The organism is Lentzea waywayandensis (assembly GCF_900115955.1).
Classification (GTDB): Bacteria; Actinomycetota; Actinomycetes; order Mycobacteriales; family Pseudonocardiaceae; genus Lentzea; species Lentzea waywayandensis.
In genome coordinates, this window is sequence record NZ_FOYL01000011.1 from 55,206 (window position 1) to 164,579 (window position 109,374).

A 109,374-nucleotide genomic window follows, 5' to 3' on the forward strand; every position below is an offset into this window, starting at 1 on the left:
ACACCACGTGCACGATCACCGCGTCCACCCCCACCGTCAGCGCCTCGTCCCACGACACCGGCGACGACGGATCAGGCGAGGTCCGCCGTAACTCCCGCACGAACGCCGCCACCGAGGGCTCGAACGCGCCCAGCGGCGAGGACCGCAACTCCGCATACCGGGCCGCCGCCTCCGGGAAGGACGCCGGACCAGGAGCCCGCCACACCACCACATCGACTGGCACGTCCATCACGCCACCTTCCCGAACAACGCACCCAACCGCGGAATCCGCGCGGAGATCTCCGCCGGATCAGCGAAATCCCACTGCTCACCTGCCGGATCCGGCGACACCAGCAGCTCCCGCGAGGCCACCACCGCCTCCAGATCACCGTCGAACGCCTCGGCCGCCAGGTAGTCGAGACCCTCCCAGTCCGGCCAGTCCTCATCAGCCCACGCGTGCACGCCACCACGCGCCGCCAGCAACCGCACGTGCGGCAGATCAGCCAACGCGTCCGGCGCCAAGGCCACCGCCTCGAACACCGCCCGCCCCTGACCCACCAGCCACGCTTGGAAGTAGAAGAACCCGTCGTCCGAACACAACCCGCCACAGATCACGTCCGCCGCGTGCCAATGCGCCCACGTGTCCACCCGGCGACGCACCTCGTCGAGCCGCACCGCGAACTCCACCACCTCGTTTTGAGGCAGCGCGGCCAGCGCAGCCGTGAGCCGCTCCAGCCGATCGTCCTGGCTGGACGCCTCCACAGCGGAGGACTCCACCAGGCCCCAGAACGCGTTCAGGTCCATGCCCGAAACGCTAGCGACAGGGTCTGACAATTTTTGAAGCCCCCGACATCCGCCCAGGTCAGGCGGCCTTCAGCGGCGATGTGGACAGGGGAGTGGGCAATCGGACGGCATCAGGGCAGGACGCCACGAACGTCCGGTGCGGTGAGAGCGGCCAGGAACGCGACTGGTCGCATCGCGAGCAGGTTGGACTCTTCGGTGAGGGCAGAAGGCGTGGTCGGGCGGGAGGGTGACCAGCGGCTGACAGCGGCGGGAACGGTCCTGGCACGCGGCCGCGGTTCGCGCGGGACTGCGTCCGGAGGCCTTCCGGTCACGAGAGCGCGCACACGAGATGCGTGTGGTGACAGCCGCGGTGGGCGAACAAGCGGGAGGAGGAGGCCCCGCCCACTCGGACCAGCGCCGGCGCGGGCTGGCTGGGGCGGGGATCGCGGCCGACAACCAGGGCACGGGACCGGGTCGGGCGGCCTCTCCGGTCACGAGATCGCGCGTGGTGACAGCCCCGGTGGGCGGACCGAGAGAGAGAAGGGGATGCCTCGACCACTCGGACCGGCGTCGGCGCGGGCTGGGTCGGGGACCGTGGCCGATGAACAGCCGACGACCTAGGCGTGGGGCAGTTGCCACGCCCCTGCGGCCAGCGGTCCCGCGCCGACACTGCCCGGACAACCCAGCGTTCCCACGGTCCAATCCCGGCACAGGCCGGCTGTCCGGCGGTCCCCACGCCGGCACAGACCGCCGAACCAGCCGTAGCGTCAGGCCGCCTCCTCCATCCCACCGGACAGCTCCCACAGCCGAGGCAGGCGCACCGCGGCCTCCAACGGTGAGTCCAGGTCCCACACCTCACCTGTGAACGGCCCCGCGTCCGTCACCGGCACGTGCCCCAGGATCGCCAGCGCGTTGTCCAGCGACCGGCCCGTCGCGATGTAGAACGCCTCGCGCGACACCCCGGCGAGCCCTTCCCACGTCGGCCACGCCGCGTCCGGCCACGACTGCGCCCCGACCGCCAGCAACGTGCGCACCGCCGGCACGTCGGCCAGCGCGTCCGGGGACGCCGCGACCGACGCCAGCACCTCACGGCCCAGGCCGATCAGCCACGACTGGAACGAGAAGAAAAGGTCCGCGGAACACAATCCATCGCACAGAACATAAGCCGCGTGCCAGTGTGAGAACGTGTTTACGCGACCGCGTGAGGCGCTCAGCAACGTCTCGAAACCACAAATGTCGCCAGGCGGGAGTAATGCCAGCCGCGACGTCAGCCACACGCGGCGTTCATGCTGGTCAGAGGCGGCGGAAGCCGACTGGTCGAGCAGTGCCCAGAAGACGTCGAGGTCCATGACGACGACGTTATCGGAAGGGTCTGACAATTCCTGGTGCCCGCCGGACGGGCTATCGCGGCACTTTCCCGAACAATGCCCACAGTCGCGGAATCCGGCGCGCGATGTCCGTCGGATCCTCCATCTCCACGTCCTCGCCGCCCGGTGACACGTCGAACGCCCGCGCCTGCCCCCGCGAGGCCAGCAGGTCGTCCAGGTCTCCGGCGTGCACCGCCTCGAACGCCGCGTCCGGCACCCGGTACAGCGCCTCCCAGTGCGGCCAGTCGTCGTCGGACCAGGCGTCCACCGGACCCAGCGCCGCCAGCCGCCGCACCGCGGGCATGTCGGCCAGCGCGTCCGGTGACGTGGCAACTGACTCGAACACCGACCGGCCCTGGCCGATCAGCCACGCCTGGAAGTAGAAGAACGAGTCCATCCCGCACAGCCCGGAACAGATCAGCGTGGCCGCCTGCCAGTGCGCCCAGGTGTCCACCCGGCGGCGCTGCTCGTCGAGGCGCACCGCGAAGTCGGCGATCTCACCCGCCGGCAGCAACGCCAACCGCCCGGACAGCCACACACGCCGTTGTTCCAGGTCAGCGGTGGCGGAGACGGCGTGATCGACCAGCTTCCAGAAGCCCCCTGCGTCCATGTGGCGACGCTAGCGGCGGGGTCTGACAGTTATTGACGCGAGCGAACCCGAGGGTCCTGACTATCCTTGACGCCAAATGGACACCCCGCACGCTGAACTGCACAAACGCCTGCCCGAGCTCATGCCGCGTGATCAACGCCGGCTCGCCAGGCGCCTCGACGGCGCACGCAAGGTCAAGGACCCCCTGGCGCGCCGCAAGATCACCGAGGAGATCGCCGCCCTGATCGACGAGGCCGCGTTGAAGGTCGCGCTGCGCCGGGAGTCCGTTCCCAAGATCACCTACCCCGCCGAACTGCCGGTCAGCCAGCACAAGGACGAGATCAAAGAGCTGATCGCGCACCACCAGGTCGTGATCGTCGCCGGCGAGACCGGGTCCGGTAAGACCACGCAGCTGCCGAAGATCTGCCTCGAACTGGGCCGTGGCGTCACCGGCCAGATCGGCCACACCCAGCCCCGTCGCATCGCCGCCCGCACCGTCGCCGAACGCGTCGCCGAGGAGCTCGGCACCAAGCTCGGCGACACCATCGGCTACAAGGTCCGCTTCACCGACCAGTCCGGCGACGAGACCCTGGTCAAGCTCATGACCGACGGCATCCTGCTCGCCGAGATCCAGACCGACCGGACCCTGTCGCGCTACGACACGATCATCATCGACGAGGCCCACGAACGCAGCCTCAACGTCGACTTCCTGCTCGGCTACCTCAAGCAGCTCCTGCCGCAGCGCCCCGACCTCAAGGTCGTCATCACCTCGGCGACGATCGACCCGCAGCGCTTCAGCGCGCACTTCGAGAACGCCCCGGTCATCGAGGTCTCCGGCCGCACCTACCCCGTCGAGACCCGCTACCGGCCGCTGGAGGAGGACGACGACCAGACCCAGGGCATCATCAACGCCGTCCGCGAACTGCAGGCCGAAGGCCCCGGTGACGTCCTGGTGTTCCTGTCCGGCGAACGCGAGATCCGCGACACCGCCGACGCCCTCAAACAGGAAGACCTCCGCAACACCGAGATCCTCCCGCTCTACGCACGCCTGTCCGTGGGCGAACAGCACCGCGTGTTCCAACGCCACACCGGCCGGCGCATCGTGCTCGCCACCAACGTCGCCGAGACCAGCCTCACCGTGCCCGGCATCAAGTACGTCGTCGACCCCGGCAACGCCCGCATCTCCCGCTACAGCCACCGCCTCAAGGTCCAGCGCCTGCCGATCGAACCCATCAGCCAGGCGTCAGCGAACCAGCGCAAGGGCCGCTGCGGCCGCGTCAGCGAAGGCATCTGCATCCGGCTGTACGCCGAAGAGGACTTCGAGGCCCGCCCCGAGTTCACCGACGCGGAGATCCTGCGCACCAACCTCGCCAGCGTCATCCTGCAGATGACCAACATCGGCCTCGGCGACGTCGCGCGGTTCCCGTTCATCGACCCGCCCGACTCGCGCAACATCAACGACGGCATCGGCCTGCTCCAGGAGCTCGGCGCGATCAACGCCGCCGAGAAGAAGCTCACCCCGACCGGCCGCAAGCTCGCCGCGCTGCCCGTCGACCCGCGCCTGGGCCGCATGGTGCTCGAGGCCGACACCACCGGCTGCCTGCGCGAGGTCATGATCATCGCCGCGGCACTGTCCATCCAGGACCCGCGCGAACGGCCCGCCGACCAGCAGGAAGCCGCCACCCAGCAGCACGCGCGGTTCGTCGACAAGGAATCCGACTTCACCACGTTCCTCAACCTGTGGGAGTACCTCAAGGAGCAGCAGAAGGAACTGAGCGGCAACCAGTTCCGCAAGCGCTGCAAGGCCGAGTTCCTCAACTACCTGCGCGTGCGCGAGTGGCAGGACATCTACCTTCAGCTGCGCCAGGTCGCCAAGCAGATCGGCATGCACGTCAACGACCAGCCCGGCGACCCGCGCAACATCCACATCGCGCTGCTGTCCGGACTGCTCAGCCACATCGGCGTCAAGGACGTCCTCAAAAAGCAGGCGCCCGGCGAGAAACGGCGTCCGCTCACCGAGTTCCTGGGTGCCCGCAACGCCAAGTTCGCGATCTTCCCCGGCTCCGCGCTGGCCAAGAAACCGCCGCAGTGGGTGATGGCCGCCGAACTCGTCGAGACCAGCCGCCTGTGGGGCCGCATCGTCGCCAAGATCGAACCCGAATGGGCCGAACGCCTCGGCGAACACGTGGTCAAACGCCAGTACTCCGAACCGCACTGGGAGTCCAAACGCGGCAGCGTCGTCGCGCTGGAGAAGGTCACGCTCTACGGGGTGCCGATCGTCGCCGGCCGCAAGGTCAGCTACGGCCGCATCGACCCCGAACTCTCACGTGAGCTGTTCATCCGCCACGCGCTCGTGCAGGGAGAGTGGACCACGCACCACCGGTTCTTCCACACCAACCGCGCGATGCTCGAGGAAGTCGGCGAACTGGAGAACCGCGCGCGCCGCCGCGACATCGTCGTGGACGAGGAGACGCTCTACGAGTTCTACGACAAGCGCGTCGCCCCCGAGGTCGTGTCCGCGCGGCACTTCGACTCGTGGTGGAAGAAGCAGAAGGACAAGAACCAGCTGACCTTCACCAAGGACATGCTGGTCAACGACCGCGCCGACGTCACCCCCGACGCCTACCCCGACCAGTGGCGCCAGGGCGAGCTCACGCTGCCGCTGAGCTACCACTTCGAGCCGGGCACCAAGAACGACGGCGTCACCGTCCAGCTCCCGCTGCCCGCGCTCACCACCCTGGACGACGACGCGTTCTCCTGGCAGATCCCCGGCCTGCGCCACGACCTCGTCGTCGCGCTCATCCGGTCGCTGCCCAAGCCGATCCGCCGCAACTTCGTGCCCGTTCCCGACGTCGCCACCGCCGTCCTCGCGCGCATCAAGCCCGAGGAAACAAGCCTGCTCTACGGCGTGGAACGCGAGCTCAAAGCACTCACCGGCGTGACCGTGCACCGCGAGGACTGGCAGTTCGACGCCGTTCCCGACCACCTCAAGCTCACCTTCCAGGTCGTCGACGAGCACAACCGCACCCTCGCCGAGGGCAAGGACATCGCGGCACTGAAGGAGAAGCTGCGCGACGAGGTCCGCGAGTCGCTCAGCCAGGCCGCCGGCCACCTCGAACGCACCGGCCTCACGACGTGGGACTTCGACGCCCTGCCCCAGACCATCGAGCAACGGCAGTCCGGCATCACCGTCACCGCCTACCCGTCGCTGCTCGACCAGGGCGAGACCGTCGCGATCAAGGTCCTCGACACGCCGGGCCGCCAGGCCTACGCCCACCGCCGCGGCGTGCGCAGACTCCTGCTGCTCGGCGTCAACTCACCCGTCAAACACCTGCAGCGTCACCTCGACAACGCCGCCAAGCTCGCGCTGACCCGCAACCCCCACGGCAGCGTCGCCGCGCTGTTGTCGGACTGCATCATGGCCGCCGTCGACCGGCTCATGGGCGAGCCCGCCTGGAACGCCAAGTCCTATGCGGCGCAACTGAAGAAGGTCCAGGCCGCGCTCAACGACACCACGTGGGTCGCCGTGCAGGAAGTCCGCAAGGTCCTCGAAGCCGCCCACGACGCCGAACTCAAGCTCAGCGGCCTCAAAGGCGCCCCGGACTCCGCCGCCGACATCCGCGCACACCTCAACTCGCTGGTGTACAAGGGATTCGTCACCCACACCGGCTACGACCGGCTGCCCGACCTCGTCCGCTACCTCAAGGGCATCTCGCGGCGCATCGAGAAACTGCCCGAGAACCCGCGCCGCGACCTCGACTGGACCGACAAGATCCACCAGGTCCACGCCGAGTACCGGGAACTGCGCGCGCAGACCCCGGCCGACGAACCCGCGCCCGAGCTCGACGAGATCCGCTGGATGATCGAGGAACTGCGCCTGTCCTACTTCGCCCAGACCATCCCGACCCGCTACAGCGTCAGCGACAAACGCATCTACAAAGCACTCGACGCCGTACCGCTGTGAGCCGCTACCGTGGAACATGCACTTTCCCGGGGATTCCACGTGGCAGGTGTCCAGCGGCTCCGGCGACACCTTCGTCCTCTACGTCCGTGACGCACTGGGCATCAGCACCCCGACCGCCGACGCGATCCCACGCCTGACCCCGCCGGTACCGCGCGACCACGACGCGTACGTGCCGGAGACCTTCGGGTCGGCGTGGGACCGGTGGTGGACCCAGTCGCTCACCACCGGCGGCGGAGGACACCCGCCCGTCGGAGTGCCCGAGCAGATGCGCGCCGACCACACCCGGTGGCTGCCCGACCCGACCTCGCCCGAGCAGCGCGCGCTGCGCCACCACGCCAGGACCGACTCCTACACGCTGCTCAAGGAGATCGTCGACCAGCTCACCGTCGAGCTCGGCCACGAGCCCGTCTTCAACCTCCGCATGATCGTGATCCCCGTCGAGGGCCAGTTCTGGAAGCGCGTCGGCAAGCACACGGTGCTCGTGTCCGAAGCGCTCAAGATCTCCCGCAACGTCATCGCGCCGCTGGAGTCAGTGCTGCGCGAGCTCGCCCGCTAGCGCCTCACCCGTGCGGTACAGCTGCACCAGCAACGGCCGGCCAGCGCCACCAGCGAGTCCAGCCGCTCGGTCAGCACCTTCGCGCTGAGCCGGGGCAACCCGGCGCGCAACCGCGAGAACGACCGCGCCCGTGCATCAGATCCCGCAACACCAAGGTCGCCCACCGGCCGCTGATCGCTGCCAGCGCGACCTCCACGGGGCAGTCCGCGCTCGGCCGCGTCGTGCGCCCGGACTACCAGCGGTTCCTCGGCCTCGGCCTGCCCATCGACGTCCGGCCGCGGCACGTCTACGACCACGACGGCATCGCGCTGCTCATCGTCGACTGGACCATCGGCGACGTGCACGGCACCGCCACCGACGTCGCTCGCCGGGGCGAGGACGGCCGGTGGCGGTACGTGATCGACAACCCCTTCGGAGTCAGCCAGGCGGTTCCATCGCGCCGGTCATGATCGCCACCGCGTCCGACATCGAGATGGACTTCGGATCCACCACCGCCTTGCGCCGGCCCAGGCGCTGGATGTGGATGCGGTCGGCCACCTCGAACACGTGCGGCATGTTGTGGCTGATCAGGATCACCGGCAGGCCGCGGTCGCGGACCTGCAGGATCAGGTCCAGCACCGCCCTCGACTCCCGCACGCCCAGCGCCGCCGTCGGCTCGTCCATGATCACGACCCGGCTGCCGAACGCCGCCGCCCGCGCCACCGCCACGGCCTGACGCTGCCCGCCCGAGAGGGTCTCCACCGCCTGGCCGGGGTTCTGGATCGTCATGATCCCCAGCGCGTCGAGCTGACGGCGGGCCTCGTCGCGCATGCCGTTGCGGTCGAGCATCCGGAACACCGAGCCGAGCACGCCCTTGCGGCGCAGTTCGCGGCCCAGGAACAGGTTCGCGGCGATGTCGAGCGACGGTGACACCGCCAGCGACTGGTGCACCGTCTCGATGCCGGCCTTGCGCGCGTCCAGTGGCGTCGAGAACGACACGGGGGAGCCGTCGAGCAACACCTCGCCCTCATCCGGGATGACCGCGCCGGACAGGGCCTTGATCAGCGACGACTTGCCCGCGCCGTTGTCGCCGATCACCGCGAGGATCTCGCCCGGCAGCAGCTCCAGGTCCGAGCCCGCCAGCGCCGTCACCCTGCCGTAGCGCTTGACCAGGCCCGTCGCCTGCAGGATCGGGGTGGTCATGCCTTCACCTTCCTGATCCACTGGTCCAGCGACACCGCGACGATGATGAGCACACCGACCGCCATCGTCTGCCACAGCACGTCCACGCCCGCGAGCGCGAGGCCGTTGCGGAACACGCCGACGATCAACGCGCCGATCAGCGACCCCACCACCGCGCCGCGGCCGCCGAACAGCGACGTCCCGCCGATCACCACCGCGGTGATCGAGTCCAGGTTGTCGGTCTGGCCCGCCTGCGGGCTCGCCGAGGCGATCCGGCCGATCAACGTCCACGCCGCCACCGCGTAGATCAGCCCCGCCGTCGCGTACACGGAGAGCAGCACCCGCGCCGTGCGGATACCCGACAGGCGCGAGGCCTCCAGGTCGTCACCGGTCGAGTAGACGTGCCGGCCCCACGCGGTGTTCTTCAGCACGAACGCCATCGCCGCCACCAGCAGCACCAGCATGATCGAGCCGTAGGTGATGCGCGTGCCGCCGACGGTGAACGTCTGCCCGGTGAACAGCAGCAACGACGGCATGTCCGTGCCGCGGATCGTGGCACTGCCCGAGTACCAGAGGTTCAACGCGAAGAACACGTTCAACGTGCCCAGCGTGACGATGAACGGCGGCAGCTTCAGCCGCGTCACCAGCATCCCGTTGAGCAACCCGCACACCGTGCCCACCAGGAAACCCAGCAGCAGCGCCGGCAACCCGGGCAGGCCGGTCTCCGAGGCGACCTTCGCCATCACGATCGAGGTCAGCACCATGATCGCCCCGCACGACAGGTCGATCCCGGCGGTCAGGATCACGATCGTCTGCCCCACCGCGAGCGTGCCCACCACCGCGACCTGCTGCAGGATCAGCGAGATGTTGCCCGGCGTCAGGAACCGCTCCGAAAGCAACGCGAACACGATCACCGACGTCAGCAGCACCACGGCCGGTCCGATCGTGGCCTGCGCGTGCAGCAGGTGCTGCACGCGCGTCAGCACGGAACGATCCCGTTCCTCCACCACCACGGTCATGGTCTAGCCCCAGCAGTTCTGCAGGCCGAACGCCGAGTCCTTCGACTCCACGCCGTCCGCGGGCTGGTCGGTGATCAACGTGACCCCGGTGTCGGTGTTCTGCGGCTTCGAGCCGTCCTTCGCGAACTTCGACACCGCCTCCACCCCGAGCTGCGCCATCTTGAGCGGGTACTGCTGCGAGGTCGCCCCGATCACCCCGGCCTTGACGTTGGTCACGCCAGGACAGCCGCCGTCGACCGACACGATCACGACGTCCTTCTCCTTGCCCGCCGCCTTCAACGCCTCATAGGCACCCGCCGCCGCGGGCTCGTTGATCGTGTAGACCAGGTTGACGCCGGGATCCTTCTGCAGCAGGTTCTCCATCGCCGTGCGGCCACCGGACGGATCGCCGTTGGTCACGTCGTGGCCCACGATCCGCGGATCGGACTCGTCACCGATGCGGGCCTTGTCCTTCACGTCGACGCCGAAGCCCTCCAGGAACCCCTGGTCGCGCTGCACGTCCACCGACACCTGGTTCGGGTTGAGGTCCAGCAACGCGATCTTGGCCTGCTTGCCGTCCTTCGCGAACTTCGCCTTCGCCCACTGCCCGATCAGCAACCCGGCCTTGTAGTTGTCCGTCGCGAACGTCGCGTCCGCGGCACTGGCCGGCTCCAGCGGCGTGTCCAGCGCGATCACCAGCAGACCCGCCGCCCGCGCCTTGTCCACCGACGGCACGATCGCCTTCGAGTCGCTCGGCGTGATCAGAATGCCCTTCGCACCTGAGGCGATCAGGTTCTCGATCGCGTCGACCTGCGTCTGGTTGTCGCCGTCCTGCTTGCCCGCGAACGACTGCACCGTCGCGCCCGCCGACGAGGCCGCCTGCTGCGCGCCCTCCTTCATCTTCACGAAGAACGGGTTCGTGTCCGTCTTCGTGACCAGGCCGACCAGCGTCGTACCGCCGCTGGAGGACCCACCACCCCCGCACGCCGTGAGCAAGGTGAGCAACGCCGCCGCGGTGACCCCGACACTTCTACGCATGGCAACTCCTACGTCAACGTTGACGTAACCGCCCGTCCGAAATCTCTCGGATCATGAACGGGAAAGCGGCTACGCGAGCTGTGCAAACGGGTATACCGTTGCGTCATCGTTGACGCAAGAGTCGTAGGACGTGGACATGGACCGAACAGCCGACAGACGCGAACCCACGATGCGCGACGTCGCCGCGTTGGCGAAGGTCAGCACCAAGACCGTCTCCCGCGTCATCAACGGCCTGCCCGGCGCCGGAGCCGAGGTCACCGACCGCGTCCGCGCCGCCGCCCGCACCCTGGGCTACCGGCCGAACCTCACCGCCAGCAGCCTGCGCCGCTCCGACCGGCGCAGCGCCACCATCGGCGTGCTGTTCGAAGACCTCTCCAACCCCTTCGACGCCGCCCTGCTGCGCGCCGTCGAGGACCGCGCCCGCCACGCCGGCGTCCTCGTGCTCGCCGGCAGCAGCGAGGACGACCACACGCTGCAACGCGAACTGCTCGTGTCGCTGTCCACGCGCCGCGTCGACGGCGTCGTGGTCATGGCCGTCGGCGGGCACCAGGACGCCCTGCAGCAGGAACGCGACCGCGGCACCCCGATGGTGCTCGTCGACCGGCCGCCCACCTTCGGCGGCACCGACTGCGTCACCACCACCAACCGCGACAGCTCCCGCGACGCCGTGCTGCACCTGGCCGCCCTGGGCCACCGCGACATCGCGTTCCTCGGCGACCGCCGCACCCTGTGGACCAGCCAGGAGCGCTACACCGGCTACCTCGAAGGCCTCGCCCAGGCCGGCCTGACCCTGCGCGACGCGCTCGTGCGCACCGACCTGCACGGCGCCGACCTCGCCGAGACCGCCACCGGCGAACTGTTCGACCTCGACCGGCCGCCCACCGCGTTGTTCACAGCCCAGAACCTCGTCACCGTCGGCGCCATGCGGCTGCTGCGCGCCCGCGACCTGCACCGCCACGTCGCGCTCATCGGGTTCGACGACTTCCCGCTAGCCGACATGCTCGACCCCGGCATCACCGTCGTGCGCCAGGACGTCCCCGGCATCGGCCGCAAGGCCGCCGAGCTCATCTTCGCCCGCATCGACGGCGACACCTCACCACCCGTGCACGCCGTCGTTCCCGCCGCCCTCGTGCGTCGCGGGTCCGGCGAGATCGCGCCGGTCAGCTGACCGACAGCACCGCGTCGATCACCTGCGGGCCTGACACCAGCACCTCGTCGTTGTGGTCCGCGCCGGCGATCTCGACGAGCTTCGCACGTGCCGCCGTCGCCACCTCACGGCTCTGCGCGGGCGGCACCACCGAGTCCTTCGTGCCCAGCAGCACCACGGTCGGAACCTCCACAGCGGACACCCGCTCCACCACGGGGAACTTGTCCTGCAACAACATCTTCACCGGCAGCCACGGGTAGTGGTGCGACCCGACCGCCGCCAGTGACGTGAACGGCGAGCGCAGCACCATGCCCTTGGGCGCGCGGAACGTCGCGAGCTCCGCGGCCACCGCCGCGCCCAGCGACTCGCCGAAGTAGACGACCGGCCCGTCGATCAGGTCCAGCGCCGCCCGCGCGTCGAACGTCAGGCCCTCCTCCGACGGCTTGCCGGGGTTGTCGCCGTAGCCGCGGTAGTCGAACAACAGCACCGACAGCCCACGCGAGGTCAGCTCGCGCGCGAGCGACACCCGCCCGGCCCGGTTGCCGCCGTTGCCCGGGAACACCACCACCGTCGCGGTCGCGTCCGGCAGTTCGAAGTGCCAGCCGTCGAGCAGCAGACCGTCCGCCGTCACCAGACGGACGTCGCGCCCACCGGGCAGCACCTCCTCGGCGGAGGGCACCGGGCCGGGAGAGGGGAAGTACACGAGCTTGCGCTGGAAGGTGAAGACCACGGCGACGATGGTGACAACCACCGCCACCGCGATCAACACCGGCCTCCGCATCAGCTCATTTCAGCAGCGTTCGCCCGTCGTGGCACTGCTTGACCGACGCCCATGGCGCGCCGGACTCTCCCGGCGGTGCCGACCCCCGGTCAGCCAGCGGTACATCACTCGAAGGTGTGGAGTTTCTACGGCTCGGCCGGAGCGAACGGCACCAGCACCACGGTGATGTTGTCGTGCCCGCCCGCGTCCAGGGCGACCTTCACGAACTCCTCCGGCCCGCACGGCAGCAACGGCTGCAGGTCCTCGGGCTGCGGGCGGTAGTTGTGCAGGCCGTCCGAGCACAGCAGGAACACGCCCGGCGAGGTCGGCTTCAGCGTCACGACCTGCGGTTCCACCCGGCCCGCGTCCGCGCCGATCCACCGCGACAGCACGTGCGCGCGACGGTCCGTGCGCGCCTGCTCCTCGGTCAGCACGCCTTCGGCGACCAGCTGCGCCGCCCACGTGTCGTCCGTGGTGAGCTGCTTGGAGCCCTCGTCGGACAGCCAGTAGGCGCGGGAGTCGCCGACCCAGCCGATCGTCACCGACGTGTCCGTGACCAGTGCGGAGACGAACGTGCACGACGGCGCGACACCCCGGCCGCCCGCCTCCATCGGTTCGTTCTCCACCAGCTGCTCCACCGCGAAGCACGAGGCGGCGACGGCGTCGATCATGGCCTGCTCGGCGTCCGCGGTGTCGATCAGGGCGTTGAGCAGCACGTCCACCGCGGCATCGGCGGCGGCCTGTGAGGCCTGCTCGGCGCGTTCGGAGGAGGCCACACCGTCGCAGACGACGGCGGCGACACCCTTGCCCGCGACGTGCCCGAACGCCATCGAGTCCTCGTTGCGCGCCCGCCGCTTGCCCCGGTCCGACACACCGGACACCGCGCCCAGCGCGTACTCGACCCGGTCACGCGCCGAGGGCTGGTGACGGCCGCACTGGGTGCAGTAGTCCTCGTCGTCGATGTCGGGCGACCCGCACAGGATGCACGAGGCCTGCGCGGGACCGGTCGGTCCGCCCAGCGGCGTGCGGCGGACCAGCAGGTTGCGTCCGCACGCCTCGCAGAACCGGTCCTCCGCCGCGACGGGCGCGAAGCACTCCGGGCACTTCAGGGTGTCCATCAAACCAACGTCCTAGGCCTTACCGCGTTCGCGCGGTCCACCAATGCGATCCGTTCCTCCGGCGTGGCCGCGAACCGGGCCAGCGTGCGGTAGCGCCGCTCGAGACCCAGCCGAAGCTCGTGTTCGGAGAGTGCACAGTCCAGCACCTTGCCCTCGGCGGCCTGATTGCGGGTCACGTAGTCGTACGCCGCCTCCAGCACCTCGGCCGAGAGCTGCGTGTGCGAATGGACGTCGATGTCCAAGGCGTGCAACCGTTCCCCGGCCGCGACCAGGTCCTCCGCACCGCAGTCGCCGAGCTGCGCGCGCACCGCCGCGATCTGCGCCGCCAGATGTTGCGACGACGTGTCCGGCACCGACAACAGCACCGCGACCGCTCGTGCCCGGTCACCGCACGCCAGCAGCACCCGCGCCAGCCCGAACGCCGCCGACACGTACGAGTGATCCGTGCGCCACACCAGCTCATACCAGCCCGCCGCCGCCTTGAGGTCCTCGGTGGCCTCCGCGCACACGCCCAGCGCCAGCTTCGGGGCCGCCTCACCCGGCACCGCCGAGCACACCGCGTCGAAGAACCCCAGCGCGTCCCCGGCCCGCCCGTCGGTGAGCGCCGCGAGGCCCCGGTACCAGTCCGGGCGCCAGTCCTCGGCCGGGTCGAGCTCCGGCTCGTCGAACATCGACGGCGCCGTGAGCGACTCCAGCTCCCGCATCGCCGCCTCGGTGTCGCCGGACTCGATCAGCACCCGCACGATCCGCAGCCGCACCTCCACCGTGAGCTCCGGTGCCTTGCGCAGCCCCTCCGGATCCGACGTCGTCGCCGTCGCCAGCCAGGAGGCGGCCGCGTCGGAGGTGCTCACGCTCGGCGCCGGCAACGCCAGCGCCACCTCGGCGAGATCGAGCGAGCCCTCCACGCCGAAGCGGCGGCGTTCCGGCGTGAACTGCCGCGACAGGCCCGGCCGCGCCACGCCGTCCTCGATCGCCAGCACCTCGCGCAGCACGCCCGTGAGCTGCTCGGCCATGTCCTCGGCGGAGGAGAACCGCAGCTCGGGGTTCGGGTTCGTGGCGCGCAGCAGCAACCGGTGGAACGACTCGAACCGGCCCAGCAACGCCTCCTCGTCCACCGTGGGCAGCCGGTCCTTGCAGCGGCCGCGGAAGTCGAACGGGAAGCTCATCACCGCCAGCGCCCGGCCCACGGTGTAGATGTCGGAGAACACCGACGGACCGATCGTGCCGATCTCCGGCGCCTGATAGCCGATCGTGCCGTAGATGGGGGAGTGGTGGTCGTCGATGCGCCGCACCGCGCCCAGGTCGATCAGCTTGAGCTGCTCCTCGGTGTGGATCATGTTGTCCGGCTTGAAGTCGCAGTACAGCAGCCCCACACCGTGCAGGTAGCCGACCGCGGGCAGGATCTCCAGCACGTAGGCGATGGCCTGCGCCAGCGGCAGCGCCTCGTCCCCGCGGCCCTCCCGGCGCCGGTGCGTGATCATGTCCTTGATCGACTCGCCGCCGACGTACTCCATCACGATGTACTCGACGCGCTTGTCGCTGTCGCGGCTCTCGTGCCGGATGAAGTTGTGGATCTTCACGATGTTCGGGTGCTCGACCTCGGCCAGGAACCGGCGTTCGGCCAGTGCCGCCGCCATCGCGTCCGCGTCGCCCGAGTCGAGCAGGCCCTTGAGCACCACCCACCGGTCGCTCACCGCGTGGTCGAGCGCCAGATAAAGCCAGCCCAGGCCGCCGTGCGCCAGACACCCCAGCACCTCGTACTGGTCGTGCAGCACCTCACCGGGCGCCAGCTTCGGCGTGAACGAGTAGGCGTGCCCGCACTGCGGGCAGAACCCCTCCACCCGGCCCTGCTTGCCGTCCTTGCGCCGCCCGACCTTCTTGCCGCACTTCGAGCAGAACCGCTTCGCCTCCGGCACCTCCGGCTGCTCCAGCACGGCGGTCTTCGGATCCCGGTACGGCACCCGCGGCACCTCGACCAGCCCGGCGCCCAGCCGGCCACGGCTCATCGACCGCGCGCTGCCCCGCCGCGTGCGGCCCGAGTTCGACCGCGACACCTCCTGCGACGACGACCAGGGCGCGGTCCCCGGCGCCGTCGACGGCCCTGTCTCGGGCAGCTCCAGCTCGTCACTCATCTCGGCCCCCTAGTCCCGATAACGCGCGACGGGCGGCGTTGGTGCCGGACCCAGCGGGGTGAGCCACCGCCGGTAGATCCCGCCCCACGTGCCGTCGGTGCGCATCCGTTCCAGCACGCCGTTGACGAACCGGACCAGGTCCTCCTGCCCCTTCGGCACGCCCACGCCGTACGACTCGTCGGTGAACCTCGACCCCACGACCTCGGTGTACGGGTCCTGCGCCGCCAGCCCCGCCAGGATCGTGTCGTCGGTCGAGATCGCGTCGGTCTGCCCCTGTTGCAGCATCACCAGGCAGTCCGTCCAGTTCGGCACGCTCACCGTCGTCTTCACCCGGTTCACCACGTTGCCCAGCGACGTCGACCCCGACGCCACGCACACCCGCTTGTCCGCCAGGCTCTCCACCCCGGTGATGCCGGAGTTGCGGCGCACCAGCACCCGCTGCCCCGCCTGGTAGTAGACCTGGGAGAAGTCCACGTCCTTGAGCCGGTCGCAGGTGATCGTCATCGTGCGGACCACGACGTCGACCGCGCCGCTCTGCAGCATCGGAATCCGCTCGGCCGCCGTGACGACCTTGAACTGCACCTTCTTCTCGTCACCGAACACGGCCTTCGCGATCTGCCGCGCCACGTCGACGTCGAAACCCTCGATCTCGCCGCTGAAGGAGTTGCGGAACCCCATCAGGTACGAGTTCTGGTCCACCCCGGCGATCAACCGGCCCCGCTGCGCGATCTTCGCCATCGTCGACCCCGGCGGCATCTGCCCGGCCGCGGGCAACGGGCCCGGTCGCAGGCTCGCCGTCGCGTCACACGACGGCGGCGGGTTCGCCGCACTGCTCGGCGCCGCGGAGACCGTGCTCGCGTTCGCCGGTTGCGGTGCCACGGCACTGCGCGGCACGACCTCGCTGGGCGCCGGACCCGCCGAACACGCTCCGAGCAGCATCACCGCCGCCAACGCCAGTCGCCTCACCTGTACTCCTTGAGCCGCTGCCACAACCCCATCGCCGACCCCGCCGCGCCGATCACCGCGAGCACCAGCACCCCGACCACCGTGCCCGCCAGCGACGCCCGCGCCACCGCCACCTCGTCGCTGAAGTCCTGCCGCGCCTCCCCGATCGCACGCACCAGGGACTCGTCGAGCGAGTCGAAGTACGGGTTGTCGATCAGCGCCACCGCGTCGTTGTACTGACCGGCGTCGTCGGCCTCGCGGATGCGCTGGTGGACCTGCTGCCACTGCCGGAACTGCCGCATCGCCTGGTCGACGGCCTCGGTGTCGCCCAGGCGCGTGGCCTGGTCGAGCAGGCCCTCCAGCCGTTCGGAGACCTCGACGAAGTTCTTCTCGTAGGTCTGGCCCGCACCGCGCGCGACCAGCGTCAGCGTCTCCTCGCCGCGTGCGGTGAGGGTCGCGATCCGCGCCTGCGCCAGCACGTCGACCTTCTGCGAGGCCGCCCGCGAGTCCGACACGTCGTTCATGACCAGCACCGACACCGTCGTCACCCACAGCAACGACACCGCCGCCGCGCCCGTGGCCACCAGCAGGCCGACGTTGAGCAGCCGGTTCGTCCTGCGGGTCAGATACCGCTGCGTGAGCACCAGCGCGATCACGAACGCCAGCGCCACCCCGACCGAACCCCAGGGGAAGTCCGCCTCGTCCTGCGCGCGCGACACCCGGTCGGTCTCCGCCCGGTACAGCTCCTGCGCCGCCGGCAGCAGCTGCGTGCGCATCAACCCCGACGCCTCACGCAGATAGGCCGCGCCGACCGGGAAACCCTGCCGGTTGTTCGTGCGCGCCGTCTCGATGAGTCCCGTGTAGACCGGCAGCTGCGCCGCCAGCGTCGCCGTCAGGTCGGGGGAGGAGGCCGTCGCCACCGACAGCGCCGCCTGCGCCTGCGCGATGTCCTTCTCGTAGCGTTCCCGCAGCTGGGAGGGTTCCAGTCCGCCGGACAGGAACGCGCTCGCCGCCGTCGCGTCCGCGTCCTGCAACGCCCGGTAGACCTCCTGCGCCGCGTGCGCGAGAGGCTCCGATCTGGTCGCCAGGTCCTCCAGCGCCCGCTCCTGGCGGTCCACGCTCCACGTCGTCAGCCACCCGCTCGCGAGGCTCGCCACGACCAGCACGACGACGATCAGGCTCAGCCGTCCCGGGGTCGACCGCGCCAGACCGGTGACGCGGCGCACCAGCGCCTGCCGGGGCTGCGAGTCGATCACCACGAGCGGGCCTCCCAGCGGTGAAGTTGATCGGCGTGGCGTAACTGTAGGCACCTCGATGACACCGTGTGGGAATTAACGACGCATCCCGCAAGGTGTCACTCAGCAGTTACAGCCGACGCGACTCGATCAGCCGATTGACGCCGTCCAGGATCATCTCCAGCCCGAACTCGAACGAGTGCTCCGGGCTGAACGCGCTCTGGTGCGCCTCGCCGACCGCGCCGCCCACGCGTGCCGCCACCGGGAAGCGGGCCGGGTCGAACACGGTCATCAGGACCGGCGCTGCCGCGTCCCACCACTGCTGGTCGGTCAATCCTGTTTCCTTCTCGGTCACCGCGGCCGCCGTCAGGCCCCGCGCCGAGTTCTGCACGTGCCCCAGCACGAGGTTGAGCACCGAGTCCATCTCCACGTCCGACAGGCCGACGCCCTCCAGGCCGCGCAGCTCGAAGTCGTACTTGGCCGCCACCTGCGGGCCCAGGACCGTGCGGGACGGCGCGACCTGCAACAACCACGGATGCCGCCGGTAGAGCGTCAGATTCTCCCGCGCCACGTACGCGAGATGCTCCCGCCAGCCCTCGGCCGCCTCACGCCCGGTCGCGGCCTGCACGGTGTCGACCATGACGTCGATCAACTCGCCCTTGCCCGGCACGTAGGTGTAGAGCGACATCGTCCCCACGCCCAGCGACTCGGCCACGCGCCGCATCGACAGCGCCTTGAGCCCGTCCGCGTCGGCCAGGCCGATGCCCGCCCGCACGATCCGGTCCACGCTCAGGTCCGGCTTGCCCTTGCGTGACACGCGTTCCTGGGTGCGCCACAGCAACGCCAGCGTCCGCGCCGGGTCACCGCTGCCCGTGTGTTCGATCACGAGCGCCACCCTATCGTACCGTATGGTGTACGGTACAGAGTATGTTCGTGCCTGCCGACCCGCCCAGATTCGGCCAGCTCCACGGAAAACCCCTGCTCGAAGCCTTACCGGACGTGCTCAACGACGACGGTTACTGGACAGTGGCCGCCGCGACGGCCCTCGCTCTCGTCGCGCGCGGCCGGATCGTGCCCGGCGTGACGGCCGGCGGCCACGACACCTGGCGCGTCGGACCGCTCGACCACGCCGACGAGCTCCACCTGCGCCAACTCGCCGCGCACGGCGACTACGACGAGCTCCGCGGGTTCCTCGACGCCGTCGCCGACACGCTGCCCCGCACCGGCGAGGGACCGTTCGCGGGCACCGAACCGCACGACGTCTCCGAGCTCAAGGCGTGGGCCGACGAGCAGATCAAGCTCTCGCTGCGCATCGAGACCACCGACGACCTGCGGTTCCGCGCGATCGTGCAGGTCCGCGCCATCACCGACCCCTACCCGCAGGACGTGCGCGGCTCCGGCCGCGAGCTCGACGCCATCAGGGCGATGGCCCGCGTCAACTGGCCGCCGCTGCAACGCCTGCTCGACCAGGCCGAGCTCACCGACGGCGAGGTCGCCGAACTTCTCGGCACCGACATCGAGGTCCACTGGCCCCGCGACATCGCCACCACGCTGTCCGCGAAAGCCGTCATCGGCGAGGCCGGCGGCCGGTTCCAGGCAGGCGACCTGCTCACGTTCGACTGGCGGCTCGCGCTCGGCGGCGAGGAGCTGACCGAGGCCGAGATGGACGTGATCGCCGAGGCGTCCCGGCCGATCGTGAAGCTGCGCGACCAGTGGGTGCTGATCGACCCGAAGCTCAAGAAGAAGGTCCGCCAGCAGCTCAAGCCGCTCACCGCGGTCCAGGCCGTCACCGCGGCCCTCACCGGCGTGGCGATCATCGACGGCGAGCACGTCGAGGTCGCCCCGCACAGCCTCACCACGGCCATCACGACCATTCCGCAGTTCCTCCAGCCCGCTGCCTTGCGGGCACGACTGCGGGACTACCAGTTGCACGGCCTGCGCTGGCTCGCCCACATGACCGGCCTCGGGCTCGGTGCCTGCCTCGCCGACGACATGGGCCTGGGCAAGACCATCACCCTCATCGCCCTGCACCTGCACCGCGCCGACGAACGCCCGACGCTGGTCGTGTGCCCGGCGTCGCTGCTCGGCAACTGGGAACGCGAGATCCACCGCTTCGCTCCAGGAGTGTCCGTCAGCCGCTACCACGGTCCACAACGGACGCTCGCGACTCGCGGGGTCGTCCTCACCACCTACGGCACCATGCGCCTGGACGCAGAGGCGCTGCGCGGCCACGAGTGGGGCATGGTCGTCGCCGACGAGGCCCAGCACGTCAAGAACCCGCACTCCGGCACCGCCAAGGCCCTGCGCTCGATCCCGGCCGCGGCCCGCGTCGCGTTGTCCGGCACGCCCGTGGAGAACTCGCTGTCCGAACTCTGGGCCGTCCTGGACTGGACGACACCGGGCCTGCTCGGCACGCACCGCGCGTTCCGCACCCGCTGGCCCGAACCCGACGACACCCTCGCCAAGGTCGTGCGGCCGTTCCTGCTGCGCCGCCGCAAGTCCGACCCCGGCGTCGCCCCCGAACTGCCCGCCAAGACCGAGACCGACCGGTACGTCTCGCTCGGCGTCGAGCAGGCGGCGCTGTACGAGGCGCTGACCAGGGAGACCCTCGACCAGATCGCCGGCTCCGACGGCATGGCCCGGCGCGGTCTCGTGCTCAAGCTCCTGACCGGGCTCAAGCAGATCTGCAACCACCCGTCGCACTACCTCGGCCATCCCACGCTGCAGGGCACCTCCGGCAAGCTCGACCTGCTCGACGAACTGCTCGACACCATCGTCGCCGAGGACGGCTCCGCGCTGATCTTCACCCAGTACGTCGCCATGGCCCGGCTGCTGGAGCAGCACATCAAGCAGCCCACCCGGTTCCTGCACGGCGGCACCCCCGTGCCCCAGCGCGAACAGATGGTCGACGACTTCCAGAACGGCCGCGCCCCCGTCTTCCTGTTGTCCTTGAAGGCCGCGGGCACCGGCCTCAACCTCACCCGCGCCGACCACGTCATCCACTTCGACCGCTGGTGGAACCCCGCCGTCGAGGACCAGGCCACCGACCGCGCCTACCGCATCGGCCAGACCAGACCCGTCCAGGTGCACAAGCTCGTCACCGAAGGCACCGTCGAGGAACGCATCGCCGCACTCCTGCAGGACAAACGCGACCTCGCCGACGCCGTCCTGCACGGGGGAGAGGCCGGGTTCACCGAACTCACCGACGCCGAACTCGCCGAACTCGTCCAACTCAGGAGTGCCCAGTGACCGCCCGCGGATTCGCCGCGTTCCCCAAGGTGAAACGCCGCGTCGCCACCACGTGGTGGGGCAAGGCCTGGGTGAAGGCCCTCGAGGACACCGCGCTCGACACCACCCTCATCCGCCTCGGCCGCCGCTACGCCCACGCCGGCGTCGTCGGCCCGATCACCGTCAGCCCCGGCCGCCTGCACGCCCAGGTCCACGACGACGACACCGTCTACACCACGACGGTCAGCGTCCCCGCGTTGTCCGAAGTCCAATGGGGACGGTTCCTCGACCGCGTCGCCGAACACTCGGGCCACATCGCCGCCCTGCTGGACAACGACATGCCCCGCGACCTCGTCCTCGCCGCCGAAGAGTCCGGTGTGGACCTGCTGCCCGGCATCGGCGACCTCGAACCCGACTGCGACTGCGACAGCTTCGAACTCACCTGCCGCCACGCCGCCGCGCTCGCGTTCCAGGTCGGCTGGCTGCTCGACGCCGACCCGTTCGTGCTCCTGCTGCTCAAGGGAAAACCGGAACAGGAACTCCTCGACGCACTCCGCGACCGCGTCGCCGGCCCCGTCGGAACCAGAACACCTGTGGTGGTTTCCGCCGAAGTGGCAGGTCAGCTGCCCGCTCGTCCTGTGGCTCCCGCCACCACACCTGTGGTGCTCGCGGTCGAACCGCCACCCGGCTTCGAGGTCGCGGATCTCGTGGCACTGATGGAGATCGCCGCGTCCAGGGCACGCGCGCTGCTGCGTTCGGGCACTCTCGACGAGTGATCACCGAGAAGCAGAAGATGATGACCGGCCGGCTCTACAAGGACTCCGACCCCGAACTGGTCGCGGAACGGCTGGCCGCACAGCAGTTGGTGGAAGAGTTCAACGCCACCCGCTCTGGTTCGGTCATCTCTCGGCTCTTCGGCTCCATCGGCGAAGGTTCGTGGGTCATGCCGCGGTTCCAGTGCGACTACGGCTACCAGATCCACATGGGCTCCAACAGCTTCCTCAACTACGACGCCATCCTCATGGACTGCGCCACCATCACCATCGGCGACGACGTCTCCATCGGCCCCCGCGCCCAGTTGTTGACTGCCCTGCACCCCGTCGAGGACCACGAGGCCCGCCGCCAGCGCTTCGAGACCGCCGCGCCCATCGTCATCGGCGACAACGTGTGGCTCGGCGGCGGCGTCATCGTCTGCGCGGGCGTCACGATCGGCGCTGACGCCGTCATCGGAGCCGGTAGCGTCGTCACGCGCGACGTCCCGCCGCGCGTCCTCGCCGTCGGCAACCCCTGCAAGGTGATCCGTGAGCTATGACAAGCGCACCACCGAGCCGTTGGTCCTGCTCGGCCTGACCGTCGCCGCCCTGATCGCCTCGGGCATCGGCCCGTACGACCGCGCGACCTGGTACCTCGAAGTGGCGCCCGTCGTGATCGGCGGAGCCATCCTGGTGGCGACGTACCGGCGCTTTCCGTTGACGCCGCTGCTGTACCGGCTGATCTTCCTGCACGCGCTGGTCCTGATCCTGGGCGGCCACTACACCTACGCGCGGGTGCCGGTCGGGTTCTGGGCGCAGGAACTGCTCGACCTGGCGCGCAACCACTACGACCGGTTCGCGCACTTCGTGCAGGGGTTCGTGCCGGCCCTGCTCGCCCGCGAGATCCTGCTGCGCCGGACGCCGCTTCGGGTTGGTGGGTGGTTGTTCTTCCTCGTCGTCTGCGTGTGCCTGGCTTTCAGCGCCACCTATGAGCTGGGCGAGTGGCTGGCGGCTGTTGTCGGCGGGTCGGCCGCGGACGAGTTCCTCGGGACGCAGGGCGACGTGTGGGACACCCAGTGGGACATGTTCATGGCCCTGCTGGGGGCTTTAACCGCGCAGCTGGCGTTGGCGCGGGTGCACGACCGGGAGCTGGCGCGTGTCCTTTGAGCAGGCGATCGCGCACGTCGCCGCACGCTCGGCCGGTGGACCGATGCCGCGCGACCTGCGCGTGACGCTCAACTTCCACCCCGGTGGCGGCGTCCTGGCGAAGCTGGCGCGGGAGGGCCTCTACCGCTCGCAGTTCGAGACCGGCACCAGCAACGGCGGCCTCACCGCCCACCCCGGCGGAGCCCGCTGGGACTGGGAGAGCCGCCTGTTCGGCGGCGCCTACGACCACGCGCACCCCGCCGACCGGCCCAAGTACGGCGCGCTCAACCACCGCGGGCTGGAGCACGGCGGCGCGCCGAGGTTCGGCTCCGCCCACCTGCGCCTCAAGGAGGACGTGCTCGACCGCACGACGTTCTGCTACCCGGACAGCGTCTTCGACCCGGTCGACTTCGGCACCGCGCACCACTTCGCGCTCATCGAACGAGCCGACACCGACGACCGGGACGCGCTCGACAACTACATCGAGGCCCACGTCCACGGCCCCGTGACGCTCGACGACGTCGAAGCCCTCGTGCTGGACCCGACCTTCCCCGACGTGGACCTGCCCTGCCCGGTCGAGCACCACCAGGGCTTCCGGCTGTCCACACAGGACCTCCTGCGGCACGCGGACTACCGCACACCCGAGTCCGTCGCACTAGGACTCGCGATCGCGCGGGACGGGGTCATCACCCCGGACCTCCTGGAAGCCGCCGAGGCGCCACCGCAGGTCGTGAAGCACCTGTGGCACCACCTCGCGAGGTTCGGTCACCCCAGGTAGATCGACGCCAACGCGCGCACCGCCGCCGTAACCTGCTCGCGCAGCTCCGCTGGTTCCAGCACCTCGACCTCGCCGCCCATCCGCAGCAACATCCCGGTCGCGTGAGCCAGAGACTCGATCGGGATCGTCACCCGCACGCCCTCGCCGTCGTCCACAGCGGACTCCTCGGCCGCCCGCGCCACCACCGGCAGCACGTGCGACGAGAACGACTCCCAGCCCCGCGCCGACAGCCTGATGACCGCTGAACCCGTGTACTGGCGCGCCTGGAAGTCCTCCAGCGACGCCGTCCAGTGCGCCGCCAGGTCGAACGCGTCCGGCCGTTCGAAGGTCTCGTCCAGCACGGCGGCCGCCTGGATCTGCGACACCCGGTACGTGGAGATCCGCGTGCTGCCCTGCGCGACCAGGTACCAGCGGCCGGCCTTCAGCACGAGACCCAACGGCCGCAGCACGCGCGTGACGTCCTCGGGCGCGCGCCATCGCCGGTAGCTGACCTCCAGCAGCCGCTCGCGCCACACCGCGTCCGCGACCAGGCCCAGGAACGGCGAGCGTTCCGGGTCGTAGTACCAGGCGGGCGCGTCGAGGTGGAAGCGCGTCGCCATGTGGGAGGCCCGGTCGCGCATCGACGACGGCAACGCCGCCATCAGCTTGAGCTGCGCCGCCGACACCGCGTCGCCGAGTCCCAGGTCCGCCGCCGGGCCCGGCAGCCCGGCCAGGAACAGCGACTCCGCCTCCTGCTCGGTCAGCCCGGTCAGCCGAGTGCGGTAGCCGTCGAGCAGCTGGTAGCCGCCGGACGGGCCCGCGTCGCCGTAGAGCGGCACTCCGGCCGCGTGCAGCGACTCCACGTCGCGGTAGATCGTGCGGACCGACACCTCCAGCTCATCGGCCAGCGCCTGCGCCGTCATCCGGCCCTTGGCCTGGAGAAGGAGCAGCACGGACACCAACCGGCTCGCACGCACGCGGATACACTGACACACCCTGTCAGGGTTAGCTCATACGTTCGACCCATGGCTTTCTACGAGAAGGAGCTGGCGGTCAGGGAACCGCTGGTCGTCGCGGGCAGACACGTCAAGCGGTACGAGGTGGTCACTCCTGGGCTGGAGATCACCGACGACATCCGCGCGGCCGCCTACGCGTTCCTGCCGAAGATCTACCCGGACTTCGACGACCCGACCCCGCCCGCCACGGTCACCGTCCTGCACCGCAGCGCCGCGGGCATGTACCTCAACGCCTACAACTGGGTCTGGGACAACGTCCTGCACTGCCGCACCGCCGTGTCCGGTGACCAGCCGTTCCTCGGCTCGACCGACCCGGACCTCACACACTTCACGGTCATCCCGAAGGACCTCATCGGCTGCGTCTGGGAGCTTCCGCCGCTGGCCCACGAACGCTCCGCGTGGGTGCGGCACGTGCTCGAACCGGACACACCCGACTTCGAGGGCTACCTCGCCGACGTCATGGCCGAGGGCCTGGTGGGCCGATGAGGCAGGACTGGCAGGGCGCGCCTTCCCGCTGAAAACGGGTGGACGGCGGCGTTAGGTTCGCAGGCATGACCACTCCGGAATCCGTCGTGCGCGCGTTGGCCGAACCCACGAGGCTCAGGGCGTTCGCCGCCGTCGTCCTCGGCGCGGGAACGCTGGCCGACATCGCCGCCGCCTCCGGACTCAAGGTCAAGGACGCCGGTACCGCGCTGAGCAAGCTCCGCGAGGCCGGGCTGGTCGAAGGGGAACCGGCCCGGCCTGCCGATCTCAAGCCGCTCGCGGCCACGCTCACCGAGTCGATGCCCGCGGGCGGGCTCGCGCCGTTCGTACGCGGCGACAAGCTCATTTCGCTGCCCGTCGCGCACGAACGCCGCCGCAAGATCCTCGAACACGTCGCCTCGCACGCCTTCACCCCGCAGACCTACTACGAGGAGAAGGAGATCAACGAGCGGCTGAAAGCCTGGTGCGACGGGGGAGAGCTCGACCACGTCACCCTCCGCCGCTACCTGGTCGACCTCGGTCTGCTGGAACGCGGCGGCGGCCTCTACCAGGCTCAGCCCCTCCCGATGTAGGGCATCGACGTCGCCATCACGGTCATGAACTGCACGTTGGCGTTGAGCGGCAACTGAGCCTGGTACAGCACGGCATCGGCCACGTGTTGCACGTCGAACGTCGGCTCCGGCCTGACCTCGAAGTTCGCCTGCAGCACGCCGGCGCCCATCCGTTCGGTCATCTCCGTCGCCGCGTTGCCGATGTCGATCTGCCCGCACGCGATGTCGTGCGCGCGGCCCTCCAGCGACAACGACTTGGTCAGCCCGGTCATCGCGTGCTTGGTCGCGTTGTACGCCACCGCGTGCGGACGCGGCACCGACGCCGAGATCGACCCGTTGTTGATGATCCGGCCACCGCCGTGGGCCTTCATCACCTTGAACGCCTCGCGGGCGCACAGGAACGCGCCCGTCAGGTTCACCCCGACGACCTTCTCCCACGCGCTCAGGCTGAACTCCTCGATCGGCGTCGCGCGTACGTTCATCCCGGCGTTGTTGAACAACACGTCCACACGACCGAAGCGCGCCACCACCGCCCCGAACAACGCGACGACCGAGTCCTCACGCGACACATCGGTCGGCACGACGAGAGCGGAGTCGGGAAAGCCCTCTCCCGTCTCGGTCAACGCGTCCTCGCGCCTGCCTGCCAAAGCGACCTGGAACCCCGCCACCAGCAGGGTTCGCGCCGCCGCGCGCCCCACCCCGGAACCCGCTCCCGTCACGACCGCGACTGCCATCGGTGATCTCCCCTCGATCCAGCGATTGCCCGAAGTGTCCCCTGTGGAGTACTCACAGGTGTGGAGTGTGAAGAGGACACCTGCCTGCTCTGCGCGGGGTCCGGAACGATGTCATGGCAACAACCCGTCCCCGGTCCGGAAGGCCTTGTGCTGCACGAGATGTCGCACCCGTGCCCACGCGGGTGCTCCGGCTGGTGGAAGCTTCCGCATGGGGAAAACAGAGGCATCGTCACAGGCAATGTCGCACGTGCCAACGAGATTCCAGCCGGACCGTCCACCCAGGCTTGATCACCGAGCGTGAACGCTGGGGGTCACCCATTATTGCCGGGAGGGTGCCTGCTTGGCGGCTGCCCCCACTCGGAGTAGAAGCGGACACTGTTCTTCTGTGAAGGAGTGCAGCCGTTGCCTTGGTTCTGGGCTCAACGAGGACCGGACCGCCTGCCGGGTCTGCGGAGGCTTGGGTCAGGTCCCCGACCGCTAGGTTCGCTGGGCCTATTTCTTCGTCATCAAGGTCGGGCCGAGGATCCGGCGGGCCAACCGCCGGGTCAGCGACTTGGACCGACGTTCCTGCGCCGCGGTAGTAGCCGCTGGAGCGGGGGTCGGTGGAGTGGCCGCCACGGGGGCGGGCGTCACCGGAGGTACGCCGGGAATGGTCGCCGGGTCCTGCTCGGGGATCATGATCTTCGCGAACACCTGGGTCTCCGCCTCGACATTGCCGGGCTGCTGCTGCTCGATCGGCACGGCGAAGATCTTGCCATCGGTGTCATTCGCGCCTCGAATGAGGGGCGGCTCCCCAGCGCCGGGTGACGCGCGTCACGCAGCACACTGGGCCGTGACGGCCCCAGGCGGAGTGTGATGACTGAGACGACCGAGCGTGCGAACGTCGGGCCGCCCGACACGCGCCTCTGGGAGCAGATCGCGAAAGGCGACCACGCCGCGTTCACCGAGCTCTTCGAACGCCACGCCGAAGCGGTCTGGAACTACGCCTACCGGCTGACGGCCTCCTGGTCGCAGGCCGAGGACCTGCTCTCCGCGACGTTCCTGACCGCGTGGCGCAAACGCGGCGACGCCCAGCTGGTGCGCGACTCGGCGCTGCCGTGGCTCTACACGGTGACCGCGAACCGCGCCCGCACCGAGTGGCGGGCCTCGCGCAGAGCCCTGCGGCTGGTCACCAAGCTGACCCCGCAGGACGAACGCGACCACGCCGACGAGGTCGCCGCCCGCACCGACGCGCAACGTCGCCTCGCCGCCGTGGTGGCCGCGATCGCGAAGCTGCCGGCCTCCGAACGCGAGATCGCCCAGCTCTGCCTGCTGGGCGACATGTCCACCGCCGACGCCGCCGCGCTCCTCGGCATCACCGAGTCGAGCGTCCGCGCCCGCGTCTCCCGCACCCGCGCCCGGCTGCGCGACCTGACCCCCGAGGACACCCCGTGATCGACCAGCTGCCCGAACACCGCGCGCTGCCCGACGACGTCCGCATGCGCGCCCGTCAGCGTCTCTCCGAAGGCATGAGCCCCACCGCCCGCAACGGCAGGCCGATCCTGATCGCCGCCGGCGTGAGCATGCTCGCCGCGGGCGCCGTGTTCGCCAGCCAGGCGCTGCTCGGCAGCTCCGCCGACGTCGCAGGCCCGCCCATGCAGCACAACGGCGAGTTCGTCGGCAAGGACCGCGGGATCGTCAACCACGTCGAACGCGACAAGGTCGACCCCGACGTGCTGGCCCGCTGCGCCGCCGCGGCCACGGCCCACACGCCCGCCTCCGAATGGACGCCGATGGCGACCAGCCACAAGAACGGCACGGTGCTCACCGCGTTCCGCACGGCGGCCGGCGTCTTCTTCTGCGCGAACACCGCGACCACGACGACGATCTCCGCACCGAACCCCGCCGTGCCCGAGGGGTCGCGCCAGGTGGAGATCCTCTTCACCACCCCGACCGGCGCCATGGCGGGCATCGTCTCCTCCGACGTGAAGTTCCTGAGCCTGTCCCGGATCGCTGGCTCCGGCCAGAACAACACGCTCCCCGCCCTCGTGGACGGCCTGTTCCTCGCGCCCAGCGGCTTCCAGAAGGCGGAAACCGGCACGAAGGCACTGGTCAACGGCGAGGAGTTCGCCGTGCGGGGCGTTCCGAAGCCCTCCGCGTCCGTCGTGGACCGCCCGCTGCCGCCCGCCGCCCGCGACACGGCGGAGACCACACGGTTCGGCGCCTGCCTGAAGGGCAGGGCGGTCCCGGACCCCGACCAGTTCGCGCACGGCCTCACGGCCAAGGTCAGCGCCACCGACACGATGATCACCGGCCGGTTCGGCGACCTGCTGTTCTACTGCCGTGACGCCGACCGCGACCCGACGCCCGGCACGGTGTTCGACCTGGACGACCTGGACGAGTACCGCGGCCAGACCATCGCGGGGAAGACGGCGTTCTACGACTTCAAGCCCTACAAGGTGAACGAGCAGGGGGAGTACTACGACGGCGGCAGCACCAGCGCCGCGGCCATCGGCCTGGTCCTCGACCCTCGCGTCGCCTCGATCACCTACACCAGTCCCGGCACGGCCGACGTGCCCGCGACGCTGGGCAACGGCACGTTCGTGCTGGCCGCGAAGCTGCTCGACCGCCACCCCGACGCCCGCGTGGTCGTGCGCGACGCCGCCGGGAACGTCCTGGAGACGATCACGCCGCAGAACCCTTCCTAATGGTGCGACTCGGAATGTTGGCGAGGTAGTCCGCGCTCAGCACTGCCCGACGTCTTCAAGGGCATCGCGATCAACCGCTCGACCCGGCCAACACCTGCTGTGGATGATCATGGGCTTCCTGGTCGTCACGGCGGTGCTGGTGGTGAGCTTCGGGCGGCTGGGCGCTCGCCTTCGTCTCGCTCAAGTGCGGCACGATCTCCTCGTGGAAACGGAACGACTGACGCTGCGCCCGCTCGCGGAGTCCGATGTGGACTCGTTGCGCGCGCTGCACGCCGACCCCGAGGTCATGCGGTTCCTCGACCCGGCCCCGGTCGAGAGCTATCTCGGCGACTGCTTCTACGCGGCCTGCGAGAAGGACAGCGGCCGGTTCGTCGGCTGGTTCGAGTTCAAGGGGACCGACGAGGTCGAGCTCGGCTACCGGCTGCGTCGCGAGTTCTGGGGCCTGGGCTACGCCACGGAGGGCGGGAGGGCCCTGATCGCACGCGGGTTCACGACGGGCGGAGTGCGGCGCGTGGTCGCCACCACGATGTTCGTCAACGCCGGCTCTCGGCGCGTGATGGAGAAGTGCGGGCTGCGGCACGTCCGCACGTTCCACGTCGACTTCCCCGACCCGTTGCCCGGCGCGGAATACGGAGAGGTCGAGTACGCGCTGACAAAAGAAGAGTGGCAACGAGTTCAGGGGGACGGCCATGTGGCAGACGGAATTGGTTGATTTGGACGCGTACTTCGCGCGCACGGGGACGTCGGCTTCGAGTTCGCTGACGGAGTTGCACGAAGCGCACGTGCGCGCCATTCCTTTCGAGAACATCGACGTGCTGCTCGGCCAGGTGCCGTCCCTCGACCTCGGTGACATCCAGGACAAGATGCTCCGACGACGCCGGGGCGGCTACTGCTTCGAGCACCAGCTGCTGTTCACGGCCGTGCTGGAACGCCTCGGGCACACCGTCAACAGGCAGATGAGCCGGGTGAAGACCGGGCCGCGCACGCACTTCATGTCCATCGTCGACGACCAGCTCATGGACGTCGGGTTCGGTGCCGGAATGCTGCACCCGATGCCGCTGGTCGACGGCGCGATCGTGGACCAGGCCGGATGGCCGCACCGGCTGCGGCGCGAGGACAGCCGCTGGGTGCTGGAGAAGCAGACGGCGGACGGCTGGGAGCGGCAGCACGCGTTCGAGACCGACGTCGAACAGCGGCCCGTCGACTACATGGCCTCCAACTACTACGTCGCCACGCACGAGCGGTCGCCGTTCAGCCGCCAGCTCGTCGTCATGCGTCTGGAACCGGGGCTGAGCCGCCGTCTGGTCGGAATGACGCTCACCGTCGAGCACGCCGGTGAGAAACCTGAGAATTCTCAGGTCGACGACCTCGGAAAAACGCTGGAATCGCTGGACATCACGCTAACCGACAGGGAGCTGAGTCACATCAGCTCAACTTTGGGAACAACCGAGGGCCCGCGTTCGTAATAACGGGTGTAGGGATCGCAATTCGGAGGTGTTGGAAATGACCACCGCGACTCCGTTCGCCACGGGAGCAAATTCCACGGGCGTCAACGCACTGCCCACTCCGCCCACCGGCTGGCCCATCGGTTCCTACGGGACCTACGAAGAGGCCCAGCGGGCTGTGGACCACCTGGCGGACAACGACTTCCCGGTCGCGGACGTCACCATCGTCGGCGTCGAGCCGATGATCGTCGAACGCGTCACCGGCCGCCTGACCTGGGGCCGCGTCCTCGGCGCGGGTGCCGCGTCGGGTGCCTGGTTCGGTCTGTTCGTGGGTCTGCTGCTCGGTTTCTTCTCGACCGGCGGCGCCCTCGCACCGATCATCGCGGGTCTCGTCTTCGGTACGGTCTTCGGCCTCGCGAGCGCCGCCGTCCGCTACAAGGCGACCGGCGGGCGTCGTGACTTCGCCTCGGTCACCCAGCTCGTGGGCGGCCGTTACGACGTGCTCAGCGCGCCGCGCAGTGCCGAACGCGGCAAGGAGATGCTGACGACGCTGGCCTGGCGTTCATGACCACCCCGCTGACGGTCGACGAGTTGCGCGCCGCGGTCGACGAGATCCGGCAGACCAGCGCACGGTTGGGTGCGCAGGCCACGAACCTGGCCTCCCGTGCTGACCGCGACCTGGGTCACGACGTCGCCGAGGTCGTGAAGGACCTGCGCGCGGCCGCCCGTCAGCTGCGGGTCACGCAACTGCTGCTGGAACCGGCCCGCGCCGATCTGGCAGCCTGAAACCCGCTCCCACCACGAGGAAACGCCGTCCCGATCTTCGGGGCGGCGTTTCCGCTTTACTGGCGGCATGTCCAACCTGGAGGAGTCCGTCCGGCAGCGGCTCGGTTGGCGGGCGGCGCTGGTCGTCGCGGCCGTGATCGTGGGGACGTTCCCGTGGAACGCCGCGCCGTCGAGCCTGTTCGGCGTGGTGCCGATCTTCATCTGGTGCTTCCTGGCCGGGTCGCGCAAGGCCGGGGTGACCGTCGGGTCGATCCTGCTGGCTCTGCTGGTGTGGTTCGTGGTGCCGCGCGGACTCGGGTGGTCCGGGCCGCTGGTGCCCTCGGAGGTCGAGGTGTACTGGCTCTACCCGATGATCGCGGCGGTCGTGTGCCTGCCGGCCCTGCGGCGGGTGTGGACCGGTGTCCTCGGGCTGGTGACGATGATCATGGCGGGGTTCCTGGCCGCCGCGGTCGTCCTGATCGGTCAGCTGGAGGCCAAGCCCGGCGACGAGGGCGTGCTGCCGGGACCAGCCGGGCTGCGGATGGCGGAGGGCAGTGGCCACTGCGGTTCCGGCAACTGCTCGCGCGAGGTGATCGCGACCGGAGACCGCGCTCCTGACGTGATGCGCGAGCACCTGGAGTCCCGCGGGTTCACCGTTCGGACGCCAGCGCGGTTGTGCCGGGCGACCGGACTCGTGTTCACGCACGAGGTGTGTGTGGAGCCGAAGAAGATCTCCTCCGACGCGGTCGAGGTCACCTGGTACGTCAACTAGGCGCTGCCGGCAGGCGCCAGGACGGCGACGACCGCCGCACGTCCCGACGTCCTCCCGACCCGGACGACCCCATTTCCGTAGGGCGTACGGTATTGTTTCCGTATGGCCTACGGAAATGGGGTGGACGGATGGCCGCCGAACGCAGCGGCGGGGGAGACCCGGCCAGGACGCTCGCGCTGCTCTGGCGCACACCGGCGGAACCGAAACCGGTCGGCAGGAAGCCCAAGGTGAGCGTCGACCAGATCGTCACCGCAGCGATCGCGGTGGCCGACCGCGAGGGACTCGGCGCGATGTCGATGGCCCGCGTCGCGCAGGAACTGGGCGTCGGCACGATGTCGCTCTACACGCACGTGCCCGGCAAGGGCGAGCTGATCGACCTCATGGCCGACACCGTGTTGCAGGAGCGCGACCTCGCGGCCGAGGGCACGTGGCGTGAGCGCGTCAAGCACTACGCCGACCGCACCCGCGCGGTCTACCAGGCACATCCGTGGATGCGGGACGTGTCGATGGTGCGGCCTCCGCTCGGGCCGGGGCTGATGGACGGACAGGAGTTCGTGCTGGCCGCGCTCGCCGACTCCGGGCTGGAACCGAGGCAGGTCACCGTCGCGCACGTCGCGGTCGAGGGGTTCGTGCACGGCGCGGCGGCGTCCGAAGTGGACGATCAGCAGCTCGCCGCGGCGACCGGTGAGTCCGGTGACTCGTGGTGGGGCGCCCGGCAGGTGTTCTGGGACGACTACTTCGACGTCGAGCGGTACCCGGCGATGACGGCGTTGTGGAACGCCGGCGCCTACGACACCGAGGGCACGCTCGCGGACAACATGCGCAGCTCGTTCGACTACGGGCTCGACAAACTGCTGGACGGCATCGAAGGGGGCATGCGATGACGACGCTGGTGACCGGCGCGACGGGCAACGTCGGCCGATTGGTGGTGCGAGGGCTCACGGGCCCGGTGCGGGCGATCACCCGCGATCCGGCCAAGGCGGACTTCCCCGCCCACGTCGAGGTGGTGAAGGCCGACCTCGACGACCCGGACAGCATCCCGTTCGACGGCGTGGAGAAGCTCTACCTGTTCGTGCACCCGCCGACGGCACAGGAGGTGGTCGACCGCGCGGTGCGGGCGGGCGTGCGCAGGATCGTGACGCTGTCCTCGGGCGCGGTGACCTACGGCTACGACACCAGCCACCACCTGCCCGTCGAACAGGCCGTCGAGGCGTCCGGCGTCGAGTGGACCCACCTGCGGCCGGGCGAGTTCGCGGCCAACAAGATCGACCTCTGGGGTCCGTCGATCCGCGCGGACGGCACGATCGTGCACCCGGAGCCGGACGGGTTCGGGCAGCCCATCCACGAGGCCGACATCGCCGACGTCGCGATCAGGGTGCTGCAGGAGGACGGTCACGCGGGCAGGGCCTACAACCTGTCCGGACCGCCGCAACTCACCCAGCGGGACATGGCCCGCGACATCGGCGCCGCGATCGGCCGAGACCTGACGTTCCAGGACGTCACCGTCGACGAGGCGCTCGCCTACTACGTGAGCGTCGGCTGGCCCGAGGAGATCGCCCGCTACATCCTCGGCATCGCGGGCTACGAGGGCGGCGAGGCCGACGACTTCTCCGACTACGAGTACGTCGTGTCGCCGGACTACGAAAAGCTCACCGGCAAGCCGTACCGGACCTTCGCCGAATGGGCCCGCGATCACGCGGCCGACTTCCGCGGCTGATCATCGCGTCGATTTCCGGGCCTCCTCGTTCGACGTAGCGGTAGACGGCGAACGAGGAGGCCCGGTGCGGTTCATGGTGTTCGTCAGGAGCCCGAAACCGTTGGCGACGCGGCACGGGGACTCGCTCGTGCGCGCGGGTGTCCTGCTCGACGCCGGAGATCTCGTGCCCGGCGCGTTCGGGGTGTCGGGGTACTGGCTGATCGACGTCCGCAACGAGGAGGAGGCGCTCGAACGGATCAGGCGCATTCGCCTTCCGGCGTGCGTCGTGGAAATACGTCAGGTGGCTGTGGTCTGATGCCCCCATGGGGGCTACCTCGGTGCATCGCACCATCGACGCGGTCTGGCGGATGGAGTCGGCGAAGGTCATCGCCGCCCTGGCCCGGTACACCCGCGACGTCGGACTCGCCGAGGAGATGGCCCAGGACGCGCTGATCGCGGCCCTGGAGCAGTGGCCGGAAGAGGGCGTGCCGAAGAACCCCGGCGCGTGGCTCACGACCACGGCGAAGCGGCGCGCGATCGACCAGATCCGCCGGCGCGAGAACTTCAACCGCAAGGTCGAGGAGATCGGCCGCGACGTCCAGGAGGCCACGCCCGATGCCAGCGAGGGCATCGAGGACGAGATCGGCGACGACCTCCTGAGCCTCATGTTCACCGCCTGCCACCCGGTCCTGGGCACCGAGGCACGCGTCGCACTCACGCTGAAGATGCTGGGCGGACTCAAGACCGAGGAGATCGCCCGCGCGTTCCTGGTCAGCGACGCGACCGTCGCCCAGCGCATCGTGCGCGCCAAGAAGGCCTTGGCCGACGCCGGAGTGCCGTTCGAGGTCCCCGAAGGCCCCGAACTCGCCAGCAGGCTCGCGTCCGTGCTCGAGGTCATCTACCTGATCTTCAACGAGGGCTACTCCGCCACCCAGGGCGACGACTGGCTGCGCCCCGAACTGTGCGCCGAGGCGTTGCGGCTCGGCCGCGTGCTCGCCGAGCTCGCGCCGAAGGAGGCCGAGGTCCACGGCCTGGTCGCGCTGATGGAGATCCAGGCCTCCCGCACCAAGGCCCGCACCGGCCCCGGCGGCGAACCCGTGCTGCTGCTGGAACAGGACCGCGGCCGCTGGGACTGGCTGCTCATCGGCCGCGGCCTCAAGGCCCTCGAACGCGCCGAAGCCCTCAACCAACCGCCTGGCCCCTACTACGTACAGGCCGCTCTCGCCGCGTGTCACGCCCGCGCGCGCAAGGCCGAGGACACCGACTGGCAGCGCATCGCCACCCTCTACCAGGTGCTCGCGGGGATCTCACCGTCGCCGATCGTCGAGCTCAACCGCGCGGTGGCGTTGTCGATGGCCTTCGGGCCCGCCGCCGGCCTCGCGCTGGTCGACGAGATCGCGGGCGAGAAGGCGTTGCAGGGCTACCACCTGCTGCCCAGCGTGCGCGGCGACTTCCTGGTGAAGCTCGGGCGCAACGCCGAGGCGAAGGCCGAGTTCGAGAAGGCCGCGTCGCTGACCCGCAACGAACGCGAGCGGACCCTGCTGCTCGAACGCGCCGCCGGCTGCTAGCGGGACACTTTCCAGACCTCGACGAGAAGCAGATAGTCGATCATGAAATACGGGATCGAGTACTCGTTGTCGACGTCTTGACCGATACTGGCAAGCGGTTTTCGCTCGCTGTCGTGCCGTCGGAGCAATGCGGATTGAGCGCCGTAGCGGTTCTCGAGGAAGTGCTCAGACGTGACGAGGTCCTCACTTCGTCCGCCTTGGACTTCGATCAATGAAGACCGTGCGACCGTCAACTCCGGATGATGATCGTCTCCGTCTTTGGACAACAGCTCGAAGAGCAGTTCTGCTGTATCGCGAAGTAATGGCAGGAGGGTCGCGTCGCCACTGACATTGACGGTGGGAACCTGGAGCCGCCCAAGGCACCACGCCAACCTGCGTTCCACCCGCCGATACTGCTTGTGTGTACTGGGATCCAGTGCGGAAGCCGACCCTTCGATGTGGCTGCGAAGATCACCGCGGTGCTGCTCGGCCAGATGGACGAAACTCGGGTATCGCGACAAGTTCACGTTGAGGATCGCCTCGCTGCTGCGCGAGAAGATCAATCTCATGACATCGACGAATGCTTCACAGGAGCGCTCCGCGAGTGCCCGGTAGGCGAAATCCCACTCGCGCCGCTTCTGTTTGTTCATCACACGTTCGACGATGAGCGCGACAACAGATATTTCGAGTGACACACCGGCGAGTTCAGCGAGCAGGTTGGGTGTCATGTCGTTGCCGTGGAGAACCAAGCCAACGGTCGACCACACGACTGCGGACACCAGTGCTGTTCCACCTGCCAGTACCAAGATGTTCTTAGTGGTCTTCTGGTTCATCGAGCCATCTCCCCGCGTGACCGAACAGCCGCCAAGCGGTGTTATCGCCGGCTGGACAGCCTTCGCAACGTCCTGGCGGCCACTAGCTGAGCGCCAGCTTCAGGCCCAAAGCCGCGAACGACGCCGCGAAGAACCGGCGCAGCCACACCATCACCCGCGGCCGGCCCAGCACCCGGTCCCGCATCGACGCCGCGAACACCCCGTAGACGGCGAAGACCACGAACGTCAGCGCCATGAACACCGCGCTCAGCGTGACCATCTGCCCGAACCCGGTCGCGAACTGCGGCAGGAACGCCACGAAGAAGATCGTCAGCTTCGGGTTGAGCAGGTTGATCAGCACCGCCGACACCACGACCCTGCGCGCCGACGCCGGTGCCGCCGCGGTGTCCACGACCAGGTCGCTCTTGTCCCGCAACGTCGCCCACGCCAGGTACACCAGGTAGGCGACGCCCAGGTACTTCACGACCTCGAACGCCAGCGCGCTCGCGTGCAGCAGCGCCGCCAGCCCGGTGACCGTGGCCAGCACGTGCGGCACGATCCCCAGCGTGCAGCCGAACGCGGCGACCACGCTCGCCTTGCGGCCGTGCGCGAGACCGGCGGACAGCGTGTACAGCACACCGGTGCCGGGCGTGGCGACCGCGATCAACGTCGTGATCAGGAATGCGAGGCTCATGCCGGTGAACTCTGCCGCCAAAGCGGTCCAGGCAGGAGAGCCACAAACCGCCCGTGAAGTTGGACCACTTCTGGTGTCGAGGATCGGTCGTGGGCTCCGTCCCAGGGGCATGAGCGTCAAGAGCATGCACCACGTGGGAATGACCGTCACCGACCTCGCGGCCGCCGTCGCGTTCTTCGAGGCGCTCGGCATGGAACTGGAGGGCAAGGCGCACATGGAGGGCGAGTTCGTCGACGGCGTCATCGGACTCGACGGCTCCACCAGCGACATCGCCATGATGAAGACGCCGGACGACCGGTACCGGATCGAGTTCAGCCAGTTCCAGACCCCGCAGAGCATCGACGGCAGCTCGCACGCCCCGATCCACGCCCTCGGACTGCGGCACGTCGCGTTCGTCGTCGACGACCTCGACGACACCCTCGCCCGCCTGAAGCCGCACGGCGCCGAGGTGGTCAGGAACATCGAGACCTACGAGAACCTCCTGCGGACCTGCTACGTCCGCGGACCCGAAGGGATCCTCGTCGAGCTGTGCCAGTACTTCACGTGAGCGCCCGCGCGTACGCCGTGGGGGAGACGCCCACGGTCTGCGTGAAGTCCCGCACGAGGTGGGCCTGGTCGCTGTACCCCAGGTCAGCGGCCAGATGCGCCCACTCCACGTCCGACTCGGCGCGTTCCAGCGCCTCGTGGATGCGGTACCTCAGGATGACCCACTTCGGGCTCACCCCGACGTAGTCCGCGAACAACCGTTGCATCGTGCGCACCGCGACACCGCAGTCCCGTGCGAAGTCCGCGACCCGCCGGATCTCCCGGTCGTCCCGGATCCGTTGCACCAGCTCCATCGCCAGCATCGCCTGCGGATCAGGCACAGGTCCCATCGACAACAGGAACGCGTCGAGCGCGGCCACCCGCTCGTCCTCGTCCTCCACGCCCAGCACCAGCGACGACGGAGCGTCGAGCCGCACGTGCCGCCCGGTCCACTCCGACACCGGCTCGGCGCGGAACGGCCGGAACCCTCCCGGCCGGAACTGCGCGCCCGCCACCCGGATCCGCCCGTCCAGCACGCGGCTGAACAGGCCCAGACCCACCCCGGCGATCTCCGGCTGGGCGAAGCCGCGCTCGAAGACGACGTTCACGGAAGGATGCGGCACGACGTGCGAGGTGTACGGCGCGTCCAGCTGACCGTCGATCAGCCAGTAATGCTCCAGGTACGGCTGCAACTCCGCGCAAGGCATGCGGCGGCGGAACCGCACGCGGGCGAAGAGCTCGCGCGCGTCGATGATCCCCCGAGTGTCACGACGTGGCCCCTGCACAGCCCAGATCCTAGGTTGGCGCGTTTCTTCAAGAGCGGCGAACCGCGCGGCTCTAGCGTCAACCCCATGAAGCTCAGCGTTCTGCTCGACCGAGCCCGCGACCACGCACTGCCCGTCATCGCGAACATCACCGACGACGACCTGACCAAGCCCACCCCGTGCGCCGACTACGACGTCCGCGCCCTGCTCGACCACCTGCTGCACGTCGTCGTGGAGTTCCAGAAACTCGCCGCGAAGCAAGACGCCGACTTCAGCCACACGCCGTCCTATCCGGACTGGCGTGCGCAGTACCCCGCCGAGTCCGCGAAGCTCGTCGAAGCCTGGGGTCAGCCAGGTGCGACCGAGGGCATCGCCGGCAACATGCAGATGCCCGCGCAGACGGTCGGCGGCCTGGTGCTGCTCGACCTCACCATCCACGTCTCCGACCTCGCCCAGGCCACCGGCCAGCGCTTCGAGCCGGACCCCGAGGTGTTCACCGAGGTCGAAGGCCTGGTGAAGCAGATGGGCCCGATGGCCATCGAGATGAACGTGTTCAAGGCACCCGTCGAGGCACCCGCGGACGCGTCGCCGTTCGAGCAACTGCTGGCCACCACCGGCCGTGACCCGCGCTGGAGTGCTTGACTGGTCGCATGCTGACGATCGGGATGCTGGGCGGAATGAGCTGGGAGAGCAGCGCGGAGTACTACCGGCTGGCGAACGTGCTCGTACGCGAACGCCTCGGCGGCCTGCACTCCGCGAAGATCGTGCTGCACTCCGTCGACTTCGCCGAGATCGAACGCATGCAGGTCGAGGGCCGCTGGGACGACGCGGGCAAGGCGCTCGCCGAGGCCGCCGCACAGGTGCAGGCAGGCGGCGCCGACTTCCTGCTGATCTGCACGAACACCATGCACAGGGTGTTCGACCAGGTGCAGGCGGCCGTCGACATCCCGGTGGTCCACCTCGGCGACACGACGGCCCAGGCCATCAGGCAGGCCGGCTTCACCACGGTCGGCCTGCTCGGCACCGGGTTCACCATGGACCAGGCGTTCTACCGCGAACGCCTGGAGTCCCACGGCCTGACAGTCCTGGTGCCGTCCGCCGAGGACCGCGCGACCGTGCACCGGATCATCTACGACGAGCTGTGCCTCGGCATCGTCCGCGAGCAGTCCCGCCGCGCCTATCAAGACGTGATCGCGCGGTTCGAAGGGGCAGAGGGCGTCATCCTCGGCTGCACCGAGATCGAACTGCTGATCTCCCAGGCTGACGTGCCGTTTCCGGTGTTCCCAACGACCCGCCTGCACGTCGAGGCGGCCGTGGAACGGGCGATCCAGACAATTCTGTGAACATGTGATGCGGGCCACCCAGCAACGCCGCCACCGTGGGGAGTGTCTTAGTCACTGAGGGCTATTCCCTCCTCGGTGAACTAAGGGGAGTTCGCTTGAAACGATCACATCTCGCTGCCGGGCTGACGGCTGTCGTGGTTGCCGCCACGGCAGCCGTTCCTGTTTCGGCGGCGCCACAGGAACAAGAGGTACGTGCCGACGGGCTGACCACCAAGGTCACGCTCATCACCGGTGACGAGGTCACCGTCAGCAACGGCAAGGTCCACGCCAGAGCGGCGCAGGGCCGGGAGACCGTCGGGTTCCGCAGCTTCAAGGATCCGCGCGGTGACCTGCACGTCGTCCCGCTCGACGCCCAGCACAGGCTCAACACCGGCGAGCTGGACGCGCGGCTGTTCGACGTCTCGCTGCTGGCCAGATCCGGCTACGACGACGCGTCCAGCAAGACGCTTCCGCTGATCGTGCAGGGGCAGGGGATCAGCGCGGCGAACGCCGAGTCGTTGCCGAGCATCGACGCTCGGGCGATCAAGGTCGACAAGAACGGCTCGTTCTGGGCCGGTGCCCGGGCGGCGGGCACCGGCAGGATCTGGCTCGACGGCAAGGTGACCGCGTCACTGGACCGCAGCGCCGCGCAGGTCGGCGCGCCCCAGGCGTGGGAGAAGGGCTTCACCGGCAAGGACGTCACCGTCGCGATCCTCGACACCGGCGTCGACGAGACCCACCCGGACCTCGCGGGCGCGGTGCTCGAATCCAAGAACTTCAGCGACAGCGACACCACCGACGACCGCGTCGGCCACGGCACGCACGTCGCGTCGACCGTCACCGGCGACGGCAAGTACAAGGGCATCGCGCCCGACTCGAAGCTCATCAACGGCAAGGTGCTCGGCGACTACGGCGGCGGCCGGGAGAGCGACATTATCGCCGGCATGGAGTGGGCCGCGGCCAAGGCCAAGGTCATCAACATGAGCCTCGGCAGTTCGTGGCCCGACGAGGGCACCGACCCGATGTCGCTGGCGCTCAACCGCATCACCGAGCAGACCGGCGCGTTGTTCGTCGTCGCCGCCGGCAACTCCGGTGGCGCCATCGGCTCACCTGGATCCGCCGACGCGGCCCTCACCGTCGGCGCTGTGAACCGTGACGACACGCTCGCCGAGTTCTCCTCGCGCGGCCCGCGCTGGGTGAACAACGCCGTCAAGCCCGACATCACCGCGCCGGGCGTCGACATCGTGGCCGCCAAGGCCAAGAACGGCCAGATCGGCACGCCCGTCGGCGAAGGACACGTCGCGTTGTCCGGCACGTCGATGGCCACCCCGCACGTGGCCGGAGCGGCGGCGATCCTCGCCTCGAAGAACCCGGCGTGGAAGGCCGAGGACATCAAGGCCGCGCTGATGAACAGCGCCAAGCCCAACCCGTCGCTGAGCATTTACGACCAGGGCGCCGGACGTCTCGACGTCGGCCGTGCCGCGTCGGCGGCCGTCTCCACGAACCACGGCAGCTTCTCGCTGGGCACCGCGGTGTGGCCGCACGACGACGACAAGCCCATCACGCAGAAGCTGACCTACCGCAACAACGGCACCTCCGACGTGACGCTCGATCTCAGCGTCACCGACGTGAAGCCCGCAGGCGCCGGTCTGTTCAGCGTCTCTCCGGCGAAGCTCACCATCCCCGCCGGTGGCACGGCCGACGCCACGGTCACCGCCGACACCAAGGCCGCCGTCGCGGACGGCGTCTACGGCGCGGTGGTCCTGTCCTCCGACGGCGTGCGAGTGCCGATCGGCGTCGTGAAGGAGGTCGAGAGCTACGACGTGAAGCTTACGTTCCTCGACCACAACGGCGCGGCGTCGCAGTACTACGACTACCGGTTCGTCAACCTCGACCAGCCGCAGGCGTACTTCCGCTACGACCCGTCCGGCACGCTCGTGCAACGCCTGCCCAAGGGCAAGTTCTTCCTCGACGGCACGATCAGCACGCGTGACCCCGACCCGACCAAGGGCGGCCAGATCACCACGCTGACCGAACCGGCGCTCGAGGTCACCGGCAACACCGAGATCGTGTTCGACGCACGGCAGGGCACCCAGCCGGCGATCGCGGTCGAGCAGAAGGACGCCAAGTCGGCGCAGGCGGGCCTCGGCTTCCTGATGCAGGCCAACTGGGGCACGACCGGCGGCACCTGGTACCTCAACTCGTTCGACTCGATCCGCGTCCGCCCGTCGAAGACGTCGTGGCCGAAGTTCGAGTTCTACGCCGAGACCGTGCTGGCCAAGCCGGACGCCAACGGCAAGTTCGACGGCAGCCCGTACCAGTACCACGTGCGGATCAGCGAGAAGACCCGCGTGCCGGCGAACGTCCAGCGCTCCGTCAAGGACCGCGAACTGGCGCAGGTCAACTCCGTCACGCACGCCCGCGTGCCGGGCTCGATCGGCCAGCGCGACAACGGCGCCTCCGGCCCGCTGCCGTTGCGGCTCAAGGAGTTCTACACGCCGGGCGTCGAGTGGTCCGGCTCGCTGACCGAGTTCACGAAGCTCGGCGAGTGGCCCACCCTCGGCTCGCAGTTCTCGGTCGCACCGCGCGTGTTCAAGCTCGGCCGCCCCACGACCGAGCACTGGAACAGCGCCGTCTACGGCCCCGGCGTGCCGCACCAGGCGGGAGCCGTGCGCTTCGCCGGACGCGTGGGCAACCTGCTGCGTCTCGACCTGCCGTTGCACAGCGCGCAGGGCATGTACGGGTACTCCTCCCCGAGCACCGGCCGCACCACCGTCACGCTGGACGGCAAGGTCATCTCCGACGTGCCCGAAGCCGGGTACGCCTACATCCCGAACGCCCCGGCGGAGAAGAAGCGCTACACCGTCCACACCGAGGCGACCCGCGACTCGGTCTCGTCGAAGGTCACCACGGACTGGTCGTTCTACTCGGAGAACGTCCCCGGCGACGAGTACAAGTCGGTGCCGCTGCTGGCGGTCCGCTTCGCGCCGCAGCTGGACGAGAACAACCGCGCCGGACGCGTCGTCACCGTGCCGATCACGGTGGAGCGCAACGGAACGGGCCCCGTCACCAACATCAAGGATCCCGCGGTGCAGGTGTCCTACGACGAGGGCAAGACGTGGAAGCCGGTGCCGCTGCGCAAGACGCGCGCCGGCTGGCAGGTCACGCTGATCCACCCGCACGGAGCCAAGAACGTCTCGTTCAAGGCTCGGGCGGCGGACGCGGGCGGTGACGTCCAGCAGACGATCATCCGCGCGTACGACCTGAAGTGACCGTGTGAGGGGCCGGGTTCGCTCGGCCCCTCACCGCTACTTTCCATTCGCCTTGAACCATCGGCGGGAAGGCTGAACGCGGAGCAGAAGCTCCTGTTGTTGGCGTTTCAAGTGCAGGAAGGATTCTGCGATGTTGGTGCGAAATCCATCCGGAAACTGAATCGGCGAGTTGAGGACTGAAACGTCTCCTTGGCTCCAGCGGTACACAACCACTTCATAAGTCGCCATATGTGCGCAGAACTGCGCGTAGACTTCAGGAATGGTTTCGCCAACTAGAAGATGTGAACGCGTCACGATAATCTCGTACATCCGCTTGTTGGCGGGCATGAACACGTTCGTCATCCAGCTAATCCACTCCTTCTGCTCCTCCTCGCTGAGATCGTAGTCGAACAGGTAGCCGCCCTCCGGCCTGACAAGCTTTCGGAACTGCACCCATGCCACGTTCGAAGCCTCAGAGATGGAGTAGAGCGGACCATAGAACTCGGCCAGCTGAGCATTGATCCACTTCAGTCGTTCCTGCGCTTCATGGAGACGTATGTTGTTTCGGTAAGCGATGAACGCAGCGACGATGGCCGCGAATATCGTCGCCGTAGGCGCGAGCCAGTAAGTGATCATGTGCGTCCTCTGATGAGACCGAGACGATCAGCTCCTGGTTTGCGTTCGCTCCGGCGCCCGTCGGCGTTACGAAATTCGTCGCGGTGCAGAATCGCGGCAAGGATCAGCTCTCTCTTGACGCCCGGTTTAAATGGTCGGAGTCCCTCTCGCCTGGCGAGAGGGACTCCGACATAGTCTGACAGAGGACGAATCCACTACTTCTGGTACGGCGCCAGCGTTTCCGGGTCCACGTCGGGCGCGCTCATGATCGGGTGCACCTCGATCGGCTGGTTCAGGAGCTTCCCGCCCGGCCCTGGGCACGCCGAGGCCTTGCGGGCGATCTCCAGCAGCCGTTCCTGGCTGTCGACGTCGACCACCCAGTACCCGGCGATGACCTCCTTGGACTCGGCGAACGGTCCGTCCACCACGACCGGGCCGTCGTCGCTGCCCCGCACCACGAACGCCCTAGCCGGACCGCTCAGTCCCTCGGACTGAAGCAGCTCACCGGAGGCGCGCAGCTCGGCGTCCAGGTCGCGCATGTAGGCGATCATGCGGTGCATGTCCTCGTCGGACCAGGCGGCCAGGCCTTCCCAGTCCTCCTGGCTGCCGCCGTAGCTGACCAGCATGTACTTCACTTCCACTCCCCACCGGTAGCGCGGGCCTTGATCTCCTGCACGGCCCAGCTGTTGCCGTCCGGGTCGTCGAAGAAGATGAACGACCCTCCATCCGCCTCGTTCATCCGCACGATCTCGCCGACCTCGACGCCGCGCTCGAGAAGCTGCGCACGGGCCTTCTCCAGGTCCGACACGACGAGCTGCACGCCCTTCAACGTCCCCGGCTCGCCCTTGACGATGCCCTTGCCCATGACGATCGAGCAGCCGGAGCCGGGCGGGGTGAGTTGCAGGACCCGCGTGTCCTCGTTGAACGTCGTGTCGTGATCGACGGTGAATCCGAGCTGCTCGGAGTAGAAGCGCTTCGACCGGTCGAGATCCGACACCGGTACGACGATGACTTCCAGGGTCCAGTCCATGTTCGTTCCTCTCAGCGGCTGCCCTACACGGACCCGTCGAAGTGCTCAGAGACTTTTCGACATGGGGTCTCGACCCACATACCCGAGCAGCCTGTCCTGCAACGGAGCATCGTCGGGCACCTTGACCTCGGCGCCGTAGACCTCGATGCCGGGACCGAACGCGCCGGGCGTGCGGAAGCGTTCCATCAGTTCGGCGGGCACGGCCGTCGCGGTGGCCCAGAGGCGTTCCACGTCGGTCGCGGGGATCGTCTCGTCCTGGCCGGTGGCGCGGGCGAGGTCCCAGCCGTGCAGCACCAGGTCGTCGCTCACGACCTGGTCGACGTGGTCCTCCAGCGTCATCGGGCCGGCGGGCGTGGAGACCTCGCTTCGCGCCCGGTCTGATTCCAGCGCCTCCTGGACCTGGCGGCGGGCCTCGCGGAAGTCCGTGAGCGGGTCCTCGGTGCGTGGGATCGGATGGCCGAGCATCACGCCGTGCATGTCGATGACGTGGTCCACGACCTCAAGCGCGGTCCACTGCGCACACGGCGACTGGTTGGCCCACTGGTCGGAGCGCACGTTCGCGACCTTCGCCTCGAACGCGTCGGCGCGTCCTTTGTACCTAGCCGGAATCGATGTCTCGGGGATCATGGCCTCACTCCTCGACGGCGCCGCCGATCTTGCGCAGATGCTCGCGGAACGTGAGTCCGCTCGCCAGGTATTCGCCGAACCGCAACTGGCTGCGCAGGGACTCACCCTGCCGCACGCGGTCCGCCTGCGCTCGTTCGACGTCCCGGATGCCGCGTGCCTTCGCGATGAGCGTCTCCGCGTCCGAGGCCGGCACGAACAGCACGCCGTCGTCGTCGCCGAACACGATGTCGTCGGACGTGACGGTCCACTGGTCGATCTCGGCCGTCGAGAGAGCCTCGGGCGCACGGTCGCGCAGGCTCAACGGTCCCGTCGGGTTCGCGCCGAGGCTGAACACCGGCAGCCCGATCGCACGAATGTCCTGCGTGTCGCGGTGCAGGCCCCAGATGACCACGCCCGCGAGCCCGGCCTGCTGTGCTTCGAGGACGATCAGGTCGCCCACGCAGGCCTCGTCGGCGAGGCCGTCGTTGTCGACGACCAGCACGTCGCCGGGTTCGCTGCGTTCGATGGCCTCGAGGAAGATGTCGACGCTGCCCGCGTGCCGGGCGGGCAGCACTCGGCCACTGGTCTTGGAGCCGGGGATGACCGGCGTCAGGGTGACGGTGCGGACCGGGATGTTCGCCCGGATGCAGGCGTCGGCGAGATGTGCGGTGGTGAGATCCAGTTCGGCAAGATCCATGCGGGCATTCTTACGCCGAGACCTTCTCCTCGGCGGAATCGGTGCGAAGAACGTTCGCCGAGACTGCCGCGACCAGGCACAACGCCACCGGCAGCAGGAACGCGATGTTGAGCGGCACGACGTGGGTCAGCCAGCCGATCACCGCCGGTCCGGCCAGCACGCCGAGGTAGCCGAGCCCCGCCACGCGCGAGACGTTGGCGCCCGCCGCGCCGGGTTCCGCGTGCCCGGCGGCGCTGAAGAGCTGCGGGATCGTGCCCGACAGGCCGATGCCGGCGATCGCCCAGCCCACCAGCGCGAGCCAGATCCACGGTGAGAGCGCCGCGGTCGCGATGCCCGCCGCGCCGATCACCGAGCCCCAGCGCAGCACCGCCACCGGACCGACCTTCGCGGTGATCCGGTCCGCGAGCAGCCGTCCGACGGTCATCGTCGTGGCGAACGCGCCGTAGGCCAGCGCCGCGACCTGCGGCGGGGCGTCGAGGATGTCCTGAAGGTGCAACACGCTCCAGTCGTTGGCCGCGCCCTCGCTCAGCATCACCAGCAGCGCGAGCACGGCCATGATCCAGATCCGGCGCGGCACCTTGCGCTTGCCGGTCTGCGCGGCGGCGTGCTGCTCCTCCTTCTCGTCGAGCAACAGCCTCGCGGTCACCAGGCTGACGACGATGCCGAACACCGCGGCGGCGCCGAGAGTGGTGGCGGGGGAGAGCTCCCAGCTCAGCGTCCGTGCGCCGGTCAACGCGGCAGCGACACCGCCGAGAGACCACGTCGCGTGGAACGCCGACATGACCGGACGCTGGTAGTGCCGCTCCACCACCACGGCGTGCGCGTTCATGCTCACGTCGATCAGCCCGTTGCCGATGCCGAAGATCAGCAGTGCCGCACCGAGCGTCCACTGGTTGACCGCCACACCGGGCAGAAAGGCCGTGACGCTGCAGAACACGCCCGCGGCGGGCACGACCCGCTTCACGCCCACGCGGTCGGTGAACTTGCCGCCGAGCCGCATGCCGATGAACGCGCCCAGGCCGAGCAGGAGCAGCAACCGGCCTAGCTCGGCGTGGTCGATGCCCGTGCGGTCCTCGACCGTCGGGATGTGCACGAGCCACAGCCCGAGCAGGAACCCGTTGAGCCCGAAGTACGTGAAGGTGGCCACCCGCGCGGCCCTGAGAGCGTTCACGTGCACAAGCTAACGAACGGTCTGCCTGTTCGAAAGATTGAGTTTCGAACATCACTCGTGTTCAATCACGGCCGTGTCCCGACTGAAGCAGATCACCGAGGCGGTCCGCGACGCCGGCTCCCTCGGGGTGGCGGACCTGGCGACGATGACCGGTGCCTCCGAGATGACCATCCGCCGCGACCTGGAGGTCCTCGCAGCTCAGGGCGTTCTCGAACGCTATCGCGGCGGCGCCAGGAGCCTGCTGCTGCGCGGCGAGGAACCGCCGTTCGCGTTGCGCTCGGACGAGAACACGGACGCCAAGCGGCGCATCGCCGCCGCTGTGGCCGCCCTGATCGCGGACGGGGAGTCCGTCGTCCTGGACAGCGGCACCACCTGCCTCGAAGTGGCCCGCCTGCTGCACGACCGCCGCCTGACCGTCATGCCGTTGTCGCTGCACGCCGTGAACGCGCTGTCTTCGTCGTCGACGCTCACGCTGCTCGTACCCGGCGGCCGACCCCGCCCCGGCGAACTCGCCCTCACCGGCCCGCTGACCTTGGCCTCGCTGCAAGCACTGCGCTTCGACACCGCCGTGATCGGCTGCTGTGGCCTGTCCGCGGCACACGGCCTGACCGCCTTCGACCTGGAGGACGCCTCGGTGAAACGAGCCGCCATCACCTCGGCCCGGCGCGTGATCGCCGCGGTCGACGCCTCGAAACTGACCCGCACCGCCCTCGCCCACGTCGCCCCGGTGTCCGCGCTGCACGCCGTGGTCACCGACGCGGACGGCGACGACGGCCTGACCGCCGCGGGCGTCACGGTGGTGACGGCATGATCGTGCTGTTCGACATGTTCGGCGTGATCGCCCGCGACCAGTCGCCCGAGGTCATGGCCACGATGAGCACCGACCCGGACTTCTGGGACGCCTACTGGGCGCACCGCCCCGCCTACGACCGCGGCGACGTGACGGCGCAGGAGTACTGGGCGCTCGTCGGCCACCCGCCACTCGTGGAGAAGGACGTCGCGAGCTGGAGCCGCGTCGACTACGAGATGGTCGCGCTGCTGCACGAACTGCACAACGCGGGTCAGCGCATCGCGTTGCTGTCCAACATCCCCGAGGACCACGTGCGGAACTTCGAACGCACCTACGCGTGGCTGGACCTGTTCGAGGTGCGCGCGTTCTCGTGCCGAATCGGGCATGCCAAGCCGGAGCGCGCGGCCTTCGAGTGGTGCCGCGACGCGCTGGGCGACGACGACATCCTGTTCGTGGACGACAGGCTGGAGAACGTGCGGGCCGCCGAACTGGCCGGGATGCGCGGACACCACTTCACCGGCATCGATGGATTGCGCGAATTGCTTCGCACGACGCACGTGTAACAAAGATTCATTGCCGACCGAAGTCCGGGCATCGGAACAGCGGGAGGCACACCAATGCCGAAGATCAGCAGACGCACGGTCCTCAAGGCGAGTGGCGCCGCGGCCGCGTTGACGGCGGTGGGAGTCAACACCGGCACCGCACATGCCGCCGCCCCAACGGGTGCGAGCTTCGTGAACATCATCGCGCATTCCGATGACGACCTGCTGTTCATCAACCCCGACATCCAGCCCGCGATCCTGTCCGGGTGTCCGGTGAGGACGATCGTCCTCACCGCCGACGAGTTCAACGGCACCGACAACCTCACCCGCGAGCAGCTGTCCGCCGAGCTGCACAAGGGCCAGCGCAACGCCTACGCGTCGCTGGCCGGGGTGGCGAGCCAGTGGACCCGCACGGCGATGGTCGTCGCGGGCAAGACCGTCGAGGTCAACACCCTCGACGGCAAGCCGACCGTGCAGCTGATCTATCTCAACCTGCCCGACGGCGGCGACGACCTGCACCTGGACGCGACCAAGAACCTCTGGACCAACACCTCGTACAGCACCAGCACCATCGTCCCGACCGGCAGCCCGGCCAACCGCGTGCAGACCTACAGACACGCCGACGTGGTGAACGTCCTGGTAGGACTCCTTCAGCAGTTCCAGGCGACGGTCGTGCGCTGCCAGGACCCGTTCCCCGACGACGTCCGCTACGCCAACGGCATGCCGGAGCACCTCGACCACCTCCACACGGCGAAGTTCGCGCAGAAGGCCGTGAAGTCGTACATGGGCCCGACCGGACGCACGTTCGCGTTGCTGGTCCGCTACCGCTGTTACAACACCCGCCATGCGCCGGCGAACGTGCCGGCCGCGCTGCGCACCCCGAAGACCGCCGCGTACAACAAGTACAAGGCGCTGGACCCGTTGACCGGCGACACGTTCGACGTGAACATGTCCCGCTCCTACGAACGCTGGCCCGTCGCACCGCAGTGGTCCACGATGGACAGTGCCGGCACCGTCCACGCGTTCATCGTCGCGGGCGACTCGCTGATGTGGTGGCGCCAGCCCAACGGCGGCGCGTGGGTCGGCCCCACCGCCCTGCTGAACGGCTCGTTCGCACCGGGCGTCGCGGTGGCCATGCGCGGCGACAACCGCCTTCAGCTCGCGGTCCTCGACCTGGACACGGCGGCGATCCGCACGTGCACGCAGACCGCGGCCGGCGCGCAGAGCTTCGGCGCGTGGACCTCGCTCGGCAACCCCAACAACTCCTCGCCCGCCTACCAGACACCGGTGCTGGCCGTGTCGAACGGCCTGCTGGAACTGTTCGTGGTCAACAGGTCCGGCACGCTCGGCAACAAGTGGCAGGAGGGCACTGGCTTCAACAGCACGTGGGCCACCGCGGTCGGCGGCAACGGCAAGGCGATGTCCCAGCTCTCCGCCATCACCGCACCGGGCGGGCGCATGCACGTGTTCGGCGACGGCAACGGCCGGACGTTCCACTGGTACCAGAACGTCGGCGGCTCCACGATCTACCAGGCGCTGACGACCGGCGCGGAGAGCTCCGCCTCCGTCGGCGTGGCACTGGACGCGAACCGGGTCCGGGTCTTCAGCCGCCGTACCAACGACGGTTCCGTCGGCACGCTGCGGGAACAGACGCCGAACGGCACCTGGGAGACGACGCAGAAGAACATCGGCGGCATGGGCGGCCTCGGCCCCGTCGCCGCGGTGACCTCCGGCGGACGAACGCTCGCCTTCGCGCGCAACAACGACTACGGCCTGAGCATGGTGCGTCAGGACGCTGCCGGGAACTTCACGCCGTGGACCGACCTCGGCGGTTACGTCGAAGTCGGTCCATCAGCCGTGGTGGACGCGCAGGGACTCGTGCGAGTGTTCGTCCTCGGAGCCGACATGCGCCTGCGGTACCGCGTGCAGACGGCAGTCGGCCCGGACGCGCCGTTCGGCGACTGGGTCGTGGCGGGCAGCTAGAACAGCGACGACCAGTAGAACCAGAACGCCTGCAACACTCCGGCCGCGATCACCAGGTACCACAGGATCAGCACGACGCTGTGGAACTGGAACGTCGGCCGGATGTTGCGCAGCGTCGTGTACCAGAAGATCGGGATCGTCACCGCCCACACGACCATGCAGTACGGGCACAGCGCGCCGATCTCGTACAGCGACTGGAACATCAGCCAGTGCACGAACAGCACGCCGAACATCACCCCGACCTGCAGCCCGATCCACACCCACGACGGCAACGACACCCCGGCGACCAGCAGCACGCCGAGCGTCGTCACCACCGCGAAGCCCGCGATGCCGATCAGCGGGTTGGGGAACCCGAACACCTCGGCCTGCGCGGTCTTCATGATCGAGCCGCAGCTCAGCACCGGGTTGATGCTGCACGTCGGCACGTAGAACGGATCCTTGAGCAGCGCGATCTTCTCGATCGTGAGCACGAACGACGCGGCGAGCCCGATGAACCCGCCGACCGCCAGCACCCAGGCGACGATCCGGTTCACGAACGCACCTTCTCGATCGCTGCCTTCAGGCCGTCGTAGGTGGGCGCGCCGGTGAACTTGGTGCCGTTGATGAAGAACGTCGGCGTGCCCGTGACGCCGGCCTTGCCGCCTTCCGTGCGCTGCGCCAGCACGCGCTCCTTCAGTGCCGGGTCGTCCAGCGCCTTCTCGAACGCGGCGCCGTCGAGCCCGAGCTGCTGGGCGAACCCGCTGAACACCGCGCGCTGCGACGTCTGCTGACCGCCCCACTCCTGCTGCGAGTCGAACATCAGCCGGAACATGTCGTCCCGCTTGCCCTGCGCCCCCGCCGCCTCGACCGCGACGGCCGCGAGCTCGGCGTTGCGGTGGCTGGGAATCGGGAAGTGCCGCACGTCGAACGTCACGCGGTCGCCGTACTCGGTCTTCAGCCTCTCCACACCGGGGAAGGCGGCCCGGCACGAGGGGCACTCGAGGTCGAGGTACTCGACGACGGTCACCTTGCCGTCAGCGGACTGCGGCGCCGCGGTGGTGTCGTTGCGGCTGAAGAGGAAGAAGCCGGCGACCACGACCGCCACGACGGCGACGATGATCAGGGACAGACGAGCGTTCTTGGACATGACGAAGAAACCTCCACGAAGGCGGGATGGACCGAACCGCAGAACGGGTTCGGTCTAGGCGCGCAGCACGCAGAGCTGCGCCAGCCGCACTTCCAGCCGACGTGAAGGGGGAGAAAGAACCGAAGGCAGACGCCCTGTGAGCACTGGGAACGAGCCGGACCGCCGCGCCACGGCAAACCCGATCAGCACGGCGAGCGCCACCACGAGACAGGCACCGGCGACGAGGATGCCCTCGATCAGCCCGCCGTCGTCGGCTGCGGCCGAGTGGGCGACCGCGTGCGTGCTCGACGTGGGGCACTGCGCGGTCCAGGCGAACTCCGTCTCACACGGGGTGCCCTGCATCATCGCGACCCCGGCTACCAGCGCGAGCACGGCGAAAACCCGCGCGAGATACGCGCGGGTTCGCGAGCTGCGGGTGCCAGGCACGTGATCCAGCGTAGCGATTCCCGGCCTAGGCTCGTGCACATGGGGGAGAAGTCGCACGAATCGGACAGGCTGGTGATCGCCGGTCAGCCGGTGCCGGACGAGTTGGCACCGCGTGACAGCACAGCGGGCGGCAGCATCCCCGGCCTGTTGCGTGCCTTCCTGCCGTTGAACGCCGACGGGCGGGCCGAGGTGCGCGCTCTCGTGCGGTCACTGCCGCAGCGGGAACGCACGGATCCCGTCGGCATCCCGCACGCGTACGACGCCGAAGGTCCCGGTCCGCTCGTCATGCGGCTGCTGCGCAACCGGAACATGAACCTTGGCGCCGTTGCGAAGTCGGTCTACATGGTGACCAGAGGCCGCCGGTACTGGGCGGTCTCCACCTACGGGATGATCGGCCACGGCGGCAAGGAGCTCACGCCTGACCTGCTCGGCGACCTCTGCGCGCTGCTCGACGTTCCCGCCGCCGACCTCGCGAGGCTCACCGGCATCACTCCGGACCCGGCCCCGGTGAACGTCGGCGACCTCGTCTGGGACGTCCGGCGCCTCACCAGAGACCAGATCGAGCACGTCATCAAGGCCGCCGAAGCAATCAGGCCCCGGTGAAGGTCGGAGTCGCCTCCTGACCATCCCAGTTCACCTTGAACGTGAACGCCTCGGTCAGCGCGGCCCGGTACTGCTCGCCCTGCGCCTGCGTGATGGTGCCGGCGCTGACCAGGTCGTCGATCGCCGGACTCCACGACTCGACCATCGCGTCCACGAGCGTCTGAGGGTCGATGCCGAGGTCGGTGGCGATGGCGGCGAGGTTCTGCCCGGAGTCCATCCGCACGTGCAGTTCGTCGTGACTGATCGACAGCACCTCGTCGAGCACGTCCTGCACCGGCTCGTGTCCGCGATGCAGACCGAGGCCCGCCTCGCCGTACGCGGACTGGACCAGCGCGTTCAGGTCCTCGACCGACGACACCGAGCTGACGTCGACACCGCCGGGCCCGCTCTGGCCTCCAGGACCGGCCTGCTGCACCTGGGTGGTCGCGGAAGTGGTGGCCGTCTCACCGGTGGTGCCGCAGGCCGCGAGAGGCACGACGGCGACGAGCAGCAGAGCGGCGGCGGCGATGGTCTTGCGGATCTTCATGGTCGGCTCCGGGGACGTCGGGGTCTGTTGAGAGCCAGAAAAGGCGCCGGAGCTGGACGGACCTTGTGCGTTGTCTGTGAGCAGGCTGTACACAGCAGGCTCACAACGAACGCACAGGTTCGCTCCCGAGCATCAACCGCATGACCTGGCGATTCCTCCGGCGCGTGACCGCCGTTCTGCTCGGCCTTCTGCTGCTCGGCTCCACCCCGGCCCACGCGCACAGCCTCGACAGCAGCACCCTGTCCGTGCGTGTCACCGACAGCGCCGTGAACACGACCGTCAGCGTCGCCGTGGACACCGTCGACCAGGCCCTCGGTGTCGACAACGCGACGACCGCCGAGTACGCCGCCTACATCGGCGAGCACCTGACCGTCACCGGTGCCGACGGCGCGGAGTGGGCCGAGACCGTGTCGAACCCCGTGCTCGAACAGGTCGAGGGCATCGAGTCGTTCAGCGTCGACGTGGCGCTCGACGCCGCCGGTGCCGACCCGTCCACGTTCACCCTCACCTACGACGGGATCATCGAGGCCGACCAGGCGCATCAGGCGGTCGTGGTCCTCACCGACACCGCAGGCAAGATCTCCACGGCGGGTGTCCTGACCGCGGACGACACGTCCATCCGGATCGGCGACGCCGCCTCGACCGGCGTCGCCGACATGATCGGCTACGGCTTCCACCACGTGCTGGAGGGCGCCGACCACCTGCTGTTCCTGATCACCCTGCTGCTGGTCGCGCCCGTGGCACTCGTCGCGGGCCGATGGCGTGGGCGCAAGCCGCTCGCTCCCACAGCACGATCGCTCCTCGGCGTCGTCACGGCGTTCACCATCGGCCACTCGCTCACGCTCATCGCGTCCGCGCTCGGCTGGATCTCGCTGCCGGGCACACCGGTCGAGGTGCTGATCGCCGTGTCGGTCGGGGTCGCCGCGGTGCACGCCCTGCGCCCGCTCGCCCGGCACGGCGAGAACGTCATCGCCGGGGCGTTCGGCCTGGTCCACGGCCTCGCGTTCGCGGGCATCCTGGACGGCCTCGGACTCGACGGCACGCCGTCGTTGCTCGCTCTGCTGGCGTTCAACGTCGGTGTGGAGCTAGCGCAGCTGGTGACGGTCGCGCTGCTCTTCCCGTCGCTGTACGTGCTGTCCGGCACGCGGTGGTACCGCGCGGTCCGGCTCGGTGGAGCGTCGTTCGCTCTCGTCGCCGCGGTCGCGTGGGCACTCGACCGCCTCGGCGTGCTCGACAACCCGCTGACGGGCGGCGAGGAGTTCCTGATCAGCCACCCCTGGTACGTGGTGGCCGGACTGGCGCTCCTCGCCGCGGCCTCCCGTCTAGTTCCAGAACGGAAGCCTGTGCTCAGCGGCGTAGTCCACGCGACCGATGGCGCCGGGAGCGAGTGACTGCACGTACTGCCCCTCGGAGAACCGCGGCCAGCCCGGCGATCCGGTGCGGGCGAAGTCCGTCCACGCCTTGATCATGTGGTCGGACAGCCCGCGGTCCTTGGCGAAGTCCGCGTCCGGGAACAGGTACTCGATGTCGGATGAGTGGTTCGCCCCGTGCAGCTCGGGCGGGAACGACGGGTCCGTGGCCGCGTTGCGATCGGCGAACTCGAACGCGTAGACGGGCGCCTTCTTCGCGTACAGCGTGTTCTGCCGGAACGTAGCCCGCGCCCACATGCGGTCCGTCAGCAGCGTCGCCCACGCCTGCTTCGGTGACGCGAACGCGCTGACCGGGTACTCGCGCTCGATCTCGGCCGCGCGGCCGGGGAACGCCTCCCGCACGAGCCGCGAGTAGTCCTCGGCGGACATCGGGTCCGGCTGGAACAGGCCGACGAAGCTGTTGTGCTCGTCGCGCGTCGCGCCGGCCAGGATCGGCACGTCGGCGAACTCGCCCGCCTCCAGCGACTCGCCCGGCAACCGGGGGAGCAGCGAGCCGCCGTAGCCGACGGACTGGAAGATGTTCATGATCTGCGGGTAGTCCAGCAGCTTCTCCACCGGCAGCTGCCGCAGACACTCGACGTCCGCGCAGCCCAGTTCGGCGCTGATCATCTTGCCGATCTCCTGGATCTCCGGCACCGGCCGCCACGCGAGCGACGGCAACGCCTCCAGGTCCGGGAACCAGGCACCGCGAGGCACGTCCACGAGCGTGAACGAGCTGTGCATGATCGCCTTGTGGAACAGGGGCTTCTGCCCGATGAGGTGCGCGCTCACCGCGGTCGCCCCGAAGGACACCCCGAACAACGTCACGTTGCCCGGATCCCCGCCGAAACCGGAGATGTTGCGTTGGACCCACTCCAACGCCGCCCGCTGGTCGAGCAGCCCGAACTCGCCGGAGTGCTCGAGGCCCGGCAGGCCGAACCCGGCGAACACCCCCATCCGGTAGTTGAACGTCACCACGACGACATCCCCTTGCCGCGCAAGGCGTTCCGCGTCGAAGAAGTGCCCGGCCCCGATCGCGCCGTCGCCGTGCACCCACACCAGCACCGGCTTGCGCCCGTTCGTGGACGGCGTCGTGACGTTGACGAACAGGCAGTCCTCGTCCGTGCTCTTCGTGTCCGAGTAGCTGGACCCGACCTGCGGACATGGACTGCCCGGCTTCAGCGCGTCCCGCACTCCGCTCCACGCCGCGGCCCGCACTGGCGGCTTCCACCGCTCCGGCTTGGCCGCGTACGGAATCCCCTGGAACCGCAGATGCCCCTCCCGCACCTCACCCCGCACCTGCCCGGTATCGGTCGCAACGACGTCCGATGGCATGGCTTCCCCCTTCCCACACGCGCTGAGCAGCAGTAATGCGGCAACTAGCAACGTCCCCCGACGCATGGCTAACCCCTTGTGGCCAGGTCGACGGCCGCGACCAACTCCCGTTCGCAGACGTCGAGATCGAGTGACCCGGACCGCTGCACGACGCTGTTGCGCAGCGCGAGGACGAACACGGCCATCACGTCCGGGTCGAACACGCGGAACTCGCCGGCGTCCTGCCCCTGTCTGAGCAGACCGGCGAGCCCCGCGTGATCGGAGTCGGCGATGCCCCCGTCCGTCACCGCCGCGTGGGCCCTGATCCGCAGGAACGCCACCATGTCCGCGCGGTGCTCGCGCAGAAACGCGATGTTGGCGACCAGGAACGCCCGCAGTTCCTCGCGAGCGCTCGCCTGGTTCATCCGCGTGCTCACGAACCCTTGGAAGCGCTCCAAGATGTCCGCGAACACCACGTCGACGAGCTCCTGCTTGTTCTTGAAGTGGTACGAGATCAGGCCCGTGCTGCTCAGTCCGGCCCGCGCCGCGATCGCCTTGAACGACGTCTCCGCGTAGTCCAGCTCCGCGAGCGTGGCGATCGCCGCCGCCACGATCTGCGCCCGCCGGGCCTGCTCGGTCACGGACTTTGCTCGCATGAGCAAAACTTAGCACGCCTGAGCAAAACCCGCGGATTTCACGGCCGGATGAGCCCCTCCACAACCGCCGTCACGGCCTTCCTGCCACCTGATCCGTCCACGCGGAGCGACTTCAACGACCACGAAGCCGTCTCCTGGCTGATCACCAGCGTGACCACCATGGCCAGCAGATCGCCGCCACCCTCGACGGCCCGTCGGTCCAGTCCGACTCGACGTCACCAGCGAGCCCGACTGGACCGACGCCGTCGCCCGCACCGAAGAACGCTTCGGACCAGTCGACGTCCTGATCAACAACGCCGCCTACCTCAGCGTCGGCACGACCGAGAGCATCCCGCTCGACGAGTTCCGGCGCGTGCTCGACACCAACCTCACCGGCGCGCTGCTCGGCATCCGCGGCACGGCACCGTCCATGCGCAAGGCGGGCGGCGGCGTGGTCGTCAACGTCAACTCCATCGGCGGCCTCACCGCCGCACCGGGACTCGTCGCCTACAGCAGCAGCAAATGGGCATTGCGCGGCCTGATGCGCGCCGCCGCCAAGGAACTGGCGCGCGACAACATCCGCGTCAACTCCGTGCACCCCGGCATCATCGGCACACCCCTGGCCTACGCCCCGGACGGCAGCGAACTCGTGCCGGTCGCCGACTTCGCCATCCCGCGCCAGGCCACCCCGGACGAGATCGCGGGCTTCATCCTGTTCGCGGCCTCCGACGAGGCGCGGTTCGCGACGGGTGCGGAGATCCTCGCCGACGGCGGCTTCATGTTGGGCCCCCGTCGCCTGACGCTCCGTAAAGTCGGCCTGTGACCAGGAAGTCGCCGCAGGAGAAGAAGGCGTTGAGCTACGCCAAGGACCACCGCAACAGCTACGGGGAGAACGACAAGAGCTCCCGCAAGAACATCCAGCGGAACAAACGCAACCGCGAACGTGCCAACCGACGCCGTGACCACCAGGTGCTCGTGGCCGCCCAGCCCGACGACATCGAGTCCGAGATCAAGCGCAGACGCCCCAAGGGGTCCTGGTGGCGCAAGTGGAGCGACTCACCGCTCGCCGAGATCGTGGCCCGCAAGCTGCGACGCCGTGCGCGGACGGGCATCATCGAGGACGAACAGGCCGAAGCGAAGATCGCCAAGCTGCCTCGCGTCCGCCGCCGGTGACTTTGGAAGAAATCCAAACAGCATGCTTTCAGGTTGATCTGCGGGGAATGGGTGGAGCCAAACGGAACAACGGCTCTACCTTCCCGCATGCCTTTGCGGAGATCAACGGTGCGCGGCCGCGAGTTCGGCGACGCGATCCGGGCGCTGCTGCGGGCGGCCGACCTCACCAACCGGGCCGCCGCCGAGTTGCTGGGCTGGCAGGAAGCCAAAGTCTCGGAACTGGTCAACGGCAAGGAAAGCGTCAGCGACGTCGACCTGGCCAAGCTGCTGGGACTCCTTCGAACGCCGCCTGACGAGTTCGATCACCTGATGGCGCTGCACCACGAAACGCACCAACGCGACTGGTTGCAGCCAGCCAAATCCGGCGTCACGGACCGAGCGCGCACACTGCGCGAACACTGCGCGAACACTGCGCGAACACGAGAAGATCGCCTCGGAGATCACCGGCTGGTCCATGAACGTCGTGCACGGCCTGCTGCAGGCGCCCGACTACATCCCTTACGTGGTGCACGCTTCGAGCAAGCTGTCAGCCGACGAGCGACCCACGGTGATCAGCAATCGAATCGCGCGTCAGATGACCGTTCTCGACGGCTACCGGACCGTCACGATCTACATGCACGAGCAGGCGCTAAGACTGCCGGTCGGAAGCCCGGAGATCATGGCGGAGCAGTACCACCACCTGCTGCGGCTCTCGGTGCGGCCGTACCTGACGATCCGGGTGGTTCCCACCGCGTTCGGGCCGCACGCCGGGCTCGCGGGTGACTTCGACCTGTTGAAGTTCAAGAAGATCCCGCCGATCGTCTACGTGGAGAGCGAGGGGGCTAACGTCTTTCTTGAAGATCAGCCTTCAGTCGGTCTCTACGACACCGCGTTGATGTCACTCGGACGGGCGGCGTTGGACGAGGCGCAAACCAGGAAGCTGATCACCGACATCATCGGTGAGGAGTTTCAGCATGGCCAGGTGGCGGAAGAGTAGTTACAGCGGCAGCGACGGCAACTGCGTTGAGGTGGGCCGAGGCATCGGGGTTCGGGACAGCAAGGCGCCGTCCGTTCGGCTTCCGCTCACGGCAAACCAGTGGACTCAGCTACTGCGCTTGGTCAAGTCGTAGCCGTCCGTCCGCAGGAACACCTGGCCAATCGGCGGTGCCACAATCGGTCGATGGAAGCCGATGACTTCCGCGGCCGGCTCGTCCCCGGCGCCGACCTGCGCGGAATCACCTTTCCTCGCATGGACGGTTTGCACGGAACAGATCTGCACGGTGCAGATCTCCGCGGCGCCGACTTCCGCAAGATCACCTGGTGGGGTGCCCGCAGTGCCGAGCTCGCCAAGGTGAACCTGTCCGGTGCGGACCTTCGCTGGGCTGAGATCGAAACCCCGGACTTCGACGGAGCCAACCTCAGGGGCGCCAACCTCTCCGGACTTGATCTCCGGCGCAACCAGTTCGAAATGACCAGCTTCGAGCGTGCCGACCTCGCCGAGGCCGACCTGTCCGGCGTCAACGTCGACGGTGGGAGCTTCGACGGCGCGGTGCTGGACGGAGCCGACCTCAGCGGCGCGGTGCTGACGTCCTGCACCTTCCGCAACGCCAGCCTGCGCGGCACGAACCTCACGAGGGCCGTGCTCCCCAACGACCTCTCCGCGTTCGGCGGCGCCCGGTTCGACTCCTCCACCCAATGGTCCGAGTACTGGCGCGCACAGGCCGTCGCCAACTCGGTCGCCGGACCCGACGGCGTTCACGTGTTCAACTCACCCGCGCCGGCCGCACCGCCGACACCACCCGCTCAGCAGCCTGGGCGCAACGGGACAGTGGCAGGCCGCGTTGCCGCGGCTCTGTTCGGAGCGGGTTCCATCGTCTACGCCGTGCTGTTGGCAACAGGCCACGTCGGCTTCGTGGGCAGTCTGATCGGGCGCGGCACCGATGTATCCGAACGCGTGGTGGGCGTGCTGGTCATGAGCCTCCTGGGGTTGACTCTCGTGGCTGGCGGGGTCTTCGGTTTTCCCGAGGATTCGCCCAGCCGCAGGAGGCGCTCTCGCGGCGGCGGCGGCGGTGTCGACGTCGACAGCTGTGGCATTGACGCCGACTGAGCCGGGTTTCGCGGGTCCTGATCAAGGCTTCTTGGCAGGGGGTTGCCAGCCGCCGCTGACCTCCTTGGTGGGTTTGTGGGGGAAGCGGCGCTGGGCGTACTCCTGCGCGGGCGAGCCCGGCAGGACGTAGAGGGTCTCCTTCTTCTCCTGCAGCGGTCGCAGCACCGTGTCCATGAAGGTCTTGCGGTCATCGAGGTACGGGCCGAGGACGTCCTCGCCTGCGGGGCAGACGGCCAGGCAGTAGCCGGACTTGTAGCCGGGCGGCGAGGCGAGGCTCTGCCACATGGAGGCGCTTTCGGAGTCGGTGACGCGGGAGCGGTAGTCGGCGGCGTCCTCGCTGTCGGCCACGGTCTGCACCCAGTCGGTGAACCCGCTCATGAACTCGCGGTAGTTGTGCGTGGCGCAGGCCAGCCCGTCGAACTCGCCGGTCTTGCGGATGGCGCCGACCGGGCAGGCGGCGACGCACAACTTGCAGTCGATGCACGGGTTGTAGTCGAGCGCCTGGCCGTAGTGGCTGACCTCCGCGTCGACCAGCACGGTGGCCAGCAGCACGAAGCTGCCGAACTTCGGGTGGATCACGTTGCGGTGCAGGCCCATGACACCGAGCCCCGCGGCCACCGCGACGGTCTTGTGCGCGACCACCCAGATCCGTCCGGGATAGCGGTCCATCTCCTGGGGAAAGGCGACGGACGGGTTGAGCGCGCGGTAGCCGGCGTCCTGCAAGGCCTGGGTGACGCCGCGGGCGGCGTGGTTGGCCTGTTCGTCGGTCTGGTGGAACTCCTGGTTCGCGACGCTGCGGGCCGGGGAGCGGCAGTTGTCGCGGTTCATCCGGAACACCATCGCGACAAGGGAGCGGGTGCCGGGCAACGCGGCCAGCGCGTGCTCGCGCTCGCCTGCCAGGTCGGCGTGGTCGAGGCTCACCGCGGCCGCGTCGTCCGCGCCCGCCGCGAGGCACAGTTCGCGCAGCCAGACCGCGTCGATCACCGGCGTCGGGTTCGGCTGCCCCCCGCCCTGCGCCGGGCGAGCACCGCCTGCACCGACGGGTGCGCGGCCAGTTTCGCAGGGAGCTTGGGACCGGTCATGCGACCGAGTCCAGCAGGCGGGCCGGCACGTCGGGGCGTTCCAGGGAGATGAAGTGGCCTGCGTCCGGAACCTGGGTGAACTCGGCGCCGGGCAGCAGTTGCCGGTTGGCCTGCCGGTCCGACGTTCGTGACCAGTCCTGTTCCCCGTAGACGAGGTGGATCGGGGCGGTGACCTCGGGATAGCGGGCACGGGCCGCGATGAGGCCGGGCAGGTTGCGGTAGACGGCGCGGGCGACGGTCGAGTAGCCGGGGTAGCGGCCGACGCTGAGGAGTTCGTCCAGGTAGTCCTCGCGCAGTGCGGCAGGGTCGACGAGACCGCCGGTCAGGATGGCGCGCATGACGGGTTTGGGTTCCAGCCGGGCGAGCAGCGGACCGGCCCCCGGTGAGATGACGCCGGTGATGATGAGCCGGGCCAGCAGGCTGGACCTGGCGATGCCACCGGCGTAGTCGTAGGCGTTGACCGCCACTACGCGCCGGACGCGGTCGGGGAGGTCAGCCGCCGTGGTCAGGGCGAGCACGGCCCCCATCGACTCACCGAGCAGCGTCACGTCGCGCAGGTCGAGCTGCGTGACGAGCCGGGTGACGGCGGCGCGCATGGCGGTTTCGTCGTAGGCCGCGCCGGGCACGATCTCCGAGTGGCCCATTCCCGGCAGGTCGAGCGCGTACACGGTGTACCGCTGCTGGACCAGCGGGATGAGGTGGCGGAAGTGCTCGGCCTGGGTGCGCACGGTGTGCAGCAGGACCAGAGGCGCGCCGTTGCCACCGGTGAGATAGCGCAGCCTGCCGTGCCCCTGGTCCGCGTCGATGAAGTGGCTCTTCGTGCCAGGGATGTCGATCCCGGACCCGGCGCTCGTGGACGTGGTCATCCGCACCTCGTGGCAGTGTGTTGTGTTTTCCAACCGACTTGCGTCACAGTAGGGGAGTAAGTTGGAAAACACAACACACTGAACTAGGGTGGGACGATGACCGATCCCGAACTGCGGCCAGGCGTCCGCATGGCCGACCTGCCCCTGGGGGTCCGTCCCTGCTCACTCGCGGCCGCTCTGGACGTCCTCGGGGAGCGGTGGTCGCTGCTGGCTCTCCGGGAGATCGGCTACGGCGTGCGCCGCTTCGCCCGCATCGCCGGCTACACAGGCGCGTCCCGTGACATCCTCGCCGACCGGCTGCGCAAGCTGGAGGCCGCCGGAGTGATCGAACGCCGGCTCTACAGCGAGCACCCGCCTCGCCACGAGTACCACCTCACCGAGGCCGGCCGGGAACTCTTCCCGGTCATGCTCGCCCTGTCCCAGTGGGGCGACAGGTGGGCGGTGGACAGCCCCGCGCTCGTGCGCCGGCACTCCTGCGGCGAGCCGGTCCAGGTCGACCTGGTCTGCCACCACTGCGGCCGGCCGGTCACCCACGACACGGTCCACGCAGAACTCGCCGACGCGTGACGCGGTGCGGCGCACCGGACCTCGAGGGAGCCGATCTCCGCGGCGCCAACATGTCAGGGCTTGATCTCAGGCGTGGGCAGTTCGCCGTGACCAACGTCGCCGACGCCGACCTCACCAGCGCCGATCTGTCCGGCGTCAACGTCGACGGTGGCACGTTCGACCGGGCGGTGCTGGATGGAGCCGACCTCACCGGCGCGGTGCCCACCTCCTGCATGCTGTCCAACGCCAGCCTGGTCGGCGCCAGCCTCGTACGGGCCGATCTCCGCGAGGCCACTCTCGCCTCCGCAGACCTGCGCGGCGCCAGCCTCACGGATGCGCTGCTGCCCGCCGACCCGCGCTCGCCCTACCGTCCCCTTTCCCGATCCTGACGTGCGCACCCGGAGGATCGACCTCTCCGCGTTCGGCGGCGCCCGTTTCGACTCCTCCGCACAACGGGCGGAGAGCGTGCGGGCACAGGCGGTGGCCAACTCGGTCGCCGGACCTGACGGCACTCATGTGATCACCTCGCCGGAACCACCGGCGCCACCCGCACTGGCGACACCTCCCGCCCGGCAGCCTCGGCGCATCGGGGCACTGGCGGGCGTGTGGTGGCGTTCCCGCTCGGGGTCGGCGTCATGGTCTTCGCCGTGCTGACCGTGACAGGCGACCTGGTCGCCGTGAACGGCGCGGGCGAGCCCCTCACCAACATCTTCGTCCGCCTGCTGATCGGGCTGATCTACGGTTTCGCGGGGCTGACCGCCGTGGGTGGCGCGATCTTCGGTTTCCCGGAGTCGCCGCACAGCGGTGGCAGCAGCGCCGGTGGCGACAGCGGCTTCGACGGCGACGGTTGGATGGGCAGTACAGCTAGCTGACGCCGACGTCGTTCCAGGACGCCCGGACGACGTTCGCGACGTCGCTGCCGAACAGCGTCTGAGCCGAGGCAACGGTCGCCGCGGCCGCCTCGGCGAAGTCGGAGTTCACGCGGAGTTTCGTGGCGAGCGCGTCGTACCAGACCTTGCCCGCGCGGTCCCAGGCGTTGCCGCCGAGCCGGGTCGCCGTGAGGTGGAACGCCTTGTTGGGGATGCCGGAGTTGATGTGCACGCCGCCGTTGTCGTTGCGCGGGTTGCCGTCGTCGGGCAGGTCGACGTAGGAGCGCATGTGCGCGGGCTGCCGGTCGAGCTGGTGGGCGCGGCCGGGGTCCTTCATCGACCGCAGTGCGACGCCCTGGAGCTGGGTGCCGAGGATGCCCGCGCCGATGAGCCAGTCAGCCTGGTCCGCGGAGTGTCCCAGTGCATGCTGCTTGACCAGGGAGCCGAAGACGTCGGCCATCGACTCGTTGAGGGCGCCGGACTGCTTCCGGTAACGCAGGCCGGCCGTGTACTGGACGACGCCGTGCGTGATCTCGTGCCCCACGACGGTGATGTCGCGGGCGAGGGCGCCGGGCTGGAAGACCTTGCCGCTGCCGTCGCCGTAGACCATCTGGGTGCCGTCCCAGAAGGCGTTGTCGAAGTCCCGTCCGAAGTGGACGGACGAGACGAGCTTGAGGCCGTTGCCGTCGACGCTGTGGCGGCCCAGGACGTCGCGGTAGAAGTCGTAGGTCCGGTCGGCGTTGTCGAACGCGTCGTCGACGGCGGCGTCGTTGATGACACCGTCGCCCTCCTTGCGGCGCAGGACGCCGGGCAGGGTTCGTTCGTCACCGCCCTGGACGTCGTGCACGGCCTTGAACTCGCCGGCCGGGCCGCGCAACTGGGCGGCGTTGAGGTCGAGGAACTGCACGGCCTCGGTGAGCGTGGCGCGCTGGGCGCGCAGCGTGGCGGAGGCGAGCAGGGTTCTGATGGCGTCGCGGATGTCGACGTTGCCGGCTTCCGCGAGTTCGATCTGCAGGTGCGCGGGCAGGATGAAGCAGGTCATGGGCGTCTTCCCCCTCTTTCCGTATCTGGGAAGAGGGAGCGCGCCGTGCGGAAATACAGGTCAGCCGCGAGCCCACTGCGTGACGACCGGGGTGCCGTCGAGCGCCGTCACCCGGATCCGGACCAGGCCCGGTGGCACCTCGGTCACCATGAACCAGCCGTCGGTGATCGGCACCGCACGGCGTGACCGGGGCGTCTCCACCACCGCCTCGCCCTCGGCGCCGGTGACGAACCCGCGCACCACGTCGTCGATGATCTCCAGGCTGACCGTGACCCGGTCGGACTCGAACGCGAGCGACAACGGCCCGTCGCCGCGCACCAGTACCTCGGACTCGACCAGCGCGGCGAGTTCGGCGTCCAGCGACCGCAACGCCAGAGCGGCGCTCGCGTCGCGCAGCACGCCCGCGGGCACCGGATCGAACTTGTCGGCGGCGGCGCGCAGGACGTCGAGGAAGTCGTCGTCGTTCATGACCGGCCCTCCAGCAGCTCGTTGCCCGTGACCAGCACTTTCAGTCGCCCGAGACACCGCTGGCGGATCGGCCCGATGCTGCCGACCGGCATGTCCAGCGCGAGCGCGACCTCGGTGTAAGCGGGTGGCGGCGAAGCCATCAGCACCCGCAGCAGGCGCCGGCAGCGGTCGGGCAGTTGCTCGAAGACCTGCCACAGCGCGGCGTCGCGTTCGCCGGTGAGCAGGTCGTGGTCGACCTCCGGCGCGGGGTCGGGGGAGTCGGCGATCTCCTCGGCGGGTTCGGGCAGCCGCCCGGCGCGCCGCAGCAACTGCAGGCACTCGTGCCGTGCTGTCGTCGAGAGCCACCCGGCGAGTCGTTCGGGCTCGTCGATGCGGTCGAGGTGTTCGACCAGCTTGATCCACGTGCACTGCACCGCGTCCGCCGCGTCGGCGTCGTTGAGGCGGTAGGCGCGGGCGATCGACCAGAGCAGGCCGCTGAACTGCCTGACCAGGGCGTCCCACGCCGTCTGGTCACCACGCGCGGCCGCGGCCAGCGACGCCGATATGTCCATGTGGACATGATGCTCCTCGACCCCGCCCAGATTCGTCGTTCGAATCCGATCGTCGTGTTTCGCGAAATTGCCGCCCGTGAGCGCCGTCACAGGTGCATGCTGTGTCCACCAGCTCAACCCGAGGACTGATGACCATGACGAGTGCGACCGCGGGCTCCCGCCACAACTGGGACTCCGACCTGGAGCGCTACCGCACGAGGGCGGTTCAGGTGCTCGACACGCACCTGCCCGCCACGACCGGCTGCACCGAATGCGGCGACCCGTGGCCCTGCGCCCGCGCCTGCAGTGCGGAGCTCGTCCTCGAACTCTGACACCTACGAGTTCACTCGATCGAGGAACGCGCGGACCCCGGACACCATCCGCTCGACCTGCTCGTCGACCGTGAGCGACTCCTTGAACCGCGAGCCGGGCCCCGCACTCTTCTTCCCGCGCAGGTACAGCGAACACCGCAGGTCGGCGCACACGTAGACGCCGACCGTGTTGCCCAGTTGCCCGGACTTGCCGGCCTTGCGCGCGGACATCAGCGACACGCCGTCACCGGAATGCGTGGTCAGGCACCACGAGCACATCGTCTTGCGCGCCCGCCCGGCCTGCTGCGCCCTCCGCAGCGCGATGCCGATCAGCCGTCCGTCCAGCTCGATCACCAGATACGAGCGGTCGGGCGCGGCCGGGTCGGTCCAGCCGAGAAAGTCCAGGTCGTCCCACGGCCGCTCGCCCAGATCCCTGGGTACGTGCATGCGCTTCGCCTCGCCCTTGGTGGAATTGACGAAGGACGCGCGGATGTCGGGTTCGGTCAGCGGCTTCATGACCAGGGACGCTAGGCTTACCTAGAGGTCCTAGGCAAATCATTAAGGACCCTAGGAAGGGTGACGGATGGCACGTGCGGGGCTCACGGCCGACCGCCTCACGCAGGCGGCGGCGGACCTGGCGGACGAGGTCGGCTTCGAGAACGTGACGGTGTCCGCCCTGGCCCGCCACTTCGGCGTGAAGGACGCCTCGCTCTACTCGCACATCCGCAACGCCCAGGACCTGCGCGTCCGCCTGGCCGTCCTGGCCCTGGCAGAACTCGCCGACCAGGTCGCCGAGGCGATCGCGGGCCGTTCGGGCAAGGACGCCCTGGTCGCGTTCGCCAACGCCTACCGCACCTATGCCCGCGAGCACCCTGGTCGCTACTCGGCGACGCAGATGGCGCTCGACCCGGACACCGCCGCCGACAGCGCGGCCGGCAAGCACGCCGAGATGACCCGCGCGCTCCTGCGGGGCTATGACCTGTGGGAACCCGACCAGACCGACGCCGTCCGGCTGCTGCACAGCACGTTCCACGGGTACGTGTCGCTGGAACGCTCCGGGGCTTTTCACAGCCATCCGCGTGGGGTCGAGGCGTCGTGGCTGCGCGCGCTGGACGCGCTTGATTCGTTGCTTCGGGCGTGGCCGTCGGTCTAGCCTCACCGCCATGATCGACAGAATCGAGTCCCGCGTCCGCGCATGAGCGGATCCCTGTACGAGCACGCGCTCGCACTGCACCGTGAGTTCCCCGACGGGCCTCTGCCCAGAGACGGGTACCCGTTCCCGGACGAGGATTTCTACCGGGCCACCACCCAACAGATCCGCAGGCGAAACCGCGACCAGCGCAAGATCGGTGTGGACGTCGCCTCGGTGCTGGACGAGCACTTCTCGACCAACGCCTCGCCCGCGCGGCTCGCCGGCACGCTGGCAGACCTGCACGTCCCGATTCACCACAACGACCACATCGCCGCCGCGGCACTGCGCGCCGACCGATCGCAGGCACGGCGAACCGGCCGATGGCTCGTGCGGCACAGCGACAACAGGCGTGCCGTCGCTGTCGGACTGGCCCTGCTCGCGGCCGACCACGACGAACGAGACATCCCGCTGATCCAGACGATCGGGCTGCTCTCGAACCACTTCGGCCCACTGGCCGCTGCCGCTCTGGCTCGCCGCCAGGGCGGCAGCGAGGCGTTGGCCTGGCTGGGCGACCGGGTCTCCGGCTGGGGCCGGGTCTACGTCGTCGAGGCGCTGTGCACGAGCGGTGGCGCTCGTGAGTGGTTGCTTCGCCGCGCCTGCGACGGCGATTTCCTCAACGCCTACTTCGCGGCCCAGGTCGCCACCGCCTCACACCTGCTCCTGGCCATCAGCGCGGACGACGCCGACGAGGAGGTCGTCGACCACACCGGGCGGCTGCTGGGCATCCTGACCTGGTGCGAAGGGATGGGCTCCGACCTGTGGCACTACCCGCCCGCCGCGGCGCTGGTCGAGGCCTACACCCGGCACGTCACCCGGCTACCTCCCACCGACGTCCGCCTGCACCACCGAACCCGCCTCGCCGAGGCCCTGCAGAAGGTTCCGCTGGCCGGTCTCGACACTTCAGCTGTCGTCAGCACACTGCTTGGATGAACTCCATGCGAGCCCTGCTGCTCTCCCTGCTGCTGACCATCTCCGTCGCGACGCCCGCCCACGCCACCAGCGGGTTCGTCGTCCTGCGCGACGTCGACCCGACCGTCCAGCACGACATCCGCTACTACACCGCGCACAACTTCGTCGGCACCCGCATCGACGGCTACCGCGCGCCCCTGTGCATCCTCACGAAACAGGCCGCGAAAGCCCTGCGCACCGTGCAGCGCGAGATGCTCAAACAGGGCTACACGCTCAAGGTCTACGACTGCTACCGCCCGCAACGCGCCGTCGACCACTTCGTGCGGTGGGCCCGCGACCTCGCCGACCAGCGGATGAAGCCCGAGTTCTACCCTCGGGTCGACAAGACGCGGCTGTTCGAGGACGGCTACATCGCCGAGAAGTCCGGCCACAGCCGCGGGTCGACGCTCGACCTGACCATCGTGAAGCTGCCCCCGCGCCACCAGCGCCCGTACGTGCCGGGCGAGCGGCTGGTGGACTGCGCGGCGCCCAACCGGTTCCCCGACAACACCGTCGACATGGCCACCGGCTACGACTGCTTCGACACGCTCTCGCACACCGACGACCCGCGCGTGACCGGGCAGGCGCGGGAGAACCGGCAACTGCTGAAGTCGGCGATGGTGCGAGCCGGGTTCCGCAACCTGGCCGAGGAGTGGTGGCACTTCACGCTCAATGACGAGCCGTTCCCCGACACCTACTTCAACTTCCCCGTAGCGCGCTGAACGTGCGGCGCAGGTCGCTCACCCACGCGTCCGGGTTCTCCCACGGGATGAAGTGGCCGCCGCGCTCGTGGGCGTTCACGTTGACGTGGTTGAAGTAGGAGGCCAACGGTCCGGACTTGAACGCCTGCACGCGCTCGGCGGCGGTGTGGATGCCGGGCGGGTTCTCGTAGGTGACGAACGTGAGGCCGGTCGGGGCCTGCACGACTGGCATGCGGTCGTGGGACGGCGTCCACGGGTAGCGGTTGGCGTTGGCGTAGTAGCGCATCGACGTGGCGATCGAGTTGTTCGCCCAGAAGATCGTGGCGTGGGTAAGCAGGTCGTCCTTGGTGAAGACCGACTCGACGTCGCCGCCGTTGTCGCTCCACGAGTTCCAGCGTTCCAGCAGCCAGGCGAGCAGACCCGCCGGCGAGTCGCTCAGGCCGTGGGCGAGGGTGGCGCCGTCGAGCATGTGCACGGTGAGGTGGGGTGCCCAGCGGTGGTCCAGTTCGATGGTGCGAGCTCGGGCCGCCGGGTCGTCGGGCAGGGGGCGATTGCGGGCGAAGTCCCAGGCGCGGTCGCCGGTGAAGAAGTCGAGCGGCAGACCTGAGCCGATGTGGATGCCGTGCAACGAGTCGGCGTACTTGTGGCCGAGCTGGCTGGAGATGATCCCGCCGATGTCGCAGCCGCCGGCCGCGTACTTCTGGTGGCCGAGGGTCTCGGTCATCAGGATGTGCCAGAGGTCGGCGACCTTCCAGAAGTTGACGTCCGGGAAGCCGGTGAGCGGGCCGGGGAAACCGAAGCCCGGCAACGACGGCACGATGACCTCGAAGTCGTCGGCGAGCGGCTCGACCACCTTCGACCAGTGCCAGAACGTCCACGGCCAGCCGTGGGTGAGGATCAGCGGGATCGGGCGCGGGCTGCGGCTGGGCTTGCGCATGAAGTGGATCGGGACGCCGGCGACCGTCACCTCGTAGTGCTCGTGGGCGTTGATGGCGGCCTCTGCCTGGCGCCAGTCGAAGCCGTCGCGCCAGTGGTCGACCAGTTCGCGCAGGTAGCTCGCCGGGACGCCGTAGGACCAGTCCTCGTTGCCCTCGTCCAGCGGTGAACGGGTCAGCGCGAGGCGGGCGCGCAGGTCGTCGAGGACCTCGTCGGACACGTGGATCGGCGTGGGCTCCAGTGGGAAGATCACGCTTCGACGATAGTGATCACACGCGTCCGACCGAGCCCTAGGAGTGCGCTGCCCCGATGGGCGGAAGAGCCCTGGTCGTGTCGGCGACCTGGGTGAACTTCGCCGTCAGGGGAGACAGCAGCGACGAGGTCATGGCCTTGTCGGCCAGGCGGCGCAGGGCCAGCCCGAGCCGGGTGCGGGGGTAGGCGACCGGCACGATCCAGCGCGGGAGGGTCTGGACGTCGTCGACGAGCGGCCGCATCCACTTCTCGTAGGCCGCGAGCCCTTCCTCGAACCGGCTTCCCGTGGTGGACAGGCACGCTGCCAGGACGTATCCGCTCACGAGCGCGAGCGAGGCGCCGCCTCCGCCCATCGGGGTCACGCACCAGGCGGCGTCGCCGGCGAGGCACACCCGGCCTCGGTGCCACACGGGCATGCGGATCTGGGTGAGGTGGTCGACGTAGACGTCGGCGGAGGTGTCGAACCCGTCGAGCACGCGCCGGGCCTCCCAGCCCGCGTCGGCGAAGTGGCGGCGGAACTCGGCCAGGGCGTCCGCCCGATCGAGCCGGGTGACGTCCGCGGCTCGGGCGTGGGCGAGCATGGCGCGGGTTGTGCCGTGGTTGTCGGGACGCAGGTGGACCTGACGTCCTCCGGTAGTGGTGAACCAGCGCCACCGGCTGTCGTCGGAAGCCGTGCGCGGGATCGTGCCGAAGACCATGGAGATGCCGAGGTCACGGCGGTCGACCAAGTCGCCGAAGAGCCGGTCGCGGGTGGCCGAGCGGACTCCCTCGGCGAGGACCAGCAGGTCAGCGCTCAGGACACGTCCTGAAGCCGTGGTGACGGCGACCGCGTCGGCGTCCTCGGCCACCTCGGTGATGGTGTCGCCGTAGATGATCTCGACTCCGTCCGGCAGGTGCTTCAGGATCGTGCGGGCGAAGTCGCCGCGCAGGACCTCGAACTCGGCGGTGGCGCCGTCCGGGCCGTTCGAAGGCAGTTCGGCGAGCACACGGCCGTCCGTGTCGACGAAGACCGTGCCCGTCTCGGTGGTGTTCTGCTCCTTCACGGCCTCGGCCAGCCCCATCCGGGCGAGCACCTCGCGTCCGACGCCGCGGACGTCGACGTTCTGGCCGCCGTCGCGGAACTCCTCGGCCCGTTCCAGCACGGTCACCTGCCACCCCGTGCGCCGCAGCCAGAACGCGGCCGAGAGGCCCGCGATGCTCGCACCGGAGATCACCGCGTGTCGTGCAGCCATCCGAAACTCCCCTGTCAGTAGCTTTGCCACAAAGCTACTTTGGAGCTAAGGCGTGTGCATGACAGAGAGCGACCCGCTGACCGCGGACTGGACGCCGGAGCAGATCGCGGTGATGCACCGCCTGCGCGACTGGGTGATCGACTTCGCTGAGCTCAACCAGCACCTCGCCGCCTGGATGCGGCTGCCGGGAGCCGACGCCAACGCGCTGGGCCAGATCATCTGGGCGGCCGAGACGGACACACCGCTCTCCCCGGCGCAGCTGTCCCGGCAGATCGGCATGACGACAGGTGCGACCACCATCCTGCTGAACCGGCTCGAAGCCGCAGGTCATGTCCACCGCACGCGGGAGAGCACCGACCGCCGTCGCGTAACTCTCCGCCCCACACCGGACGCCCGGGAGCGCGCCCGCCAGTTCCTCGGCCTGGCCGGTACCGAGATCGCGAACGTCCTCCACACGACACCGCCGGCCGAACTCCGCACCGTCGCGACGTTCCTGGCGAGGATGACCGCGGCCGCGGACGAGGCGAACCTGCGTCTGGGCCGGAGCAGCTGAACGTCGCTACAGACGTGGCCGGGTCAGCAGTCGTGACAGCACTATCGCGCTCTCGGTGCGGTCCACGGGCGCGGTCGAACGCACACGCTGGATGGCCTTTTCCAGGTGCGGGATGTCCCTGGCGAGCATGTAGAGCATCGCGTCGGCCGCGCCGGAGACGGTGCACGCCTCGATGACCTCGGGAATGTCGTTGAGTGCCTTGGTCAGTTCGGCCGGAGTCGGGTTGCCCTTGCAGTAGATCTCCACGAACGCCTCGGTGTGCCAGGCCATCGCCTGCGGATCCACCAACGCGCTGAAGCCGCGGATCGCACCCGTGGCCACGAGGCGGTCGAGACGTCTCTTCGCCGCGGACGGCGACAGGCCCGCTTCCTTGCCGATCTCGGCGTACGTGGCGCGGGCGTCGCGGAGCACGCACCGGATGATCGCTTCGTCGATGTCGTCCATGCGCAAAGAATTGCCACAGGGCCCTGTTCTTTGCAAAGGATGTATCGGTGAACGCCGCTTCTGGCGATTGTTTGCGCAGGTGAGCGACCCTAACCTCCGGCTTGTGACCATCAACGATGTCGAGGCGGCCGCACTGGCGGCGGTGGACGAGGCGGCGATCGGCAGCCTCCTGCTGGACCTTCTCGCGGTGCCGAGCGTGACGGGCAGTGCCGCCGAGTCCGAGTTGCAGCACGTGCTGGCCGGGCACCTGGAACGGCTGGACCTGGACGTCGACCTGTGGTCGATGAACCTGGCGGAGCTCCGCGCCCACGAGGACTTCCCCGGCGGCGAAGCACCGCGCACGGAGGCGTGGGGCCTGGTCGGCGGCACCAGGAAGAACGACGGTCCGACGCTGATCCTGCAGGGGCACGTCGACGTCGTCCCGCCCGGCGACCTGGCCCAGTGGGAGGGAGATCCGTTCCGCCCGCGGGTGGTGGGCGACGTCGTGCACGGTCGCGGCGCGTGCGACATGAAAGCGGGCGTGGTGGCGATCCTCGCCGCGATGTCCGCGATCCGGGCGACTCGGCTGCGCGGTCAGGTCGCCGTGCACTTCGTGGTCAGCGAGGAAGACGGCGGTCTCGGTGCGTTCGGAACGCTCCAGCGCGGTCACACTGGCGACGCGTGCGTCATCACCGAACCGACCGGCGGCGCGCTGATGGTCGCCAACGGCGGCGCGCTCACGTTCCGCATCGAGGTACCCGGCCAGGCCACGCACGGCAGCACCCGGTACGCCGGGGTCAGCGCGATCGACGCCTACTTGCCGATCCACGCCGCGCTCGCCCGGCTGGAGGCCCGCCGCAACGTGGACGCCGACCCGCTCATGTCGGCGTATCCGATCCCGTACCCGCTGTCGGTCGGCACGGTGCAGGCAGGCGACTGGGCGAGCAGCGTGCCGGACCTGCTGGTGGCCGAGGGACGGCTGGGCGTGGCGCTGGGGGAGGACCCCGCCCAGGCCCGCGCCGAACTCGAGACGTGCGTGGCCGAGGCGTGTGCTGACGACCCGTGGTTGCGGGCGCATCCCGCCGTGGTGACGTGGCCCGGTGGACAGTTCGCCAGCGGCCGGTTGCCGGTGGGGCATCCACTCGCCGGCCTGGTCGGTGCCGCGCACGCCGACGTCACCGGGAGTTCACGCCCTGCTGAGAAGGGGGCTCCGTACGGCAGCGATCTGCGGTTGTACGCGGGGGCGGGGGTGCCCACTTTGCAGTATGGCCCTGGCGACGTCCGGCTGGCCCATGGTCCCCAGGAGCAGGTTCTCGTGAGTGAGGTCGTCACCGTCGCCCGAGCCCTGGTTCTCGCCACCCTCCGGACTGTCGGTGAGCAGGTCCGCGCGTCTCCACCGCTGTAGCGGCGCGGACGTGGTCCTCCGCCGAGGCGGCACCCAGTGCCAGGAACAGTCCCGCGAAGGAGAAGACGGAAAGCCCCAGAACCAGCCTGGGGTCGTCCACTCCCAGAAACCGGCTGAGGAGGACGGTGCCGGGGAGCAGGGACAGGTATCCGAGCACCGCGGTTCCCAGTAGCCACGGCCAGGCTCGCCCCGCTGCCTGGGCGACACGTCCCGGTCCGCGGCGAGGAAGAACCCCGATTCTCGTCGCACCGACGCCGATGACGATCCCGATCAGCGGCGGGCCGAATCCTCCGCCTACCAGGAGCAGGAGCACCGAGAGCAGGATCAGCACCAGACCGCCGTGCCGCCGCCCGGCGAACGCGACTGACCAGACCAGGACCGCGACCGCGACGACGACGGCGAAGATCCCCGTGGCCAGCAGGTTCGGGATGACCGTCAGGGCGGGCTCGCCGCCGAGGATCTCCAGTGCCGCCGAATCTGGCCATGACTCGATGACCAGTCCTCCTGGCCTGACCGAGCCTTGAAGGATCTCCCCGACCCCGTGTTCGATGCCCGCCAGGCCTACGAGCACACCGAATGTCGAGATCACGATCCGCAGTGCGCTCATCAGAGGACCCCTCCCACTTTTTCGGCTGCTCCACCTCGACTGTGCAGAGCGGCGTCGGCGCGGCCCCAGAGGCGGAGGTCCTCGCCCCGGCAAGCTCTTCGCCTCAGATCTGGCCGCCGATAATGTTCACTTATCGGCGGCCAGACTTTCCCGCCTGATTGTGTAGCGTTGCGTTGGTTAACGTTATTGCACACGTAATTCTGCTACGATATCGCCGTGGAGACGAGCTGTAACTTCCCCGGCTGTGAACGCCCCGTTTTTCGAGGTGGAGGGCCTGGCAGGCCCTCGGAGTACTGCGACCTGCCCGAGCACACGCGCTGGAGGGCGTGGCGGGAACGGCAGCGGCTGGCGGAAACCCCCGAGCAAAACCTGGAGGTCGTCACCGTGACGAATCTCCCCAGGGTCTCCGGTACCGCCAAGATCAGAGCTGAAGAGCTTCTCGACCGGTTCCGGGTGCTGTCGGAGCAGATGACGCAGACCCTCGGACGGGCCGTCGGCGAGCTGAACGCCATGGCGGACCCCAGCGTCGCCGAGAGTCAGATCCAGGCCGCCGAGGCCGAGGCCGCGCGGCGGGTCGCGGAGGCGCAGTCCGAACTGGCCTCCGCCGAACGTCGCCGGCACGACGCCGAGCAGGCACGCAAGGCGGCCGAGGAGACCACCGAGCAGGCGGTGCGGGCGGCGGAGGAAGCCGACGACGCCGTGGACACGGCGGTGACGGAACGGGATGAGGCTCGTGAGGCCGCGCGGGCTGCCGGTGAGCGGGCCGAGGCCGAGGTCGCCGAGGTCCGGGTGCAGGCGGCGGCGCTGATCGAGGAGATCCGGGGCGAGGCGGAGCAGGTCAAGGCCGATGCGGTGAAGCACGCCGAGCAGGCTCGGCGGCAGGCGGCCAAGGAGATCGAACAGGCGCGCGCCGAAGCTCAGGCTGACATCGCGCGAGCCCGTGCCGAAGCGAAGGCCGAGATCGAGCAGGCTCGCGCGGAGGCACAGGCGGTGGCCGAGCGCGCCAAGGCCGAGGTGAGGGAAGCCGAGCAGGTGCGCAGCGACGCGGCGGCGCAGGTGGAGAAGGCGCGTGTCGAGGCCGCGGAGACGGTGAGCCGGGCTGCCAAGGCTCGTGACCAGGCGGTGGTGCGGGCGGAGCGGGCCGAGCAGGCCGCAGCGGACGCCCGCACGGAGCTGGAACGGTCACGCGCGGAGTTCGAGACGCGGTTCGCGCAGGTCAGGCAGGAGAGCGCGGAGCAGGTGGCGGCGGTGCGGCAGACGCTCGCCGTGGTGGAGGACGCGCGCGCTCAGACGTTGACGCGTGCCGAACGCGCGGAGCGTCAGCTGGACGAGGCGGCGGAGGAGCTTCGGGCGGCGCGGCGGGCGAATACCTCGTCGTGAGAGGCGGCCATCTCGCGGAGTGCGGACTTGCGTTCGCGCTGGGTGAGGCGGTCCAGGTAGAGCCTGCCGTGCAGGTGGTCGGTCTCGTGTTGCAGGCAGCGGGCGAAGTAGCCCCTGCCTTCGACGACGATCGGGTTGCCGTGCTGGTCCTGGCCGCGCACGACGGCACGGTCGGGGCGGGCGACCACGCGGTACGGGCCCGGCACGGACAGGCAGCCTTCGGGTTCTTCGAGCAACGTGCGCTGGTCGGCGGGGAGGTCGTCCAGCACGGGGTTGAGGATGTGGCCGGTGTGGCGGGTGCCCCACTCGTCGCGCATGTCCCACACGAACAGCTGCAGGTCGACGCCGACCTGGTTCGCGGCGATGGCGGCGCCCTCGGCGACGTGGTTGGTGGCGAACATGTCCTCGATCAGCCTGGTGAGCTCCGGCGTGCCGAACTCGGTGGCCTCGCGGCAGCGGCGGGTCAGGATCTCTTCGCCGACGACGGTGATGCGGCGCGGTGCGCCTCGGTGGATCTCGGACATGCTTTGCAAAGTAGCAGTCTTTGCAAATTTATCGGTAGGGTGCTGCTCATGTCTCGACGGCCGCTTCCGGACCATCCCGTGCGCATCGCGTTGCTGGACCTGCTGGCCGAGCACGGCACGCTGACCTCCACCCAGGCCGCCGCGCGGCTCGGGCAGAGCTCGGGGTTGTGCTCGTTTCACCTGCGCCGGCTCGCCGAGCTGGGGTTGATCGAGGAGGCGCCGCACCAGGGCGGCAAGGCGCGGCCGTGGCAGCTGCGGTGGGAGACCGAGGACGAGCCTGCGCCGGAGGAGTCGTTCAGCGCGCTCATCCACGTGACGCCGCAGGAGATGGCGGAGATCGGCGCGTCGATCCGGCGGCTGTTGTTCCGCTACCGCGACCGGGGCACGCGCCCGGCGGACGCGGTGGCCGTCACCGCGGAGGTCCGGCTGCTCAACGGTGACCCAGTAGGCTGACCCGGCGATGGAAGAACTGAAAGGCGACTGCGCCAACTGCTTCGGGTTGTGCTGCGTCGCGCTGCCGTTCGCGAAGTCGGCGGACTTCGCGGCCACCAAGGACGCGGGCACGCCGTGCCGCAACCTGCTGGCCGATCACCGGTGCGGCATCCACGACCAGTTGCGGCCCAAGGGCTATTCCGGCTGCACGGTCTACGACTGCTTCGGCGCGGGTCAGCGGGTGTCGCAGACGGTGTTCGCCGGCGTCGACTGGCGCATCGCGGAACGGCAGAAGATGTTCGCGGTGTTCCCCGTGGTCAGGCAGCTGCACGAACTGCTCTGGTACCTCGCCGAGGCCGGCCGCCTCGACCCGCACGACGACCTGGCCGCCGCGTTCGCCGAGGTCGAACGGCACACCGTTGCCGCACCGGACGACGTCCTGGCGCTCGACGTGGCCGAGATCCGGGCGAAGGTGAACGTCCTGCTGCTGCGCACCAGCGAACGGCTGCGCTCCAGCGCGAAGTCGTACCGGGGCGCGGACCTGATCGGCGCGCGGCTGCGCAACAAGAACCTGAGCAGCGCGGACTTCCGCGGCGCGTACTTGATCGGCGCGGATCTGACGAACTCCGACCTGTCGCGGGCGGACATGATCGGCGCCGACCTGCGGGGCGCGGAGCTTTCGGGTGCGGACCTGAGCACGTGCCTGTTCCTGACCCAGCCGCAGGTCAACGCCGCGCGCGGCAACGCTCGAACAAAGCTGCCGGACGCGCTGACGAGGCCCGCGCACTGGACGGCGGAGCCCGCCCGGCGCCGCTGACTGTCAGGGCGGTGTCAGCGCCCGCTGTGAGGGTGCCGGTCATGAAGAAGGCACTGCCGATCATCGCCGCCGCCGTGGCGGGCCTGCTCGCGCCCGGAGTCGCGCACGCCGAGACGCCGCCGGGGTGTGCGTCGGCCCAGCAGATCGGGTCGACCGCGTACGTGAAGATGGGCGGGCAGACCGCCGCGTCGGTCAAGCAGTTCGCGGGCTGCGGCACGAACTGGGGCTATGTCTTCGTGTGGGCCGACTGGGCCGCGAAGTACGACCTCTTCCACGTCACCGCCGCGGTCACGACCGACGACGGCACGAACCACGGCAAGGTGATCGGCCGGGTCGACCAGCGCGAGGTGTGGTCCAAGGCCACCGCCACGATCGCCAGCTGCACGCGTGCGCTCGGCGTCGTCTCGCTCGGCGAGGATGGATGGAGCGCCTATTCGAGCCGCCGCTGCTGATCTCGACACGGAGCTGACCAGGCCGAACGGTTTGACTGAAATTTCAGTCAGGGATACCGTGGGGGTATGAACAGGCGCAACTTCGTGCAGTCGGCGGCAGCGGCCATCAGCGGTCTGCTCGCCGGCTGCGCGAGCGAGACCAGCGGTGCCGGCACGGGCGAGAAGTCGTGGGTGATGCCCGAGGAGGGGCAGCCGCACCGGCGGACGTGGATGGCGTTCGCGGCCAGTGAGCGGATCTGGGGCCGGGACCTGCTGCCCCAGGTACGTCGTGACCAGGCCACGATCGCGACGACGATCGCCCGGTTCGAACCGGTGTCGATGCTGGTGCGCGCCGAGGACCTCGACCTCGCCCGGTCACTGCTGCCGGGCGTCGAGCTGGTGACCTCGGAGCTGGACGACCTGTGGATGCGCGACACCGGACCGGTGTTCGTGCGCGGCGGTGGCGCGGTCGACTTCAACTTCAACGGCTGGGGCGGCAAGCAGGAGCACCGCCGCGACGCGAAGGTCGCGGGGTTCGTCGCAGGTCAGGCCGGTGCGCAGCGGGTGCGTACGGATCTGGTGCTGGAGGGCGGCGCGCTGGAGGTCGACGGTGAGGGCACGGCGATCATCACCGAGAGCTGCGTGCTCAACGGCAACCGCAACCGGGGCTGGACGAAGTCCGACGTCGAGCAGGAGCTGGCGCACCTGCTCGGGATCAGGAAGGTGATCTGGCTGCCGGGCATCGCCGGGCGGGACATCACCGACGGCCACACGGACTTCTACGCGCGCTTCGCCGGTCCCGGTGTGGTGGTGGCAGGGCTGGACAACGACCCCGAGTCGTTCGACTACGACGTGACTCGGCGGCACCTGGAGATCCTGCGCGCCGCGACCGACGCCGCGGGCAGGCCGTTGCGGGTCGAGGTGCTGGAGGGGCCGGAGACGGTCCGGGTGCGCGACGAGGACTTCGCGGCCGGGTACGTCAACTTCTACGTGTGCAACGGCGCGGTGGTCGGGCCGGAGTTCGGTGACCGGCGGGCGGACGCCGCGGCGAAGGCGACGCTGGAGCGGCTGTTCCCCGGACGTACGGTGGTGCAGATCAACATCGACGGAATCGCGTCGGGCGGTGGTGGCATCCACTGCACCACGCAGCAGGAACCCCGTTAGGAAGGACATCGTCTTGTCGGAGCGCAGGACCGGGATGCTCGAGGCCGCGGTGCGGGTGATCGCGCAGGACGGCGTGCGCGGGTTGCGCGTCGAGAAGCTCGCGGCCGAGGCCGGGGTGTCCACGGCGTTGATCTACTACCACTTCAAGGACCGCGCCGGGATCCTGCGGGCGGCGCTGGAGCACGTGAACGACCGGGCGCGGTCCTACACCGGCGGCACGGAGTCCGGTGATCCGCGCAGGCAGGTCGAGCAGATGCTCCTGGACGAGCTGCAGGACGACGCGCACGTGCGGGAGACGAGCGTCGCGTGGGGTGAGCTGCGGGCCAGTGCGGCGTTCCACGAGGAGCTGCGCGCGACGTTGCGCACGGCCACCGAGGCGTGGAACTCCGACGTGGAAGCCCTGCTGCGCCAGGCGGATCCCGGCCTCGACGCGGCGGCGGCCGCCGAACGGCTGACCGCACTGGTCGAGGGCCTGAGCGAGCGCTGGCACAGCGGCTCGCTGACCCTGGATCGCGCGCGGGAACTGCTCAGCGGCGCGATCGCCCGTGAGCTGGGCTAGACCGACAGCCGCTGCTGGGCGACGGCGCGGGCGAACCCCTCGACGTTGTCGATCATGATGTTGTGGCCGGTGTTCGGCACGGAGACGAGCTGGACACCGGACGCGGCGAGCTCGCGGCCGCCACTGGGCGGTGCGTCCTCGGGGTGCAGGAAGACGCGCGGGATCTCCAGTTCCAGCAACAACTTGCGCATGGTGGGCGAGGTGCCGCGGACGAGGTCGACGGCGCTGCGGTAGAGGGCTTCGCGGCCGGCCATGCGCATGGTGGCGGCCCAGTGCGGGCCGACGTCGCGCAGCACGCGGTCGAAGCCGTGGCTCAGGAAGTCCGCTTCCCCGTAGGCGGCGATGCCCCGGCTGCCGGGTGCGCCGAGCGAGGGCGTGTGCGGGTCGATGTGGGGGTCGACGAGCACGAGGGAGCGCACCATCTCGGGGTGGCGCGCGGCGAGCACGATGGCGACGGCGCCGCCCATGCTGTGGCCGATGATCTCGTTGCGGCGCAGCCCGATCTTGGCCAGTGCCACGGCGAGGGCGTCGGCGTGGCCTTCCAGTGAGTAGGCGAAGCCGCTGGGGCGGTCGCTGATGCCGAACCCGAGCAGGTCCATCATCAGGCTGCGGCGCCCGGCCAGCAGCGGGTGCGCGACGGCCTCGGCGTAGTAGGGAGCCGACGAGGCGCCCAGTCCGTGCAGGTAGACGCGTGCGGGCGAGGCGCCCGGCACTTCCACCCAGCGGATCCGGACCCCAGGTCTGATCTCGACGGCGCGCATGTCTCTCCCGGCGGTGTATCGGTGTCCGGACCCTACCCCGCGCTCAGCCGAGCCGAGAGCGGTTTCGAGAGTCCGTTCTCATCTAGTCAACGAGCCGCGCGGACACCACTGCGAGCAGCAGCGTCACGGCGGTGAAAACGAAGGTGTAGCCGAATCCTATGGCGGCGTGCAGGGGACGTGATCGCGCTCCCTCGCACAGGTGCAGCTGCCAGTACCCCGCGCCGAGGCCGAAGACCAGCCAGGGCAGGACGATCAACGCGGTCGCTGGCCCGTCCAGCAGGCCGCTGACCGCGAACGGTGTGACGGCGGTGAGCAGGCCGGTGCCGATGGCGATCGTCCACGGTCGTTCGGCTGGGTCACCGGAGACGCGTCCGGCGGCGGCCGCGACCGCCGCCGCGAGAACGGTGGCGCCGATCAGGACGAGGAGCAGCCAGGCGTCGTGCTCGCCGGTGAGCGGGACGAGTGCGATCGCGATCAGCAGTACGACGGCGACGGGTGTCAGCGGGAGCACCCAGGCGCGGCGAAGGGCCATCGCGTGATGTTCGTCCACTTGAGCGCCGGCCGACAGCGACCGAACGGCGGCTTTTAACCGCGTCGGGGCGAATTGGCAACCCCCTTGGCCACCAAGGGTTCCGGTATGTGGTCACCGTTGGTCGATCTTGCCCTGGTCCGGATCATGGCCTTGGACCCGACGGATTGGACGGCCGGCATGCGACAACTGATCCTCCTCGCGCTGGTGGGCCTCGGCGCGCAGCTCGTCGACGGCAGCCTCGGCATGGCGTACGGCGTGACCTCGACGACCCTGTTGCTCGCGATCGGCACCAACCCCGCCGCGGCGTCGGCGACGGTGCACCTGGCCGAGATCGGCACGACGCTGGCGTCGGGGTTCTCGCACTGGCGTTTCGGCAACGTGGACTGGAAGGTCGTCGCGAAGATCGGCATCCCGGGCGCGGTGGGCGCGTTCGCCGGGGCGACGTTCCTGTCGAGCCTGTCCACCGAGGTGGCCGCGCCGGTGATGTCGCTCGTGCTGCTGGCGCTGGGTCTGTACGTGCTGATCCGGTTCACCACGTTCGGGCTGCCGCGCACGAACCTGGGCAAGCCGCTGCGCAAGAGGTTCCTCGCCCCGCTGGGCCTGGTCGCCGGGTTCGTGGACTCGACCGGCGGCGGTGGCTGGGGGCCGGTCGGCACGCCCGCGATCCTCGCCAGCGGCCGGCTGGAGCCGCGCAAGACGATCGGGTCGATCGACACCAGCGAGTTCCTCGTCGCGGTGGCCGCGAGTGTGGGCTTCTTCGTGGGCATCGGCAACGAGGGCGTCAACTTCACGTGGGTGCTCGCGCTGCTGGCCGGTGGCCTGATCGCCGCGCCGATCGCGGCCTGGCTGGTGCGGCACATCCCGCCGCGCGTGCTGGGGTCGGCGGTCGGTGGCGTGATCATCCTGACCAACGTCCGCACGTTGCTGCGCAGCGACTGGATCGACGCGAGCGACGCGGTGAAGTGGCCGATCTACGGCCTGATCTACGTGGTGTGGGCCGCCGCGCTGGCCTACTCGGTCCAGCAGCACCGGGCGAACCGCGATGTGGAGCGTGCGACCGAGACGGTCTAGTCGATCCCCAGGGCGGCGCAGGCGGCCGTCACGGTCGCGGCGCGCAGCTCGTCGAACGGCGCGTCGGGGAACTGCATGGTGCAGTCCTGCATGCCGCCGAACGCCAGCACCGCCCTGGTCTGCTGTTCGAGCGTCGCGTCCGGCCCGAACACGAGGTGGGTGAGGCGGGCGCGCCAGGACAGCACGACGTCGATCAGGCCTAGCTCCGCGAGTGTGGTCAGCTCGGTGAGCAGCAGCATCATGTCCTTGCGGTGGCGGTGGTGGAAGTCGAAGAACCCCTCGACCAGTTCCAGCGGCGCTACCTCGGCGCGTTCCTCCATGCGCGCGAGGAACCCTTCACCGTCGTCGAGCAGGGGGCCGACGATGCTGCGGACGAGGTCTTCGCGTGAGGTGAAGTGGTAGTAGAGCGCGGGTTTGGTGATGCCGAGGCGGTCGGCGATCTCCTGCAGGCTGGTCTGCTGCACGCCCTGGGAGGCGAACAGCTCCCGCGCGGTCTGCAGGATCCTCTGCTTGGTGTCGGACTTGGCCACGCGCCGAATATTACTTAACGATCGGTAAGTCGCGGGTGTAGGCTCGCGGCAGTTCACTTACCGACCGTTAAGTAAGGAGGTTTGACGTGCGAGTTCTCGTTTCCGGGGCGAGTGTCGCCGGGCCGGTGCTGGCGTACTGGCTCACGCGGTACGGGCACGAGGTGACGGTGGTCGAACGGTCGCCGGTGCTGCGCAAGACCGGCGGGCACGCGGTGGACCTGTTCAAGCCGGCGATGGACATCTCCGAACGCATGGGGGTGCTGCCGCGCATCGAGGCGCTGGCGACCGGCACGACGCGGCTGACGTACCTGCGGGAGGGCACGCGCAAGCCGATCAGCGCCGACGTCACGAAGTTGTTCGCGGCCGCCTCTGACCGGCACGTGGAGGTCATGCGCGACGACCTGAGCGAGATCTACTACGACGCCACGCGCGCCGACGTCGAGTACGTGTTCGGCGACTCGATCACGTCCATCGGTGACGAGGTGGGCTTCGAGGCCGGTGCGCCGCGACGGTTCGACCTGGTCATCGGTGCGGACGGGCTGCATTCGAACGTGCGGCGCCTCGTGTTCGGGGAGGTCGACAAGACGTTCGTGGGCGCCTATCTGGCCGTGTTGTCCGTGCCGCGGGAGTTGGGTGTGCCGGGTGAGATGACCGGGCACATCGGGCCTGGGCGTACGGCGGCGGTGTACGGCGCACGGCACCTGGACGACGCACGCGCGGTGTTCCTGTTCCGCTCACCTGAGCTCTCCTACCACCACCGCGACGTGGCACGGCAGAAGGAACTGCTGCGCGAGGCGTTCGCGGGGCAGCATCGCGAGGTCGACTCGTGGCTGGAGCACCTGGACGGCGACGGGGCGTTCTACTTCGACTCGATCACGCAGCTGCGCGAGGACACGTGGACGCGCGGGCGGGTGGCGCTGGTCGGCGACGCGGCCTACTGCCCCGGTCCGGCGATCGGCGGCAGCACGAGTCTGGCGGTGCTGGGCGCGTACGTGCTGGCGGGCGAGCTGGCCTCGGGATCGGATCATGAGGCGGCGTTCGCGCGGTACGAGAACGAGATGCGCGACATCGTGCACCGCAGCAGGGCGTTCGCGCTCGGTGTGGCGAAGACGCTGATCCCGGCCACCCGGCTGGGTGTGTGGGCGCTCGCGAGAGGCGCGCAGCTGCTGACGTCGTTGCCGTCGTGGGTGGTGCGGCCGGTGGCGAAGCTGAACTCGAAGGGCGTGCGGATGCACGACTCGATGCGTGTGAAGGACTACGAGCGTCAGGGCGCCGGCGTACCGGCGCCCTGACTCACCGAACTAGAACTGCAGGCTCCACTTGTCGAGGAACCCGGTGTCCTGGTTGGCGTTGTCGTTGACCCGCAGCTGCCAGGTGCCGTTGGCGACCTCGCTGGAGGCGTTGACGGTGTAGGTGGTGTTGATGTTGTCCGTGCCGCCGCCGGAGCGGTTGTGCAGGACGTAGACGGTGCCGTCCGGAGCCACCAGGTCCACCTTCAGGTCGCCCTGGTAGGTGTGCTTGATGTCCACCGCGACCTTGAGGGTCGACGGCGCGTTGCCGGTCACCTCGGCCACCGTGATCGGGGAGTTGATGGTGGTGTTGTCCCTGATCTGGAAGTCCGCGGCGTTCTCGAAGAACTTGCCGGGGTTGGGCGGGGTGACGCCGCAGTACTGCGCTTCCTTGCCGATGGCCTCGTACGGGCAGTCGGCGCGTTCGAGCAGCTGCAGCACGGCCTCCTTGTTGCGGGAGGTCTGCGCCGGGATCACCTCGTCGGGCGGGTAGAAGCCGCCACCCCCGGCACTACCGGGGTACATCTCGAAGGTGTAGGCGAAGATGCCCTGCGTGCCCCACAGCCAGTCGGGGATCGACCCGTCGGTGATGTACAGGTCGCTGGACTGCTCGGGCGTGTAGTTGTTGCTGGCCGCCATCTGCTGGCCGATGGTGGCGAACGTGTCGCGCTGGTCCTGGGTCAGGCCGGGCGCGACGTCGTCGTAGGTCCAGCCCCACGGCCACAGGATGAGCTCGCTGTAGGTGTGGAAGTCGATGGACGCGCCGATCTGCTGCTTGCCACCGACGTTGCGGCCACGCACGAAGTCGGACACGACCTTCACCTCGGGCGCGGACTCCGCGCTCGGCCCGCGGTAGGTGTCGGAACCGGTGCTGCCGCTGGAACCGCCGCAGCAGCCCCACTTGTAGCCCCAGTTGCGGTTGAGGTCGGTGCCGACGTTGGCCGAGCCGGCGTTGGGCTGCCGGTTCTTGCGCCAGGACCGGTAGCTGCCGGTCGCGATGTCGTACTCGCCGCCGTCGGGGTTGACGTCCGGGATGATCCAAATCTCGCGGGTGTCCACGAGGCCCTTGATGCGCGCGTCCGACGCGTACTGGGTCGTGAACTGGTTGATCAGGTACAGCGCCATCTCGACGGTGAGGTGCTCACGGGCGTGCTGGTGGTGCGTGAACAGCACCTCCGGCTCGTTCTCGTCGACGCCGACGTTGTCGCTGATCTTGAGGGCGACGATGTCGCGGTTCTCGTAGGACTTGCCGATGACCTGCTTGCTGATCAGGTTCGGGTACGCCGCGACGGCGTTGTTGATCTCCGTCGTCATCTCGGCGTAGTTGTGGTAGTTCGAGTCCGCCGCGGGGAAGTCGAACGGGCCGATGTCCGCGTTCGCCTCCATCCGCTTGGGCAGCTCGGTGACCTCGAACCCCTGTGCCTTCAGGTTCTTCGCCTCGCGCGCGGTCGCGGTGATCACGACGATGCCGTGTTCCTCGACCGAGTCGATCGCGGCACCGGACTTGGCGAGCTTGCTGCGCTGTTCAGCGTTGCGGACGTTGCTGACCTGGTAGTTCGTCGTCGTTTCCGCGGCGTCGGGGGCCGCGCCGGTGGGCACGCCTCCCATGGCGAACACGACGCTCGCGGCGACGGTGACCCCGATCAGGGGTCTGAGATGGCTCTTTCGCATGCAGGGCAACCCTTTCGTACCACGGCAGGGACATGGCTTCGCAATGTGTAGTGCGTGTGAAGGCACGCTGTCATCCCGCCATCCGTATGGGGTTGCCTGGTGGGACGGGTGGATCACCTGGATGCGCGGGTGCTCAGAACTGTCGGTGCCGTCTGAGACGCTGCGGGGTGTGGACGAGAAGGCATTGCTGCACCGGTATCTGACCGCGGCGCGCGAGGCGTTGCTGTGGAAGCTCGAGGGCTTGTCGGAGTACGACGCGCGGCGGCCGTTGACGCCGACGGGCACGAACCTGCTGGGGCTGGTGAAGCACGCGGCCGGGGTGGAGCTCAACTACTTCGGGCGCGTGTTCGACCGGCCGTTCCCCGATCCGCCGCGGTGGTCGACGGCGGAGGCCTTACCGGCTTCGGACATGTTCGCCGACGCCGGCGAGTCGCGGGAGTCGGTCGCCGGCTTCTACGGGCGGGTGCGGGAGTTCGCGGACGCGACGATCGCGGCGCTGCCGCTGGACGCGCCGGGCCGGGTGTCGTGGTGGTCGGAGGGGCGGCGTGAGGTGACGTTGCGGCAGGTCCTGGTGCAGGTGTCGATCGAGTTGCACCGGCACGCCGGGCACGCGGACGTGGTGCGGGAGCTGATCGACGGCGCGACGGGCATGCAGGACGGCAACACCAACATGCCGGCGGTGGACGCCGGCTGGTGGGCCGGGCACCACGCCAGGCTGGAGGAAATCGCCGCCACCGCCGACGCGACTCTGCGAGGGTGAGGGGCATGGCCTCTGACCCGAAAGCCGACCTGCACCGTTATCTGAAGGTCGCCCGCGAGGCGTTGCTGTGGAAGCTCGAGGGCCTGTCGGAGTACGACGTGCGCCGCCCGTTGACGCCGACGGGCACGAACCTGCTGGGCCTGGTCAAGCACCTGGCCGGGGTCGAGGCGGGCTATTTCGGCGACTGCCTGGGCCGCCCGTTCCCCGAGAAGCTGCCCTTCGACGTCGATGCCGATCCGAACTCGGACATGTTCGCCACGGCGGAGGAGTCGCGTGAGGACGTGCTGGGGTTGTTCGCGCGGGCGACGGCCTTCGCCGACACCAGCATCGAGGAACTGCCGCTGGACGCGCCCGGTGTGGTGCCGTGGTGGCCGGAGGAGCGCAAGTACGTGACGCTGCACCTGCTGCTCGTCCACCAGATCGCCGAGGCGAACCGGCACGCCGGGCACGCGGACATCCTGCGCGAGGGGCTCGACGGGGTCGCCGGGCTGCGGGCGAACAACTCGAACCTGCCGGAGCAGGACTGGCAGGCCCACTGGGACCGGGTGGAGCTGGAAGCGCGCAAGGCCTCGGGCCAAGCGTGATCGTGCGTGCCGGGGACACACCCCCAGGAGCGTCCCCGGCACACGCACGCCGGCGCGGTCAGTGGAACTCGGCCTGCTGGTAGGCGGAGAAGTACTTGCGGACGTCGGCGACGTAGAGGTCGGGCACCTCGCTGGCTGGGAAGTGGCCGCCGCGGTCGTACTCGGTCCAGTGCTCGGCCTCGTGGTTCGGGTCGAGCAGCGAGCGGATGCCGTTGTCTGCGGCGAAGGTCGCGAAGCCGGTGGGCGCGGTCGCGGTCGCCCAGGTGCCGGGCGCGTTCATCGATTCGTAGACGAACTCGGCCGAGGTGGCTCCGGTGCCGGTGAACCAGTAGATCGACGCGGCGGTGAGCAGCACGTCGCGGTGCACCTGCGTGCTCCAGGCGTGGAACTTCTCGAAGATCCACGCCAGCAGGCCGGCCGGCGAGTCGGTCAGGGAGAAGCCGATCGTCCAGGGCTTGGTGGACATGAGCTGCAGGTATCCCAGGCCGGTGGCGACGGCGTCGTTGAACCGTCCGGCTCGTCTGAGTTCGACGCCGGTCAGGCCGTCGAGCGGGAGCGGGCCGCCGAACGGGTGGGAGCTGGGGCCGTTGACGTGCAGCGCGGCCACGGCCGGGGTCAGCCGGCTCATGGCGCCGGCGATGCCCGCGCCGACGTCGCCTGACTGGATGCCGTAGCGGGCGTAGCCCAGGGAGTCCATCAGGGTGACGAACGCGGCGGCGGTGCGGGAGACGTCCCAGGCGCCGGTGACCGGGGTGGAGAAGCCGAAGCCGGGGATGGACGGTACGACGACGTGGTGGTCGCGGGCGAGTTCGGCGGTCACGGCGGCGAAGTCGGCGAACGTCGTGGGCCAGCCGTGGATGAGCAGCAGCGGCAGGGCGTCTTCGCGGGGGCCGCGGACGTGGACGAAGTGGATCGGCTGGCCGTCGATCTCGGTGACGAACTGCGGCAGGGCGTTGAGGCGGGCCTCGGTGGCGCGCCAGTCGAAGCCGTCGGCCCAGTAGGCGGCCAGGTCCCGCAGTTCGGCGACGGGGACGCCCCTGCTCCAGCCGCCGGTGCCGGACTGGGCGGGCCAGCGCGTCGTGGTGAGGCGGTGGCGCAGGTCGGCGAGGTCGGCTTCGGGGATGTCCACGCGGAATGGGTTCATGGGTGCCACGCTAGGAACGATTGCGGAACGGTTCGTTCCTCGATCGGAGCGAGGATGGTGCGCATGCTGGAGACGTCGGCACGGTTGCTGAAACTGCTGTCGTTGTTGCAGGCCTCGCGCGACTGGAGGGGTCCGGATCTGGCCGAGCGGCTCGGTGTGACGACGCGGACCGTGCGCAACGACGTGGAGCGGCTGCGCAACCTGGGCTATCCGGTGCACGCGACGTCCGGTGTGGCGGGCGGGTACCGGTTGGGTGCGGGGGCGACGCTGCCGCCGTTGCTGCTCGATGACGACGAGGCGGTGGCGGTCGCGCTGAGTCTGAGCACGCAGGACTCCGAGACCGCGGAGCGGGCGCTCAAGAAGCTGGAGCAGGTGCTGCCGAGCAGGCTCAGACACCGGGTCGGCGCGTTGCAGGAGTACACGGTCGGCACGGCCGCGGAGCTCGACCCCGCGGTGACGGTGCAGATCGTCAACGCCTGCCGGGCTCGGGAGCGGCTGCGGTTCGACTACGTGAAGTTCGACGGCGAGCAGGATCGCCGTGAGGTGGAGCCGTATCGGCTCGTGCATCTGCGCGGCCGCTGGTACCTGGTCGGATGGGACGTCGGCAGGCAGGACTGGCGGACGTTCCGGGCCGACCGGGTGCGTCCGCGCGTGCCGAACGGCCCGAGGTTCACCCCGCGTGACCTGCCGGATCTGGAGGCCCATCTGGCGAAGGGGCTGGCGACGGCGGCGTGGCGGTTCCGGGCGACGGTGACCGTCCACGCGCCGGCCGAGCAGGTGGCGGCGAAGGTCCCGGCGGCGCTGGTGGAGGCGACGGGCGAGTCGTCGTGCCGGTTGACGGCCGGGGCGGACACGGTCGAGATGCTGGCCGTGTACCTGGGCATGCTGGGGTGCGGGTTCTCCGTCGACGGGCCGCCGGAGCTCGTTCACCACCTGGGAAAGGTGGCTGACAGGTTCCGCGAGGCGATCGATACTGCTTCGCATGGGTAAGGAATACGAGCGGATCGAGCCGCGGCTGTGGGAGTTCATCGAGAGCCAGAAGGTGTTCTTCGTGGCGAGCGCGCCGCTGGCGGGTGACGGGCACATCAACCTCTCGCCCAAGGGCCGGCAGGGGACGCTGCGGATCCTCGACGACCGCACGGTCGCCTACCTCGACTTCGGCGGCAGCCACGCCGAGACGATCGCGCATCTGCGGGAGAACGGCCGCGTCACGCTGATGTGGTGCGCGTTCGAGGGGCCGCCGAACATCGTGCGGATCCACGGCCGGGGTGAGCCGGTGTTCCGCGACGACCCGCGCTTCGCGGAGCTGGTCGCGGGCTTCGGGGAGGCGGACGGGCCGGCGCTGCGGGCGGTGGTCGTGGTGACGGCCGAGCTGATCAGCGACACCTGCGGGTTCGCGGTGCCGTTCATGGACTACCGCTCGGAGCGGGACCTGCACGCGGACTACTTCGGCCGCAAGAGCGACGACGAGTTCCGCGAGTACACGAACAAGAAGCCCTACAACATCGCGTCCATCGACGGCCTGCCCGCGATGGAGCTGCCGCTGCCACCCCGCTAGCGGAAATCTGCGGCCACGATGTCGAGAACGTCGTCACGGCTGCGTCCCCGGGGCATGACGACGATGACGCGGAGCGAGATCACCGAGGTTCTGAACCGGCCGCACAGCAAGGAGCTGCTGCACCGCGACATGCTGCGGATGGCGTACGTGGCCAAGGACGGCACGCCGCGCGCGATTCCGATCGCGCACACCTGGAACGGCGAGCACCTCGTGCTGTGCACCTCGACGAACGCGCCGAAGCTGCACGCGCTGCGGGCGAACCCGGTGGTGGCGCTGACGATCGACACCGAGGTGCACCCGCCGAAGATCCTGCTGATCCGCGGCACCGTCGAGCTCGACGAGGTCGACGGCATCCCGCAGGAGTACCTGCAGATGAACGGCAGCTACGACATGTCGCCGGAGCAGCGGGTGGAGTGGGAGCGCGAGGTGCGGTCGCTCTACGACGGCATGGTGCGGATCGTGGTGACGCCGACGTGGGCGAAGCTGATCGACTTCGAGACGACGCTGCCCAGCGCGGTGCAGGAGCTCATCGAGCAGCGGTCAGCTCGACAGGAACCGGTCTAGGACGCGCACCCCGAACTCCAGGCCGGCGACGGGCACGCGTTCGTCGACGCCGTGTGCCATCGCGCGGTAGTCGAAGCCCACGGGCAGTTGTAGCGGCGAGAAGCCGTAGCAGTGGATGCCCAGCTGGCTGAACGCCTTGGCGTCGGTGCCGCCGCCCAGGCAGTACGGCACGACGGCCGCGGCGGGGTCCTCGTCGCGCAGGGCGTCGGCCATGGCGGTGAACCACGCCGTGTCGACGGGTGCCTCGACGGGCGGCTGGTCCTCGAGGACCTCGCGGGTCACGCCGGGCGAGAGCAGCGAGTCGATGGTGGCGGCGAGCTCGTCGACGGTGCCGGGCAGCGTGCGGACGTCGAGCTGCGCGGTGGCGGTGCCGGGGATGACGTTGACCTTGTAGCCGGCCTGCAGCATCGTCGGCGTGGCCGAGCAGCGCACGGTGTTCTCGGCCAGCTTGGCGGCGGGGCCGAGGCGGGTCAGCGTGCCGTCGACGTCGTCCAGGTCGACCTCCACTCCCAACGCCTTGCCGGCGCCCACGAGGAACGCCTCGACGGTCGGCGTCAGCCGCACGGGGTGTTCGAACGCCGCGATCCGCGCCAGTGACGTGACCAGCGCGGTCACCGCGTTCTGGTCGTTGCGCCGCGACCCGTGCCCGGCGCGGCCGGTGGCGGTGAGCTTCATGTGCGACGTGCCGCGCTCGGCGGTGCCGATCGGGTACAGCCGCACGCCGTCGACGTCGTAGGAGAACGCGCCGGACTCGCTGATCGCGGCCTCGACACCGGCGAAGTGGGCGGCGTGGTGCTCCACGAGCCAATGCGCCCCATAGGCGCCCTGGTCTTCCTCGTCGGCCACGAACGCCAGCACCACGTCACGGCGCGGACGGCGCCCTTCGGTGTGCCAGCGGTGGATCACGGCCAGCGTCATGGCGGCCATGTCCTTCATGTCCACCGCGCCCCGGCCGTGCACGAACCCGTCGCGGATCTCGCCTGCGAACGGGTCGAAGCTCCACTCGGCGGAATCGGCGGGCACGACGTCGAGGTGCGACTGGACCAGCACGGCGGGCAGCGACGGGTCGGTGCCGTGGATGCGCGCGAGGACGTTGGTGCGCCGCGGTGCCGGTTCGAGCAACGTGGGCGGCGCGCCGTTGTCGTGCAGGATCGCCGCGACGTGCTCGGCGGCCTCGCGCTCACCCGCGCAGTCCCCGCCACCGCGGTTGGTCGTGTCGAACCGGATGAGCTGCGCGCACAGCTGCGCCACGTCCAGCGTCATGAACGCCACCGTATCCGCCGCCCTGGTGTGGAAATGTCACGGGCCTGTGCCGATCGCGATGGGGGACACCGATGCACCTGCAGATGGCCCTGGAGGGGCTCGCGCTCAACCCGGCGCTGCCCGAGGGCATGATCCGCCGCCTGATCGCGCACCGCCAGGGGCCGGACGAGATCGGGAAGCGGCCGGACCTCACGGCCGGGCTGATCGACGAGATGATCGCCGCGGACCGGCCCCGGCTGCTGCGCTCGCTGGCGCTCAACGACGGCCTGCCAGACTCGTTCCGGCTCCGGCTGGCACGCCATCCCGACGTCTCCGTGCGGGCCAGGGTCGCGATGAGCTGCGATCAGGGCACCTCGCGCGAGGTGTTCGAGCTGCTGCTGGCCGACCCCGAGCCGACGACCCGCGAGTACCTCGCCGGGAACGCCGCCATGCCGGACGACCTGCGGGCACGTCTGGCGACCGACCCGAGCGACAAGGTCCGGGAGGCGCTGGCCCGCCATTGGCCGGCCGCACCCGAGCACGTGCGGCGCACCTTGCTGACCGACGTGGAAGACGAGGTCCGCGAGGCCGCGTGCTCGGACCACCACCCCCGTCTGCCTCGCCCGGTGCCACCGCCCGACCTGATCCCCGCCCTACTCGCCGATCCGGTCACCAGGGTCGGAGTGATCCGGCACCTCACCCTCGACGAGCCGACGGCGCGCCGGCTCTCCCAGGACCCCGACGCGGACGTACGGGTGGAGGTGGCCAAACACCCGCAACTGCCGTCCGAACTGCGCGACGCGCTCAGCACGGATCCGAACGCACTGGTCAGGCTCGCGGTCTTCGGGCGGGAGGACACCCCCGCACCGCTGCGGTCGGCCATCCACGCACAGCTCCTCACCGGGCCCCACTCGCTGGGCTTCGGCGGCGAGGACGGAGCGCGGATCGAACGGATGCTGGTGCTCGGTGAGCTGCAGATGCTGCGCCTGGACTGGGTGTGCGCCGACCCGTTGCCGCACGTCGACTCCCCGTACCCCTGTTTCCGCGTCTCGGCGGCTTCCAGCGAGCAGCCACTGCCCCCGGAGGTGGTCGCCCGGCTGCTCGCCGACGACGAGTACGACGTCCGCTCGACGATGGCCCGGCGCGCCCCGCATCTGGTGGACGCGGTGACGGCGGAGCGCATCGACCGCGAGTTCAGTCCCTCGAGCGCGAAGTTCACCCCGTGGCGGCCGGCGGACGAGCTGACGTTTCCCGCGGAGGTGTTGCGCCGGTTCGCCACCGACCCCGACCCGCGGATGCGGTGCCTGGCGCCGCGCGACCCGGATCTGCCCGCCGGGATCGCCACGCGGCTGGCCGCCGATCCTGACGCCGAGGTGCGGTACGCGGTCGCCGGGCACCGCAACCTGCCCGTGGAGGCGCTGATCGCGTTGCTCGACGACGTGGACGAGCGGACCGTGCACGCGGCGGCGGCCTCACCGCGGCTGCCCGAGGCGCGGATGGAACGGCTGCTCGTTCTCGCCGGCCTGTGATCAGCCGTAGACGTCCTCGATCGCCGCGCCCGCGATGTGGGTGACGACCTTGAACGCCTTCATCGCCTCGGTCATGGACACCGCGTCGAACCCGACGCGGCGCACCCCGATCAGGTCCACGGTCGGCACGACGGCGGCGGCCTCGGCCAGATGCGAGGCGTCGAACTCGACCTCGACGTGGTGCGGCGCCACGACAGCGTCCGAACGCCCGGCCGAGGCCATCGCGGCGGTGGCCGCTTCTGTGATCTGTGAAGAAGTCACCGCCGGTGGCAGGCACACGGCCGCATACCGCGACACGCACTCCTTGACCGCCACCGTCCACGCCGGAGCCGCGTAGGACGCGGCGTCCTCACAAGTCAGGTCGTCACCGGTCACGAGCAGCACGGGAACGCCGTACTCGGCTGCCAGCGCGGCGTTGAGACGTCCTTCGGAGGCGAGGACGCCGTCGAGCCACACGCCGGTGATGGAGTTCTCCATGTAGGTGTGCGCGAGCACGCCGCGGGAGCCGGCACCGGTGTGGTAGCCGAGAAAAACCACTCCGTCCACATCGGAGTCGATACCTTGCATCATCGACAGCGGCTTGTGCCGGCCGGTGAGCATCCGCGCCGACTCGTGGAGGTCTTCGAGCAGGAGGTTGCGTTGCGAGGAATGCGCCTCGTTGACGACCACCTGCTGTGCCCCGCCCGCGACCAGGCCGCTGACGCAGGCGTTGACGTCTGCTGTGAACAGGCGCCGGAACCGTTGCCACTGCTCGGTACCAGGGGTGACGTCCCCGGTCCAGGTGACTCCGGTGGCGCCTTCCATGTCCGCCGAGATCATGATCCGCACATCTCGGTAAGTTAGCGGTGGGCTGCTGGGGAAGAGGGGTTTTCGTGCGGGTGAAGTTGTGCGCGTTGCTTGCAATAGCAACGACAGTGGGGCTTTCGGCACCACCTGCGACAGCGCAGGCGCCAGTGATTCTGAAGGTCGCGATCGTGCAGCAGATCGACTCGATGAACCCGTTCCTCGCGGTGTTCCAGTCGAGCACCGAGATCGGCCGGTTGATGTACGACTACCTGACCGCCTACACGGCGGCCGACCAGACGGTGACCGAGGGCCTGGCGAACAAGTGGGAGCCCTCGCCCGACAAGCTCACCTGGACCTTCACGGTCCCCGAGGGCAAGAAGTGGTCCGACGGCGAGCCGATCACCGCGCGCGACGTCGCGTTCACCTACAACCTGATGCTGTCCGACTCGGTCGCCAGGACCGCGAACGGCAGCTTCGTCACCAACTTCCAGGACGTCACCGCGCCCGACGACCGCACCGTCGTCATCCGGACCAAGACGCCGCAGGTGACGATGCTGGCGCTGGACGTCCCGATCGTGCCCAAGCACGTGTGGGAGAAGGTCTCGGGCATCAAGGACTACGCCAACGACCAGATGCCCGTCGTGGGCTCCGGTCCGTTCGTGCTGACCGAGCACGTGGCGGGGCAGTTCATCAAGCTCAAGGCCAACAAGAACTACTGGCGCGGCGCGGCGAAGTTCGACGAGCTGCACTTCGTGTACTTCCAGAACTCCGACGCCGCGGTGCAGGCGCTGGGCAAGGGCGAGGTCGACCTGGTCAACCGGATGGCGCCGGCCCAGTTCGACTCGCTCGACGGCAAGGCCGGGGTGACCCGCAACAAGGCGCAGGGCCGCCGCTTCACCGAGCTGATGATCAACCCCGGCGCGCAGACGCGCACCGGTGAGCCGATCGGTGACGGCAACCCGGCGTTGAAGGACGTGCGGGTGCGGCGGGCGATCGCGCAGGCCGTCGACCTCGACGCCCTCGTTCAGCGGGTGAATCTCGGTTACGCGGAGAAGGGCTCTGGCCTGGTGCCGCCGGTGTTCGGCAAGTGGCACTGGCAGCCGACTGAACAAGAGCAGCGCAGGTTCGACCCGGCGGCGGCGAACGCGGCGCTCGACGCGGCGGGGTTCCCGCGCAAGGCCGACGGCACCCGTTTCCCGCTCCGGCTCATCGGACGGGCCGGGCGGGCGTATGACGAGCAGGCCTCCGAGTACCTCAAGCGGTCGATGGGCGAGATCGGCATTCCGCTGGACGTGCGGCTGGTGTCGGACAACCAGCTCAACGAGGCGACCACCGCCGCGACCTACGACCTGGCGTTCTCCGGCTGGGCGACGAACATCGACCCGGACTTCATCCTGAGCCTGCACACCTGCGCGCAACGGCCGGGCGCGGACGGCAAGGGCGGCACGACCGACGCCTACTTCTGCGACGAGACCTACGACAAGCTCTACGCCCAGCAGCTCTCGGAGTTCGACGAGGGCAAGCGCGTGGAGATCGTCAAGCAGATGCAGGCCCGTTTCTACGACCAGGTGCCCGCGGTGATCCTGTCGTACGAGAACGCGCTGGAGGGCTACCGCTCGGATCACTTCGCGACGTTCACGACGCAGCCCGCGCAGGGCGGCGTGATCATGGCGCAGAACGGCATGTGGGGCTACTACGGCGCCGAACCGGCCGGCCGGGCGGTGCAGGCCCAGGGCAGCAGGTGGGTCGGGCTGGCGCTGGGTGGCGCGGTGATCGCCGTGCTGGTGGCGGTGGTGGTCGTGATGGCCCGGCGGCGCAACGCCACGGCAGGGGAGCGCGAGTAGGTGCGTCTGGCCGGTCGGTTCGGTGGTGCGGCGCTCAGCCTGGTGATGGTGGCGGTGCTGGGTTTCTTCCTGTTCCGGGTGGTGCCCGGCGACCCCGTGGTCTCCATGACGCGCGGCCGTCCGACCACGGCGGCGATGCAGGCCGAACTGCGCGCGCAGTTCGGCCTGGACCGCCCGCTGCCCGAGCAGTTCTGGAACTACTTCACCTCGCTGCTGCAGGGCGATCTGGGGACGTCGTTCACGTTCCGCCGGCCGGTCGCCGATGTGATCCTCGAACGCCTCGGGCCGACGTTGCTGCTGGTCGGCACGGCGACGTTGATCGCGGTGGGGCTGGGGCTGTGGCTCGGGGTGCGGGCGGCGTGGCGTCGTGACTCGGGCTTCGACCGGGTCACGACGGGGGTGTCGCTGACGTTGTGGGCGGTGCCGACGTTCTGGCTCGGCATGCTGCTGATGATGGTGACCGGGGATCTGTTCCCGTCGCGGGGCATGCGCGACACGGACACGGCGCCGGACTTCGTGTCGCAGGCGCTCGACGTCGGCCATCACCTGGTGCTGCCGTCGGTCACGCTGGTCGCGGTGGTGTGCGCGGAGTACATGCTGGTGATGCGGTCGTCGTTGCTGGAGGAGATGCACGCCCCCTATCTGACGACGGCCCGTGCGAAGGGTCTGCGTGACGATGTGGTGCGGCGCCGTCATGCCGTGCCGAACGCGGTGCTGCCGGCGATCACGCTGGTGTTCCTGCGGTTCGGGCTGGTGGTGGCAGGGGCGATCACGACGGAGACGGTGTTCTCCTGGCCGGGTCTGGGGTTGTTGTTCTACGACGCGCTGACCGGGCCCGATTACCTGTTGCTGCAGGGGTTGCTGGTGGTGACGGCGGGCGCGGTCGTGGTGATGAACCTGCTCGCCGACCTGCTGCACGGGGTCCTGGATCCGCGGGTGAAGGTCGTATGAGGGGAGTCGGCGCGGTGGGCGGTTTCCTGGCGGGCAGGGTGGACCGGGGCGGGTTTCTGGCACAGCGCGCCGGGGTGGCCGGTGCGGCGGTGCTGGCCGTGGCCGCGCTGATCGCCCTGCTCGCGCCGCTGCTGATCCCCGCCGACGCCCTCGACGTCACCCGCGTGACCGACGGCGCGTGGCAGCCACCGGGGCCCGGGCACTGGCTGGGTACCGACCACACCGGACGCTCGGTGGCGTTGCTGATGGCGCAGGGCACGGGGACGTCGTTGTTCGTCGGGCTGACGGCGGCGGTGCTCGCGGTCGGCATCGGCACGCTCGTGGGGATCCTGAGCGGTCACTTCGGCGGCCTGCTGGCGGGCGCGTTGCTGCGGGTCACGGACTTCTTCCTGGTGTTGCCGGCGCTGGTGCTGGCGATCGCGTTGTCGACGGTGCTGCCGCGCGGCCTGGGCACGATCATCCTGGCGATCGGGCTGACGAGCTGGCCGTCGACGGCGCGGATGGTGCGGGCGCAGACGCTGACGATCGAGGCCCGACCGTTCGTGGAACGCGCACGGGCCCTGGGCGGCGGCCACACGCACGTGATCGGACGGCACGTGCTGCCGTCGGTGGTGCCGTTGGTGCTGGTCAACGCGACGCTGGCGGTGGCGTCGGCGATCGTGGCGGAGTCGACGCTGGCGTTTCTGGGGCTGGGTGATCCGACGCGGATCTCGTGGGGCGCGATGCTGCACCAGGCGCAGCTGCACGGGGCGGTGCCGCAGCGCGCGTGGTGGTTCCTGCTGCCGCCGGGTCTCGCGATCGTGGTGGTGGTGCTGGCGTTCACGCTCGTCGGGCGCGCCCTCGAAGCCGTCGTGACGCCGAAGAGGTGAACCCCTTGCTGGAGTTGAAGAACCTCACCGTCCACTACGGACCGAAGTGCGTCGTCAACGACGTGAACCTCGCCCTGGCTCCCGGTCAGACGCTGGGTCTGGCGGGTGAGTCGGGGTCGGGCAAGTCGACGGTGGCGATGTCGGTGCTGCGGCTGCTGCCCAAGTCGGCGAGCGTGACCGGCGAGATCCTGCTCGACGGCGACGACGTGGCGACGATGTCGTGGGGCCGGTTGCGGGCGGTGCGGTGGGCGGCGGCGTCGATCGTGTTCCAGGGCGCGATGCACTCGCTCAACCCGGTACAGCGCGTCGGTGACCAGATCGCCGAACCCATGCGCCTGCACGGCGTCGAAGGCAACGCGCTCGACCTGGTGGAGCAGGTCGAACTGCCCCGGGACAAGGCGCGGGCGTATCCGCACGAGCTCTCCGGCGGGCAGAGGCAACGGGTCATGATCGCGATGGCGCTGGCGTGCGGGCCACGGCTGGTCGTCGCGGACGAGCCGACCACCGCGCTCGACGTCGTGGTCCAGGCCCAGGTGCTGGCGCTGATGACACGGCTGGTCCGCGAGCAGGACCTCGGGTTGCTGATGATCAGCCACGACCTGTCGGTGCTGGCCGAGACGTGCGACGACCTCGCGGTGATGCACCGCGGCGCGCTGGTCGAACGCGGCCGCACCCGTGAGGTGATCGCGAACCCCCGGCACCCGCACACCGCGGCGCTGACGGCGGCGTTCCCGGTGATCGGCGACCCGGCGCACCGCTGGGCCGAGCCCGCGCCGGAGCCGGAGCCGTTGCTGCAGGTGCGGGATCTGGTCGTGGACTACGGCCGGACGCGCGCGGTCGACGGGGTGGACCTGACGATCGGGCGGGGCGAGATCGTGGCGCTGGTCGGGCAGTCCGGATCCGGCAAAACGACACTGGCTCGTACCATAATGGGTCTGCGAAAGCCGTCCTCCGGTCGGGTGATCTTCGACGGCGCCGAGGTGGCCCGCAACGGCAAGGCGCTCAAGGCCTTCCGGCGCCAGGTCCAGCTTGTGCTTCAAGATCCTTCCAGCGCCCTCAACCCGCGTCACAGGATCGTCGACGCGGTGGCGGAGGGACTGCGGGTGCACGGCATTCCCGGCGATGAGGAATCCCTGGTCACGGCCGCTGTGGAACGGGCAGAGCTGCGTCCGGCGAGCCTGTATCTGCAGGCGCTTCCGCACGAGCTGTCCGGGGGTCAGCAGCAGCGCGTGGTGATCGCCGGAGCGCTGGTGCTGGAGCCCCGCCTGCTGGTGGCCGACGAGCCCGTCGCGTCCCTGGACGCCTCGGTGCGCGGGGAGATCGTGGCGCTGCTGCTCCGGTTGCGCCGGGAACTGGGCCTTGCTTCATTGATCATCACGCACGACCTAGGGCTGGCGTGGCAGATCGCCGACCGGGTCGCGGTGATGCATCAGGGGAAAATCGTGGAACAAGGCTCAGCCGAAGAAGTCCTGCTCACCCCGTCTCACGACTACACGCGTGCGTTGCTGCGCGCGGTGCCGCAGGTCTGAGAGTGATCCCGATCGAACACGCCCGGTATCGGGCCTCGCTGACGCCTGCCGAGATCGGGCGGGGCGGGGCCGACGGCTGGGTGGACGTCGACGAGGTGCCGACGCTGGCGCGGCTGGCGTGGCACGACCTGGGCTGCCCGCCCGGTGTCCTGGGCGAGCTCGCGCAGGCCAGCGAACCCGGTCACGTGCGGGAGCTGTGCCGGATCCTGGCCTCGACCTCGCGTGCCGACACCGCCGCCGTGTGGCGCTACCTGGCCGCGGACTGGGAACGCACCGGCGAACGCTCCGACGGCAGGCAGCGGTTCCTGCTGGACCGGGCGATGCGCGGTGAGGGCGTGAACTGGAGCGACTACTCCGCTCTGATGGGCATCGGCCGCCCCGAGGAGGTCGACGCGGCGTTCGACCGCGGCGAGGACATGGTCGGTGTCGCGGTGATCGGCCTGGCCATGTCCTACCCGGACCCGTTGGTCGCCTTACAGCGGGTCGCTCGCGCACTGGACCACAACCGCATCGAGGTCCGCCGGCAGGGCGCGACGGCGCTGGCGCACGTGGCCCGGATTCACGGGGTGGTGTCGCGGGAGTGCCTGGAGGTGCTGCGCCGGCACCCGGACGAGGTGGCCGAGGACGACCTGTGGACGTTCGTCGAGCATCGCAGGCTGCCGGCGTGGTTGTGGTGGCGGCGGCTCAGGGCACGGCCAGGGCGGCGAGTTCCGCGCGGACGGCGGTCTCGGTTACGAGGTTGCGCTGTACCACGGCCCGGCGCAGTGCCTCCTCGAAGTGCCGGCGGGCCTTCCCGGGATCGCCTTCGGCCTTCGCGACGCGGCCGCGTTCCACGGCGATGTGGCAGCGCATCTGGTCGGGCCCGTACCAGCCGCCGGGGCAGCGTTCCCACGCCTGGTCGCACTCCAGGTAGGCGGCCGCGTAGTCACCGGTGACGCGGGCGAGCTCGGCCAGGCCCAGATGGGCACCCGCCTGCACCACGAGCGCTCCGGCACGCCGCGACAGGGCCAGCGCCAGGAGGAAGTCGGTTCGCGCGCCGTCGAGGTCGCCGGTGAGCAGGGTGGCCTGGGCGCGGGCGATGACGGCTTCGGCGGTGTCCTCGGTGGCGCCGAGCTCGTCGAGCAGGCCGCGGCCGCGTTCGATGTGGATCAGGGCGTTCGCGGCGTCGCCCTGATCGAGGGCGATCTCGCCGAGCTGGTTGAACGCGAGTGCCGCGCCCCACCGGTCACCGACCCGCGTGAACGCCGCCGCGGCTCGTTGCAGCAGCTCCGCGCCTGTCACCGGGTCGCCGCCCATGCGTGCCACGAGACCGTCGCCGACCAGCGCGAGGGCCGCGCTCCACGGGTCCTGGCCGAGCAGCCGGTTGCGGCGGTGCCACACCTGCGAGTCGTCCTCGGGCGCGCCGAGCGCCATGCCCCACATCATCGTCATGATCGGGTAGCGCGGCGGGTCGACGAGCCGTTCCATCAACGCGTCGGCCTGCCGGATGCGGGCGCTCTGGTCACCGGTCGCGACCGGCCACGCGATCAGCAGGCACAGCGCGTACTCCTGCTCACGGCCTGGCGGCGGGCTCTCGCCGCACGCGTGCAGCACGGCGTCGGCCTGCTGGGCGGCCTCGGTGCGCAGCCCGCGGAACCAGTAGTAGGTGGCGAGCGCGGCGACGAGTTCCAGCGCGAGCCCGAGGTCGTGGGCGGTGGCCCAGGTGACGGCGGCGACGAGGTTGTCGTGGTCGGCGGCAAGCCGGGCGAGCCACTGGATCTGCTCGTGGGAGCGCAGGTGCGGTTCGGCCTGCTGGGCGCGGTGCAGGAACCACCGCGCGTGCTCGCGGCCGAGGTCCGGGGCGTGGGTGGCGCAGAACGCGCGGATGGTGTCGAGCATGCGAAACCGGTCGTCGGCGACTTCGACGAGTGACTTGTCCACCAACGAGGTCAGAGTGTCTACATCGGACTGGCACACGGCGGTGGCGGTGTCGAGGCCCGCGCCGCCGCTGAACACGGTGAAGCGGGCGGCGAGGTCGCGTTCGGCGTCGGTGAGCAGGTCCCAGCTCCACTCCACGACGGCGTGCAGCGTGCGGTGGCGGGGCGCGGCGGTGCGGCTGCCCTTGGACAGCAACCGGAACCGGTCGTCGAGCCGGGCCGCGATCTCGTCCAGGGGCAGCGACCGGACGCGGGCGGCGGCGAGCTCGATGGCGAGCGCGATCCCGTCCAGCCGCCGGCACACCTCGGCGATGACGTCCTGATCGGCGTGGAAACCCGGCCTGACCGCCTGCGCCCGGTCCAGGAACAGGCGGGTGGCGGCCTCGTCGTCCAGCGCGGCGACCGGGCTCAGCGTCTCGCCGGTGATGCCGAGCGGCTCCCGGCTGGTCGCGAGCACCCGCACGTCCGGGCAGGCGGCGAGGATGCCGCCGAGCACGCGGGCGGCGTCGTCGATGACGTGTTCGCAGTTGTCCACGACCAGCACGACGTCGCGCGCCGCCAACGCCGCCCGCAACCGGTCCTCGACGCTGAGCGGCTCGGCCGACAGCAGCCCGGCCTCACGGATCCCGAGCCCGTCGAGCAGCGCACGGGCCACGTCGGCGGTGGCGCTGAGGTCGACGAACGCCACCTCGCCCGGTTCACGATGCGCGACCTCGACGGCCAGCCGCGTCTTGCCCGTGCCGCCGGGACCGATCAGCGTGACCAATCGGTTGTCGCGCAACCACTTCGACACGCGCCGCAGGTCCTCGTCGCGGCCGACGAAGCTGGTCAGCTGCGCAGGCACACCCCGATGCGGCGCCTGCGCCCGCAGCACCTCCAGATGCGCGGCCTCGAGCACGGGGGAGGGATCGACACCGAGCTCCTCGGCCAGCAGCGCCCGGCCCTGCGCGAACACCTCCAGGGCCTCGGTCTGACGGCCGTCACGGTGCAGCGACCGCATCAACGCCGCCCGCACGTCCTCCCGCAACGGATACTCCGCGACCAGGTCGTGCAGCTGTCTCGTAGTCCCGCCCGCCAGCGCGCACTCGATGAACATCTCGGTCAGGTTGTGCCGTGCCGGCTGCACGAACGGTGCGTCGACATCGGCCAGCGCGGGCCCACGCCACAACGCCAGCGCGTCCGCCGCACGTCCGGCCCGCAGCAGCTCGACGCACCACAGGTGATCGGCATCGGAGGACTCGGCGACGAGCCGGTAGCCCGCCGGGTGGTGCTCGACCACCAGCCCCGGCACGCTCCGCCGCAGCCGCGACACCTGCGACTGCAGCGCGTTGACCGCACCGGCGGGCGGCTCGGGGTACAGGCCGCCGATCAGCTGCTCGTGCCCCACGATCCGCCCGGCGTGCAGCACGAGCATCGCCAGCAACGCGCGCTGACGTGGCGCCGCGACCTCCACGCCGTCGACGAGCACCGGACCGAGCACCCTGAACCTCACAGGACCGGATTCTTCCCGAGTCCCCAGATCCACGAGACCGGAACCCACCGGCCCGTTCAGCCGAGAATGTGGCCCGTCGTCGCATCCACGTGAGCGGGGACCTCGTCGTGCCGATCGCCCACGGTCAGCGTCCCGGTGGGCTCGAACATCAGGATCCGCGCGCCGTGCGGAGCCGACGGCTTGTGGAACGTTCCGCGCGGCACGGTGAACACGGCGCCCTTGGTCAGCACCACCGTGCGTTCGCCATCAGGCTCGCGCAGCCCGATGGACAGCTCGCCGTCCAGGACGAGGAAGAACTCGTCGGTGTCGTCGTGCACGTGCCACACGTGCTCGCCCTGCACCTTCGCCACGCGCACGTCGTAGTCGTTGACGCGGGTGACGATCCGAGGGCTCCACAGAGCGTCGAACGAGGCCAGAGCGTCGTCCAGGGCGATGGGTTCGTTCATGCCGTTGAGCCTCGCCCCTGTCACGGCCCGGACGTGAGTGCTAGGAATCGCACATGCCGCAAGAATCCTCGCACCGCGTCGTCGTCATCGTGGACGAGAACTCCAACCCGTTCGAACTCGGCTGCGCCACCGAGATCTTCGGCCTGCACCGCCCCGAGATCGGCGGCCACCTCTACGACTTCCGCCTCTGCTCACCCCAACCGCACACGGCCATGCGCGACGGCTTCTTCACCCTCACCGGCGTCGCCGGCCTGCACGCCACCGACCACGCCGACACCCTCATCGTCCCCAACCGCCCCGACGTCGAGGTACCCCGCCGCCCCGAGGTCCTCGACGCCATCCGCCGCGCCCACAGCCGCGGCGCCCGCCTCGTCGGCTTCTGCAGCGGCGCGTTCACCCTCGCCGAAGCCGGCGTCCTCGACGGCCGCCGCGCCACCGCCCACTGGCAGTGGGCCGACGACTTCCGCACCCGGTTCCCCGACGTCCACCTCGAACCCGACGTCCTGTTCGTCGACGACGGAGACATCCTCACCTCCGCAGGCAGCGCCGCCGCCCTCGACCTCGGACTGCACCTCGTCCGCCGCGACCACGGCGCCGAGATCGCCAACTCCGTCAGCCGCCGCCTCGTCTTCGCCGCCCACCGCGACGGCGGCCAGCGCCAGTTCGTCGAACGCCCCGTACCCGACCTGCCCGACGAGTCACTCGCCCCCGTCCTCGCCTGGGCCCAGCACCACCTCGACACCCCGCTCACCGTCACCTCGCTGGCCGCCCGCGCCGCAGTCAGCCCCGCCACCCTGCACCGCCGCTTCCAGGCCCAGCTGGGAACGACGCCGCTGGCGTGGCTCACCGGGGAACGAATCACCCTCGCGTGCCGGCTGATCGAACTGGGGGAGCGGCGCTTCGACGTCGTCGCCCGCCGCACCGGCCTGGGCACCGCCGCCAACCTCCGCGCCCTGATGCGCCGCGAGACCGGCCTCACCCCGTCGGACTACCGGCGCCGCTTCAGCCCAGCGCCCGCAGAATGATCCGCTCCACCACACGGGTCTTCGCGTCGGCGTAGTCCTGCACCCGCTTCCACGTCCGGCCCGCCAACTCGCGCTTCGTGCGCTCGTACTCCTCCCGATCGGCCGGAAAGGCACGCAGCCGATCACGGAAGGCCAGCATCCGGTCGAGCTCCTCGCACCTGGGGGAGTAGACGTGCAGGTTCACGTTCGGCTCCGTGCCCTTGAGCAACCGGTGCTCGTGCCACACGCGCTCCCGCAGCCGCAGGTAGTAACCCGCCTCCAGCAACGCCGGCACGTAGGCGTCCTCGTCGGCCGAGTCCGGCACGATCAGCAGGATGTCGATCAACGGCTTCGCCGCCAGCCCCGGCACCGACGTCGACCCCACGTGCTCCAGCCTGACGACCTTCTCGCCCAGCGCCGCCCGGATCTTCGCCTCCTCGGCGGCGAACCACCGCGCCCAGGCCGGGTTGTGGTCCTCCAGCAGCACCGGGGCGTTGTGCGGCGGCGTCTCCGTCACGAACTCGACCTCACCCGGCTCCACCGGCCGCGCCAGATAGGCACGTTCGAGGATGTCCAGCACGACCGCGTTCTTCGCGGCCGCGTAGTCCTGCACCCGCTCCCACACCCGCGCCGCCAGCGTCCGCTTGGTCGACGCGTACAGCTCACGGTCCTCGGCGTTGTCGCGCAGCCAGTCGCGGAACAGCAGATGCCGCCGCACCTGAGCACACCCACGCGGGAACACGTGCAGATTGATGTTCGTGTCCGGGCCCTTGAGGATCCGGTGGTCGTGCCAGTCGTCCTCGCGCACCGTCACCCGATACCCGGCCGCCTCCAACGCCGGCACGTACGACGCCTCGTCCAGCGGGTCGTCCACCACCAGCATCAGGTCGATCACCGGCTTCGCACACAACCCCGGCACCGACGTCGACCCCACGTGCTCCAGCACGGCATCCGGCAACACACCCAGAATCCGCGCCCGCTCCCGTTCGAACAGACCAGGCCAGGCGGAGTCGTACTCGACGAGCTCGATGTTCACGGCAAACCCCCACATAGGCAGTCGGCCAGAATATCAACTCCCGAACAGGTCACCCGCCGACTCGACCCGCGCCAGCACCTCGTCCGCCGTGAACACCAGATCCTCCACGACCTCGCAGTCCTCGACCTCGTCCCACGTGACCGGCGCCGACACCGCCGGCCGCTCCCGAGCCCGCAACGAGTACGGCGCGATCGTCGTCTTCGCCGTGTTGTTCTGCGACCAGTCGATGAACACCTTCCCCGGCCGCTGCGCCTTCGCCATCGTCGACACGACGAGCTTCGGATGCTCCTGCGCCAACCGCTGCGCCACCGCCTTCGCGTACTCCGACGTGTCCTTCGCCGGCGCGTAGGCGTACACCTGCATGCCCTTGTTGCCCGACGTCTTCGCCCACGAGTCCACACCGTCGTCGTCCAGCACCAGCCGCACCTGCTCCGCGACCCGGCAACACTCCACCACCGTCGCCGGCGCACCCGGATCCAGATCGAACACCAGCAGATCAGGATCCCGCTTACCCCCGCGCGGCCCCACCGTCCACTGCGGCACGTGCAACTCCAGCGCCGCCAGGTTCGCCAGCCACACCAACGTCGCCAGCTCGTCCACCATCACGTAGTTGACGGTCTCGTTGCCCTTCGAGCTACCCGGCGACTCCAGCCGCATCGTCCGCACCCACTCCGGCCGATGCTCCGGCGCGTTCTTCTCGAAGAACCACTTCCCGTCCACCCCGTTCGGATACCGCTTCAACGTCACCGGACGGTCCTTGAGATGGGGGAGCAGCACCGGCGCGATCCGGGTGTAGTAGTCGATCACCTCACCCTTGGTGAACCCGAACTCCGGATACAACAGCTTGTCCAGGTTCGTCAGCTTCAACACCCGGTCCTCGACCCGCACCGTCGCGTCACTGCTCAACCCGACGCACCTCCTCCGGCGTCTTGTCCGGCCGCAACCCACGCCACGCCGGAAACCGCATCCGCCCGTCCGGCGTCCACTGCCGGAACACCACCTCCGCCACCAGCTCCGGCTCCACCCACAACGCACCCTTCGCCCGTTCCCGCGGCATCTCCGTCACGAACGGCGAACCCCTGCGCGCCAACGCCTTCAACCGCGGCGTCAACACCGCCAGCTCGGCGTCGTTGAACCCCGTGCCCACCGAACCCGCGAACGCCAGCCCGCCGTCCTGGGGGATACCCAGCAACAACGCCCCCACCACACCCGAACGCTTGCCCTCACCCATCCGCCAGCCGCCGATCACCACCTCCTGCGCCAACAGGTCCGTGATCTTGCGCCACACCGCACTGCGCGTCCCCGGCTGATACGCCGAATCCAGGCGCTTCGCCACCACACCCTCAAGCCCCTGCTCACGACTCGCCGCCAGCACCGCCGCCCCGTCCTCGTCATACGACGGGGGAGTCAGCCAGTGCGGGCCCCTCAGCTCCAGGCCCCTGAGCAGCTCACGCCGTTGCCGAAAGGGCAGCGGCATCGTCGGCGTGCCATCGAGATGCAGCAGATCGAACAACAACAGCGTGATCGGAAACTGCCGCGCCGCCCGGCGCGCCGCCTCCGACTTCGTCACGTGCATCCGGTTCTGCAACGCACTGAAACTCGGCCTGCCGTTCTGCAACGCGACGATCTCCCCGTCGAGCAGCGCCTCCGTCGACCCCAGCTGCTCGCCGACGCCCTGCAGCTCCGGATAGGCGACCGTGATGTCGTTGCCCAACCGCGACCACGCCTGCACACGCCCGCCCTCGACCCTCAGGATCGCGCGGACGCCGTCCCACTTGAACTCGTAAGCCCAAAGATCATCATCATCCTGAGGGAGAGGACCCGGAACAGCGAGCATCGGCTTCAGCTGCTCCGGCAGGGTCTTCCAGTCCGGACGCGCCGGAGCGTGCCGGCGCTTCATCATCCAGTTCTTCTCGTCCTTGCCCGACCGGAAGAACACGAACTGACCCTGCACACGACGACCATGCAGAACGACGTCGACCTCACGGTCCGACCACTTCACCGTCTCATAGCGGCCACGGTCCCAGATGACCATCTCGCCACCGCCGTACTCACCCTTCGGAATCTCCCCGGAGAACTGCGCGTACTCCAACGGATGATCCTCGGTGTGCACAGCCAGACGCACCACATCAGTCGTCGACGGCAACCCCTTCGGCACCGCCCACGACACCAAAACACCATCACGCTCCAACCGCACATCCCAATGCAGGCTGCTCGCGTGATGCTCCTGAATCACGAACGTGTCGTTGTCGCCCCTAGGCAACTCGTCCGCACTCGGAACGGGCTCCGGCGTCCTGGCCGGATCCCGCTTGCGCCGGTACTCGTCGAGCCCGGCCATCTACGCCGACGAGGCCTTCTTCTTCGGCGGCGCCTTCTTCTCAGCGCCCTTCCGCCCGGCCTTCGCCTTCTCCACACTGCGCTCCAGCGCCGTCATCAGATCGATGACATCGCCCTTGTCCTCGGCCTCCGGCTGCTCGGGCAACTCCGCACCCTCAGCCTTCGCCGCGATCACCTTCTCCAGCGCGTCCCGATAGTCGTCGGTGAACGTGTCCGGATCGAAGTCACCCGCCATCGACTCCACCAACGACGTCGCCATCTTCAACTCCTGCGGACGCACCTCCACGTCCTGGTCCAGGAAGTCGAACTCCGCCTTGCGGATCTCATCCGGCCACAACATCGTGTGCATCACCAGCACGTCGTCCCGCGCCCGGATCGTCGCCAGCGTCTCCTTCTGCCGGATCGTGATCTTCACGACCGCCAGCTGACCCGTCTTCACCAGCGCATCCCGCAACAGCACGTACGGTCGCGCGGCAGCCTTGTCCGGCTCCAGGTAGTACGTCTTCTGGAAGTAGATCGGATCGATCTCCTCCGCCGGCACGAACTCCAACACGTCGATCGACTTGTCGGTCTTCACCGGCAACTTGTCGAAGTCCTCGTTCTCCATGATCACCATGCGGCCGTCGTCCAACTCATAGCCCTTGGTGATGTCCGAATACTCGACCTCTTCGCCGCACACCGAACAGACGCGCTTGTACTTGATGCGCCCGCCGTCCTCCCGATGCACCTGGTTGAAACGGAAGTCGTGCTCCTCGACAGCCGTGTAGAGGCGCACGGCGATCGTCACCAACCCGAAGGAGATGGCCCCACGCCACACGGATCTCATTCTCATTGGGTACCCCTGAAATGCGGTTTTCGCACTATCAGATCACCCACTTGGCCTAACGATCCGGCAACTGAGCGACCCCCGGCCCACGCGTCATAGCCGAGCGTGCCGCATCACAGTGGAGCACCGCTAGATGTCCTTGAGCGCCCGATACGTCCTGCTGCTCGCCACCGCCGCACGCCGCTCCCGCGCCGTCGCCTCGATGTAGTTCTGACTCGTCGCCAAACTCGCATGACCGAGCAACGCCATGATCTCGCTCGCCGACGCCCCGTCCTCGGCCAATCGGGTGGCGAACGTGTGCCTCAGAGCATGCAGATTCGCCCCCGTCGGCACCCGGTCGTTCAGCCCCGCCCACCGAAAACACGACTTCACCAGGTACTCCAACCCACCCCGCCCGATCGGCTCACCGTGCCGATCCCGCAGCAACGCCGACTCACGATCGAAACGCCCCTGAGGAAAACGCTGCCTGCAACTCTTGAGGTACGCGTCCACGATGCGTTCCATCGGAGGCTCGATCGGGACAGACCTGTCGCGATTGCCCTTGCCCTTCACATGCAGCCGTTGGTCACCCTCCCGCCCGACCACGCTCGCCAGCGTCAACGTGCGCATCTCCGCGCTCCGGAGCCCAGCGACCAGCCCCAGCGCGATGACCAGCACGTCCCGCTCCGGCCACGGATCACGACCCTTGCTCGCACCCTCCGCCGCGGCCGTGAGCAACTGCTCGGGGGTGTCCTCACCACGCAGGGGCTTGGGCACGAGCGGAGGCGTCTTCGGGCGGGCGATCGCACCCATCGGGTTGCCGGCGATGAGGTCCTCGGCCACGCAGAACGTCAGGAACTGGTTCCACGTAGACCAGGCCCGCAGCACGGAGCTCTTGGCATGGGTGTCCGCGAACAACCCGAATGCCTGACGGAGGTTCGCCCCGGTGAGCTGGCCCATGGTGAGTTCCTCGACGGGGGAGAGGAGGGTCTCGGCCAGGAGCGTGTTCAGGCCGGAGAGATCCCGCTGGTAGGCCGCCGTTGTGTGCGGCGAGTCCTTGCGGGTCCGGCGGGCGAGGAAGAAGGCGTCCTGGGCGGCGAGCACGTGCATATGGATCTTGTACCGCACACCACCGACAATTCCCTGCACTGTGCTGGATAATGGCGATTATGCATGAAATGTCCGTTTCGCCGGGTTTCGACGCGGTGGAGGAAGCCCGCTGGACCAGGTGGCGTCACTTGGTGGGGATCGCGAACGTAATGGCGCCCCGCCACGTACGTCTCACTGACGACACGTCGGTGTCGACCGCGCTCCGACATCGCCGTGGTTCTGATGTTGTGGCGTCTGCAAGCGCAGCCGGCCTGCCCGCCGGCTGTGACTTGCAGACGCGCCAACACGGGCGTTTCAGCCCCTTCTGGAACGATCTTCGCAGGTCGCCGTTTTGCCGATAATCTACATTATGTCAAGTAACGCGGATCCGGCGTGGTTCGGAGGACTCTCCTGCCATGCTCGGCGGCGTGCCTGACTGGGGTCGGTTCCTGGAGTGCGTGCCGTGGTTCGTGGAGCCGGACTCGGCTGTCGTCGTCGGTTCGGCTTCCCCTTGGGCTCGCGGGTCGCTGCCTGGATTTCCTGAGCTGTCGGCTCTGCTGGCGTCCGCGACCGTCACGCCGGTGTCCGTGGCGGGCTGTTCGTACGAGCTTTTGGCGTGGGGCCGTTCTGGCGACCGCCGCGGGTGGCTCTGTCAGCCGCCTTCTCGTGTCGCCGGCTCTCCAGCGTTCCTGGAGCGACTCTGGGCGATGTTCGGCGGGACCGTTGAACAGTTCGGTGGTCCGTCGACGCTGTGGCTGAACCAGAACGAGGTGTTGACGGTGTCGGCGTCGCAGACGTCGTTCTCTGATGTCGTCGGTCAGTACGACTGGCTGTGGAGTGATGAGAGGCTGCCTCTTCCGGGCGAGGAGCTGCTGTCTTTCGTCACCGTGGCGATAGAGGCCAACGGGAACCTGACGGCGGCGCACGGTGAGACTGGCCGCCTTGTGCTGTTCGCGCCTGACCATTCGTTCGACGGCGTCACGCCGTTGCCTGGGTGTCCGCCGCGCTCCTTGTACTCGTTCGACGTGTTGCCAGATCTTGTTTCGTGGGTCGAGGCGTGTGCGGCCGGGTGGCGTGTTCCGTGAGGACTCCCCTGCCGTGCTCTGCGGCGTGTCTGACTGGGACCTGTTCCTCGAACACCACAGGCGTTTCGGCAAGCCCGGCTTCTCGCGTGGGTGCTTCTGACGCGCGTCGCGGCGTGTCGGGTCGTGGGTGGAGTCGATCGCGCGTGACTGGCAGGCTCCGCGTTCATGATCGATGAGTTCGCGAAGGAGTACCTGCACGGCGACTTGCGTGAGTTGCGCGAGGTGTTGG

General features: G+C 69.4%; 122 protein-coding genes and 3 pseudogenes (2 of these 125 running past the window's edge). 69 read left to right on the forward strand and 56 right to left on the reverse strand.

The window, feature by feature from the left end; translation table 11 throughout:
- The 4 genes from BM417_RS47170 to BM417_RS49945 form a co-directional block, all read right to left on the reverse strand.
- Positions 1-229, reverse strand: partial view of a hypothetical protein gene (locus BM417_RS47170; RefSeq protein ID WP_143138902.1) — the 5' portion only. Its footprint begins 98 nt before the window's first position; 229 of the gene's 327 nt are visible here — the first part of the coding sequence; its start codon is at positions 227-229; its stop codon lies beyond the left edge, outside the window.
- Positions 229-783 carry a DUF4240 domain-containing protein gene (locus BM417_RS33685; protein ID WP_093602911.1) on the reverse strand — a complete coding sequence of 185 codons (555 nt, stop codon included), beginning with the start codon at positions 781-783 and terminating at the stop codon, positions 229-231. The genes BM417_RS47170 and BM417_RS33685 overlap by 1 nt, the downstream gene beginning before the upstream one ends.
- Positions 784-1,529: 746 nt before the next feature.
- Positions 1,530-2,111, reverse strand: a complete 582-nt coding sequence (locus BM417_RS33690) for a DUF4240 domain-containing protein (RefSeq protein WP_093602913.1) — start codon at positions 2,109-2,111, stop codon at positions 1,530-1,532.
- 52 nt (positions 2,112-2,163) lie between these two features.
- Positions 2,164-2,739, reverse strand: a complete 576-nt coding sequence (locus BM417_RS49945; protein ID WP_093602915.1) for a DUF4240 domain-containing protein — start codon at positions 2,737-2,739, stop codon at positions 2,164-2,166.
- Positions 2,740-2,815: 76 nt separating this feature from the next.
- Here BM417_RS49945 and hrpA point away from each other — a divergent pair, with 76 nt between their 5' ends.
- The 3 genes from hrpA (at position 2,816) to BM417_RS33715 (ending at position 7,687) form a co-directional block, all read left to right on the forward strand.
- Positions 2,816-6,682, forward strand: coding sequence for an ATP-dependent RNA helicase HrpA (gene hrpA / locus BM417_RS33700; protein WP_093602916.1), 3,867 nt, complete (start codon positions 2,816-2,818; stop codon positions 6,680-6,682).
- Between the two features lie 16 nt (positions 6,683-6,698).
- Positions 6,699-7,238, forward strand: a complete 540-nt coding sequence (locus BM417_RS33705) for a hypothetical protein (RefSeq protein ID WP_143138903.1) — start codon at positions 6,699-6,701, stop codon at positions 7,236-7,238.
- A 221-nt stretch (positions 7,239-7,459) separates the two neighbouring features.
- Positions 7,460-7,687: a Cif family virulence factor gene (locus BM417_RS33715; RefSeq protein ID WP_218164647.1), complete on the forward strand. Its 228-nt coding sequence runs from the start codon at positions 7,460-7,462 to the stop codon at positions 7,685-7,687.
- Here the strand turns inward: BM417_RS33715 and BM417_RS33720 are convergent.
- The 3 genes from BM417_RS33720 to BM417_RS33730 are packed head-to-tail and all read right to left on the reverse strand — an operon-like array spanning position 7,656 to position 10,435.
- The gene (locus BM417_RS33720) at positions 7,656-8,420 is read right to left on the reverse strand and encodes an ATP-binding cassette domain-containing protein (RefSeq protein ID WP_093602920.1); all 765 of its coding nucleotides are present in this window, start codon (positions 8,418-8,420) and stop codon (positions 7,656-7,658) included. The two genes, BM417_RS33715 and BM417_RS33720, sit on opposite strands and share 32 nt — an antisense overlap.
- Positions 8,417-9,418: an ABC transporter permease gene (locus tag BM417_RS33725; RefSeq protein WP_093602922.1), complete on the reverse strand. Its 1,002-nt coding sequence runs from the start codon at positions 9,416-9,418 to the stop codon at positions 8,417-8,419. The genes BM417_RS33720 and BM417_RS33725 overlap by 4 nt, the downstream gene beginning before the upstream one ends.
- A gap of 3 nt (positions 9,419-9,421) precedes the next feature.
- Positions 9,422-10,435, reverse strand: coding sequence for a sugar ABC transporter substrate-binding protein (locus BM417_RS33730; protein ID WP_093602924.1), 1,014 nt, complete (start codon positions 10,433-10,435; stop codon positions 9,422-9,424).
- Positions 10,436-10,571: 136 nt separating this feature from the next.
- Between BM417_RS33730 and BM417_RS33735 the strand changes: the two genes are divergently transcribed.
- Positions 10,572-11,603: a LacI family DNA-binding transcriptional regulator gene (locus BM417_RS33735; protein ID WP_093602926.1), complete on the forward strand. Its 1,032-nt coding sequence runs from the start codon at positions 10,572-10,574 to the stop codon at positions 11,601-11,603.
- Here the strand turns inward: BM417_RS33735 and BM417_RS33740 are convergent.
- From BM417_RS33740 to BM417_RS33765, 6 genes are all read right to left on the reverse strand, one after another.
- A complete protein-coding gene (locus BM417_RS33740; protein ID WP_093602928.1) occupies positions 11,596-12,363 on the reverse strand; it encodes an alpha/beta hydrolase in 768 nt (255 codons plus the stop codon). The genes BM417_RS33735 and BM417_RS33740 overlap by 8 nt on opposite strands.
- 125 nt (positions 12,364-12,488) lie before the next feature.
- Positions 12,489-13,460: a PP2C family serine/threonine-protein phosphatase gene (locus BM417_RS33745; protein WP_093602930.1), complete on the reverse strand. Its 972-nt coding sequence runs from the start codon at positions 13,458-13,460 to the stop codon at positions 12,489-12,491.
- Positions 13,460-15,592 carry a serine/threonine-protein kinase gene (locus BM417_RS33750; protein ID WP_093602932.1) on the reverse strand — a complete coding sequence of 711 codons (2,133 nt, stop codon included), beginning with the start codon at positions 15,590-15,592 and terminating at the stop codon, positions 13,460-13,462. The genes BM417_RS33745 and BM417_RS33750 overlap by 1 nt, the downstream gene beginning before the upstream one ends.
- 9 nt (positions 15,593-15,601) lie before the next feature.
- A complete protein-coding gene (locus tag BM417_RS33755) occupies positions 15,602-16,558 on the reverse strand; it encodes a glutamate ABC transporter substrate-binding protein (RefSeq protein ID WP_245822333.1) in 957 nt (318 codons plus the stop codon).
- On the reverse strand, positions 16,555-17,796 hold the full coding sequence (locus BM417_RS33760; protein ID WP_143138904.1) for a hypothetical protein: 1,242 nt from the start codon (positions 17,794-17,796) through the stop codon (positions 16,555-16,557). Before BM417_RS33760 ends, BM417_RS33755 begins: the two co-directional genes overlap by 4 nt.
- A 106-nt stretch (positions 17,797-17,902) precedes the next feature.
- Entirely contained in the window at positions 17,903-18,658 is a 756-nt protein-coding gene (locus BM417_RS33765; protein WP_218164648.1) for a TetR/AcrR family transcriptional regulator, read from the reverse strand.
- Positions 18,659-18,699: 41 nt separating this feature from the next.
- On the opposite strand from BM417_RS33765, the gene BM417_RS33770 reads away from it, so the two are divergent.
- Genes BM417_RS33770 through BM417_RS33790 form a run of 5 tightly spaced genes read left to right on the forward strand, consistent with a single transcriptional unit; the run spans position 18,700 to position 23,676 of the window.
- Positions 18,700-21,021 carry a DEAD/DEAH box helicase gene (locus BM417_RS33770; RefSeq protein ID WP_093602934.1) on the forward strand — a complete coding sequence of 774 codons (2,322 nt, stop codon included), beginning with the start codon at positions 18,700-18,702 and terminating at the stop codon, positions 21,019-21,021.
- Positions 21,018-21,776, forward strand: a complete 759-nt coding sequence (locus BM417_RS33775; RefSeq protein WP_093602936.1) for an SWIM zinc finger family protein — start codon at positions 21,018-21,020, stop codon at positions 21,774-21,776. Before BM417_RS33770 ends, BM417_RS33775 begins: the two co-directional genes overlap by 4 nt.
- A complete protein-coding gene (locus BM417_RS33780) occupies positions 21,773-22,312 on the forward strand; it encodes a sugar O-acetyltransferase (RefSeq protein WP_093602938.1) in 540 nt (179 codons plus the stop codon). The genes BM417_RS33775 and BM417_RS33780 overlap by 4 nt, the downstream gene beginning before the upstream one ends.
- On the forward strand, positions 22,302-22,919 hold the full coding sequence (locus tag BM417_RS33785) for a DUF2238 domain-containing protein (RefSeq protein WP_218164649.1): 618 nt from the start codon (positions 22,302-22,304) through the stop codon (positions 22,917-22,919). The genes BM417_RS33780 and BM417_RS33785 overlap by 11 nt, the downstream gene beginning before the upstream one ends.
- Before the next feature lie 43 nt (positions 22,920-22,962).
- Positions 22,963-23,676, forward strand: coding sequence for a DUF3626 domain-containing protein (locus BM417_RS33790; RefSeq protein ID WP_093603387.1), 714 nt, complete (start codon positions 22,963-22,965; stop codon positions 23,674-23,676).
- Here the strand turns inward: BM417_RS33790 and BM417_RS33795 are convergent.
- Positions 23,664-24,632, reverse strand: a complete 969-nt coding sequence (locus BM417_RS33795) for a helix-turn-helix transcriptional regulator (protein WP_093602940.1) — start codon at positions 24,630-24,632, stop codon at positions 23,664-23,666. The genes BM417_RS33790 and BM417_RS33795 overlap by 13 nt on opposite strands.
- A gap of 48 nt (positions 24,633-24,680) precedes the next feature.
- Between BM417_RS33795 and BM417_RS33800 the strand changes: the two genes are divergently transcribed.
- Both BM417_RS33800 and BM417_RS33805 read left to right on the forward strand, forming a co-directional pair.
- Positions 24,681-25,157 carry a hypothetical protein gene (locus tag BM417_RS33800; RefSeq protein WP_093602942.1) on the forward strand — a complete coding sequence of 159 codons (477 nt, stop codon included), beginning with the start codon at positions 24,681-24,683 and terminating at the stop codon, positions 25,155-25,157.
- A 65-nt stretch (positions 25,158-25,222) separates the two neighbouring features.
- A complete protein-coding gene (locus tag BM417_RS33805) occupies positions 25,223-25,726 on the forward strand; it encodes a DUF2087 domain-containing protein (RefSeq protein ID WP_093602944.1) in 504 nt (167 codons plus the stop codon).
- Here the strand turns inward: BM417_RS33805 and BM417_RS33810 are convergent.
- Positions 25,708-26,439, reverse strand: coding sequence for an SDR family oxidoreductase (locus BM417_RS33810; protein WP_093602946.1), 732 nt, complete (start codon positions 26,437-26,439; stop codon positions 25,708-25,710). The two genes, BM417_RS33805 and BM417_RS33810, sit on opposite strands and share 19 nt — an antisense overlap.
- A gap of 492 nt (positions 26,440-26,931) precedes the next feature.
- Entirely contained in the window at positions 26,932-27,180 is a 249-nt protein-coding gene (locus BM417_RS33815) for a hypothetical protein (RefSeq protein WP_093602948.1), read from the reverse strand.
- A gap of 114 nt (positions 27,181-27,294) precedes the next feature.
- On the opposite strand from BM417_RS33815, the gene BM417_RS33820 reads away from it, so the two are divergent.
- The 11 genes from BM417_RS33820 to BM417_RS33870 all read left to right on the forward strand — a co-directional run bounded on the left by BM417_RS33820 (position 27,295) and on the right by BM417_RS33870 (position 35,372).
- On the forward strand, positions 27,295-27,873 hold the full coding sequence (locus BM417_RS33820; protein WP_093602950.1) for an RNA polymerase sigma factor: 579 nt from the start codon (positions 27,295-27,297) through the stop codon (positions 27,871-27,873).
- Positions 27,870-29,126 (forward strand): hypothetical protein, encoded by a 1,257-nt coding sequence (locus BM417_RS33825; RefSeq protein ID WP_093602952.1) that lies wholly within the window; start codon positions 27,870-27,872, stop codon positions 29,124-29,126. Before BM417_RS33820 ends, BM417_RS33825 begins: the two co-directional genes overlap by 4 nt.
- Positions 29,127-29,328: 202 nt before the next feature.
- Positions 29,329-29,838, forward strand: coding sequence for a GNAT family N-acetyltransferase (locus BM417_RS33830; protein WP_281251389.1), 510 nt, complete (start codon positions 29,329-29,331; stop codon positions 29,836-29,838).
- Positions 29,816-30,592, forward strand: a complete 777-nt coding sequence (locus BM417_RS33835) for an arylamine N-acetyltransferase family protein (protein ID WP_093602954.1) — start codon at positions 29,816-29,818, stop codon at positions 30,590-30,592. The genes BM417_RS33830 and BM417_RS33835 overlap by 23 nt, the downstream gene beginning before the upstream one ends.
- 37 nt (positions 30,593-30,629) lie before the next feature.
- Positions 30,630-31,139, forward strand: coding sequence for a general stress protein (locus BM417_RS33840; RefSeq protein WP_093602956.1), 510 nt, complete (start codon positions 30,630-30,632; stop codon positions 31,137-31,139).
- The gene (locus BM417_RS33845) at positions 31,136-31,357 is read left to right on the forward strand and encodes a hypothetical protein (RefSeq protein ID WP_093602958.1); all 222 of its coding nucleotides are present in this window, start codon (positions 31,136-31,138) and stop codon (positions 31,355-31,357) included. Before BM417_RS33840 ends, BM417_RS33845 begins: the two co-directional genes overlap by 4 nt.
- 67 nt (positions 31,358-31,424) lie before the next feature.
- Positions 31,425-32,108 (forward strand): hypothetical protein, encoded by a 684-nt coding sequence (locus BM417_RS33850; protein WP_093602960.1) that lies wholly within the window; start codon positions 31,425-31,427, stop codon positions 32,106-32,108.
- Positions 32,109-32,236: 128 nt separating this feature from the next.
- Positions 32,237-32,992: a TetR/AcrR family transcriptional regulator gene (locus tag BM417_RS33855; protein WP_093602962.1), complete on the forward strand. Its 756-nt coding sequence runs from the start codon at positions 32,237-32,239 to the stop codon at positions 32,990-32,992.
- Complete coding sequence (locus tag BM417_RS33860; RefSeq protein ID WP_093602964.1) at positions 32,989-33,825, forward strand: NAD(P)H-binding protein; 837 nt, start codon at positions 32,989-32,991, stop codon at positions 33,823-33,825. Before BM417_RS33855 ends, BM417_RS33860 begins: the two co-directional genes overlap by 4 nt.
- Before the next feature lie 64 nt (positions 33,826-33,889).
- Positions 33,890-34,120, forward strand: coding sequence for a YciI family protein (locus BM417_RS33865; RefSeq protein WP_093602966.1), 231 nt, complete (start codon positions 33,890-33,892; stop codon positions 34,118-34,120).
- A gap of 7 nt (positions 34,121-34,127) precedes the next feature.
- On the forward strand, positions 34,128-35,372 hold the full coding sequence (locus BM417_RS33870; RefSeq protein WP_093602968.1) for an RNA polymerase sigma factor: 1,245 nt from the start codon (positions 34,128-34,130) through the stop codon (positions 35,370-35,372).
- On the opposite strand, the gene BM417_RS33875 is transcribed toward BM417_RS33870, so the two are convergent.
- Positions 35,369-36,184, reverse strand: a complete 816-nt coding sequence (locus tag BM417_RS33875) for a hypothetical protein (RefSeq protein WP_143138905.1) — start codon at positions 36,182-36,184, stop codon at positions 35,369-35,371. The two genes, BM417_RS33870 and BM417_RS33875, sit on opposite strands and share 4 nt — an antisense overlap.
- Positions 36,185-36,266: 82 nt before the next feature.
- Entirely contained in the window at positions 36,267-36,857 is a 591-nt protein-coding gene (locus BM417_RS33880; protein WP_093603391.1) for a LysE family translocator, read from the reverse strand.
- Positions 36,858-36,981: 124 nt separating this feature from the next.
- Between BM417_RS33880 and BM417_RS33885 the strand changes: the two genes are divergently transcribed.
- Positions 36,982-37,404 (forward strand): VOC family protein, encoded by a 423-nt coding sequence (locus tag BM417_RS33885; RefSeq protein WP_093603393.1) that lies wholly within the window; start codon positions 36,982-36,984, stop codon positions 37,402-37,404.
- On the opposite strand, the gene BM417_RS33890 is transcribed toward BM417_RS33885, so the two are convergent.
- The gene (locus tag BM417_RS33890) at positions 37,397-38,167 is read right to left on the reverse strand and encodes a helix-turn-helix domain-containing protein (RefSeq protein WP_093602972.1); all 771 of its coding nucleotides are present in this window, start codon (positions 38,165-38,167) and stop codon (positions 37,397-37,399) included. The two genes, BM417_RS33885 and BM417_RS33890, sit on opposite strands and share 8 nt — an antisense overlap.
- 66 nt (positions 38,168-38,233) lie before the next feature.
- On the opposite strand from BM417_RS33890, the gene BM417_RS33895 reads away from it, so the two are divergent.
- The 3 genes from BM417_RS33895 (at position 38,234) to BM417_RS33905 (ending at position 42,740) form a co-directional block, all read left to right on the forward strand.
- On the forward strand, positions 38,234-38,788 hold the full coding sequence (locus BM417_RS33895; protein WP_093602974.1) for a TIGR03086 family metal-binding protein: 555 nt from the start codon (positions 38,234-38,236) through the stop codon (positions 38,786-38,788).
- An 8-nt stretch (positions 38,789-38,796) separates the two neighbouring features.
- Entirely contained in the window at positions 38,797-39,489 is a 693-nt protein-coding gene (locus BM417_RS33900; RefSeq protein WP_093602976.1) for an aspartate/glutamate racemase family protein, read from the forward strand.
- Positions 39,490-39,584: 95 nt separating this feature from the next.
- Complete coding sequence (locus BM417_RS33905; RefSeq protein WP_177320740.1) at positions 39,585-42,740, forward strand: S8 family peptidase; 3,156 nt, start codon at positions 39,585-39,587, stop codon at positions 42,738-42,740.
- 36 nt (positions 42,741-42,776) lie between these two features.
- Here BM417_RS33905 and BM417_RS33910 read toward each other — a convergent pair whose 3' ends face one another.
- The 6 genes from BM417_RS33910 to BM417_RS33935 form a co-directional block, all read right to left on the reverse strand.
- On the reverse strand, positions 42,777-43,355 hold the full coding sequence (locus BM417_RS33910; protein ID WP_093602980.1) for a hypothetical protein: 579 nt from the start codon (positions 43,353-43,355) through the stop codon (positions 42,777-42,779).
- Between the two features lie 194 nt (positions 43,356-43,549).
- Positions 43,550-43,960 (reverse strand): YciI family protein, encoded by a 411-nt coding sequence (locus BM417_RS33915; RefSeq protein ID WP_245822381.1) that lies wholly within the window; start codon positions 43,958-43,960, stop codon positions 43,550-43,552.
- A gap of 5 nt (positions 43,961-43,965) precedes the next feature.
- The gene (locus BM417_RS33920; protein WP_093602984.1) at positions 43,966-44,364 is read right to left on the reverse strand and encodes a VOC family protein; all 399 of its coding nucleotides are present in this window, start codon (positions 44,362-44,364) and stop codon (positions 43,966-43,968) included.
- Positions 44,365-44,409: 45 nt separating this feature from the next.
- Positions 44,410-44,991, reverse strand: a complete 582-nt coding sequence (locus tag BM417_RS33925) for a TIGR03086 family metal-binding protein (protein ID WP_093602986.1) — start codon at positions 44,989-44,991, stop codon at positions 44,410-44,412.
- A gap of 4 nt (positions 44,992-44,995) precedes the next feature.
- Positions 44,996-45,667, reverse strand: coding sequence for an RraA family protein (locus BM417_RS33930; protein WP_093602988.1), 672 nt, complete (start codon positions 45,665-45,667; stop codon positions 44,996-44,998).
- Positions 45,668-45,677: 10 nt separating this feature from the next.
- Positions 45,678-46,838: an MFS transporter gene (locus BM417_RS33935; protein WP_245822335.1), complete on the reverse strand. Its 1,161-nt coding sequence runs from the start codon at positions 46,836-46,838 to the stop codon at positions 45,678-45,680.
- Between the two features lie 73 nt (positions 46,839-46,911).
- Here BM417_RS33935 and BM417_RS33940 point away from each other — a divergent pair, with 73 nt between their 5' ends.
- The 3 genes from BM417_RS33940 to BM417_RS33950 are packed head-to-tail and all read left to right on the forward strand — an operon-like array spanning position 46,912 to position 50,153.
- On the forward strand, positions 46,912-47,649 hold the full coding sequence (locus BM417_RS33940) for a DeoR/GlpR family DNA-binding transcription regulator (RefSeq protein WP_245822336.1): 738 nt from the start codon (positions 46,912-46,914) through the stop codon (positions 47,647-47,649).
- Positions 47,646-48,191: an HAD family hydrolase gene (locus BM417_RS33945; RefSeq protein WP_093602992.1), complete on the forward strand. Its 546-nt coding sequence runs from the start codon at positions 47,646-47,648 to the stop codon at positions 48,189-48,191. Before BM417_RS33940 ends, BM417_RS33945 begins: the two co-directional genes overlap by 4 nt.
- Positions 48,192-48,245: 54 nt before the next feature.
- Positions 48,246-50,153 (forward strand): twin-arginine translocation signal domain-containing protein, encoded by a 1,908-nt coding sequence (locus BM417_RS33950; RefSeq protein ID WP_093602994.1) that lies wholly within the window; start codon positions 48,246-48,248, stop codon positions 50,151-50,153.
- On the opposite strand, the gene BM417_RS33955 is transcribed toward BM417_RS33950, so the two are convergent.
- Genes BM417_RS33955 through BM417_RS33965 form a run of 3 tightly spaced genes read right to left on the reverse strand, consistent with a single transcriptional unit; the run spans position 50,150 to position 51,705 of the window.
- The gene (locus BM417_RS33955; protein WP_093602996.1) at positions 50,150-50,686 is read right to left on the reverse strand and encodes a vitamin K epoxide reductase family protein; all 537 of its coding nucleotides are present in this window, start codon (positions 50,684-50,686) and stop codon (positions 50,150-50,152) included. The two genes, BM417_RS33950 and BM417_RS33955, sit on opposite strands and share 4 nt — an antisense overlap.
- Positions 50,683-51,279, reverse strand: coding sequence for a DsbA family protein (locus tag BM417_RS33960; RefSeq protein WP_093602998.1), 597 nt, complete (start codon positions 51,277-51,279; stop codon positions 50,683-50,685). The genes BM417_RS33955 and BM417_RS33960 overlap by 4 nt, the downstream gene beginning before the upstream one ends.
- 54 nt (positions 51,280-51,333) lie before the next feature.
- Positions 51,334-51,705 (reverse strand): hypothetical protein, encoded by a 372-nt coding sequence (locus tag BM417_RS33965; protein ID WP_093603000.1) that lies wholly within the window; start codon positions 51,703-51,705, stop codon positions 51,334-51,336.
- Positions 51,706-51,744: 39 nt separating this feature from the next.
- Between BM417_RS33965 and BM417_RS33970 the strand changes: the two genes are divergently transcribed.
- Positions 51,745-52,308, forward strand: a complete 564-nt coding sequence (locus tag BM417_RS33970; protein WP_093603002.1) for a hypothetical protein — start codon at positions 51,745-51,747, stop codon at positions 52,306-52,308.
- Here the strand turns inward: BM417_RS33970 and BM417_RS33975 are convergent.
- The gene (locus BM417_RS33975) at positions 52,295-52,834 is read right to left on the reverse strand and encodes a hypothetical protein (RefSeq protein WP_093603004.1); all 540 of its coding nucleotides are present in this window, start codon (positions 52,832-52,834) and stop codon (positions 52,295-52,297) included. The two genes, BM417_RS33970 and BM417_RS33975, sit on opposite strands and share 14 nt — an antisense overlap.
- A gap of 140 nt (positions 52,835-52,974) precedes the next feature.
- On the opposite strand from BM417_RS33975, the gene BM417_RS33980 reads away from it, so the two are divergent.
- Positions 52,975-54,225 carry a HupE/UreJ family protein gene (locus BM417_RS33980; RefSeq protein ID WP_093603006.1) on the forward strand — a complete coding sequence of 417 codons (1,251 nt, stop codon included), beginning with the start codon at positions 52,975-52,977 and terminating at the stop codon, positions 54,223-54,225.
- Here BM417_RS33980 and BM417_RS33985 read toward each other — a convergent pair.
- Together BM417_RS33985 and BM417_RS33990 are read right to left on the reverse strand one after the other, a co-directional pair.
- Positions 54,157-55,578: a carboxylesterase/lipase family protein gene (locus tag BM417_RS33985; protein ID WP_245822337.1), complete on the reverse strand. Its 1,422-nt coding sequence runs from the start codon at positions 55,576-55,578 to the stop codon at positions 54,157-54,159. The genes BM417_RS33980 and BM417_RS33985 overlap by 69 nt on opposite strands.
- A 68-nt stretch (positions 55,579-55,646) precedes the next feature.
- Positions 55,647-56,213 (reverse strand): TetR/AcrR family transcriptional regulator, encoded by a 567-nt coding sequence (locus tag BM417_RS33990; RefSeq protein ID WP_143138906.1) that lies wholly within the window; start codon positions 56,211-56,213, stop codon positions 55,647-55,649.
- 205 nt (positions 56,214-56,418) lie between these two features.
- On the opposite strand from BM417_RS33990, the pseudogene BM417_RS33995 reads away from it, so the two are divergent.
- The 6 genes and pseudogenes from BM417_RS33995 to BM417_RS34020 form a co-directional block, all read left to right on the forward strand.
- Positions 56,419-57,015 (forward strand): annotated as a pseudogene (locus BM417_RS33995) (SDR family NAD(P)-dependent oxidoreductase); the annotation flags it as partial.
- Positions 57,012-57,365 (forward strand): hypothetical protein, encoded by a 354-nt coding sequence (locus tag BM417_RS34000; protein ID WP_093603014.1) that lies wholly within the window; start codon positions 57,012-57,014, stop codon positions 57,363-57,365. The pseudogene BM417_RS33995 and the gene BM417_RS34000, both read left to right, overlap by 4 nt.
- 87 nt (positions 57,366-57,452) lie before the next feature.
- Positions 57,453-57,614, forward strand: a pseudogene (locus BM417_RS50375) (hypothetical protein); the annotation flags it as partial.
- Positions 57,615-57,819: 205 nt separating this feature from the next.
- On the forward strand, positions 57,820-58,341 hold the full coding sequence (locus tag BM417_RS49415) for a DUF5753 domain-containing protein (protein ID WP_245822339.1): 522 nt from the start codon (positions 57,820-57,822) through the stop codon (positions 58,339-58,341).
- Positions 58,319-58,474 (forward strand): DUF397 domain-containing protein, encoded by a 156-nt coding sequence (locus BM417_RS34015; RefSeq protein WP_093603020.1) that lies wholly within the window; start codon positions 58,319-58,321, stop codon positions 58,472-58,474. Before BM417_RS49415 ends, BM417_RS34015 begins: the two co-directional genes overlap by 23 nt.
- 50 nt (positions 58,475-58,524) lie before the next feature.
- The gene (locus tag BM417_RS34020; RefSeq protein WP_093603022.1) at positions 58,525-59,451 is read left to right on the forward strand and encodes a pentapeptide repeat-containing protein; all 927 of its coding nucleotides are present in this window, start codon (positions 58,525-58,527) and stop codon (positions 59,449-59,451) included.
- A gap of 21 nt (positions 59,452-59,472) precedes the next feature.
- On the opposite strand, the gene BM417_RS49420 is transcribed toward BM417_RS34020, so the two are convergent.
- Positions 59,473-60,435, reverse strand: coding sequence for a 4Fe-4S binding protein (locus BM417_RS49420; RefSeq protein ID WP_245822340.1), 963 nt, complete (start codon positions 60,433-60,435; stop codon positions 59,473-59,475).
- A gap of 94 nt (positions 60,436-60,529) precedes the next feature.
- Entirely contained in the window at positions 60,530-61,399 is an 870-nt protein-coding gene (locus BM417_RS34030; protein ID WP_093603024.1) for an alpha/beta fold hydrolase, read from the reverse strand.
- Between the two features lie 96 nt (positions 61,400-61,495).
- On the opposite strand from BM417_RS34030, the gene BM417_RS34035 reads away from it, so the two are divergent.
- The 5 genes and pseudogenes from BM417_RS34035 to BM417_RS34045 all read left to right on the forward strand — a co-directional run bounded on the left by BM417_RS34035 (position 61,496) and on the right by BM417_RS34045 (position 62,817).
- Positions 61,496-61,966 (forward strand): winged helix-turn-helix transcriptional regulator, encoded by a 471-nt coding sequence (locus tag BM417_RS34035; protein WP_245822341.1) that lies wholly within the window; start codon positions 61,496-61,498, stop codon positions 61,964-61,966.
- Positions 61,963-62,040: pseudogene (locus tag BM417_RS50380) on the forward strand (pentapeptide repeat-containing protein); the annotation flags it as partial. The gene BM417_RS34035 and the pseudogene BM417_RS50380, both read left to right, overlap by 4 nt.
- Before the next feature lie 12 nt (positions 62,041-62,052).
- The gene (locus tag BM417_RS34040; protein WP_245822342.1) at positions 62,053-62,334 is read left to right on the forward strand and encodes a pentapeptide repeat-containing protein; all 282 of its coding nucleotides are present in this window, start codon (positions 62,053-62,055) and stop codon (positions 62,332-62,334) included.
- Between the two features lies 1 nt (position 62,335).
- Complete coding sequence (locus BM417_RS47175) at positions 62,336-62,599, forward strand: hypothetical protein (protein ID WP_143138909.1); 264 nt, start codon at positions 62,336-62,338, stop codon at positions 62,597-62,599.
- Positions 62,593-62,817 (forward strand): hypothetical protein, encoded by a 225-nt coding sequence (locus tag BM417_RS34045; protein ID WP_143138910.1) that lies wholly within the window; start codon positions 62,593-62,595, stop codon positions 62,815-62,817. The genes BM417_RS47175 and BM417_RS34045 overlap by 7 nt, the downstream gene beginning before the upstream one ends.
- Here the strand turns inward: BM417_RS34045 and BM417_RS34050 are convergent.
- Genes BM417_RS34050 through BM417_RS34060 form a run of 3 tightly spaced genes read right to left on the reverse strand, consistent with a single transcriptional unit; the run spans position 62,810 to position 64,875 of the window.
- On the reverse strand, positions 62,810-63,856 hold the full coding sequence (locus tag BM417_RS34050; protein ID WP_093603030.1) for a M4 family metallopeptidase: 1,047 nt from the start codon (positions 63,854-63,856) through the stop codon (positions 62,810-62,812). The genes BM417_RS34045 and BM417_RS34050 overlap by 8 nt on opposite strands.
- 60 nt (positions 63,857-63,916) lie before the next feature.
- Positions 63,917-64,324, reverse strand: a complete 408-nt coding sequence (locus BM417_RS34055; protein WP_093603032.1) for a hypothetical protein — start codon at positions 64,322-64,324, stop codon at positions 63,917-63,919.
- Positions 64,321-64,875 (reverse strand): RNA polymerase sigma factor, encoded by a 555-nt coding sequence (locus tag BM417_RS34060; protein WP_093603034.1) that lies wholly within the window; start codon positions 64,873-64,875, stop codon positions 64,321-64,323. Before BM417_RS34060 ends, BM417_RS34055 begins: the two co-directional genes overlap by 4 nt.
- A gap of 134 nt (positions 64,876-65,009) precedes the next feature.
- Between BM417_RS34060 and BM417_RS48130 the strand changes: the two genes are divergently transcribed.
- Positions 65,010-65,186: a hypothetical protein gene (locus tag BM417_RS48130; protein WP_177320742.1), complete on the forward strand. Its 177-nt coding sequence runs from the start codon at positions 65,010-65,012 to the stop codon at positions 65,184-65,186.
- Between the two features lie 3 nt (positions 65,187-65,189).
- Here BM417_RS48130 and BM417_RS34070 read toward each other — a convergent pair whose 3' ends face one another.
- Positions 65,190-65,681: an FBP domain-containing protein gene (locus tag BM417_RS34070; protein ID WP_093603038.1), complete on the reverse strand. Its 492-nt coding sequence runs from the start codon at positions 65,679-65,681 to the stop codon at positions 65,190-65,192.
- A 67-nt stretch (positions 65,682-65,748) separates the two neighbouring features.
- Between BM417_RS34070 and BM417_RS34075 the strand changes: the two genes are divergently transcribed.
- Genes BM417_RS34075 through BM417_RS34085 form a run of 3 tightly spaced genes read left to right on the forward strand, consistent with a single transcriptional unit; the run spans position 65,749 to position 68,027 of the window.
- Positions 65,749-66,318 carry a TetR/AcrR family transcriptional regulator gene (locus tag BM417_RS34075; RefSeq protein WP_093603040.1) on the forward strand — a complete coding sequence of 190 codons (570 nt, stop codon included), beginning with the start codon at positions 65,749-65,751 and terminating at the stop codon, positions 66,316-66,318.
- Positions 66,319-66,360: 42 nt separating this feature from the next.
- Positions 66,361-67,287, forward strand: coding sequence for a hypothetical protein (locus BM417_RS34080; RefSeq protein ID WP_093603042.1), 927 nt, complete (start codon positions 66,361-66,363; stop codon positions 67,285-67,287).
- Positions 67,284-68,027, forward strand: a complete 744-nt coding sequence (locus BM417_RS34085; RefSeq protein WP_093603044.1) for a M15 family metallopeptidase — start codon at positions 67,284-67,286, stop codon at positions 68,025-68,027. The genes BM417_RS34080 and BM417_RS34085 overlap by 4 nt, the downstream gene beginning before the upstream one ends.
- On the opposite strand, the gene BM417_RS34090 is transcribed toward BM417_RS34085, so the two are convergent.
- Both BM417_RS34090 and BM417_RS34095 read right to left on the reverse strand, forming a co-directional pair.
- A complete protein-coding gene (locus tag BM417_RS34090; protein WP_093603046.1) occupies positions 68,005-69,195 on the reverse strand; it encodes an epoxide hydrolase family protein in 1,191 nt (396 codons plus the stop codon). The genes BM417_RS34085 and BM417_RS34090 overlap by 23 nt on opposite strands.
- A gap of 37 nt (positions 69,196-69,232) precedes the next feature.
- Positions 69,233-70,426, reverse strand: coding sequence for an FAD-dependent oxidoreductase (locus BM417_RS34095; RefSeq protein WP_093603048.1), 1,194 nt, complete (start codon positions 70,424-70,426; stop codon positions 69,233-69,235).
- A 58-nt stretch (positions 70,427-70,484) separates the two neighbouring features.
- Here BM417_RS34095 and BM417_RS34100 point away from each other — a divergent pair, with 58 nt between their 5' ends.
- Complete coding sequence (locus tag BM417_RS34100; protein WP_093603050.1) at positions 70,485-70,979, forward strand: MarR family winged helix-turn-helix transcriptional regulator; 495 nt, start codon at positions 70,485-70,487, stop codon at positions 70,977-70,979.
- 6 nt (positions 70,980-70,985) lie between these two features.
- On the opposite strand, the gene BM417_RS34105 is transcribed toward BM417_RS34100, so the two are convergent.
- On the reverse strand, positions 70,986-71,423 hold the full coding sequence (locus BM417_RS34105) for an Lrp/AsnC family transcriptional regulator (RefSeq protein WP_093603052.1): 438 nt from the start codon (positions 71,421-71,423) through the stop codon (positions 70,986-70,988).
- A 103-nt stretch (positions 71,424-71,526) separates the two neighbouring features.
- Here BM417_RS34105 and BM417_RS34110 point away from each other — a divergent pair, with 103 nt between their 5' ends.
- Positions 71,527-72,807: an ArgE/DapE family deacylase gene (locus tag BM417_RS34110; RefSeq protein WP_245822343.1), complete on the forward strand. Its 1,281-nt coding sequence runs from the start codon at positions 71,527-71,529 to the stop codon at positions 72,805-72,807.
- On the opposite strand, the gene BM417_RS34115 is transcribed toward BM417_RS34110, so the two are convergent.
- On the reverse strand, positions 72,731-73,414 hold the full coding sequence (locus BM417_RS34115) for a hypothetical protein (RefSeq protein WP_177320743.1): 684 nt from the start codon (positions 73,412-73,414) through the stop codon (positions 72,731-72,733). The genes BM417_RS34110 and BM417_RS34115 overlap by 77 nt on opposite strands.
- Positions 73,415-73,798: 384 nt before the next feature.
- On the opposite strand from BM417_RS34115, the gene BM417_RS34120 reads away from it, so the two are divergent.
- Positions 73,799-74,794, forward strand: coding sequence for a hypothetical protein (locus BM417_RS34120; protein WP_218164650.1), 996 nt, complete (start codon positions 73,799-73,801; stop codon positions 74,792-74,794).
- On the opposite strand, the gene def is transcribed toward BM417_RS34120, so the two are convergent.
- Entirely contained in the window at positions 74,734-75,318 is a 585-nt protein-coding gene (gene def / locus BM417_RS34125; protein WP_093603058.1) for a peptide deformylase, read from the reverse strand. The two genes, BM417_RS34120 and def, sit on opposite strands and share 61 nt — an antisense overlap.
- Before the next feature lie 48 nt (positions 75,319-75,366).
- On the opposite strand from def, the gene BM417_RS34130 reads away from it, so the two are divergent.
- The 5 genes from BM417_RS34130 to BM417_RS34150 all read left to right on the forward strand — a co-directional run bounded on the left by BM417_RS34130 (position 75,367) and on the right by BM417_RS34150 (position 78,721).
- Positions 75,367-75,771 carry a winged helix-turn-helix domain-containing protein gene (locus BM417_RS34130; protein WP_093603399.1) on the forward strand — a complete coding sequence of 135 codons (405 nt, stop codon included), beginning with the start codon at positions 75,367-75,369 and terminating at the stop codon, positions 75,769-75,771.
- A 7-nt stretch (positions 75,772-75,778) separates the two neighbouring features.
- Positions 75,779-76,567 (forward strand): pentapeptide repeat-containing protein, encoded by a 789-nt coding sequence (locus BM417_RS34135; protein WP_093603060.1) that lies wholly within the window; start codon positions 75,779-75,781, stop codon positions 76,565-76,567.
- Positions 76,568-76,608: 41 nt separating this feature from the next.
- On the forward strand, positions 76,609-77,019 hold the full coding sequence (locus tag BM417_RS34140; protein WP_093603062.1) for a hypothetical protein: 411 nt from the start codon (positions 76,609-76,611) through the stop codon (positions 77,017-77,019).
- 66 nt (positions 77,020-77,085) lie between these two features.
- Positions 77,086-78,162, forward strand: coding sequence for an agmatine deiminase family protein (locus BM417_RS34145; RefSeq protein WP_093603064.1), 1,077 nt, complete (start codon positions 77,086-77,088; stop codon positions 78,160-78,162).
- A 13-nt stretch (positions 78,163-78,175) separates the two neighbouring features.
- Complete coding sequence (locus BM417_RS34150; protein ID WP_093603066.1) at positions 78,176-78,721, forward strand: TetR/AcrR family transcriptional regulator; 546 nt, start codon at positions 78,176-78,178, stop codon at positions 78,719-78,721.
- Here BM417_RS34150 and BM417_RS34155 read toward each other — a convergent pair.
- Both BM417_RS34155 and BM417_RS34160 read right to left on the reverse strand, forming a co-directional pair.
- Positions 78,718-79,482, reverse strand: a complete 765-nt coding sequence (locus BM417_RS34155; protein ID WP_093603068.1) for an alpha/beta fold hydrolase — start codon at positions 79,480-79,482, stop codon at positions 78,718-78,720. The two genes, BM417_RS34150 and BM417_RS34155, sit on opposite strands and share 4 nt — an antisense overlap.
- Before the next feature lie 82 nt (positions 79,483-79,564).
- Entirely contained in the window at positions 79,565-80,014 is a 450-nt protein-coding gene (locus BM417_RS34160) for a hypothetical protein (RefSeq protein WP_093603070.1), read from the reverse strand.
- A 177-nt stretch (positions 80,015-80,191) separates the two neighbouring features.
- On the opposite strand from BM417_RS34160, the gene BM417_RS34165 reads away from it, so the two are divergent.
- Positions 80,192-81,085: a sulfite exporter TauE/SafE family protein gene (locus BM417_RS34165; RefSeq protein WP_093603072.1), complete on the forward strand. Its 894-nt coding sequence runs from the start codon at positions 80,192-80,194 to the stop codon at positions 81,083-81,085.
- Here BM417_RS34165 and BM417_RS34170 read toward each other — a convergent pair.
- A complete protein-coding gene (locus BM417_RS34170) occupies positions 81,082-81,615 on the reverse strand; it encodes a TetR/AcrR family transcriptional regulator (protein ID WP_093603074.1) in 534 nt (177 codons plus the stop codon). The two genes, BM417_RS34165 and BM417_RS34170, sit on opposite strands and share 4 nt — an antisense overlap.
- 86 nt (positions 81,616-81,701) lie before the next feature.
- On the opposite strand from BM417_RS34170, the gene BM417_RS34175 reads away from it, so the two are divergent.
- A complete protein-coding gene (locus BM417_RS34175) occupies positions 81,702-82,907 on the forward strand; it encodes an FAD-dependent monooxygenase (protein ID WP_093603076.1) in 1,206 nt (401 codons plus the stop codon).
- A 9-nt stretch (positions 82,908-82,916) separates the two neighbouring features.
- Here the strand turns inward: BM417_RS34175 and BM417_RS34180 are convergent, their stop codons facing one another.
- A complete protein-coding gene (locus BM417_RS34180) occupies positions 82,917-84,575 on the reverse strand; it encodes a M14 family metallopeptidase (RefSeq protein WP_093603077.1) in 1,659 nt (552 codons plus the stop codon).
- Positions 84,576-84,720: 145 nt separating this feature from the next.
- Here BM417_RS34180 and BM417_RS34185 point away from each other — a divergent pair, with 145 nt between their 5' ends.
- Complete coding sequence (locus tag BM417_RS34185) at positions 84,721-85,335, forward strand: DinB family protein (RefSeq protein WP_245822344.1); 615 nt, start codon at positions 84,721-84,723, stop codon at positions 85,333-85,335.
- A 5-nt stretch (positions 85,336-85,340) separates the two neighbouring features.
- On the forward strand, positions 85,341-85,919 hold the full coding sequence (locus BM417_RS34190) for a DinB family protein (protein ID WP_093603081.1): 579 nt from the start codon (positions 85,341-85,343) through the stop codon (positions 85,917-85,919).
- Between the two features lie 58 nt (positions 85,920-85,977).
- Here the strand turns inward: BM417_RS34190 and BM417_RS49950 are convergent, their stop codons facing one another.
- Positions 85,978-87,063, reverse strand: coding sequence for an epoxide hydrolase family protein (locus BM417_RS49950; RefSeq protein WP_093603083.1), 1,086 nt, complete (start codon positions 87,061-87,063; stop codon positions 85,978-85,980).
- Between the two features lie 63 nt (positions 87,064-87,126).
- Between BM417_RS49950 and BM417_RS34200 the strand changes: the two genes are divergently transcribed.
- The 3 genes from BM417_RS34200 (at position 87,127) to BM417_RS34210 (ending at position 89,185) form a co-directional block, all read left to right on the forward strand.
- Entirely contained in the window at positions 87,127-88,053 is a 927-nt protein-coding gene (locus tag BM417_RS34200; protein ID WP_093603401.1) for a helix-turn-helix transcriptional regulator, read from the forward strand.
- Positions 88,046-88,621: a pyridoxamine 5'-phosphate oxidase family protein gene (locus BM417_RS34205; RefSeq protein WP_093603085.1), complete on the forward strand. Its 576-nt coding sequence runs from the start codon at positions 88,046-88,048 to the stop codon at positions 88,619-88,621. Before BM417_RS34200 ends, BM417_RS34205 begins: the two co-directional genes overlap by 8 nt.
- A gap of 63 nt (positions 88,622-88,684) precedes the next feature.
- Positions 88,685-89,185, forward strand: a complete 501-nt coding sequence (locus tag BM417_RS34210; RefSeq protein ID WP_093603405.1) for a pyridoxamine 5'-phosphate oxidase family protein — start codon at positions 88,685-88,687, stop codon at positions 89,183-89,185.
- On the opposite strand, the gene BM417_RS34215 is transcribed toward BM417_RS34210, so the two are convergent.
- The gene (locus tag BM417_RS34215; RefSeq protein WP_093603403.1) at positions 89,162-90,448 is read right to left on the reverse strand and encodes a M20/M25/M40 family metallo-hydrolase; all 1,287 of its coding nucleotides are present in this window, start codon (positions 90,446-90,448) and stop codon (positions 89,162-89,164) included. The genes BM417_RS34210 and BM417_RS34215 overlap by 24 nt on opposite strands.
- 71 nt (positions 90,449-90,519) lie before the next feature.
- On the opposite strand from BM417_RS34215, the gene BM417_RS34220 reads away from it, so the two are divergent.
- Entirely contained in the window at positions 90,520-91,956 is a 1,437-nt protein-coding gene (locus BM417_RS34220) for a hypothetical protein (protein ID WP_093603087.1), read from the forward strand.
- Here BM417_RS34220 and BM417_RS34225 read toward each other — a convergent pair whose 3' ends face one another.
- Positions 91,957-92,784, reverse strand: coding sequence for a M55 family metallopeptidase (locus tag BM417_RS34225; protein WP_093603089.1), 828 nt, complete (start codon positions 92,782-92,784; stop codon positions 91,957-91,959).
- 125 nt (positions 92,785-92,909) lie between these two features.
- On the opposite strand from BM417_RS34225, the gene BM417_RS34230 reads away from it, so the two are divergent.
- The 4 genes from BM417_RS34230 to BM417_RS34245 are packed head-to-tail and all read left to right on the forward strand — an operon-like array spanning position 92,910 to position 97,935.
- A complete protein-coding gene (locus BM417_RS34230; RefSeq protein ID WP_245822345.1) occupies positions 92,910-94,586 on the forward strand; it encodes an ABC transporter substrate-binding protein in 1,677 nt (558 codons plus the stop codon).
- A 45-nt stretch (positions 94,587-94,631) separates the two neighbouring features.
- Positions 94,632-95,537 carry an ABC transporter permease gene (locus BM417_RS34235; protein WP_093603407.1) on the forward strand — a complete coding sequence of 302 codons (906 nt, stop codon included), beginning with the start codon at positions 94,632-94,634 and terminating at the stop codon, positions 95,535-95,537.
- The gene (locus tag BM417_RS34240; protein WP_093603091.1) at positions 95,534-96,406 is read left to right on the forward strand and encodes an ABC transporter permease; all 873 of its coding nucleotides are present in this window, start codon (positions 95,534-95,536) and stop codon (positions 96,404-96,406) included. Before BM417_RS34235 ends, BM417_RS34240 begins: the two co-directional genes overlap by 4 nt.
- Positions 96,403-97,935, forward strand: coding sequence for an ATP-binding cassette domain-containing protein (locus BM417_RS34245; RefSeq protein ID WP_093603093.1), 1,533 nt, complete (start codon positions 96,403-96,405; stop codon positions 97,933-97,935). The genes BM417_RS34240 and BM417_RS34245 overlap by 4 nt, the downstream gene beginning before the upstream one ends.
- Positions 97,936-98,619: 684 nt before the next feature.
- Here BM417_RS34245 and BM417_RS34250 read toward each other — a convergent pair.
- Both BM417_RS34250 and BM417_RS34255 read right to left on the reverse strand, forming a co-directional pair.
- Positions 98,620-101,343, reverse strand: coding sequence for a BTAD domain-containing putative transcriptional regulator (locus BM417_RS34250; protein ID WP_093603095.1), 2,724 nt, complete (start codon positions 101,341-101,343; stop codon positions 98,620-98,622).
- A 56-nt stretch (positions 101,344-101,399) separates the two neighbouring features.
- Entirely contained in the window at positions 101,400-101,789 is a 390-nt protein-coding gene (locus BM417_RS34255) for a cupin domain-containing protein (RefSeq protein WP_093603097.1), read from the reverse strand.
- A 53-nt stretch (positions 101,790-101,842) separates the two neighbouring features.
- On the opposite strand from BM417_RS34255, the gene BM417_RS34260 reads away from it, so the two are divergent.
- Positions 101,843-102,814, forward strand: coding sequence for a GlxA family transcriptional regulator (locus tag BM417_RS34260; protein WP_093603099.1), 972 nt, complete (start codon positions 101,843-101,845; stop codon positions 102,812-102,814).
- Here BM417_RS34260 and BM417_RS49435 read toward each other — a convergent pair.
- The 5 genes from BM417_RS49435 to BM417_RS34285 form a co-directional block, all read right to left on the reverse strand.
- Complete coding sequence (locus BM417_RS49435) at positions 102,792-103,829, reverse strand: GrpB family protein (RefSeq protein WP_245822346.1); 1,038 nt, start codon at positions 103,827-103,829, stop codon at positions 102,792-102,794. The genes BM417_RS34260 and BM417_RS49435 overlap by 23 nt on opposite strands.
- A 33-nt stretch (positions 103,830-103,862) precedes the next feature.
- Positions 103,863-104,735 carry a non-homologous end-joining DNA ligase gene (ligD, locus tag BM417_RS34270; protein WP_177320744.1) on the reverse strand — a complete coding sequence of 291 codons (873 nt, stop codon included), beginning with the start codon at positions 104,733-104,735 and terminating at the stop codon, positions 103,863-103,865.
- Positions 104,725-106,167: a non-homologous end-joining DNA ligase gene (gene ligD / locus BM417_RS34275; protein ID WP_093603103.1), complete on the reverse strand. Its 1,443-nt coding sequence runs from the start codon at positions 106,165-106,167 to the stop codon at positions 104,725-104,727. The genes ligD (BM417_RS34270) and ligD (BM417_RS34275) overlap by 11 nt, the downstream gene beginning before the upstream one ends.
- A complete protein-coding gene (gene ku, locus BM417_RS34280) occupies positions 106,168-106,992 on the reverse strand; it encodes a non-homologous end joining protein Ku (RefSeq protein WP_093603104.1) in 825 nt (274 codons plus the stop codon).
- 129 nt (positions 106,993-107,121) lie between these two features.
- On the reverse strand, positions 107,122-108,099 hold the full coding sequence (locus tag BM417_RS34285; RefSeq protein WP_093603106.1) for a tyrosine-type recombinase/integrase: 978 nt from the start codon (positions 108,097-108,099) through the stop codon (positions 107,122-107,124).
- A gap of 542 nt (positions 108,100-108,641) precedes the next feature.
- On the opposite strand from BM417_RS34285, the gene BM417_RS34290 reads away from it, so the two are divergent.
- Together BM417_RS34290 and BM417_RS34295 are read left to right on the forward strand one after the other, a co-directional pair.
- Positions 108,642-109,145: a hypothetical protein gene (locus BM417_RS34290; RefSeq protein ID WP_218164651.1), complete on the forward strand. Its 504-nt coding sequence runs from the start codon at positions 108,642-108,644 to the stop codon at positions 109,143-109,145.
- Between the two features lie 165 nt (positions 109,146-109,310).
- Positions 109,311-109,374, forward strand: partial view of a DinB family protein gene (locus BM417_RS34295; RefSeq protein ID WP_093603110.1) — the beginning only. It continues 431 nt past the right edge of the window; 64 of the gene's 495 nt are visible here — the first part of the coding sequence; its start codon is at positions 109,311-109,313; the stop codon falls past the right edge of the window.

What these genes read in the sequence shown, in the direction of transcription:
- BM417_RS33685 (WP_093602911.1), bottom strand. Translation starts at nt 783, where the DNA reads ATGGACCTGAACGCGTTCTGGGGCCTGGTGGAGTCCTCCGCTGTGGAG.
- BM417_RS33690 (WP_093602913.1), bottom strand. Translation starts at nt 2,111, where the DNA reads ATGGACCTCGACGTCTTCTGGGCACTGCTCGACCAGTCGGCTTCCGCC.
- BM417_RS49945 (WP_093602915.1), bottom strand. Translation starts at nt 2,739, where the DNA reads ATGGACGCAGGGGGCTTCTGGAAGCTGGTCGATCACGCCGTCTCCGCC.
- hrpA (WP_093602916.1), top strand. Translation starts at nt 2,816, where the DNA reads ATGGACACCCCGCACGCTGAACTGCACAAACGCCTGCCCGAGCTCATG.
- BM417_RS33705 (WP_143138903.1), top strand. Translation starts at nt 6,699, where the DNA reads ATGCACTTTCCCGGGGATTCCACGTGGCAGGTGTCCAGCGGCTCCGGC.
- BM417_RS33720 (WP_093602920.1), bottom strand. Translation starts at nt 8,420, where the DNA reads ATGACCACCCCGATCCTGCAGGCGACGGGCCTGGTCAAGCGCTACGGC.
- BM417_RS33725 (WP_093602922.1), bottom strand. Translation starts at nt 9,418, where the DNA reads ATGACCGTGGTGGTGGAGGAACGGGATCGTTCCGTGCTGACGCGCGTG.
- BM417_RS33730 (WP_093602924.1), bottom strand. Translation starts at nt 10,435, where the DNA reads ATGCGTAGAAGTGTCGGGGTCACCGCGGCGGCGTTGCTCACCTTGCTC.
- BM417_RS33735 (WP_093602926.1), top strand. Translation starts at nt 10,572, where the DNA reads ATGGACCGAACAGCCGACAGACGCGAACCCACGATGCGCGACGTCGCC.
- BM417_RS33740 (WP_093602928.1), bottom strand. Translation starts at nt 12,363, where the DNA reads ATGCGGAGGCCGGTGTTGATCGCGGTGGCGGTGGTTGTCACCATCGTC.
- BM417_RS33745 (WP_093602930.1), bottom strand. Translation starts at nt 13,460, where the DNA reads ATGGACACCCTGAAGTGCCCGGAGTGCTTCGCGCCCGTCGCGGCGGAG.
- BM417_RS33750 (WP_093602932.1), bottom strand. Translation starts at nt 15,592, where the DNA reads ATGAGTGACGAGCTGGAGCTGCCCGAGACAGGGCCGTCGACGGCGCCG.
- BM417_RS33770 (WP_093602934.1), top strand. Translation starts at nt 18,700, where the DNA reads ATGTTCGTGCCTGCCGACCCGCCCAGATTCGGCCAGCTCCACGGAAAA.
- BM417_RS33790 (WP_093603387.1), top strand. Translation starts at nt 22,963, where the DNA reads ATGCCGCGCGACCTGCGCGTGACGCTCAACTTCCACCCCGGTGGCGGC.
- BM417_RS33800 (WP_093602942.1), top strand. Translation starts at nt 24,681, where the DNA reads ATGGCTTTCTACGAGAAGGAGCTGGCGGTCAGGGAACCGCTGGTCGTC.
- BM417_RS33805 (WP_093602944.1), top strand. Translation starts at nt 25,223, where the DNA reads ATGACCACTCCGGAATCCGTCGTGCGCGCGTTGGCCGAACCCACGAGG.
- BM417_RS33810 (WP_093602946.1), bottom strand. Translation starts at nt 26,439, where the DNA reads ATGGCAGTCGCGGTCGTGACGGGAGCGGGTTCCGGGGTGGGGCGCGCG.
- BM417_RS33820 (WP_093602950.1), top strand. Translation starts at nt 27,295, where the DNA reads ATGACTGAGACGACCGAGCGTGCGAACGTCGGGCCGCCCGACACGCGC.
- BM417_RS33835 (WP_093602954.1), top strand. Translation starts at nt 29,816, where the DNA reads ATGTGGCAGACGGAATTGGTTGATTTGGACGCGTACTTCGCGCGCACG.
- BM417_RS33840 (WP_093602956.1), top strand. Translation starts at nt 30,630, where the DNA reads ATGACCACCGCGACTCCGTTCGCCACGGGAGCAAATTCCACGGGCGTC.
- BM417_RS33845 (WP_093602958.1), top strand. Translation starts at nt 31,136, where the DNA reads ATGACCACCCCGCTGACGGTCGACGAGTTGCGCGCCGCGGTCGACGAG.
- BM417_RS33850 (WP_093602960.1), top strand. Translation starts at nt 31,425, where the DNA reads ATGTCCAACCTGGAGGAGTCCGTCCGGCAGCGGCTCGGTTGGCGGGCG.
- BM417_RS33855 (WP_093602962.1), top strand. Translation starts at nt 32,237, where the DNA reads ATGGCCGCCGAACGCAGCGGCGGGGGAGACCCGGCCAGGACGCTCGCG.
- BM417_RS33860 (WP_093602964.1), top strand. Translation starts at nt 32,989, where the DNA reads ATGACGACGCTGGTGACCGGCGCGACGGGCAACGTCGGCCGATTGGTG.
- BM417_RS33870 (WP_093602968.1), top strand. Translation starts at nt 34,128, where the DNA reads ATGGGGGCTACCTCGGTGCATCGCACCATCGACGCGGTCTGGCGGATG.
- BM417_RS33875 (WP_143138905.1), bottom strand. Translation starts at nt 36,184, where the DNA reads ATGAACCAGAAGACCACTAAGAACATCTTGGTACTGGCAGGTGGAACA.
- BM417_RS33880 (WP_093603391.1), bottom strand. Translation starts at nt 36,857, where the DNA reads ATGAGCCTCGCATTCCTGATCACGACGTTGATCGCGGTCGCCACGCCC.
- BM417_RS33885 (WP_093603393.1), top strand. Translation starts at nt 36,982, where the DNA reads ATGCACCACGTGGGAATGACCGTCACCGACCTCGCGGCCGCCGTCGCG.
- BM417_RS33895 (WP_093602974.1), top strand. Translation starts at nt 38,234, where the DNA reads ATGAAGCTCAGCGTTCTGCTCGACCGAGCCCGCGACCACGCACTGCCC.
- BM417_RS33900 (WP_093602976.1), top strand. Translation starts at nt 38,797, where the DNA reads ATGCTGACGATCGGGATGCTGGGCGGAATGAGCTGGGAGAGCAGCGCG.
- BM417_RS33910 (WP_093602980.1), bottom strand. Translation starts at nt 43,355, where the DNA reads ATGATCACTTACTGGCTCGCGCCTACGGCGACGATATTCGCGGCCATC.
- BM417_RS33915 (WP_245822381.1), bottom strand. Translation starts at nt 43,960, where the DNA reads ATGCTGGTCAGCTACGGCGGCAGCCAGGAGGACTGGGAAGGCCTGGCC.
- BM417_RS33920 (WP_093602984.1), bottom strand. Translation starts at nt 44,364, where the DNA reads ATGGACTGGACCCTGGAAGTCATCGTCGTACCGGTGTCGGATCTCGAC.
- BM417_RS33925 (WP_093602986.1), bottom strand. Translation starts at nt 44,991, where the DNA reads ATGATCCCCGAGACATCGATTCCGGCTAGGTACAAAGGACGCGCCGAC.
- BM417_RS33930 (WP_093602988.1), bottom strand. Translation starts at nt 45,667, where the DNA reads ATGGATCTTGCCGAACTGGATCTCACCACCGCACATCTCGCCGACGCC.
- BM417_RS33945 (WP_093602992.1), top strand. Translation starts at nt 47,646, where the DNA reads ATGATCGTGCTGTTCGACATGTTCGGCGTGATCGCCCGCGACCAGTCG.
- BM417_RS33950 (WP_093602994.1), top strand. Translation starts at nt 48,246, where the DNA reads ATGCCGAAGATCAGCAGACGCACGGTCCTCAAGGCGAGTGGCGCCGCG.
- BM417_RS33960 (WP_093602998.1), bottom strand. Translation starts at nt 51,279, where the DNA reads ATGTCCAAGAACGCTCGTCTGTCCCTGATCATCGTCGCCGTCGTGGCG.
- BM417_RS33970 (WP_093603002.1), top strand. Translation starts at nt 51,745, where the DNA reads ATGGGGGAGAAGTCGCACGAATCGGACAGGCTGGTGATCGCCGGTCAG.
- BM417_RS33975 (WP_093603004.1), bottom strand. Translation starts at nt 52,834, where the DNA reads ATGAAGATCCGCAAGACCATCGCCGCCGCCGCTCTGCTGCTCGTCGCC.
- BM417_RS33980 (WP_093603006.1), top strand. Translation starts at nt 52,975, where the DNA reads ATGACCTGGCGATTCCTCCGGCGCGTGACCGCCGTTCTGCTCGGCCTT.
- BM417_RS33985 (WP_245822337.1), bottom strand. Translation starts at nt 55,578, where the DNA reads ATGCCATCGGACGTCGTTGCGACCGATACCGGGCAGGTGCGGGGTGAG.
- BM417_RS33990 (WP_143138906.1), bottom strand. Translation starts at nt 56,213, where the DNA reads ATGCGAGCAAAGTCCGTGACCGAGCAGGCCCGGCGGGCGCAGATCGTG.
- BM417_RS49415 (WP_245822339.1), top strand. Translation starts at nt 57,820, where the DNA reads ATGAACGTCGTGCACGGCCTGCTGCAGGCGCCCGACTACATCCCTTAC.
- BM417_RS34015 (WP_093603020.1), top strand. Translation starts at nt 58,319, where the DNA reads ATGGCCAGGTGGCGGAAGAGTAGTTACAGCGGCAGCGACGGCAACTGC.
- BM417_RS34020 (WP_093603022.1), top strand. Translation starts at nt 58,525, where the DNA reads ATGGAAGCCGATGACTTCCGCGGCCGGCTCGTCCCCGGCGCCGACCTG.
- BM417_RS34030 (WP_093603024.1), bottom strand. Translation starts at nt 61,399, where the DNA reads ATGACCACGTCCACGAGCGCCGGGTCCGGGATCGACATCCCTGGCACG.
- BM417_RS34035 (WP_245822341.1), top strand. Translation starts at nt 61,496, where the DNA reads ATGACCGATCCCGAACTGCGGCCAGGCGTCCGCATGGCCGACCTGCCC.
- BM417_RS34050 (WP_093603030.1), bottom strand. Translation starts at nt 63,856, where the DNA reads ATGACCTGCTTCATCCTGCCCGCGCACCTGCAGATCGAACTCGCGGAA.
- BM417_RS34055 (WP_093603032.1), bottom strand. Translation starts at nt 64,324, where the DNA reads ATGAACGACGACGACTTCCTCGACGTCCTGCGCGCCGCCGCCGACAAG.
- BM417_RS34060 (WP_093603034.1), bottom strand. Translation starts at nt 64,875, where the DNA reads ATGGACATATCGGCGTCGCTGGCCGCGGCCGCGCGTGGTGACCAGACG.
- BM417_RS48130 (WP_177320742.1), top strand. Translation starts at nt 65,010, where the DNA reads ATGACGAGTGCGACCGCGGGCTCCCGCCACAACTGGGACTCCGACCTG.
- BM417_RS34070 (WP_093603038.1), bottom strand. Translation starts at nt 65,681, where the DNA reads ATGAAGCCGCTGACCGAACCCGACATCCGCGCGTCCTTCGTCAATTCC.
- BM417_RS34075 (WP_093603040.1), top strand. Translation starts at nt 65,749, where the DNA reads ATGGCACGTGCGGGGCTCACGGCCGACCGCCTCACGCAGGCGGCGGCG.
- BM417_RS34080 (WP_093603042.1), top strand. Translation starts at nt 66,361, where the DNA reads ATGAGCGGATCCCTGTACGAGCACGCGCTCGCACTGCACCGTGAGTTC.
- BM417_RS34085 (WP_093603044.1), top strand. Translation starts at nt 67,284, where the DNA reads ATGAACTCCATGCGAGCCCTGCTGCTCTCCCTGCTGCTGACCATCTCC.
- BM417_RS34095 (WP_093603048.1), bottom strand. Translation starts at nt 70,426, where the DNA reads ATGGCTGCACGACACGCGGTGATCTCCGGTGCGAGCATCGCGGGCCTC.
- BM417_RS34100 (WP_093603050.1), top strand. Translation starts at nt 70,485, where the DNA reads ATGACAGAGAGCGACCCGCTGACCGCGGACTGGACGCCGGAGCAGATC.
- BM417_RS34105 (WP_093603052.1), bottom strand. Translation starts at nt 71,423, where the DNA reads ATGGACGACATCGACGAAGCGATCATCCGGTGCGTGCTCCGCGACGCC.
- BM417_RS34115 (WP_177320743.1), bottom strand. Translation starts at nt 73,414, where the DNA reads ATGAGCGCACTGCGGATCGTGATCTCGACATTCGGTGTGCTCGTAGGC.
- def (WP_093603058.1), bottom strand. Translation starts at nt 75,318, where the DNA reads ATGTCCGAGATCCACCGAGGCGCACCGCGCCGCATCACCGTCGTCGGC.
- BM417_RS34130 (WP_093603399.1), top strand. Translation starts at nt 75,367, where the DNA reads ATGTCTCGACGGCCGCTTCCGGACCATCCCGTGCGCATCGCGTTGCTG.
- BM417_RS34135 (WP_093603060.1), top strand. Translation starts at nt 75,779, where the DNA reads ATGGAAGAACTGAAAGGCGACTGCGCCAACTGCTTCGGGTTGTGCTGC.
- BM417_RS34140 (WP_093603062.1), top strand. Translation starts at nt 76,609, where the DNA reads ATGAAGAAGGCACTGCCGATCATCGCCGCCGCCGTGGCGGGCCTGCTC.
- BM417_RS34145 (WP_093603064.1), top strand. Translation starts at nt 77,086, where the DNA reads ATGAACAGGCGCAACTTCGTGCAGTCGGCGGCAGCGGCCATCAGCGGT.
- BM417_RS34155 (WP_093603068.1), bottom strand. Translation starts at nt 79,482, where the DNA reads ATGCGCGCCGTCGAGATCAGACCTGGGGTCCGGATCCGCTGGGTGGAA.
- BM417_RS34160 (WP_093603070.1), bottom strand. Translation starts at nt 80,014, where the DNA reads ATGGCCCTTCGCCGCGCCTGGGTGCTCCCGCTGACACCCGTCGCCGTC.
- BM417_RS34165 (WP_093603072.1), top strand. Translation starts at nt 80,192, where the DNA reads ATGCGACAACTGATCCTCCTCGCGCTGGTGGGCCTCGGCGCGCAGCTC.
- BM417_RS34180 (WP_093603077.1), bottom strand. Translation starts at nt 84,575, where the DNA reads ATGCGAAAGAGCCATCTCAGACCCCTGATCGGGGTCACCGTCGCCGCG.
- BM417_RS34190 (WP_093603081.1), top strand. Translation starts at nt 85,341, where the DNA reads ATGGCCTCTGACCCGAAAGCCGACCTGCACCGTTATCTGAAGGTCGCC.
- BM417_RS49950 (WP_093603083.1), bottom strand. Translation starts at nt 87,063, where the DNA reads ATGAACCCATTCCGCGTGGACATCCCCGAAGCCGACCTCGCCGACCTG.
- BM417_RS34200 (WP_093603401.1), top strand. Translation starts at nt 87,127, where the DNA reads ATGCTGGAGACGTCGGCACGGTTGCTGAAACTGCTGTCGTTGTTGCAG.
- BM417_RS34205 (WP_093603085.1), top strand. Translation starts at nt 88,046, where the DNA reads ATGGGTAAGGAATACGAGCGGATCGAGCCGCGGCTGTGGGAGTTCATC.
- BM417_RS34210 (WP_093603405.1), top strand. Translation starts at nt 88,685, where the DNA reads ATGACGCGGAGCGAGATCACCGAGGTTCTGAACCGGCCGCACAGCAAG.
- BM417_RS34215 (WP_093603403.1), bottom strand. Translation starts at nt 90,448, where the DNA reads ATGACGCTGGACGTGGCGCAGCTGTGCGCGCAGCTCATCCGGTTCGAC.
- BM417_RS34220 (WP_093603087.1), top strand. Translation starts at nt 90,520, where the DNA reads ATGCACCTGCAGATGGCCCTGGAGGGGCTCGCGCTCAACCCGGCGCTG.
- BM417_RS34235 (WP_093603407.1), top strand. Translation starts at nt 94,632, where the DNA reads ATGGTGGCGGTGCTGGGTTTCTTCCTGTTCCGGGTGGTGCCCGGCGAC.
- BM417_RS34240 (WP_093603091.1), top strand. Translation starts at nt 95,534, where the DNA reads ATGAGGGGAGTCGGCGCGGTGGGCGGTTTCCTGGCGGGCAGGGTGGAC.
- BM417_RS34255 (WP_093603097.1), bottom strand. Translation starts at nt 101,789, where the DNA reads ATGAACGAACCCATCGCCCTGGACGACGCTCTGGCCTCGTTCGACGCT.
- BM417_RS34260 (WP_093603099.1), top strand. Translation starts at nt 101,843, where the DNA reads ATGCCGCAAGAATCCTCGCACCGCGTCGTCGTCATCGTGGACGAGAAC.
- ligD (WP_093603103.1), bottom strand. Translation starts at nt 106,167, where the DNA reads ATGGCCGGGCTCGACGAGTACCGGCGCAAGCGGGATCCGGCCAGGACG.
- ku (WP_093603104.1), bottom strand. Translation starts at nt 106,992, where the DNA reads ATGAGATCCGTGTGGCGTGGGGCCATCTCCTTCGGGTTGGTGACGATC.